107 protein-coding genes, 1 tRNA gene, 1 pseudogene and 1 other annotated feature (2 of these 110 cut by a window edge) are annotated in these 115,343 nt (G+C 35.8%); of the genes and pseudogenes, 97 read left to right on the forward strand and 12 right to left on the reverse strand.

The genetic code is table 11. The features are described 5' to 3' along the window. Positions 1-605: the 3' portion of a pyridoxal-phosphate-dependent aminotransferase family protein gene (locus tag KQI71_RS02210; RefSeq protein ID WP_216433665.1), read on the forward strand. 532 nt of this gene lie to the left of the window's left edge; the window shows 605 of its 1,137 coding nt (coding positions 533-1,137); the start codon falls outside the window, past its left edge; its stop codon occupies positions 603-605. Positions 606-691: 86 nt separating this feature from the next. Beyond that, positions 692-1,267, forward strand: coding sequence for a xanthine phosphoribosyltransferase (locus tag KQI71_RS02215; RefSeq protein ID WP_216433667.1), 576 nt, complete (start codon positions 692-694; stop codon positions 1,265-1,267). Between the two features lie 75 nt (positions 1,268-1,342). Here KQI71_RS02215 and KQI71_RS02220 read toward each other — a convergent pair whose 3' ends face one another. Continuing rightward, on the reverse strand, positions 1,343-2,227 hold the full coding sequence (locus KQI71_RS02220) for an RICIN domain-containing protein (protein WP_216433669.1): 885 nt from the start codon (positions 2,225-2,227) through the stop codon (positions 1,343-1,345). Between the two features lie 484 nt (positions 2,228-2,711). Here KQI71_RS02220 and KQI71_RS02225 point away from each other — a divergent pair, with 484 nt between their 5' ends. The 10 genes from KQI71_RS02225 (at position 2,712) to KQI71_RS02270 (ending at position 14,431) form a co-directional block, all read left to right on the forward strand. Beyond that, the gene (locus tag KQI71_RS02225; protein WP_216433671.1) at positions 2,712-3,326 is read left to right on the forward strand and encodes a YARHG domain-containing protein; all 615 of its coding nucleotides are present in this window, start codon (positions 2,712-2,714) and stop codon (positions 3,324-3,326) included. Positions 3,327-3,338: 12 nt separating this feature from the next. Next, the gene (locus KQI71_RS02230) at positions 3,339-4,526 is read left to right on the forward strand and encodes a zinc-ribbon domain-containing protein (RefSeq protein ID WP_216433673.1); all 1,188 of its coding nucleotides are present in this window, start codon (positions 3,339-3,341) and stop codon (positions 4,524-4,526) included. A gap of 21 nt (positions 4,527-4,547) precedes the next feature. Next, positions 4,548-5,597: a hypothetical protein gene (locus tag KQI71_RS02235; protein WP_216433675.1), complete on the forward strand. Its 1,050-nt coding sequence runs from the start codon at positions 4,548-4,550 to the stop codon at positions 5,595-5,597. A 33-nt stretch (positions 5,598-5,630) separates the two neighbouring features. Beyond that, positions 5,631-6,911 carry a DUF5050 domain-containing protein gene (locus tag KQI71_RS02240; protein ID WP_216433677.1) on the forward strand — a complete coding sequence of 427 codons (1,281 nt, stop codon included), beginning with the start codon at positions 5,631-5,633 and terminating at the stop codon, positions 6,909-6,911. A gap of 36 nt (positions 6,912-6,947) precedes the next feature. Further along, a complete protein-coding gene (locus tag KQI71_RS02245) occupies positions 6,948-8,696 on the forward strand; it encodes a fibronectin type III domain-containing protein (RefSeq protein WP_216433679.1) in 1,749 nt (582 codons plus the stop codon). 61 nt (positions 8,697-8,757) lie between these two features. Beyond that, positions 8,758-9,372: a hypothetical protein gene (locus tag KQI71_RS02250; protein WP_216433680.1), complete on the forward strand. Its 615-nt coding sequence runs from the start codon at positions 8,758-8,760 to the stop codon at positions 9,370-9,372. A gap of 165 nt (positions 9,373-9,537) precedes the next feature. After that, on the forward strand, positions 9,538-10,263 hold the full coding sequence (locus KQI71_RS02255; RefSeq protein WP_216433682.1) for a hypothetical protein: 726 nt from the start codon (positions 9,538-9,540) through the stop codon (positions 10,261-10,263). A gap of 33 nt (positions 10,264-10,296) precedes the next feature. Further along, positions 10,297-11,484, forward strand: coding sequence for a hypothetical protein (locus KQI71_RS02260; protein WP_216433684.1), 1,188 nt, complete (start codon positions 10,297-10,299; stop codon positions 11,482-11,484). A gap of 58 nt (positions 11,485-11,542) precedes the next feature. Further along, complete coding sequence (locus KQI71_RS02265; protein WP_216433686.1) at positions 11,543-12,694, forward strand: hypothetical protein; 1,152 nt, start codon at positions 11,543-11,545, stop codon at positions 12,692-12,694. A gap of 771 nt (positions 12,695-13,465) precedes the next feature. Next, a complete protein-coding gene (locus KQI71_RS02270; RefSeq protein ID WP_216433688.1) occupies positions 13,466-14,431 on the forward strand; it encodes a leucine-rich repeat domain-containing protein in 966 nt (321 codons plus the stop codon). Positions 14,432-14,569: 138 nt separating this feature from the next. Here KQI71_RS02270 and KQI71_RS02275 read toward each other — a convergent pair whose 3' ends face one another. The 4 genes from KQI71_RS02275 to KQI71_RS02290 form a co-directional block, all read right to left on the reverse strand. Then, positions 14,570-15,277, reverse strand: coding sequence for a LytR/AlgR family response regulator transcription factor (locus KQI71_RS02275; RefSeq protein WP_216433690.1), 708 nt, complete (start codon positions 15,275-15,277; stop codon positions 14,570-14,572). After that, positions 15,274-16,188: a sensor histidine kinase gene (locus KQI71_RS02280; RefSeq protein ID WP_216433692.1), complete on the reverse strand. Its 915-nt coding sequence runs from the start codon at positions 16,186-16,188 to the stop codon at positions 15,274-15,276. Before KQI71_RS02280 ends, KQI71_RS02275 begins: the two co-directional genes overlap by 4 nt. Continuing rightward, on the reverse strand, positions 16,188-16,781 hold the full coding sequence (locus KQI71_RS02285; RefSeq protein WP_216433693.1) for a YhcB family protein: 594 nt from the start codon (positions 16,779-16,781) through the stop codon (positions 16,188-16,190). Before KQI71_RS02285 ends, KQI71_RS02280 begins: the two co-directional genes overlap by 1 nt. Before the next feature lie 498 nt (positions 16,782-17,279). Beyond that, on the reverse strand, positions 17,280-17,849 hold the full coding sequence (locus KQI71_RS02290; protein ID WP_216433695.1) for a TetR/AcrR family transcriptional regulator: 570 nt from the start codon (positions 17,847-17,849) through the stop codon (positions 17,280-17,282). Positions 17,850-17,910: 61 nt separating this feature from the next. On the opposite strand from KQI71_RS02290, the gene KQI71_RS12345 reads away from it, so the two are divergent. From KQI71_RS12345 to KQI71_RS02380, 20 genes are all read left to right on the forward strand, one after another. Then, on the forward strand, positions 17,911-18,579 hold the full coding sequence (locus KQI71_RS12345) for a hypothetical protein (protein WP_253287896.1): 669 nt from the start codon (positions 17,911-17,913) through the stop codon (positions 18,577-18,579). An 18-nt stretch (positions 18,580-18,597) separates the two neighbouring features. Further along, complete coding sequence (locus KQI71_RS12350) at positions 18,598-19,404, forward strand: MMPL family transporter (RefSeq protein WP_253287897.1); 807 nt, start codon at positions 18,598-18,600, stop codon at positions 19,402-19,404. Continuing rightward, positions 19,347-20,078, forward strand: a complete 732-nt coding sequence (locus tag KQI71_RS12355; RefSeq protein ID WP_330655217.1) for an MMPL family transporter — start codon at positions 19,347-19,349, stop codon at positions 20,076-20,078. Before KQI71_RS12350 ends, KQI71_RS12355 begins: the two co-directional genes overlap by 58 nt. Then, positions 20,071-22,134, forward strand: a complete 2,064-nt coding sequence (locus tag KQI71_RS02300; RefSeq protein WP_216433697.1) for a hypothetical protein — start codon at positions 20,071-20,073, stop codon at positions 22,132-22,134. The genes KQI71_RS12355 and KQI71_RS02300 overlap by 8 nt, the downstream gene beginning before the upstream one ends. 444 nt (positions 22,135-22,578) lie before the next feature. Continuing rightward, positions 22,579-23,226 carry a Crp/Fnr family transcriptional regulator gene (locus tag KQI71_RS02305; protein ID WP_216433700.1) on the forward strand — a complete coding sequence of 216 codons (648 nt, stop codon included), beginning with the start codon at positions 22,579-22,581 and terminating at the stop codon, positions 23,224-23,226. Positions 23,227-23,328: 102 nt separating this feature from the next. After that, positions 23,329-24,432 (forward strand): iron-containing alcohol dehydrogenase family protein, encoded by a 1,104-nt coding sequence (locus KQI71_RS02310; protein ID WP_216433702.1) that lies wholly within the window; start codon positions 23,329-23,331, stop codon positions 24,430-24,432. Positions 24,433-24,440: 8 nt separating this feature from the next. Then, positions 24,441-27,077: a translation factor GTPase family protein gene (locus tag KQI71_RS02315; protein WP_216433704.1), complete on the forward strand. Its 2,637-nt coding sequence runs from the start codon at positions 24,441-24,443 to the stop codon at positions 27,075-27,077. Between the two features lie 72 nt (positions 27,078-27,149). After that, positions 27,150-27,809, forward strand: a complete 660-nt coding sequence (locus tag KQI71_RS02320; RefSeq protein ID WP_216433706.1) for an amino acid ABC transporter permease — start codon at positions 27,150-27,152, stop codon at positions 27,807-27,809. Next, complete coding sequence (locus KQI71_RS02325) at positions 27,790-28,467, forward strand: amino acid ABC transporter permease (RefSeq protein WP_216433708.1); 678 nt, start codon at positions 27,790-27,792, stop codon at positions 28,465-28,467. The genes KQI71_RS02320 and KQI71_RS02325 overlap by 20 nt, the downstream gene beginning before the upstream one ends. 16 nt (positions 28,468-28,483) lie before the next feature. Beyond that, a complete protein-coding gene (locus tag KQI71_RS02330) occupies positions 28,484-29,227 on the forward strand; it encodes an amino acid ABC transporter ATP-binding protein (protein WP_216433710.1) in 744 nt (247 codons plus the stop codon). Between the two features lie 22 nt (positions 29,228-29,249). Beyond that, on the forward strand, positions 29,250-30,122 hold the full coding sequence (locus KQI71_RS02335) for a cysteine ABC transporter substrate-binding protein (RefSeq protein WP_216433713.1): 873 nt from the start codon (positions 29,250-29,252) through the stop codon (positions 30,120-30,122). A 111-nt stretch (positions 30,123-30,233) separates the two neighbouring features. Beyond that, the gene (locus KQI71_RS02340; RefSeq protein WP_216433715.1) at positions 30,234-31,004 is read left to right on the forward strand and encodes a tyrosine-protein phosphatase; all 771 of its coding nucleotides are present in this window, start codon (positions 30,234-30,236) and stop codon (positions 31,002-31,004) included. Positions 31,005-31,017: 13 nt separating this feature from the next. After that, positions 31,018-31,578 carry an SGNH/GDSL hydrolase family protein gene (locus tag KQI71_RS02345; protein ID WP_216433717.1) on the forward strand — a complete coding sequence of 187 codons (561 nt, stop codon included), beginning with the start codon at positions 31,018-31,020 and terminating at the stop codon, positions 31,576-31,578. Positions 31,579-31,594: 16 nt separating this feature from the next. Beyond that, complete coding sequence (locus tag KQI71_RS02350) at positions 31,595-32,284, forward strand: HAD family hydrolase (RefSeq protein WP_216433719.1); 690 nt, start codon at positions 31,595-31,597, stop codon at positions 32,282-32,284. Beyond that, positions 32,268-32,459 (forward strand): DUF6472 family protein, encoded by a 192-nt coding sequence (locus KQI71_RS02355; RefSeq protein WP_216433720.1) that lies wholly within the window; start codon positions 32,268-32,270, stop codon positions 32,457-32,459. Before KQI71_RS02350 ends, KQI71_RS02355 begins: the two co-directional genes overlap by 17 nt. 14 nt (positions 32,460-32,473) lie before the next feature. Beyond that, positions 32,474-33,691, forward strand: a complete 1,218-nt coding sequence (locus KQI71_RS02360; protein WP_216433722.1) for an aminotransferase class I/II-fold pyridoxal phosphate-dependent enzyme — start codon at positions 32,474-32,476, stop codon at positions 33,689-33,691. A gap of 581 nt (positions 33,692-34,272) precedes the next feature. Further along, positions 34,273-35,280, forward strand: coding sequence for a 3-deoxy-7-phosphoheptulonate synthase (gene aroF / locus KQI71_RS02365; protein ID WP_216433724.1), 1,008 nt, complete (start codon positions 34,273-34,275; stop codon positions 35,278-35,280). Between the two features lie 164 nt (positions 35,281-35,444). Then, positions 35,445-36,014: an aminoacyl-tRNA hydrolase gene (pth, locus tag KQI71_RS02370; RefSeq protein WP_216433726.1), complete on the forward strand. Its 570-nt coding sequence runs from the start codon at positions 35,445-35,447 to the stop codon at positions 36,012-36,014. 9 nt (positions 36,015-36,023) lie between these two features. Then, positions 36,024-39,545 (forward strand): transcription-repair coupling factor, encoded by a 3,522-nt coding sequence (mfd, locus tag KQI71_RS02375; protein ID WP_216433728.1) that lies wholly within the window; start codon positions 36,024-36,026, stop codon positions 39,543-39,545. A 65-nt stretch (positions 39,546-39,610) separates the two neighbouring features. After that, the gene (locus tag KQI71_RS02380; protein ID WP_216433730.1) at positions 39,611-40,705 is read left to right on the forward strand and encodes a peptidylprolyl isomerase; all 1,095 of its coding nucleotides are present in this window, start codon (positions 39,611-39,613) and stop codon (positions 40,703-40,705) included. Positions 40,706-40,774: 69 nt separating this feature from the next. On the opposite strand, the gene KQI71_RS02385 is transcribed toward KQI71_RS02380, so the two are convergent. Next, a complete protein-coding gene (locus KQI71_RS02385) occupies positions 40,775-42,499 on the reverse strand; it encodes a phospho-sugar mutase (RefSeq protein ID WP_216433733.1) in 1,725 nt (574 codons plus the stop codon). A 58-nt stretch (positions 42,500-42,557) separates the two neighbouring features. Continuing rightward, entirely contained in the window at positions 42,558-43,535 is a 978-nt protein-coding gene (locus tag KQI71_RS02390) for a phosphotransferase (protein WP_216433735.1), read from the reverse strand. Between the two features lie 155 nt (positions 43,536-43,690). Between KQI71_RS02390 and KQI71_RS02395 the strand changes: the two genes are divergently transcribed. Together KQI71_RS02395 and KQI71_RS02400 are read left to right on the forward strand one after the other, a co-directional pair. After that, complete coding sequence (locus KQI71_RS02395; protein ID WP_253287898.1) at positions 43,691-44,134, forward strand: nucleolar protein 3; 444 nt, start codon at positions 43,691-43,693, stop codon at positions 44,132-44,134. A gap of 194 nt (positions 44,135-44,328) precedes the next feature. Beyond that, on the forward strand, positions 44,329-45,093 hold the full coding sequence (locus KQI71_RS02400; RefSeq protein WP_216433737.1) for a hypothetical protein: 765 nt from the start codon (positions 44,329-44,331) through the stop codon (positions 45,091-45,093). 39 nt (positions 45,094-45,132) lie between these two features. On the opposite strand, the gene rbr is transcribed toward KQI71_RS02400, so the two are convergent. Continuing rightward, positions 45,133-45,675 carry a rubrerythrin gene (gene rbr, locus KQI71_RS02405; protein WP_216433739.1) on the reverse strand — a complete coding sequence of 181 codons (543 nt, stop codon included), beginning with the start codon at positions 45,673-45,675 and terminating at the stop codon, positions 45,133-45,135. A gap of 286 nt (positions 45,676-45,961) precedes the next feature. On the opposite strand from rbr, the gene KQI71_RS02410 reads away from it, so the two are divergent. The 28 genes from KQI71_RS02410 to KQI71_RS02545 all read left to right on the forward strand — a co-directional run bounded on the left by KQI71_RS02410 (position 45,962) and on the right by KQI71_RS02545 (position 73,020). Continuing rightward, on the forward strand, positions 45,962-46,132 hold the full coding sequence (locus KQI71_RS02410; RefSeq protein WP_216433741.1) for a hypothetical protein: 171 nt from the start codon (positions 45,962-45,964) through the stop codon (positions 46,130-46,132). Position 46,133: 1 nt separating this feature from the next. After that, a complete protein-coding gene (gene tnpA, locus KQI71_RS02415) occupies positions 46,134-46,562 on the forward strand; it encodes an IS200/IS605 family transposase (RefSeq protein WP_216433743.1) in 429 nt (142 codons plus the stop codon). Beyond that, positions 46,559-47,023 (forward strand): hypothetical protein, encoded by a 465-nt coding sequence (locus KQI71_RS02420; RefSeq protein WP_216433745.1) that lies wholly within the window; start codon positions 46,559-46,561, stop codon positions 47,021-47,023. Before tnpA ends, KQI71_RS02420 begins: the two co-directional genes overlap by 4 nt. Positions 47,024-47,458: 435 nt before the next feature. Continuing rightward, positions 47,459-47,671: a hypothetical protein gene (locus tag KQI71_RS02425; RefSeq protein WP_216433747.1), complete on the forward strand. Its 213-nt coding sequence runs from the start codon at positions 47,459-47,461 to the stop codon at positions 47,669-47,671. Between the two features lie 252 nt (positions 47,672-47,923). Then, a complete protein-coding gene (locus KQI71_RS02430; protein WP_216433749.1) occupies positions 47,924-49,231 on the forward strand; it encodes a pyrimidine-nucleoside phosphorylase in 1,308 nt (435 codons plus the stop codon). 35 nt (positions 49,232-49,266) lie between these two features. Beyond that, entirely contained in the window at positions 49,267-49,668 is a 402-nt protein-coding gene (locus KQI71_RS02435) for a protease complex subunit PrcB family protein (RefSeq protein WP_216433750.1), read from the forward strand. A gap of 85 nt (positions 49,669-49,753) precedes the next feature. Next, entirely contained in the window at positions 49,754-51,742 is a 1,989-nt protein-coding gene (gene ftsH, locus KQI71_RS02440; protein ID WP_253287899.1) for an ATP-dependent zinc metalloprotease FtsH, read from the forward strand. A gap of 226 nt (positions 51,743-51,968) precedes the next feature. Further along, entirely contained in the window at positions 51,969-52,865 is an 897-nt protein-coding gene (gene metF / locus KQI71_RS02445) for a methylenetetrahydrofolate reductase [NAD(P)H] (protein ID WP_216433752.1), read from the forward strand. Then, entirely contained in the window at positions 52,858-53,493 is a 636-nt protein-coding gene (locus KQI71_RS02450) for a Vitamin B12 dependent methionine synthase, activation domain protein (protein WP_216433754.1), read from the forward strand. Before metF ends, KQI71_RS02450 begins: the two co-directional genes overlap by 8 nt. Next, positions 53,475-55,841 (forward strand): homocysteine S-methyltransferase family protein, encoded by a 2,367-nt coding sequence (locus tag KQI71_RS02455; protein ID WP_216433756.1) that lies wholly within the window; start codon positions 53,475-53,477, stop codon positions 55,839-55,841. Before KQI71_RS02450 ends, KQI71_RS02455 begins: the two co-directional genes overlap by 19 nt. A 97-nt stretch (positions 55,842-55,938) precedes the next feature. Beyond that, positions 55,939-56,187: a Veg family protein gene (locus tag KQI71_RS02460; protein ID WP_216433758.1), complete on the forward strand. Its 249-nt coding sequence runs from the start codon at positions 55,939-55,941 to the stop codon at positions 56,185-56,187. A gap of 72 nt (positions 56,188-56,259) precedes the next feature. Then, the gene (locus KQI71_RS02465) at positions 56,260-57,831 is read left to right on the forward strand and encodes a DUF3794 and LysM peptidoglycan-binding domain-containing protein (protein WP_216433760.1); all 1,572 of its coding nucleotides are present in this window, start codon (positions 56,260-56,262) and stop codon (positions 57,829-57,831) included. Between the two features lie 105 nt (positions 57,832-57,936). After that, positions 57,937-58,815, forward strand: coding sequence for a 4-(cytidine 5'-diphospho)-2-C-methyl-D-erythritol kinase (gene ispE / locus KQI71_RS02470; protein WP_216434181.1), 879 nt, complete (start codon positions 57,937-57,939; stop codon positions 58,813-58,815). A gap of 44 nt (positions 58,816-58,859) precedes the next feature. Continuing rightward, positions 58,860-59,534, forward strand: a complete 675-nt coding sequence (locus tag KQI71_RS02475) for a GntR family transcriptional regulator (RefSeq protein WP_216433762.1) — start codon at positions 58,860-58,862, stop codon at positions 59,532-59,534. Between the two features lie 125 nt (positions 59,535-59,659). Beyond that, entirely contained in the window at positions 59,660-61,171 is a 1,512-nt protein-coding gene (locus tag KQI71_RS02480; RefSeq protein WP_216433763.1) for a spore germination protein, read from the forward strand. Continuing rightward, a complete protein-coding gene (locus tag KQI71_RS02485; RefSeq protein ID WP_216433765.1) occupies positions 61,161-62,207 on the forward strand; it encodes a GerAB/ArcD/ProY family transporter in 1,047 nt (348 codons plus the stop codon). Before KQI71_RS02480 ends, KQI71_RS02485 begins: the two co-directional genes overlap by 11 nt. Further along, positions 62,207-62,734, forward strand: coding sequence for a Ger(x)C family spore germination protein (locus KQI71_RS02490; protein WP_216433767.1), 528 nt, complete (start codon positions 62,207-62,209; stop codon positions 62,732-62,734). Before KQI71_RS02485 ends, KQI71_RS02490 begins: the two co-directional genes overlap by 1 nt. A gap of 115 nt (positions 62,735-62,849) precedes the next feature. After that, complete coding sequence (nrdD, locus tag KQI71_RS02495; RefSeq protein ID WP_216433769.1) at positions 62,850-64,970, forward strand: anaerobic ribonucleoside-triphosphate reductase; 2,121 nt, start codon at positions 62,850-62,852, stop codon at positions 64,968-64,970. Continuing rightward, positions 64,970-65,464: an anaerobic ribonucleoside-triphosphate reductase activating protein gene (gene nrdG, locus KQI71_RS02500; RefSeq protein ID WP_216433771.1), complete on the forward strand. Its 495-nt coding sequence runs from the start codon at positions 64,970-64,972 to the stop codon at positions 65,462-65,464. The genes nrdD and nrdG overlap by 1 nt, the downstream gene beginning before the upstream one ends. Positions 65,465-65,586: 122 nt before the next feature. Further along, positions 65,587-66,126, forward strand: a complete 540-nt coding sequence (locus KQI71_RS02505) for a DapH/DapD/GlmU-related protein (RefSeq protein ID WP_216433773.1) — start codon at positions 65,587-65,589, stop codon at positions 66,124-66,126. Positions 66,127-66,146: 20 nt separating this feature from the next. Beyond that, on the forward strand, positions 66,147-68,012 hold the full coding sequence (gene uvrC / locus KQI71_RS02510) for an excinuclease ABC subunit UvrC (protein WP_216433775.1): 1,866 nt from the start codon (positions 66,147-66,149) through the stop codon (positions 68,010-68,012). 46 nt (positions 68,013-68,058) lie between these two features. After that, complete coding sequence (gene hprK / locus KQI71_RS02515) at positions 68,059-69,003, forward strand: HPr(Ser) kinase/phosphatase (protein WP_216433777.1); 945 nt, start codon at positions 68,059-68,061, stop codon at positions 69,001-69,003. A gap of 1 nt (position 69,004) precedes the next feature. Next, positions 69,005-69,946: an ROK family glucokinase gene (locus tag KQI71_RS02520; RefSeq protein ID WP_216433779.1), complete on the forward strand. Its 942-nt coding sequence runs from the start codon at positions 69,005-69,007 to the stop codon at positions 69,944-69,946. A 12-nt stretch (positions 69,947-69,958) separates the two neighbouring features. Further along, positions 69,959-70,867: a UDP-N-acetylmuramate dehydrogenase gene (murB, locus tag KQI71_RS02525; protein ID WP_216433781.1), complete on the forward strand. Its 909-nt coding sequence runs from the start codon at positions 69,959-69,961 to the stop codon at positions 70,865-70,867. A gap of 12 nt (positions 70,868-70,879) precedes the next feature. Beyond that, complete coding sequence (gene rapZ / locus KQI71_RS02530) at positions 70,880-71,734, forward strand: RNase adapter RapZ (RefSeq protein ID WP_216433782.1); 855 nt, start codon at positions 70,880-70,882, stop codon at positions 71,732-71,734. A gap of 3 nt (positions 71,735-71,737) precedes the next feature. Continuing rightward, positions 71,738-72,664, forward strand: coding sequence for a DNA-binding protein WhiA (whiA, locus tag KQI71_RS02535; RefSeq protein WP_216433785.1), 927 nt, complete (start codon positions 71,738-71,740; stop codon positions 72,662-72,664). A gap of 2 nt (positions 72,665-72,666) precedes the next feature. Further along, a complete protein-coding gene (locus KQI71_RS02540) occupies positions 72,667-72,924 on the forward strand; it encodes an HPr family phosphocarrier protein (protein ID WP_216433787.1) in 258 nt (85 codons plus the stop codon). Between the two features lie 23 nt (positions 72,925-72,947). Further along, positions 72,948-73,020, forward strand: a tRNA-Thr gene (locus tag KQI71_RS02545). A gap of 114 nt (positions 73,021-73,134) precedes the next feature. On the opposite strand, the gene KQI71_RS02550 is transcribed toward KQI71_RS02545, so the two are convergent. Beyond that, positions 73,135-74,718 (reverse strand): glucose-6-phosphate isomerase, encoded by a 1,584-nt coding sequence (locus tag KQI71_RS02550; protein WP_216433789.1) that lies wholly within the window; start codon positions 74,716-74,718, stop codon positions 73,135-73,137. 307 nt (positions 74,719-75,025) lie between these two features. Here KQI71_RS02550 and KQI71_RS02555 point away from each other — a divergent pair, with 307 nt between their 5' ends. Genes KQI71_RS02555 through KQI71_RS02575 form a run of 5 tightly spaced genes read left to right on the forward strand, consistent with a single transcriptional unit; the run spans position 75,026 to position 79,500 of the window. Then, positions 75,026-75,334, forward strand: coding sequence for a thioredoxin family protein (locus tag KQI71_RS02555; RefSeq protein ID WP_216433791.1), 309 nt, complete (start codon positions 75,026-75,028; stop codon positions 75,332-75,334). 12 nt (positions 75,335-75,346) lie between these two features. After that, positions 75,347-76,834, forward strand: a complete 1,488-nt coding sequence (locus KQI71_RS02560) for an aryl-sulfate sulfotransferase (RefSeq protein WP_216433793.1) — start codon at positions 75,347-75,349, stop codon at positions 76,832-76,834. A gap of 37 nt (positions 76,835-76,871) precedes the next feature. After that, complete coding sequence (locus KQI71_RS02565; protein ID WP_216433795.1) at positions 76,872-77,933, forward strand: ABC transporter substrate-binding protein; 1,062 nt, start codon at positions 76,872-76,874, stop codon at positions 77,931-77,933. A gap of 11 nt (positions 77,934-77,944) precedes the next feature. Next, entirely contained in the window at positions 77,945-78,724 is a 780-nt protein-coding gene (locus KQI71_RS02570) for an ABC transporter permease (RefSeq protein ID WP_216433797.1), read from the forward strand. 5 nt (positions 78,725-78,729) lie between these two features. Further along, positions 78,730-79,500 (forward strand): ABC transporter ATP-binding protein, encoded by a 771-nt coding sequence (locus tag KQI71_RS02575; protein ID WP_216433799.1) that lies wholly within the window; start codon positions 78,730-78,732, stop codon positions 79,498-79,500. A gap of 58 nt (positions 79,501-79,558) precedes the next feature. Here the strand turns inward: KQI71_RS02575 and KQI71_RS02580 are convergent, their stop codons facing one another. Next, a complete protein-coding gene (locus tag KQI71_RS02580; protein WP_253287900.1) occupies positions 79,559-80,017 on the reverse strand; it encodes an entericidin EcnA/B family protein in 459 nt (152 codons plus the stop codon). Between the two features lie 310 nt (positions 80,018-80,327). On the opposite strand from KQI71_RS02580, the gene KQI71_RS02585 reads away from it, so the two are divergent. Beyond that, positions 80,328-81,701, forward strand: coding sequence for a sodium-dependent transporter (locus KQI71_RS02585; protein WP_216433801.1), 1,374 nt, complete (start codon positions 80,328-80,330; stop codon positions 81,699-81,701). Positions 81,702-81,771: 70 nt separating this feature from the next. Here the strand turns inward: KQI71_RS02585 and KQI71_RS02590 are convergent, their stop codons facing one another. Next, positions 81,772-83,475, reverse strand: coding sequence for a carbon starvation CstA family protein (locus tag KQI71_RS02590; RefSeq protein ID WP_216433803.1), 1,704 nt, complete (start codon positions 83,473-83,475; stop codon positions 81,772-81,774). Between the two features lie 140 nt (positions 83,476-83,615). After that, positions 83,616-83,850, reverse strand: a binding site (T-box leader). An 85-nt stretch (positions 83,851-83,935) separates the two neighbouring features. Further along, complete coding sequence (locus tag KQI71_RS02595; RefSeq protein WP_216433805.1) at positions 83,936-85,294, reverse strand: UDP-N-acetylmuramoyl-tripeptide--D-alanyl-D-alanine ligase; 1,359 nt, start codon at positions 85,292-85,294, stop codon at positions 83,936-83,938. A gap of 158 nt (positions 85,295-85,452) precedes the next feature. Here KQI71_RS02595 and KQI71_RS02600 point away from each other — a divergent pair, with 158 nt between their 5' ends. The 29 genes and pseudogenes from KQI71_RS02600 to KQI71_RS02740 form a co-directional block, all read left to right on the forward strand. Further along, positions 85,453-88,908 (forward strand): DNA polymerase III subunit alpha, encoded by a 3,456-nt coding sequence (locus KQI71_RS02600; protein WP_216433806.1) that lies wholly within the window; start codon positions 85,453-85,455, stop codon positions 88,906-88,908. 83 nt (positions 88,909-88,991) lie between these two features. Continuing rightward, positions 88,992-89,981: a 6-phosphofructokinase gene (gene pfkA, locus KQI71_RS02605; protein WP_216433808.1), complete on the forward strand. Its 990-nt coding sequence runs from the start codon at positions 88,992-88,994 to the stop codon at positions 89,979-89,981. Positions 89,982-90,084: 103 nt separating this feature from the next. Continuing rightward, positions 90,085-91,446: a TrkH family potassium uptake protein gene (locus tag KQI71_RS02610; RefSeq protein WP_216433810.1), complete on the forward strand. Its 1,362-nt coding sequence runs from the start codon at positions 90,085-90,087 to the stop codon at positions 91,444-91,446. A 20-nt stretch (positions 91,447-91,466) separates the two neighbouring features. Continuing rightward, on the forward strand, positions 91,467-92,111 hold the full coding sequence (locus tag KQI71_RS02615) for a potassium channel family protein (RefSeq protein ID WP_216433812.1): 645 nt from the start codon (positions 91,467-91,469) through the stop codon (positions 92,109-92,111). Between the two features lie 8 nt (positions 92,112-92,119). Next, positions 92,120-92,893 (forward strand): TrmH family RNA methyltransferase, encoded by a 774-nt coding sequence (locus tag KQI71_RS02620; protein ID WP_216433814.1) that lies wholly within the window; start codon positions 92,120-92,122, stop codon positions 92,891-92,893. A 1-nt stretch (position 92,894) separates the two neighbouring features. Next, on the forward strand, positions 92,895-93,341 hold the full coding sequence (locus KQI71_RS02625) for an NfeD family protein (protein ID WP_216433816.1): 447 nt from the start codon (positions 92,895-92,897) through the stop codon (positions 93,339-93,341). A gap of 1 nt (position 93,342) precedes the next feature. Further along, complete coding sequence (locus tag KQI71_RS02630; protein ID WP_216433817.1) at positions 93,343-94,278, forward strand: SPFH domain-containing protein; 936 nt, start codon at positions 93,343-93,345, stop codon at positions 94,276-94,278. Between the two features lie 97 nt (positions 94,279-94,375). After that, positions 94,376-95,035: an SGNH/GDSL hydrolase family protein gene (locus KQI71_RS02635; protein ID WP_216433819.1), complete on the forward strand. Its 660-nt coding sequence runs from the start codon at positions 94,376-94,378 to the stop codon at positions 95,033-95,035. A 72-nt stretch (positions 95,036-95,107) separates the two neighbouring features. Further along, positions 95,108-96,046 carry an ornithine carbamoyltransferase gene (argF, locus tag KQI71_RS02640; protein WP_216433821.1) on the forward strand — a complete coding sequence of 313 codons (939 nt, stop codon included), beginning with the start codon at positions 95,108-95,110 and terminating at the stop codon, positions 96,044-96,046. Between the two features lie 9 nt (positions 96,047-96,055). Beyond that, positions 96,056-97,036, forward strand: a complete 981-nt coding sequence (locus tag KQI71_RS02645; protein ID WP_216434185.1) for a biotin--[acetyl-CoA-carboxylase] ligase — start codon at positions 96,056-96,058, stop codon at positions 97,034-97,036. 16 nt (positions 97,037-97,052) lie between these two features. Then, entirely contained in the window at positions 97,053-97,382 is a 330-nt protein-coding gene (locus tag KQI71_RS02650; RefSeq protein ID WP_216433823.1) for a DUF6145 family protein, read from the forward strand. 4 nt (positions 97,383-97,386) lie between these two features. Next, positions 97,387-98,151, forward strand: coding sequence for a type III pantothenate kinase (locus KQI71_RS02655; protein ID WP_216433825.1), 765 nt, complete (start codon positions 97,387-97,389; stop codon positions 98,149-98,151). After that, the gene (gene dusB, locus KQI71_RS02660) at positions 98,138-99,130 is read left to right on the forward strand and encodes a tRNA dihydrouridine synthase DusB (RefSeq protein ID WP_216433827.1); all 993 of its coding nucleotides are present in this window, start codon (positions 98,138-98,140) and stop codon (positions 99,128-99,130) included. The genes KQI71_RS02655 and dusB overlap by 14 nt, the downstream gene beginning before the upstream one ends. 86 nt (positions 99,131-99,216) lie before the next feature. Beyond that, positions 99,217-99,696, forward strand: a complete 480-nt coding sequence (gene greA / locus KQI71_RS02665; RefSeq protein WP_216433829.1) for a transcription elongation factor GreA — start codon at positions 99,217-99,219, stop codon at positions 99,694-99,696. A gap of 15 nt (positions 99,697-99,711) precedes the next feature. Beyond that, positions 99,712-101,616: a lysine--tRNA ligase gene (lysS, locus tag KQI71_RS02670; RefSeq protein ID WP_216433832.1), complete on the forward strand. Its 1,905-nt coding sequence runs from the start codon at positions 99,712-99,714 to the stop codon at positions 101,614-101,616. 184 nt (positions 101,617-101,800) lie between these two features. Next, positions 101,801-102,256: pseudogene (locus KQI71_RS02675) on the forward strand (GNAT family N-acetyltransferase). A gap of 554 nt (positions 102,257-102,810) precedes the next feature. Continuing rightward, positions 102,811-103,410 (forward strand): hydrolase, encoded by a 600-nt coding sequence (locus tag KQI71_RS02680; protein ID WP_216433834.1) that lies wholly within the window; start codon positions 102,811-102,813, stop codon positions 103,408-103,410. 152 nt (positions 103,411-103,562) lie between these two features. Continuing rightward, positions 103,563-103,994 (forward strand): Rrf2 family transcriptional regulator, encoded by a 432-nt coding sequence (locus KQI71_RS02685; RefSeq protein ID WP_216433835.1) that lies wholly within the window; start codon positions 103,563-103,565, stop codon positions 103,992-103,994. Between the two features lie 167 nt (positions 103,995-104,161). Next, positions 104,162-104,557: a pyridoxamine 5'-phosphate oxidase family protein gene (locus tag KQI71_RS02690; RefSeq protein ID WP_216433837.1), complete on the forward strand. Its 396-nt coding sequence runs from the start codon at positions 104,162-104,164 to the stop codon at positions 104,555-104,557. Between the two features lie 150 nt (positions 104,558-104,707). Beyond that, positions 104,708-105,481, forward strand: a complete 774-nt coding sequence (locus KQI71_RS02695; RefSeq protein ID WP_216433838.1) for a protein-ADP-ribose hydrolase — start codon at positions 104,708-104,710, stop codon at positions 105,479-105,481. Beyond that, positions 105,432-106,319 carry an SIR2 family NAD-dependent protein deacylase gene (locus KQI71_RS02700; protein WP_216433840.1) on the forward strand — a complete coding sequence of 296 codons (888 nt, stop codon included), beginning with the start codon at positions 105,432-105,434 and terminating at the stop codon, positions 106,317-106,319. The genes KQI71_RS02695 and KQI71_RS02700 overlap by 50 nt, the downstream gene beginning before the upstream one ends. Before the next feature lie 357 nt (positions 106,320-106,676). Continuing rightward, a complete protein-coding gene (locus KQI71_RS02705; protein ID WP_216433842.1) occupies positions 106,677-107,819 on the forward strand; it encodes a tyrosine-type recombinase/integrase in 1,143 nt (380 codons plus the stop codon). A gap of 137 nt (positions 107,820-107,956) precedes the next feature. Further along, positions 107,957-108,457 carry a hypothetical protein gene (locus KQI71_RS02710; protein ID WP_216433844.1) on the forward strand — a complete coding sequence of 167 codons (501 nt, stop codon included), beginning with the start codon at positions 107,957-107,959 and terminating at the stop codon, positions 108,455-108,457. After that, positions 108,429-109,019 carry a signal peptidase I gene (gene lepB / locus KQI71_RS02715; RefSeq protein ID WP_216433846.1) on the forward strand — a complete coding sequence of 197 codons (591 nt, stop codon included), beginning with the start codon at positions 108,429-108,431 and terminating at the stop codon, positions 109,017-109,019. Before KQI71_RS02710 ends, lepB begins: the two co-directional genes overlap by 29 nt. A 12-nt stretch (positions 109,020-109,031) precedes the next feature. Next, entirely contained in the window at positions 109,032-111,887 is a 2,856-nt protein-coding gene (locus tag KQI71_RS02720) for a Cna B-type domain-containing protein (protein ID WP_216433848.1), read from the forward strand. Between the two features lie 56 nt (positions 111,888-111,943). Then, a complete protein-coding gene (locus KQI71_RS02725) occupies positions 111,944-113,611 on the forward strand; it encodes an isopeptide-forming domain-containing fimbrial protein (protein WP_216433850.1) in 1,668 nt (555 codons plus the stop codon). A 96-nt stretch (positions 113,612-113,707) separates the two neighbouring features. Further along, on the forward strand, positions 113,708-114,544 hold the full coding sequence (locus tag KQI71_RS02730) for a class C sortase (RefSeq protein WP_216433853.1): 837 nt from the start codon (positions 113,708-113,710) through the stop codon (positions 114,542-114,544). Then, on the forward strand, positions 114,534-115,271 hold the full coding sequence (locus KQI71_RS02735) for an LPXTG cell wall anchor domain-containing protein (protein ID WP_216434186.1): 738 nt from the start codon (positions 114,534-114,536) through the stop codon (positions 115,269-115,271). Before KQI71_RS02730 ends, KQI71_RS02735 begins: the two co-directional genes overlap by 11 nt. Next, positions 115,268-115,343 carry the beginning of a sortase gene (locus KQI71_RS02740; protein WP_216433854.1) on the forward strand. 533 nt of this gene lie beyond the right edge of the window, so 76 of the gene's 609 nt are visible here — the first part of the coding sequence; its start codon is at positions 115,268-115,270; its stop codon lies off the right edge, out of view. The genes KQI71_RS02735 and KQI71_RS02740 overlap by 4 nt, the downstream gene beginning before the upstream one ends.

Consider the following 115,343-nt stretch of genomic DNA (forward strand, 5'->3'; position numbering starts at 1 on the left):
TGGATAAAGCTCAGATTGATTTATTATGCGGTGGATCTCAGAAAGCTGTCTCAGCGCCTCCTGGATTAACTTTTGTAACTTTAAGTCAGTGTGCAAAAGATGCCATGGAAAATAGAAAGACACCAATTGCTTCTTTCTATTGTAATTTAACCATTTTTAAAGACTATTATAAAAATCAGTGGTTCCCATATACAATGCCAAGTAGCGATATTTATGGTTTAAAACAAGCGATGGAAAATATTCGAGATGATGAAAATATAATTAAGCGTCATGCACAAATTGCAAATGCTACAAGAAAAGCAGTACAATCCGCTGGATTGAAGCTGCATCTAGAAAGTGGATTTTCTGATACAGTTACAGTTTTTGATGTTCCAGAAGGAATTACAGACCGCCAGATTCTTGATACAATGTTAAAAGAACATCAGGTTATGCTGGCAGGATCCTTTGATACGTTGGCAGGAAAAGTCATTCGAATTGGGCATATGGGAGCAAATGCAAATGTGAATGATATGTTGGTAACAATGAATGCACTGGAAGAGACATTGAAGGCTCTTGGATGGAATCAGGCAGAAGGAATGCTCGAAGAATTCAGAAAGAATCTTTAATTTTGTAATCTAGCCTGTTGCAATCTTGACAGAAAGAAAGTAAAATAGTCTTAATAAAATACAGAAGATCGCATGGAGGCTTTAAAATGCAGTTGTTAAAAGAGAGAATCCTAAAAGATGGAAAAGTAAAAGAAGGAAATGTTCTGAAAGTAGATAGTTTTTTAAACCATCAGATGGATGTAAAATTATTTCGTGAAATCGGAAAAGAATTTAAAAGAAGATTTGCAGGGGAAGAAATCACAAAGATTCTTACAATTGAAGCATCAGGAATTGGAATTGCCTGTGTAGCAGCAGAAGTATTTGATGTACCAGTTCTGTTTGCAAAAAAGACACAGACAAAGAACATTGCTGGAGATGTATATACAACAAAAGTAGAATCTTTTACACACGGACGTGTCTATGACATCATTGTGGCAAAAGAATTCTTAGGAAAAGGAGATAAAGTTCTTTTGATTGATGATTTCCTTGCTAACGGAAAAGCACTGGAAGGGCTCGTACAGCTTGTACAGGATTCTGGAGCAGAACTTGTAGGAGCTGGAGTTGTTATTGAAAAAGGTTTCCAGCCAGGTGGAGATGAGCTAAGAAAGAAAATTCATTTGGAATCTCTTGCAATTGTAGACAGTATGGATGAAACAACTGGAGAAATCGTATTTAGAGATTAGTAATTAATATAGAAGAAATATAAAAATTCTCACTGAAATTTATTTTTCAGTGAGAATTTTTTTACTTATTATAGATTATTTTATTTTTACTTGTTTTATATTGCTCCAAGGACCATATGTGTTAACACCACTAATTTTTTTGCAGCCACGAATTCTAATATAAAAAGTATTTTTGCTACTTAAACCTTTAACACTTGTGCTTGTTGTTGATTTACTGAATGCTCTTCGTATTGTATGAGAAGAAAAATCTTTTTCTTTTGAAATTTGTATTTCATAGTTATCAATGTGATTAAGTTTTTCCCATTGAATTGAAATTTTTTTCTTTGATGGAGAAGTTACTTTTTTTAAAGTTGCTTTTGCAATAGGTTTTCCATCTAGAACCATTACACAGGGGATATCACTCCAATTTCCATAATACTTTTTTGTTCCAATTTTTCGATAAGCCTGTACCCTTCCATAGTAGTTTTTACCACCAGATAAACCAGAAAAGATTACATGATCGGATGTCGTATAAGTACTTTGAGTTTTTATAGTAAAATTCATATCTTGTGCTATTTGTGCTTGATATCCATCGGAATTGTTTTTTAGATTCCATTTGATTGTTGCACATTCAGAATTATTGCTATAGAAATTTGTAATATTAACTTTTTCAGGAATTTCTAGAGGTATAATATTCCACTTTTGATAATTACTTTCATGAAAAGGTGTGATTTTAATAGATTCTAAATCTCCAACATTTCCAGAGCTAATTGTAATGCATGAAGATGGGTAAGATTTTGGTGAAATAACAAAATCATCATTGTATAGAGTCAATTTCCATTTCTGTCTGGAGCTTTCATCCCATCCACTTTGTTGTACATTACAATTCGATGAATTATCGACAGCTTGCATAACTTTATTACTTCCAAGATTTTCAATTTTATAATAGCCATCATTTAAATAAGTAAAACGAAATTTCATAAAATTATTATTAGAATTTCTTGTTCATAAAACAATATCGATATCATTCACACTAAGTTCTGCAAAACATCTAAACAGTAGCCGTTATCAATTTTTGATGCGATTTGATAAATACAATCTTTGATGGGCCTTTGTTTGGTTGCTTGAAAAGCACTGACAGATCTTGTTTGGATTTTTATAGTTGCAATTCCACTAATGATTATTATAAAAATAAGTATTTTTTTTAATATTTTTTCATTAAATATCCTCTCTTGTTTTAATCATCTAAATTTAAATTATATTATTTATTTTAACATTGATAAAACAAAATGATTTATTTTATCATGTATCTTTTAAGTCTTTTTTTGAAAAAATCTAAAGAAGATTTTTATATAAAATTTTTTATTACATATTCATGGGTGTTTATGTAGGCTTAATAAAAATAAAAAACAAAACTGTTATAATTAAGAAGAAAAAAAGACAAAAGAAAAGGGAGAATAGAAATATGAAGCTGATCGAAAAACAAGTTATAGCTGCACTGTCAATCGCTATTATTGTTGTAGCTGTTGTGTTTGTTTATTGCTTTGTTACGGAAATGGTACTTTCATCTGATAACAATCAAAAAGTGAATTCAGTACATGAAGAAGTTCAGGATAGTGATAATTCGTCAGAAGGTACTTCATCTAATAACACACAGGCAAGTTCACAAAGTACAACAACGGCAATAACAACGACAGAGGAAGCAACAACTACAACAGCTTCTTCTACAACAACGACAGAGGAAACGATAACAAAGTCATCAACTACAACAGAAAAAGAGAAGAGCAACCAATCGATTATGGATGCGACGGATGGATATTTATTCCCGTATGCAGATAGCTCTTATATTGATGAATCTGATCTTAATAAAATGTCAACGGAAGAAATTCAGTATGCAATTAATGAGGTGTACGCACGTCATGGATTAAAATTTACAAAGAAGAAAAATAAAGAACGTTTTGAAAAAAAGAAATGGTATAGCGCTAGGGTTAATGATCAAGATTCTATTTCATTAAATGCATATGAAAAGAAAAATGTAAATACAATGGCAAAAGTATTAGAACAACGTGGTGTGAGATAGGAGGAGATGGAGATGTTTTGTCCAAACTGTGGAAATGAAGTAAAAAATGGAGATCTCTTCTGTGATAAATGTGGTGCAAGAATAGAACCGGAACAAGAAAACAAAGAGAAATTTGAAAATGTAAATACACAATCAAATGTGCAATCGATAAGAAAGGATACGAGAGAGAGTAAATTTAGTTCTAAGGCTAGAAGGATAATTACGGTGCAGATTGTTATTTTAGTAGCATTTTTGGGAGCTTTCTATTATTTTGGAAAACGAAATGCAAGTCCTCAAGCGGTTGCAAATCAATTTGTGAAAGATTATAACGCTCATAGATGGTCTAAGATTTATAATACGTATAAATTTAATGAAGGTACGTTTATTAATAAGGAATGTTTTAAAAAAACAATGAATCAATCAAATGTACAGATGTTATCTACAGCGGTAGGATTGAATGTTATAGATGGACAATATGTTTGTCAGATAACAAAGGGATCAGATGTTATATATTTACATATTGCAAAGTCGACAAAAAAATCATTTTTATTTTTTGATCGATATGAGATTGTAGAAGTACTTGATTCAGACATGATGACAGATGAAATAAAAATTCCAAATTTTTCTGGAATTACAGCAAAAATTGACGGCGTTGAAGTAAAGAAAACTAATCAGGATACAGACGATACAATAAGTGCAGAAGTATTTAAAGGGGTACATAAAGTAACTTTTTCCGGTGCAGATGGATTGTTTGAAAAAAATGAATATACGATCAATACAAAAACTAGCAATTTATTAGATCAAATGAAATATTCTAATCAAGCAGCAATGGATGCAGCATCTGCATTGAGGGGATATATGCCAGCAATTAGTGAGGTGGCTATTAAAGATAGTGAAAAATCTTCTTTAGCGTCTTATTTTATTTCGGTTGATGCTGCACAAGCTTATGGAGGTGATCTTTGCGGATATGCTAGTGCATCAGGAAGTGATACAAAGAATTTAGGGGAAGTGCAGTTGACAAAATGTGAAAAAGAAGATTCTGATTCTTCTGATGATTTAGATATTACAGATGGAATAGCGATTCGTGTGGAAGGAAGTAGATCTTATCAAACAGAATCCTGGTCAGGAGATACTGAAAATCAGACGATGGAAATTAGAGGAACTGCATATATGATAAAAAAAGATGGCAAATGGGTGATTTATGGTGCCAAGTCATATTAAAAAAACGAGAGGAGAAAAAGCATGGCAAATTTTTGTACAAAATGTGGGAAACCATTAGTAAATGGACAACCGTGTGACTGTCAGAAAAAAGTTCAAAAGGAGATGGAGGCAGTTAAACAGCAGGCAGAATCTTATGAACAAAAAAATGATAGTTCTAGAGAGCAAAAGCAGGAAGCTTATGTGTCAAAGCAACAGAAGCATACGCAGGGGTATGGACCAGGGCAGCAACAACAGTATACGCAAGGGCAGGGGTATGGACCAGGGCAGCAACAACAGTATACGCAAGGGCAGGGATATGGACCAGGGCAGCAACAACAGTATACGCAAGGGCAGGGATATGGACCAGGGCAGCAACAGCAGTATACGCAGGGGCAAGGATATGAACAGCCGCAACAGCCTCAAAAAGACTATGTTCAATATGGAAAAAATATTTTAAAAGAGGCACTTGTGTTGATCAAACAGCCGGTGGAAGGATTTCTTCAATCAGTAGCAGATGAACAGAATAAAATTGGATTGATTTTGATGGGAATAGAGTCTGTGTTAAGTGGTTTGGCTCTTTACCTTTTGGTCAATAGAATTTATTCTGCTGCTTATTCTGCAAGTTCTTCTATTTTTGGACATTCTTTAACAAGTGCAGTTAGTGACCAGTTAAGGATACCATCTGCTGGAATGTTCTTTTTCCAGGGATTTTTTATTACAGCTTTGATTTCATTGATTTTTACAGTTATTATTTTTGCAATTATGCGTTGCATGGGAAAAGCGGATATGAATTGGTTGCAAAGCTGTCAGATTATAGGAATGAAAAGCCTTGGAGTTTCTATTGGACTTTTAGTTGCAGTTCTTTCACTGATTATGGGACTTTTTTTCTTTGCTGCAATTGGATATGTTCTTGGAGTTGCTCTTGGACAGATTTATTTTATGTCTTCAATTATGCATTATCCGGCAAAATCAAAAACAGGAGTTGTCTATGGAATGCTTGTGATGATAGGTATTATTGTCTTGATTGTTATGATGCTTTTCGGACAGGCTTTACTATCTGCAATTTCTTCTGCAGGAGGTTCTATTTTCTAGCAAAATAGCAGATAGTAGAAGGGGGAATTATGAATGAAAATTTTGTCAGTAGTAAAATATCTGTTGCTCTGTGTTATTGTTATTGGTGCTTCCTTTTTTGTCACCAATCAAATGGGTGTTTTTAAACAAACAAAAGAAACTAAAAAAAGTACATATCAGAGTAAAGAAACATCGAATCAATCATCTGGAACAGAAAAAGCATCGGATGTTTATCAAGACTCAGATGGGAATACTTATTACTGGAGATATCATAAGGGAAGTTATGAAGATTCTGCTGTGATTGCCGGTTATCAGCCGGTTGCGGGACAGATTAATGAATTGGTACAAGTTGCATCTTCAGGAAAAGAAAAAACAATTCTAAAAACAGATGGAGCAAAAAAGTTTATCATATCTGGGAATATGATTTTTTATGAAAAGCCAATAGGAAATGACCAGGCAGATCGTACCAAAATGATGGTATGCCGTTATAAATCTGGAGACAAACAGGCGTATGAATTGTTTGAGGGACGACTGAAGGCGAAAATTGGAGATTGGATCATTTGTAGTGGCAATGAAAATAGTAGTATGAAAAGTATTAATGTAAAAAATAAAGAAGTTAAACAACTAACAGGGAGTGATACGACATATTTGACTTCGCATGATGGTCTTATATATTATCAGACGGGCACGGATAGTAAACAAAATGTAAATCTTTGCAAAATGAAGCCGGATGGAAGTGATCAGAAAGATCTTTGTAATTTGGATGGAGAATTAGAAGTTGCTACTGGAGCTCCAAGGGTTTGTTTTATGGTTTTTCGAAATGATGATATTTACTTTTCTGTAGGAACCTATGGCGGAGGAGGTTTGTTGTATGATGGGGGAAAAATATTAAAAGTAAAACAGAGTGGAAGTGATAAAACAACGGTTGCAGGTGAGTCAGGAGACGCACAGGCAACATTTCAGGTCAAATCAGATGGAAGTGTAGAAAGCAAGACGACAGATGAGGTAGATTTTTCTATTGATCCTATGGATACCTATGCTTGTCTCGATGGAAATGTTTATTTATTTGGAGATGATGGAAAACAACAAAAGGTAATTACAAAAGATGATTATCAAAGTATAGGAAGCGGACTTTGCGGAAAATTGGATGGTGATGAAGAGATCAATGTAAAATATGTAGAAAAAATAGGAAATGATGTATATTTTCTTGTAGATCATGGTACAAAAAGTTCAGAAGGTGGCATGGGATGGCGTTATGAATATAACTGGGATCGTAGTGCAATGATGAAGAAAAATCTCTCTACAGGAGAAACAAAAACAATTTATAAATATTGATATTTTTAAGAATCTATAAGATTGGGAGGAAATGGTATGAAAAAAAAGATTGTAGCAATTGTGATGACTTTTTTATTAGCAGTCAGCATGAACATTCCAGTTTCGGCAGCACCTGCTATATCAAAGATTGATTGTAAGAGAGTATCACAGGATTTTATGTCAACAGCACAAGATCTTTCGTTTGACCAGACTTATACAGGAACGCTGTCAGATTCGGCAGCAGCGAGATCTTATAAGATCAAATTGCCATCATCAGGAAGGATTAATTTGGAATCCATTTCAAAAAATAAAGAAGTGTATTATAAGTTATACGATCATTCTGGAGAAGAGCTATGGAGTAAAAGTACCTTTATTTATGATATGCCAGGTTCCAGTACAGTAAAGGAAACTTTTGATCTGACAAAGGGAACATATTATTTAACGATAGAAAAGGAATCGTATTATGATGATGGAGCAAGAAATTTTTCTCTAAAAATTGGATTTGATAGTGCAAATGAAAGTTTTGAAGAAGCTGAAAATGGAATAGATAATGAAATAAATTGTGCGCATAATATTTCAATTGGGCAGGAATATCGTGGGCAAATTGCGAGAAACGATGATAAAGATTTTTATTGCTTTACATTGCCATCATCAGGTCGAATTAGCTTATCAGCTCTGTCTAAAATGAAGACAAGTAATTATACAATTTATGATAGCTCTGGTCAGGAAATATGGGGTGATTCTACATGGGGAGATGATGTACTTGGTGGAAGTTCCACAAAAAAAGAGCTGGATCTTGTAAAAGGAACATATTATTTTGCAGTAAGTAAAAGAAACGATGATGATACAGGAATTTATTCTTTTACCTTAAATTTTAAAAGTGCAGAAGAAAGTTTTGAAGAAACAAAAGATAGTCAGAATAATGATATGGAACATGCCAGCAAGATTGATTTTGGGCAGGAATATAAGGGGCAAATTGCTGAAAATGATGAAAAAGATTTTTATCAATTTACATTATCATCCTCACAAAAGATCAATGTTCAGACAATTGCACAAATGCAGAGCCTTTGTTACACAATTTATGATACATCGGGTCAGGAAATATGGAGTGATTATGGATGGGACGAAAAAGATGTTGGACAATGTGTACTGAAAAAAGATATTTATCTTGAATCAGGAACTTATTATTTTGTTGCATCAAAAAGAGATGGGACAGGAAATTATAAACTTCATTTGTCTTTAGCATCCAGTGATGCATCTAATGGTTCTTCTAATAATACATCAAATGATGTGGAAGAACAATCTTTTGATGTATACCTTTCAAGAGCATCCTATACTTATACAGGAAAAACAATCAAGCCATCGGTCACAGTAAAAGATGGATCAAAAAAATTAAGGAACCGAAAAGACTATACGGTTTCCTATTCCAATAATAAATATGTAGGGACAGCGGAAGTTACAGTGAAAGGAAAAGGAAATTATAGTGGTGAAATAACAAAGACGTTTACAATCAATCCAAAGGGTACTTCTATCAGCAGAGTAAGAGCGTATTCCGGAGCATTTACGGCATCATGGGGAAGGCAGACAAGGCAGATAAGTGGATATGAAATTCAATACGCAGCAAATAGAAATTTTTATGATAGTATAACAAAAACGGTTTTAGGGTACAGACAGACATCATTAAAAATTTCAGACTTGGAGCGTAAGAAAACATATTATGTAAGAGTAAGAACATATAAAACAAATGAAGATCAGACGTATTTTTCATCGTGGTCTAAGGTGAAAAAAGTGACAACAAAAAGATAAAAAGTGATATACTGAAAGAGAAGTAGTATAAAGTTGAGGCTAGTTATGAAAGGAGCTACAAATGAAAAGTAGGATGAAAAAATCATTAGCCATGATATTTAGTCTGATTTTGATGGTATGTGTTTGTGGAGTGAATCTTCAAACGGCGAGTGCAGCAAAAAAAACTTCTTATAAAAAATTGTATAAGAATTTCCTGGCAAAGAAGCCAAAGGCTAACCGATGGTTTTATGTATTAAATGTTGATAAAAGTGGGGTTCCTGAGCTAATTACAACAGAATCTGGTGGAGGTGTGACAAATTTTTGTGTTTACACAGCCAGCAACAACAAAGTAATAAAAGTTGGAGAGTATATTACAAGAGGTACTAGCCAAGAGCATCCGGAAATTGATTATGTATCAAAATATAAATGTTTATATGCAAGCGGATGGATCAACGGTGTTGGTGGTGCCTGGGCAAATTTGTATGGAATTTCAAAAAAACATCTGGTAAGTAAATATCATTTAAGAGAAACTCATGAACAAAAAGATTTATATTATATTGGGACAAGTGATAAAAAAAGTAAAAAAGTATCAAAAAAAGAATATTTGAAATATTATAATAAATATTTTAATCAATATAAAAGTTATAAAACAAAAGAAAATACAAAGAGTGTATTAGATCAAACATTTGGAAAATAAAAAGATAGAAAAGAATCTCGTGCTTATAACATGGAGATTCTTTTTTTTGTTAAATTTCTTATGACATATTAACAACTGTTTGTGCGCTATTTTATTATGATGGAATGAAAAATGATATACTGGAAAAAAGAAAATAGGAAATTTAGTAAAGAAAGGAAGTATATTATGAAGAAAAAAATATCTATGAAAAACATTTTAGTGATATTCTTTTTATTTGTAGTAGTATTTACAATAACAATTCCAACGGTACCGGTGAAAGCAGAAGAATATGGTCAAACATTTCAGTCGGGGAGACGAAAATATTATCTTACAGATAATGATACTGGGGAAGTGAAGTTATATGAAGAAAAGGGATCAGATAATATTCTTGTAGCACAGATGCAAATCAATGACTATGATAAGGAAAAAAGCGGTGGATATACAGAGTATGTTTTTACTTATAATCATAAATTGTATTTTACTTATTACCCACAAGGCGGAACAACAATGACTTTTAGTTATAAAATAGGTGGAGATCATTTTGAATTAGATCAATATGGGATGGGTGTAATAAATCATAAAAATCAGTATGCTATTGGATATACTAGTTATGCAACGGATGTTTCATCAATGGGGTTAGGACTTTACAACTTAAAAACAAAAAAAGTAAAGAAACTTGGTAATGGATATACCGTTAAGTTAATTAGTGGGAAAGTATATTATGATTCTATGAGCAGTAATTATAAAAAATTTAAAGTTATTCGTTGTAATCTTGATGGAAGCAGAAAAAAAGTTTTAAAAACAGTTACAAATAAAAAAGAAATGGTTGGTGTACAGGTATACAAACATTATGCAACCTATTGCGTTATGATAGAAAATGGTAGAAGTGTTTCCAAGAAGGTTCGATATTAACTCTTTATCTATTAAATAAGACGGAGGAGATTTATGAAAAGAGTAGTTATACATGTTGTTAGTATCATGTTTGCTTTAGGGGTAATTTTTTGTGGTACAAGAAAAGAAACTTATGCCGAGATGAAATATCTTAATTTTGTGGCAGATGCAAAATCTATGACAACTGTTTCTCTATCATGGAAAGCTGGGAATGTTACAAAATATAAAATATATCGAGCAGTATGCAATGGTAATCATCATTATCATGAGGAAGAAGATGAAGAAAACAATACAGATCAGGGTATAAAAGAGGAATATCAATTAATTGCAACGCTCAGTAAAAAGAAAACAGAATATTTGGACCAGAAGGCAGAAAAAGGAAAAACGTATCATTATGAAATTAAAGGATATAAAAATGGAAAACAAAAATATGATGATGAGGTCACAATTTATTTAGGATTGTTGTGTAGTTTTGGTGGTGATGGTGAAGAACTTCCAATATTTCCTGCTTTCGCTAATGCAGAATCAGCGACATTAATATTAAGATATGACAATGGTTATGATAGTGATGTTGGAATTATACCCGATGGATATAAGATTTATCGAAAAAAGGGAGGAAAAGAAAAATTTCATTTTTTAACGAATATAAAACTTGATAGAAATGCAGAAAAATTCAAAGATGCATGTTGTGTGCTATATACCGATCATCATGTGGAAGAAGGAACAACCTATTATTATAGGGCAAGGTCATATAAAACATTTGAAAATAAACAATATTATAGTCCATATACAGATGAGATTTCTGTTTATACTGTCAATGAAGAAGGTACCTATCAGGTAAAATTCGTTCAAGATGAAACTTGTGCAGAAGATGAAGCAGTCATTTTATTAATGGGCCAAAAAGGAAATGAAAAAATGATTTTAAATTCCTGGAATCAAATAAGCTTTAAAAAGAAGGATGGTACATCAGGTGAAATTGATACTGATATTATAAAATACAGCAAAGACGGAAAGAATTGGAAAAGTTATGATATAAACCAAAAAGAGGATTTGAGCTTAAAAGAAGAAGAGGCCATTTGGTTAAAAATAAAGAGTAGTGGGAAGGAAAAGATCAATTGTGTCGATGAATTTACAGAATTTTATGCGCATTCACAAGTAATCTACAACAATGAAGAAGACCATTATTTTTATATGGACTTAATAGATGGAAAGGCCTGGACGGAAAACGAATCAGAATTTTGATGAAGCAATAGAAAATAAGTAAATTTAAAGTGCATGTAAGGATAAATGGAGGAGGTTTATGAAAAAAAAGATAGTCTATATTGTCTGTGTTATGTTCATTTTAGGGGCGATTTTTTGTGGTAAAAGAAAAGAAACCTATGCAGAGATGAAAATGCTCAATTTTTCTGTAGAAACAAAATCTATGACAAAACTTTCTTTGTCATGGGAGGCAGGAAATGTTACAAAGTATAAATTATATCGATCAGTATGTAAAGGTAAGCATGATAATCCAAGTGAAGAATATGATGAAGGAGAAACATATAGATGCATTGCAGTGCTTAGTAGAAAAAAGACGAGCTATTTAGACCGAAAAGTAAAAAAAGGGAAAATATATCATTATATGATAAAAGGTTATAAAGGTTCGAAACAAAAATATTGTGATAAAGATACAGGTTATACAGGGATTACATGTAATTTAAGCAGCGATGATGATTCTTTTTCAGATAATCCAGTTTTTGCTGATGCGCAATCGGTTACATTGCCATTGACTTATGATTATGTAGGATTCATACCTGATGGATATGAGATTTATCGAAAAAAAGAGGGAGAAAAAACATTTCATTTTTTAACAAATGTAAAATCAAATAAACAAGAAGAGTTAGGGGTTACGATATACACCGATGATCATGTGGAAGAAGGAATAACCTATCATTATAAAGCAAGATCATACAAAACAGTTGAGAAAAAGAAGTATTATAGTTCTTATACGAAACCTGTTTCTGTTCGGACTGTCAATGAAAATGGTACTTATAAGGCAAAGTTTGTTATGAATGAGACTTGTGCAGAGGATGAAGCTATTATTTTATTAACGGGACAAAGAGGAAATGAAAAAATGATTTTAAATCCTAGAGGTTATGTGAATTTTGAAAAAAAAGATGATACCTTAAATTATATGGATATTTCTATTGTAGAATACAGTAAAGATGGAAAAAATTGGAGAACTTATGACGAAAATCAAGAAGAGGATCTGAGTTTAAAAGAAGATGAGGCTATTTGGTTAAAAATAAAGAGAGATGAGAACTATGAGGATGTCGAAAGTCATAAGAAGGAAAAAATTAATTGTGCGGAAGAATTTACAAAATTTCATGCTTGTTTACAAGCAACATATAAAGAGGAATACCGCTACTTTTATATGGATTTAATGGAGGGAAAAGCCTGGACGCAGAAATAATATATAAATATAGATTAGAAAATAAAAAAAGTAAATTTAAAAGCCGTAAAGGGGATGTTTTGTTATCTATTAATAACAAAATAGTGCTATCGGATTTAGGAGAGAGAGGTGCTGTTTTTATTGTAGATACAAATCGATCGGATAAACAAATGGAAATTCTGAGTACTGATAATTATTGGGAAAATACACACGAGGATCTTGCATTAAAATACTATCGTTATTCTGAAGGAGAGTAAAAAAAATACAAGATTTAGAGAATGTTGCAAAAGCAAAGTATAAAAAATGGAAGAAATACATGGTGCATCCAGTAAGAGAGTTCTTACTACAGATCAGAAAGGAAATTTGATATTTAGAATATGTCTTAGAGTGGAAAATCACTTGAATTATGATTAACTTCATTTTATCAAAATGATTGATATCAACGATTTCGGCCATAATTCCGGCTGTTAATATACGGAACCTATTCCCGGAATGAATGTCAATACGTTTGGTAAGAGTTCCATCTGAGTTTTGATAGTTTTATCAAACTCTTTGCCTTTCTTTTGAGAAGTTCTGAACAACAGCATAGTAACGTGCCAGTGTAAACTTCCATGTCAGGGAACAGAATTATTATAAAGCAACCATTACTGGTTCAACAGGCCAACAAAGAACTATTACTTGATTGACACTATGACAATTATATCATGGAATTAATTAAAGCTATTGAATAAAAATATTAAATTATTAAGATATAATTATGTATCTAAAGATATTACACGAGGAGAATATATGATGAGAAAAAAAACAGTACATATCCTTTCAAAGATATTTTGTATTGCAGGAATGATGCTATTTTGTATAATAGCCATTAAGTCCACTGTTTATGCAGCAAAAGGTGATGTAAAAATCAACAAAAAAAATTTCCCAAACGCGGTTTTTAGGGAAAATGTCAGTTATTATTATGATAAAAATAAAAATGGAATTTTATCAAAGAAAGAACTTCAGTCAGTAAAAAAAATGGATTTGTACTTGGGAGATCCAAATAATGTACAATCGATCAAAGGAATAGAATATTTTTCAAATTTGGCATCTCTTGATCTTTCTGATAACTGCCTTGAAAGTTTGGATGTAACAAAAAATAAAAAATTAGAAGAACTGTCGGTGAATGATAACTATAATTTGAAAGAACTTAATATATCAGGAAATAAAAAGTTGAAAAAATTAAATTGTTATAATACATCTGTACAATTAGATTTGAGCAAAAATACACAATTGGAGACGTTATATTGTTATGGGAGTCATTTGAAAGCTTTGGACGTAAGTAAAAATTCCAAATTAAAAATCCTAGATTGCTCGGATAATGATTTAACTGAATTAAATATAAATAAAAATTCAAAACTGCAAGAATTAGCTTGTAATTATAATCAATTAGCAAATCTGAATGTAAAAAAGAATTTAAAGTTAAGAAAATTAGATTGTGGGAATAATCAATTAGAAGATTTGAATATAAGCCATAATTTAGAATTAACAAGTTTGGAATGTTCGGATAATCATTTAACCCAAATTGATGTAAGTAAAAATTCAAAATTGAGAGATTTGTTTTGTATAAACAATCAATTAACAGAGTTGAATATTAGTAAAAATTTGGAATTAGAATTATTAAATTGTGAAGGAAATCAGTTGAATAAACTAGATGTAAGTAAAAATTTCAAATTAGAAGAAATTACCTGTGATGACAATGTAGTAATAACAAAATAAAACAGATACAAATGGGATTGCTTATCTTATGCCCGAAAGTATTATGGGCAATAAAGTGAAAGAAAAAAGTGGAGTTGAAGCTTTAAACAATAACTTAATTGAAAGATATTGTTATGTGACAACTCCACTTTCTTTTTATTAGTTGGCCATAAATAATTTCAAAAATCTTTGCTTTACTTCTGGAAGATATTTTTGGCTGACTGGTGCAAAATTATCTCCTGTCAATGTAATACAGTTATTTTTAAAATCAATGACTTTGTCAAGATTTACAAGATAACTTCTGTGGCAGCAGATGAAATTAGAATCCAGTCGTTTAATTAAATCGGGTAATCGTTCGGATGTATGGTATACTTCTGTACTTGATTGAACATGAATGTTGGTTGTTCGTAGTGTTCGTTCCATGTAGATAATATCATCAAGTAAGATGCTATGTTCTTTTCGATTCCACGAGATTGTTAAATATTTTGTCTTTTGGTTGTTAATATTCTCCATTGCCTTTTGGATAGCAAGAGGGAGATAGCGGTGAATCGTTGGCTTATGAATAAAATAAGTATGTTCTGTCTCATACACATCACTGCAGTATTGGGCATATTGAGTAATATAAATAATTTGGGTTTTCGGATGAATCTGAAGAATTTTTTTTGCTATGTAAATACCAGACATTTCAGGTAGTTCAATGTCCATTAGGATAATATCAGATGACAGAGAATCTGGTTGGTATAGTTGCTGGCGCTCCTTTGGTGTCACACATTCTATAATTTCTGCATCCGGACAGCATTCTGTCAGAAATTTTTTGAGTTCCTGAAGGTAGATTTGATCGTCTTCACAAATTGTTATTTTTATCATAGCGTTTTCTCCTCTCCGGTCTGACTGGCTGGCATTTGGAGCATTAAAGTGGAAGTAAAAAAGTCTCCATGATCTTCCCAGTTACAGGTGCCGTTGTATTTGTCTGCAATATTTTCAATAATTGATAGTCCATGTCCATGTAATATTTTCTGTTCTTTTTTTGTTGTTTTTTTAGTAAAAATATTCTGCGGATTTTTACTGTTTTTCATATGAATCATAAAAGTATTTCCACGAAAATCTGTTTTTAATTCTAGAATTCGGGAAGAATTAGCGGAATCTAAATTCCGGCAGGCTTCTAGAGCATTATCAAGAAGATTAGAAAAAAGGCTTGTGATGGTAATATCAGGAAAAGCCTGGTCAAAATTATTTGGAAGCAAAATATGAAAATGACATGCAACGTGTTCTTTCTCCGCCGCTGTTTTCTTTGCCTGCAAGATAGTATTTAGCAAAGGATTTTTACAAAAAGTTTCTGGCCGTTTTTCTTTTATGCGAGAAGAAAGAGAAGAAATTAGTTGTGCCATCTTTTCGTAGTCTCCATTTTGGCCATATTGATAAGCTTCTTCCAATTTTTGATCAATATAGTTTTGATGTTTTGAAATCCGTTCTTGCAATTGTTCTAGATCTGTTTGTTGTTGGATGATGGTATTTTGTGTTGTTTCTTCCATATATAGAGCATACGAATCATGTGCACATTTCCATGTAGTAATAATAATGTGTGCAAAACATCCCATGCTGATGGAAAAGAAAACAGCAACGAGACTTGAAGTGTAAATCTGCATGGAAGAATGAGAAAAATTTGCTGCAAATTTTGGAAAAAGTTTTGCGAAAGACAGTACCAATCCCATCAATGGGAAACTAAAAATACAGATAAATATCAAAAATTTTTGAGATTTTGAGATTGTCGAGTGCATTATAAAGTTCCTCCTTTTGTAGATTTGAGCTGTCTGATGTAATCCAAAGCTTTTTTATATTCTCCGCGCTGAGATAAGATGGATAGCGCCATCAGATGATTTGCAATGTCATGATTCCAACGATATAGTTGTTCATATTCAGAATTCATATCATGAATATGTGCAACTTCCTTTTGTAAGAGTACGATTTGATTATGTTGTTCCATATATTGTTGTTCTTGTAATTCCAACTTTTTTAGCCCATGAGAAAAGGTGCGCATAGCAAAAAAAGAAAGGATGGCGGCAATTATAAATTCAATGAATAAGTATTGGAAAGATTTCGCACCTATACTTAACAAAATATTTCCAGTAATATTTACAAAAACAATCGGAAGACAGAGAAAAAGTAAAACTTGATCTGTGATCAGATGAAGATACTTCTTTGAAAACTTCTTAATATAAATAAGTAATATAATTTTCCAAAAAATATTAAAGCAGGAAACAATAAAAAAAGAAAGTTCATTTCCAGCCAGTCCACTGAAAATACTACTGATATGCCATTTAGGAAAGGCAAGGCTAACAATTGCTGCACAGGTAGAGGAAACTGCTTCCATAAAAACTTCTAATACATAAAAGGTTACAAATATGGAAAATCGAAATAATTTACTACCCTCAACAAAAAAGTATGTATTTAAAATTAGTGGAATAAAGAGTAAAAAACTAAATAAGGAAACTAAAGTTTCTTTTGAAATAAATAATGTCCATGATAAAAGGACAGCATAACTGAAACATGTTAAAACGACATGTTTCAGCTGCAGTCCTTTTCTTGGAGATATATAGAAATAACTGATTAAAGGTATGACAATATATGATAATAAGTATAAATAATATACAAAACTTTTCAACATCTGCGGACCTCTTTTCTTCCCCTCTAAAAAATGACATATCCCAACAAATTACATTATACAACTTGTATACATTTTTTAAAAATTAAATATTACATATAAACAGTCATTTATGAACTTTAAAATATTTTATATGGAATATAATAGGATAACAAGTATAAGTCAAGATAAGGCGAATACATTGTGTGAAAAAACTTATAAGGTACTTTATGAAAAAATTTGGATGCCTTTTTGGACCATTTCAGCAGCTAGTTTTGCAACCTGTTGTGGTGGTTCGACAAATCCGTTTTGTACCCAAGTTTCTACCATTCCAAGACATCCGGAGATAATAAAATTTGAATAATATTGGAAATAGTCGGTTCGGTATGCGTTTTCTTTCCATATAAAATGCATGCGTTCTTGAACAATATTTTTCATATAATTTTTAAAGTTGAAATCTCCATGGCGTCCGAGAAGAGCTGAGATCATCATTTGATGTTCATTCATGTAAGTGAAGAATTCTAACATAAATGGGTAGGGATCTGGGTCAGGAGTTGTATTGATACAGGAGTTTAAAATGGCATTAAACTCTTCTACAATTTCAGCTTCGATTTTTTCAAGCATATCATAGACATCTTTATAGTGGAGGTAAAAGGTACAGCGATTGATATCGGCATAGTCTGCTAGTTCTTTTACAGAGATATCTTTGATATCCTTAGTTTGCAGCAATTTCATAAATCCTTCTAAAAGCATTTTTCTTGTGCGCAGAACTCTGCGATCGGTCTTTTTTTGTTCCATGATAACTCCTTTTTTAACAGATAGTGGTGAAAGTGTTGTTTAATTAACAGCAAGGTATTAATTGATTATTGTAATTGTTTTTCAAGGCTATTGTAATTCAAAACAGTTAATTAAGCAACAGCTGTTAATTAAAAATATAGGAGGAGTGAATGTGGATCATTATACAAAATTTGTTGTGAAACATAAGAAAACAATTGTATGTATTTTTATTGTTGCAGCCTTGATCTGTGCAGTATTATCGACGATGGTCGGCGTGGATTATAAATTTTCGGATTATCTTCCGGATGATGCGGCATCTACAAAAGCACTTGATGTTATGAATGAAGAATATGATCAAGCAGTTCCAAATGTGAGAGTGATGATCAAGGATGTGTCCATTCCAAAAGCACTCGAGTATAAAGAAAAGCTTGAAAAAGTAGATGGAGTGCAGGAAGTAAATTGGCTAGATGATGCAACGGATATTTATCAACCATTACAGATGATGGATCATGATACAGTGAATGATTGGTATAAAAATAAAAATGCATTGTATCAGATTACAATTGATGAAACAAATGGTTATCAAGTTATCTCTAATATTCGGAAGGTTATTGGAGATAGCAATTATATGAAAGGAGAGGCTGTTACAAATGCTTTGACTCCGGTGACAACAGCAAAAGAAATTCAGAAGATTATTATGATTGTTGTGCCAATTGTGTTTTTAATTCTTCTTTTAGCAACAAATTCGTGATTTGAACCGGTTCTTTTTATGGTAACAATCGGAATTGCAATTTTGATCAATCGTGGTACGAATTTAATGTTTGGTACAATTTCTTTTGTTACGAATGCAGCCGGAAGTATTCTTCAGCTGGCAGTATCGATGGATTATGGAATTTTTCTTTTGCATCGGTTTGCAGAAAATCGTGAACAGGGGCAAGAAGTGCAGGATGCAATGGTGCATGCGGTTAAGCAGTCTGTGGGAAGTGTTCTTTCTAGTGGACTTACAACAGTGACAGGATTTGCAGCACTCATTCTTATGAGATTTAAGATTGGACCGGATATGGGATGGGTCATGGTAAAGGCAATTATTCTTAGTTTGTTTGCAGTTTTATGTTTGTTGCCTGCATTGACTATGATCTTTTATCCGTTGATTGATAAGACAGAACATAAGTCTTTTTTGCCGAGTTTTCGTTTATTATCTAAAATTGTTTTGAACTGGAAACCAGTTATGATCGTGTTGTTTGTTATTCTTATAATTCCATCTTATTTTGGACAGCAGAAGAACAACTTTTTCTATGGTGGAAGTAAAGTTTATCAAACAAATGCAACCCAACTCGGAAGAGATATGAATGAAATTGAGAAAGAGTATGGGGTATCGAGTCAGATCGTTTTGATGGTTCCCAAAGGGAATATGGAAAAAGAGATTGCATTAAATCGACAGTTGAAAAAAATTGATGGTGTGACATCGATTGTTTCTTATATAAATTCGGTAGGAGAATCAATTCCAAAAAGGATTTTGTGCCGCAAGAACAGGTATCAAAGCTTTATTCTGAGCATTACAGCCGTTATGTTATAACAGTTGATAAAGAAGAAGGAAATGCTGGATGGGATCGTCTGGTTGAAACAATTGAGAAAACTGGAAAGAAATATTATGGAAAAGAATCTTTGATGGCAGGAAATCTTGCTAGTACACAGGATCTTAAAAATAAGATTACACAGGATATGACAAGAGTCAATATCTTATCGATTGCATTTGTCTTTGTCATTTTACTTGTAAACTTTCGGTCGATTTTGCTTCCGGTGATTTTAACGCTTGTGATTGAAGCTTCTATTTGGATAAATCTAACAGTGCCTTATTTTGCTGGAAGTAATCTTTATTATATTGGGTATTTGATTATCTCATCGGTTCAGCTCGGAGCGACGATCGATTATGGTATTTTATTTACCGATCGTTATCGTGACTATCGAAAGTCCATGGGTAAAAAAAGAGTAGCTTTTCGGACGATTCAAAGTTGTACAATGTCGATTCTTACTTCTGCGTCAATTCTTACCGTTTCTGGAATTGTACTTGGAAGTGTATCAACCAATGGTGTATTGAGTCAGCTTGGAATTTTGATTGGACGTGGAGCAATCATTTCATTTATTCTTGTGATTTTTGTATTGCCGGGACTTTTAATGATATTTGATAAAGCAATTGAAAAGTTAACGCTTCATGCTGACTTTTATAAAGGAGGAACTTTACATGAATAATAAAAAAATATATCGTCCAGTGATTGCAGCAGCATTATCTGTCATTATGGTCACAGGTTCTGTGATGCCTGTATTTGCAGCAGATGATACAAAGAAAGAAGAAAATGTATATGTGAATTTGCAAAATGATGGTTCTGTGGATGGCATTTATGTTGTAAATTCCTATGACTTAAAAAAAGATCAAAAGATCACAGATTACGGAGACTATTCTTCTGTAAAAAATTTGTCTTCAGATCGTTCTTTGAAAGAAAATGGAGATAAAATTACGGTCGATGCAAAGAAAGGAAAATTTTATTATCAAGGAAATCTGGATTCGGCAAGTATTCCATGGACCATTGATTTGACTTATGAACTTAATGGAGAGGAAATTTCTCCAGATGATTTGGCTGGAAAAAGTGGAAGATTAAAAATTCATTTGAATATTCGAAAAAATGAGCATGCAGATCAGGATTTTTTTAAAAATTTTCTACTGCAGATCTCTGTGACATTGAATACAAAGCATTGTAAAAATATTAAGACAAAAGGTGCAACAGAGGCTAATTCTGGTGATGACAAGAAGGTTATGTATAATATTATGGCAGGTCAGGAGAAAAATCTTGTGATTGAGACAGAGGTAAAAGATTTTGAAATGGATCCGATTTCCATTAGTGGTGTGCCAATGTCTTTTGATATTGATAGCAGTCAGCTTGATACTGGGAAATTGACAGATAAAACAAAGAAACTAAAAAGTGGAGTTTCTTCTTTAAAAGAAGGAGCGAATCAGGTGAATGAGGGCTCCAAAGCGATGAAATCTGGATTATTGGCTTATGGCCAAGGTGTTGATGCTGTTTATAAAGGAGCGGATACATTATTTGCAGGGCTTAGTCAGTTGAATCCAGGAGTTGCTTCTTATACAAATGGTGTGGATCAAGTAGCTTCTGGTGCAAAACAGTTGGAACAAAAAACACAAAATTTTCCAGTATTGATGGGACAGATAACAAGTGCAGTTAATCAGCTAAAAAGTGGAAGCAGCAATCTTTCGAATCCATCGGCATGGAAACAAGTAGAACAGGGATTTTTTCAAATGAAAAGTGGTCTTTCTAGGATGAAAGAAGGAATTCAGAAGATGGATTCTCAAGGGCTTGCTCCAATGAAAGCAGCACTTTCCGATGGGGGACAGTTAAAGAATGGTGTAGAAAATTTGGAAACTGGGATTTCTGCAGCAAAAATGTACAGTGAAAAATTAAATAGTGTGTCTTCAGCATATGATCAGCAGACACAGACACTTGGAAAAATTATAAGCAATCAAAAGTCCGCAGCTGGGGGAAGTCGGACGGTAAAAGATGGTCAGACAACAAAAGATACTCAAAAAGAAGAAGGAACTTATACAAAGGACCATACAGAAACAAAAAGAGAAACATCTACGGATGAAAATGGGAATACGGTTATTAATGTAACAAATGATATTTATATGACAAAAACGGATACTGTAACAAAGACAAAAGAGGTAACAGAATCTTCTAGAGCAGAAAAGACAGCAGAACTTCAAAGTCTATATGGGAGTATGAAAACGAATGCAGCAATTTTCCATGCAATTTTAGATGGAAATGGATCGAATCCAGGACTATCGACAATTCTTACGAAACTTGGAAGCGGAACTAGTCAGCTGAAGTTTGGTTTATATGAAGGAAATAGCAGTATGAGGGCGTATCTTGAGATCTTACAAAAACAGATGACAGGAAAAGGTGGATTGACGGATGGTGTTGATACAATGATGAGCGGTCTTTCTAAATTAGAAACATCGATTTGTGGAAACCAAGAGAAAAGTGTAAAAAATGGAATATCAGCACTTGATCAAGGAATTGGTACTTTAAAGACATCAACGAATTCGATTCCTGGACAGATGAATCAGCTTCAAAATGCGATTGCTCAGCTTTCTTCTGGAACAAGTCAGTTATCAAAAAAATCATCAAACCTTACAGATGGAACAAAACAGCTAGTTTATGGAGCTTCTTCTTTAAAAAATGGAAGTCAGACATTGGCTTCTAAAACATCCTCTTTAAATGAAGGGGCATAGAAACTTACAGATGGAACAGGAAAACTTTATGAAGGAACAAAAACATTCTCCAATCAAACGGGAAATATTGATGAGCAGATTCTGGATGGAATCGATCAGGAAATATCAAAATTATCTGGAAAAGATTATAAAGTAAAGTCATTTGTTTCATCTAAAAATAAGAAAATAAGTGCGGTTCAATTTGTGATGAAAACAAAAGGAATCGAAAAGAAAAAAGAAACGAAAAAGAAGGAAACGAAGAAAAAAGAAATAATACTTGATAAATTAAAAAATCTGTTTTAAAAAAGCAAAAGGCGTTCTGAAAAAAATCAGAACGCCTTTGTCATAATTTATGAATTATTATAAAAAGGAAGGAAAAAGAAAGATTGTAAAAATTGGAACTTATTTGTTTTCTCTTTTTTCTCTTAGAAATTTACGGTATGATAAAAAAATGGAGGTGTGAAAATGAAAATCCCGAAGTCATCATTATTTGATGGAGTAGAAGAGCAAGATTTAAATTCTATGATGCACTGTCTTTCTGCCAAAAGACGGCATTATAAAAAGAAAGAATTTATTTTTCACAGTGGAGATAGGGCACAGCAGATTGGAATGGTGCTTTGTGGAACTGTTCATATGATGAAAGAAGATTTCTGGGGAAATAGGATGATTCTTGGAGAAGCCGGCCCTGGAGATTTATTTGGTGAAGTTTATGCCTGTGCGGGAGTCCAATGGTTAGAGGTAAATGTAATTGCAAAAACAGATACAGATATTTTGTTTTTGGATATTCAGAAGATATTAACCGTCTGTTCAAACGGATGCGAATTTCATTCACGGATGATACGCAACTTGCTTTCTTCTATTTCTAGACGGACTCTTGCGATGACAAGAAAAGTAGAACATATGTCACAAAGAACTTTAAGAGATAAGGTTTTGTCATATTTGTCTTCTCAAGCGATGATTACAGGCTCTAGAGAATTTACGATTCCGTACAATCGGCAACAGCTGGCAGAATATTTGTCGGTAGACCGGAGTGCATTGTCATCAGAACTTGGGAAAATGAAAAAAGAAGGCATTCTTGAATTTCGTAAAAATTGGTTTCGATTGCTGGAATAAATCCTACATTGCGAGTGTTGTACCGTGAAAAAAGCTTGTTTTATACTTTGTGCCGCAATATAATATTCATAATATATTAAATATTAGAAAGGGATAGAAAAGATGAGCGATTATAGTATAAATTTACCAAGTTATACAATAGGTGCAGGGTGTTATAGACGGATTCCATATGTTACACGTTTTTTTGGGAAAACAGCGGTTGTTATTGGTGGAAAGACAGCAATGTCAAAGGCAAAAGAGAAGCTTCTTGATGGAATTAAAGATTCTCAGGTAGAAATTCTTGATTTTTTATGGTATGGTGGAGATTCCACTTATGAAAATGGAAATGCCTTAATGGAACAGGATGTCGTTAAAAAAGCAGATATGATTTTTGCTGTCGGTGGGGGAAGAGCTTGCGACACATGTAAATATCTTGCGAATGAGCTGGATAAGCCATTATTTTGTTTTCCAACAGTTGCTTCTAACTGTGCAGCAGTTACAGCAATCTCGGTTATTTACAATCCAGATGGATCTTTTAGAGAATATTACTATCCGAAAAATGCAAATCATACTTTTATTGAATCTTCTATCATTGCGGATTCACCGCAAGATCTTTTATGGGCTGGTATTGGTGATGCATTGAGCAAAGAATGTGAAGCAATTTTTGCATCGAAAGAAGATGAACTATCACATACTCCGATGATGGGAGTTCAAATCAGTCGAATTTGTACAACACCACTGGTAGAATATGGGCAGAAAGCATTAGAGGATTTAAAACAGAAAAAGGTTTCTTATGATTTGGAACAAGTAGCGTTGGATATCATTATCAGTACAGGACTTGTTTCAAATATGGTAAGTTCCGCACCGGATTATTATTATAACTCTAGTCTTGCACATTGTGTATATTATGGATCAACGGTAACAGAAGGTGGAGAAAAGCATCTGCATGGAGAGGTTGTATCACTTGGAGTATTATGTCTTCTGACATTTGAAAATGCATTGCCAGAAAGAGATCGTATTGCAGCTTTTAATCAGAGTATGGGACTTCCAGTTTGCTTTGATGATATTGAAATTAAAGAAGAGGAATTTGATGCAATGGCAGAAAAAGCAATGACAACGACCGAGTGGGAATTCCGTCCAAAAGGTGCGAATGTAACAAAGGAAAGTTTTATTCAGTGTATGAAAGATACTAATGCGTATGGACGTGCACTGAAACAAAAGAAATGAGATAATTTATGAAAAAATTGACAATTGGTGTGCTCGCTCATGTGGATGCTGGAAAAACAACATTGTCCGAAGGCATTTTATACAAAACCGGGATGATTCGGGAAATGGGACGTGTGGATAATGGAAATGCGCACCTTGATACAGATGCTCAGGAGAGAGCACGTGGAATTACGATTTTTTCCAGACAGGCGGTATTTTCGCTTGGGGATAAAGAAATAACACTTTTGGATACTCCAGGGCATGTAGACTTTTCTGCAGAGATGGAAAGAACTCTGCAGGTACTTGATTATGCCATTCTTGTAATCAGCGGAGCGGATGGCGTGCAAGGGCATACAAGAACATTATGGCGTTTGTTAAATCAGTATCATGTGCCGGTCTTTTTGTTTATTAATAAAATGGATCAGCAAGGGACAGATAAAGGCAAACTGATGGAAGAACTACAAAGTAATCTTTCTAGTGGTTGCATTGATTTTGCAACTTTTGATCAGAAAGATTTTTATGAAGCAGTGGCAATGGAAGATGAGGATCTTTTGGATTTTTTCATTGAACATGAGATGATAAAAACGCAGGATCTTTTGAATATGATTTCGGCTCGAAAAATTTTTCCTTGCTTCTTCGGCTCAGCATTAAAGATTCAGGGAATTGATGAATTTCTTAAGGGCTTGGAAGAATTTACACAAGTTCCAAAATACTTAGATGACTTTGGAGCAAGAGTTTTTAAGATTACAAGGGATGAGCAAGGGAATCGTTTGACACACTTAAAAGTAACCGGTGGAAATTTTTCTGTGAAAGATCGTTTATCAGATGATGAAAAAGTTAATCAGATTCGAATTTACTCTGGTGACAAATATGAAACAGTGAAAGAAGCACCAGCAGGTACAGTCTGTGCTGTAACGGGTTTGTCTAAAACGAGGCCAGGCCAGGGACTTGGAATGGAACAAGATGGAATAGAACCGTTTCTTGAGCCAGTGCTTACTTATCAGATGATATTGCCAGAGGAATGTAGTCCTACCGTTTTGCTTCCAAAACTTTATGAACTGGAAGAGGAAGAACCACAGCTGCATATTATATGGAAAGAAGAACTTCAGGAAATTCAAGTACAACTGATGGGAAAGGTTCAGATTGAAATCTTAAAAAATATTATACAGGAGCGTTTTGGCGTTTCAGTAGAATTTGGTACTGGAAATATTGTTTATCGTGAAACAATCCAAGATAAGGTTGAAGGGGTTGGTCATTTTGAGCCTCTTAGACATTATGCAGAAGTTCATTTGATTTTGGAACCTCTAGAATGTGGCAGTGGAATGAGGTTTGAGACGGCATGTAGTGAAGATGTTTTAGATAAAAACTGGCAGAGACTTGTTATGACACACCTTTTGGAACGGGAACATAAAGGTGTTTTGACAGGCTCTTCCATTACAGATATAAAGATTACATTGGTATCTGGGCGTGCACATCAAAAACATACGGAAGGTGGAGATTTCCGACAAGCTACCTATCGTGCAGTCCGACAAGGACTTCGGCAGGCACAGTCAATTCTTTTGGAACCGTATTATGAATTTCGGTTAGAAGTGCCCCAAAACTGTATCGGAAGAGCTATGACGGATCTTGAAAAGATGCATGGGACTTTTGAGCCACCACAGACGGAAGGAAATCTATGTCTTTTCACCGGGAAAGTACCGGCATCCTGCGTGCAGGATTATCAGATGGAAGTGATTGCTTATACGAAAGGAGCCGGAAGATTTTCTATTTCATTTGGAGGATATGAACCATGTCATAATGCGCAAGAAATTATTGAAGAAAAGGGATATGATCCAGATAGAGATACAGAAAATCCGTGTGATTCCGTCTTCTGTTCTCATGGCGCAGGATTTTTGGTTCCATGGGATCAGGTGAAGGATTATATGCATATAGAATCTGTTCTTGAAAAAGAAAGATTACAGGATGAAGAGGAAGTTATTCATTCGTCTGTTTATGAGGAAGAACAGTGGATTGATGCTGAAGAAGTTGATCAAATCTTAAATCAAACTTATTATGCAAACCAGAGCCGCAAAAATAAATGGAAGAAAAAGAAAAAAAGTCAAATCATAGAGGATTATAAATCGTCAGCGGTTCCTTCTATTAAAAGAGATCCTTCAAAAAAATATCTTCTGGTAGATGGATACAATATCATTTACGCCTGGGAGGATCTAAAGGAACTTTCAGATGCAAATATGGATGCAGCCAGAGGAAAACTTATGGATGTTTTATGCAACTATCAGGGAATTAAAAAGTGTGAATTGATTGTTGTATTTGATGCTTATCGCGTGAAGGGACATGAGACAGAAGTGATGGATTATCATAATATTCACGTTGTGTATACAAAAGAGGCAGAAACTGCTGATCAGTATATTGAAAAATTCGCACACGAGCATGGAAGAAAGTATGATGTGACAGTAGCAACATCGGACGGTTTGGAACAGATCATTATTCGTGGTCAGGGATGTAGGCTTTTGTCAGCAAGAGAGTTTCAGAAAGAAATAGAAGAAGAATCGAAAAAATTAAAAGAGGAGTATCTTTTGAAAAAAGAGCATCATAAAAATTATTTGATAGATGAACTTTCGGAAGAAGTAAAAAATAAAATTTTGAAATGTACCAAAGATACTTGACAAGAAAATATAATGAATATATACTATTTCCATATCGAATTAATATGAAATAAGAAAATGAGAGGTGAAATCATGGATTGGAATTTTATTGTCCAATACAGCGATTTGTATAAGGAGGCAGCTCTTCTAACTGTAAGAATTGCCTGGATTGGTATTCTTGGATCTTTGATTCTTGGATTAATATGTGGAATGATTCGCTATTATAAAGTACCAGTACTATCACAAATTGCAGGAATATATATTGAACTATCTAGAAATACGCCATTACTGATCCAATTATTCTTTTTATACTTTGGTCTGCCAAAGATAGGAATTGTTTTGCAGTCAGAAACATGTGCGATTGCTGGTCTGATCTTTCTTGGTGGAAGTTATATGGCTGAGGCATTCCGAAGTGGAATTGAAGCCGTGGACCGGATTCAAATGGAAAGTGGATTGAGCCTTGGACTTACGAGAAGGCAAGTCTTTTTCTATATTATATTTCCGCAGGCGGCTGCAGTGGCAGTACCAGGGATCGGAGCAAATGCTATTTTCCTGATTAAAGAGACATCTGTTTTTAGTGTGGTAGCGTTAATGGATTTGATGCATGTAGCAAAGGATTTGATTGGATTATATTATAAAACAGATGAAGCACTATTTATGTTGGTTGTATCTTATTTGATCATCCTGCTTCCAGTTTCTATTATATTAACATTTTTAGAGAGGAGACTTCGTTATGCAGGATTTGGGAATTAAAATTTTACTCCAGGGAGATAATTTGGTCAGATTACTTCAAGGACTTGGTGTTACGATTAGCATTTCAGTAATTTCTGTTTTATTATCCTTGGCGTTTGGGGTTCTTTTAGGAATTGTTATGATGGTAAAGAATCCTTTGATACGTTTTATTACAAGATTATACCTTGAATTTATTAGAATTATGCCGCAACTTGTATTATTGTTTCTTGTATATTTTGGAAGTGCTAAGCATCTTGGATGGGATCTTGGCGGAGAGACGGCATCTGTGATTGTATTTGTTCTCTGGGGAACAGCAGAAATGGGAGACCTTGTTCGTGGAGCTCTTCAGTCCATTTCTGTGCATCAGACGGAAAGCGGAAAGGCTCTTGGTCTTACCAAAGGCCAGATTTATTATTATATTCTGATTCCACAAGCAGTTAAGCGTCTCATTCCTCAGGCCATGAATTTGGTAACAAGAATGATTAAAACAACATCTTTAATCGTATTGATTGGTGTTGTAGAGGTTGTAAAAACAGGGCAGCAGATTATTGAATCTGCAAGACTGACATCTCCAAGCGCTGCATTATGGATTTACGGAGTGATCTTTTTTATGTATTTCATTATCTGTTATCCAATTTCATTGATTGCAGGACATTTGGAGAAAGTATGGAAAGAATAAAAGAAGGAGAGAGATCATGGAAAAACCAGTTCTTGAAATTAATCATATAGAAAAAGCATATGGAGATCATAAAGTATTAGATGATATTTCATTTTCTGTAAAAAAAGGAGAAGTTGTTGTGGTACTTGGACCATCGGGATGTGGAAAAAGTACACTGCTTCGATGTCTCAATGGTCTTGAAAATATTCAGGGAGGAGAGGTAAAACTGAATGGAGAACAAATTTCTCAGAATGCAAAGAATATCCATCAGATTCGCCAGAAAATTGGCATGGTATTTCAGAGCTATGATTTATTCCCTCATATGAATATTTTAAAGAATATTATTCTTGCTCCAATGAAAGCTCAGCATAGAGCAAAGGAGGAAGTAACAAAGGAAGCGGAAAAACTGCTAAAGAGAGTTGGCTTGCTTGAAAAGAAGGATGCCTTTCCAAGACAACTTTCTGGAGGACAGAAACAGCGTGTTGCGATTGTGCGTGCACTGTGTATGCATCCAGAGGTTATGCTTTTTGATGAGGTGACAGCATCACTAGATCCTGAAATGGTGCGAGAGGTTTTAGATGTTATGCTTGAAATGGCCCAAAATGGAAGTACAATGGTCATTGTCACTCATGAAATGCAATTTGCAAAAGCAGTCGCAGACAGAATTATTTTTATGGATCAGGGAAAAATTGTGGAGGAAGGAACTCCGGAAGAATTTTTTGAAAATCCAAAAACCGACCGTGCAAAACAGTTTTTGAACGTTTTCGAATTTGTAGCGTAAAAGTAATCAGGAGGAAAAAATTATGAAAAAATTACTTGTAGCATTTCTGACTGTCGTATTGGCACTTGGTGTTTTCACAGGATGCGGTGGAAGCAAAAATAGTTCTGATGATACGACAAAAACACAGACCACAAGCAAAACAAAAGCAAGAACATTAAAAGAAATCAAAAAGAGTGGAGAAATCGTGATCGGTGTCTTCAGTGATAAAAAACCATTTGGTTATGTAGATGAAAAAGGAATTTATCAGGGATATGATGTTTACTTTGGAAATCGTCTTGCAAAAGATCTCGGTGTCAAAGTAAAATATGTGCCAGTAGAAGCAGCAAGCCGTGTAGAATATCTTGTAACAGGAAAAGTAGATATTATTCTTGCAAACTTTACTGTAACAGATGAACGTGCAGAACAGGTAGACTTTGCACTCCCATATATGAAGGTATCTCTTGGAGTTGTATCTCCAAATGGAAAAATCACAAAAGAGAGCCAGTTGGATGGAAAAACTTTGATTGTCAGCAAAGGAACAACAGCAGAAACATATTTTACAAAGAATCATCCAAAAGTAAAACTTCTGAAGTTTGACCAGTACAGTGAAGCATTCAATGCACTCGCAGATGGAAGAGGAGATGCACTGTCTACAGATAATACAGAGGTACTTGCATGGGCACTGGAAAATAAAGGATTCAAAGTAGGAATTGATTCTCTTGGAAATGTAGATACAATCGCACCTGCAGTTCAAAAAGGAAATAAAGAACTGAAAGATTATATTAACAAAGAAATCAAATCTCTTGCAAAAGAAAAATTCTTCCATAAAGACTATGAAAAAACATTAAAACCGGTTTACGGAGCATCCGCAAATCCGGAAAATCTCGTAGTAGAAGGTGGAGTTGTAGAAAAATAAAAGAGAAAAATCTCTAAATAGCCGGACTGGAAAGTCCGGCTATTATATTATATAATCAAATATAAAAGAGTGAAAAAATTAAGGCACGGAAGGAGATGAGGTTAAAAATTTATGGGAAAAATAGAATTAACAGGTGCAGATAATGCAAGGGATCTTGGCGGCATCAGAACAATGGATGGGGCCGTTATCAAAGAGGGATATCTTATTCGAAGCAATCGTCTTTCAAGAATTACGCAAAGAGATACCAAGATTTTAAGTCAGCAGTATCATCTGCATAAAATCATTGATCTTCGGACGCCAATGGAAATTGATCAGGAAGCTGATTTGAAAGTTCCAGGTGCTGTTTATATGAATATTCCATTTTTCCTGGAAAGTATGGTTGGCATTAGTCATGAAAAGAAGACAAAAAGACATATGATGCATATGGATGATATCCCAAAGATGACCGAACTTTATAAAATGATGATCCAAAAATCCTTTTGCAGAAAACAGATAGCAAAAGCATTAAATGAAATTATTGCGATGGAGAACGGATCGGTTTTGTGGCATTGTACGGAAGGAAAAGATCGATGTGGATTATTATCTGCTATGGTGCTTTCGTTGCTGGATGTTTCGAAAGAAGATATCATGGAGGATTATCTGAAAACCAATCATTTTGCAGCAAGAAGAATTGAAAAAATTCAAAAAAAATTTCATAACATGGGTTTCCATAGAGAGAAAATTGAGCGGATGGAAGGTCTTTTCCTTGCAAAAGAAGAGTATTTACAGGCCGCTTTTGATGTTATGGAAGAACAAAATCATTCTGTTTCTGGATTTTTGAAAGAAAGTCTTGGAATTTCAGAGGAACAAAAAAATAGATTAAAAGAGAAAGTATTAGCATAAGAAGGAAAAAACTATGAAGCAAAAAAGAGTAGTAATGTTCGGAGATTCATTGACGGATTATTTTCCAATGAATAAGCTTCAAGATCTTCCGGTGGAATTTATAAATCGTGGAGTGGCAGGAGATACCATTCCAGAGATGAAGGCTAGGGTACAATATGATGTTATCTCTTACAATCCTGATGTGATACTTATGCAGGGTGGGGCTAATGATTTTCAAATGTCTTTGTATCGTGGATATAAAATTGTTGCTGGGCAGCTTGTAAATCTGGCAAAAAAAATTAGAGAATCACTTCCGCAGACAGAAATTTATATCGAATCATTATATCCAGCATATACAAGAAGGATCGGATTGATGCCATCGTGGGCAAAAGAAAAATCAAATGAAGAAATTCGTAAAATTAATGGAGAAATTGAACGCCTTTGTGTGTTAGAAAATTTCCCTTATGTCAATATGTATGAGCGGTTGGCAGACAAAAATGGAGAGCTTCCTCTTGACTATACAATGGATGGAATTCACCTTCAAGAGAAGGCATATGATATTGTGTCAGAGTGGATTCATGAAGTGATAAAATAAGAAGAAAGGCAATACAATGGAAAGACAAAAATTAAACGAAATTCAGGCAGTCGTTTTTGATCTGGATGGTTTGATGTTTGATAGTGAGCGCTATGTACAAAAATCTTGGGATCTTGCGGGAGAAGCGATGGGATATGGTCCCCTAGGTCATAATATCGAACATACTCTTGGTTTAAATGTACAAAACAGAGAGAAATATTTTAAAAAGAACTATGGAGAAGAATTTCCTTTTGAAAAATTTCTTGATACATATCGAGCGGCTTATCAAAAATTAATAAAAAAAGAACAGGTTCCGGTAAAAAAAGGCTTATATGAGTTGTTGGATCTTCTAAAAAAGTATAAGATAAGAAGAGCGGTTGCAACTTCATCCAGCGGACAATACGTGCATTCGAATCTTGAACGAGTTCATATTTCACAAAGTTTTGATGCGGTGATTACAGGAGATATGGTAGAGCATGGGAAACCTGCACCGGATATTTATGAGAAAGCGTGTGAACAACTGCAGATTCATCCATCGAAGGCGATTGCTCTTGAGGATGCTCCAAACGGTATTGAATCAGCTTATAAAGCTGGATTAATGCCGGTGATGATACCAGATCTTGTAAGAGATACAAAAAAGGTTGACTGGATGCTTGCAGGAACTTATGATTCTTTGCTCGACTTTGCCAGAGTATTACAGGAGGTTTTCGATGGAAAAGAAGCTTAAAAGTGCAGGATGTGAATATTGTAGTAATTATGTCTATGACGAAGATTATGAATATTATGTATGTGAAGTAAATCTAGATGAAGATGAAATGGCAAGATTTATGAGTTATAGCGACTGGGACTGCCCGTATTTTCAGATGGATGATGAGTATGCGATCGTTAGAAAGCAAATGTAGGAGGATTTTGTAATATGGATAAATTTGAAAAATCATCAAAACTGGATCATGTCTGTTATGATATCCGTGGACCAGTTATGGATGAAGCAAACAAGATGATCGCAGAAGGAATCGATATTTTAAAATTAAATATCGGAAATCCGGCACCATTTCAATTTATGGCACCGGATGAAATTGTACAAGACATGATGATGAATTTGCGTGATACGGAAGGTTATTCTGATTCAAAGGGTCTGTTTTCTGCAAGAAAAGCGATTATGCAGTATTGTCAGTACAAAAATATTCCAAATGTAGATATCAATGATATTTATACAGGAAATGGGGTTAGTGAACTGATTACGATGTCAATGCAGGGGCTTTTAAATCCTGGAGATGAGATTCTGGTTCCTTCTCCAGATTATCCATTATGGACAGCTTCTGTAACACTGGCAGGTGGAACTGCTGTACATTATATGTGTGATGAAAAGGCTGAGTGGTATCCAGATATTGAAGATATCCGCAAAAAAGTAACGCCAAGAACCAAAGGGATTGTTGTCATTAACCCAAATAATCCAACAGGTGCATTATATCCAAAAGAAGTTCTTAATGATATTGTACAGGTGGCAAGAGAACATGGACTTCTATTATTTGCAGATGAAATTTATGATCGTTTGGTAATGGACGGACAGGAACATACAGCTCTTGGATCTTTAGCCCCAGATCTTATGGTATTGAATTTTAATGGTTTATCAAAGTCTCATAGAATTGCAGGTTATCGAAGTGGATGGCTTTGTCTGAGCGGAGATAAATCGAAAGCCAAAGGTTATATCGAAGGATTGAACCTATTATCCTCGATGCGTCTTTGTGCAAATGTTCCGGCACAGTCGATTATTCAGACCGCACTTGGAGGACCGAAAAAGACTGACGAAGCATTGCTTCCGGGAGGAAGAATCTATGAACAGCGAGAATATATTTATAATGCCTTAAATGATATCCCTGGTATCTCTACGGTAAAACCAAAGGCTGCATTTTACATTTTCCCGAAAATTGATGTTGAGAAATTTAATATTCATGATGATGAGCAGTTTGTGTTGGATTTCCTGAAGGAAAAACATATTCTTTTAACACATGGTGGAGGATTCCATTGGGAAAAACCAGATCATTTCCGAATTGTTTATCTGCCAGATCTTGATCAATTAAAGAAAGCATGTAAAGGACTTGGAGATTTTCTTGCAGATTATCATCAGGCGTAAATTTCACAAGAAATAAGAAATGAAGAAACGGCCATCTTCTGTCTTAATAAGATAAGGCAGAAGGTGGCCGTTCTCACCTCTGGAAAAGAGGAACCGGAGATCTAAGGGGGAATCTCCGGTTATTATGAAAAAGTATGAAAAAAAGTTCTAACAAGATCCGCTGGCTATCGTCTCTTGTTATAGATATAGTATAACCTGAAAATGTGAAAAAGTTGTGAAGAAAATGATATTTTTTTATAAAAAAAATTCGAATTTATAGAAAAAAATTATTATAGTTATAAATTTCTTCTATGAAACTATTGACATTCTATGCTATATACGATATTGTAAGATTATCAAAAGTAGGAGTTATGGAAAATGCTGACAAAACAGATGACAAATTGCGCATACTATTTTTACTTTCAGGGTTATTATTTTTATCCTGAATCTTTTTGTTGCAATGAATCATCGCCAGGAAGCAGATAGCTTCGAACATATTTAGAGAAAATATAAGGCATGCATTCTTGCACAGAATGTATGCCTTTTCCTTTTTGGAGTTTGTCAGACATCTGTGGAGAGTGCATAAAGAAAAGGAGTACATTATGATTATTATTTTAAAAAAGCAGGCAGAAGAAAAACGGGTTGATGCACTAAAGCAGGAAATGGAACAGCAGGGACTTTCTATTCATGAATCGAATGGAGAAAATACAAGAATTCTTGGATTAGTAGGAGATACATCCATTGTGGATATGCGTCATATTATGGCGAATGATATTGTGGAAAATGTGCAACGAATTCAGGAACCTTACAAAAAAGCAAATCGTAAGTTCCATCCAGATGATTCGGTAATTGAAGTTGGAAATGTAAAGATTGGCGGAGGAAATTTTGAGGTCATTGGAGGACCTTGTTCGATTGAATCCAAAGATCAAATGATTGAAGTTGCACAGAAAGTCAAAGAAGCAGGCGCTGGGTTGCTTCGTGGAGGAGCTTTCAAACCACGTACTTCCCCATACTCTTTCCAGGGACTTCATGGAGACGGATTAAAACTTCTTTTGGAAGCAAAAAAAGCAACAGGACTTCCAGTCGTTACAGAAATTATGGATGCTAGTCACCTTCCTTTATTTGAAGATGTAGATTTAATCCAGGTTGGAACAAGAAATATGCAAAACTTTGAATTATTAAAAGAGCTTGGTAAAATTGATAAACCAATTCTTTTAAAACGAGGAATGGCAAGCACGATTGAAGAATGGTTAATGAGTGCAGAATATATTATGGCTGGTGGAAATGAAAAAGTAATTCTTTGTGAACGTGGAATCCGTACCTATGAGACAGCAATGAGAAACACGCTGGATCTTTCTGCAATTCCAATGATTAAAAAGAAATCTCATTTGCCAGTTATTGTAGATCCATCGCATGCAACAGGAATCCGTGAGATGGTAGAGCCGATGTCTCTTGCAGCAATTGCGGCTGGTGCAGACGGACTCATGATTGAGGTTCATAATGATCCCGCAAAAGCTCTTTGCGATGGTCCACAGTCTTTAACACCAGAAGCATTCAAAAAATTAATGGAAAAAGTAAAGAAAACAAGAACATTTTTCCAGTCTTTATAAAATTTCCTTTTATCCTACGGGAAAATTTCAGTAGACGAAAAGAAAGTTTCTTGTTAAAATAAACAACAGAACGAAGAATTATAGAAGCCCGGGAATCAAATGGTTCCCGGGTCTTAAGTATGTAAAAAATAGGAAATGGACTAGTATGGAAGGAGTTAAAAAATATGAAAATTATTGTGGGACTTGGAAATCCAGAAAAGAAATATGAAAATACGAGACATAACATTGGTTTTGCAGCCATTGATTATATTGCAGAGAAAGTAGGAATAAATATAAATACAGGCAAATATAAAGCTTTGATTGGAAGTGGTTATATAGAAGGTGAAAAAGTTCTTCTTGCAAAGCCACAGACTTATATGAATCTAAGTGGAGAAAGTCTTCGGCCGATTATGGATTTCTATAAGCTTGAGCCAGAAGATTTTTTAATTATATTTGATGATATTGATTTAGATGTAGGAAGACTTCGCATTCGACGAAAAGGAAGTGCAGGTGGACATAATGGAATCAAGAGTATTATCAGTCATCTTGGAAGTATGGAATTTCCTAGGATTAAGATCGGAGTAGGCGCAAAACCAAAAGGATATGATCTCGCAGATTATGTACTTGGGCATTTCAGTAAGGAAGATCAGGCTATCTTATCAGAACGAATGGATGATGTTTATGATGCAGCCAAATTGATCGTATCTGGAGATATTACAGAAGCCATGAATCGTCATAATAATAAAAAGAAGTAGGTTGAAAAAGTGTTGGAAGAAATCTTAAAAAATGATAATGAGTATGAACAAATCAGACAGGCTTTTAAGAAAGATAAGGCTCCGGTTTTTATATCTGGGTGTACGGATACAGGAAAATGGCATTTAACAAGTCTTCTTGGAGAAAATGGAAAAAAGAATTATAAAATAGTTGTCGTGCCTGATGAAGAAAGTGCTAGACAATGGATAGATGGATATCCGTTTTTTGGAGAAAAAGTATTTTTTCTTCCGGCAAAAGATCCTCTTTTTTATAGCGCAGATGTTCATGGAAATGCAATTGCCAGAGAGAGAATGCAGTGTATTAAGAAGATTATGGAAGGCGAGGGCGGCGTCTATGTTATGACGATTGATGCCGTTATGGATCGAGTTGTTCCACTTTGTGAGATTCAAAAACATAAAATGATATGGAAGCCGGGAGATACTGCAAAAGAAGAAAATCTTTCTAAAAAATTAGTGGAAATTGGCTATGAAAAAACAGGATTTGTAGAGGCACCGGGAGAATTTGCAATCCGAGGAGGAATTGTTGACGTTTATCCATATACTGGGGAATGTCCATATCGTATGGAATTTTGGGGAGATGAAATTGATTCTATTCGAAGTTTTGATGCGGAGAGTCAGAGATCGATAGAGGAAGTTCAAAGCCTTACCATCTATCCGGCAACGGAAATTGTTTTAGAACAGAAAAGAATTGATCAGGCTTTGTCTGGAATGGAAGAAGATTATAAAAATCTAAAAAAGCACTTCCATAAAAATCAGGAAGCAGAAAAAGAGGGGCGTCTGACAAAAGAAATAAATAGAGTTCGGGAAGAACTTTCGGAACTTCATATGCTGATTGGAGTAGAAGGATATCTTCCGTATTTTTATGAAAATCTTGTCAGCATTTTATCTTATTTCCCAGAAGACAGTATTCTTTATGTCGATGAATTGAAGCATATCAAAGAACGTGCGAATGGTTTTTATATGGAATTTACGGAAAGTATGAAAAGTCGCCTAGAAGGAGGATATCTTCTTCCTAAACAGACAGAAACAGTAACGGAATTTAATCAGGCAATTGTTCAGATGCAAAAGCATAAGATGGTATGTTTTAGTACATTATCAGCGCAGATTGAAGAAGTTCCGGTTTTTAAAACATATTTTATGGAAAATCGATCCATACAATCTTATAACAATAGCTTTGAAGAGCTAATAAAAGATTTGAAAAAATATCAAGAAGATGACTATCATATTATTGTTGTTTCACCTTCTGTAACAAGGGCTAAACGTTTGGCTGAAGATATGAGGGACCATGAACTTACTGTGACTTATGATAAAAATCTGTCAAAAGAACCACAAAAAGGACAGATCATTGTTACGGCCGGCAAATTGAAGGCTGGGATTGAATATCCAAAGACACGTTGGGTTCTAATTTCAGAAAGTGATATTTTTAAAGGAAGAAAAGCAAAACAGAGGAAAAAAGAAAAGTCAAGGATTAAAGGGAATAAGATTCATAGTTTTGCAGATATTAATATTGGAGATTATGTTGTCCATGAAAAGCATGGAGTTGGAATTTACCGTGGAATTGAGAAAATTACGGTAGCTGGTGTTGAAAAAGATTATATTAGTATTGAATATCAGGGTGGCGATAATCTGTTTATTTTGGCATCGGATTTGGATCAAATTGCAAAATATGCAAGTTCGAATGCAAGAAAGCCGAAACTTCATAAGCTAGGTGGAAGCGAATGGAAAAAAACAAAGAAAAAAGTTAGAGGACAGGTACAAGATATTGCAAAAGAGTTGGTAGAACTTTATGCAGTTCGTCAGGCAAAAGAAGGGTATGTTTATCAAAAAGACAGCATATGGCAGAAGGAATTTGAAGAATTATTTCCATATGATGAAACACAGGATCAGTTGAACGCGATTGAAGATACAAAACATGATATGGAAAGTAAAAAAATCATGGATCGTTTGATTTGTGGGGATGTTGGTTATGGAAAAACAGAGGTTGCCATACGTGCAGCATTTAAAGCCGTAGATAATGGGAAGCAGGTTGCTTATTTAGTGCCAACGACAATTCTTGCGCAGCAGCATTTTAATACATTTTCTGAACGATTCAAAAATTATCCAATCAGTGTTCGTATGATGTCTCGTTTTTGTACTCCTAAGGAACAAAAGGAAACATTGGAAGGATTAAAAAATGGAACAGTAGATGTTGTTGTTGGAACTCATCGATTGCTTTCAAAAGATATGCAGTATAAAAATCTTGGGCTTTTAATCATTGATGAAGAGCAACGTTTTGGTGTCAATCATAAAGAAAAAATTAAAAAAATGAAAAAAGATGTGGATGTACTTTCACTGTCAGCAACTCCAATTCCAAGGACATTGCATATGAGCCTTATTGGAATTCGTGATATGAGTCTTCTTGAAGAACCGCCACATGATCGAAGGGCAATTCAGACTTATGTTATGGAATATAATGAGGAGCTTGTGAAAGAGGCAGTTTACCGTGAAATGACACGTGGAGGACAAATATATTATGTATATAATCGTGTGAATAATATTGCAGAAATTACGGCACAATTGAAAAAAATACTGCCAAACGTTCGGATTGCTTATGCCCATGGACAAATGAAAGAACGTGAATTGGAAAAGATCATGATGGAATTTATGAATAAAGAAATAGATCTGCTTGTTTCTACAACGATTATTGAAACTGGACTTGATATTCCGAATGTTAATACGATGATTATTCATGATGCAAATCAGTTAGGTCTTTCTCAATTATATCAGCTTCGTGGACGTGTTGGACGTTCGAATCGTAATGCATTTGCATTCTTAATGTATAAGCAGAATACTTTATTAAAGGAAACTGCAGAAAAACGACTGCAGGCAATTCGTGAGTTTACAGATCTTGGATCTGGTTATAAGATTGCCATGAGGGACCTTGAAATCAGGGGGGCTGGCAACCTTCTCGGACAGGCGCAGTCTGGTCATATGGAAGCAGTTGGATATGACCTTTATTGCAAGATGTTAAATGATGCTGTCATGCGGTTAAAAGGAAATCTTACAGAAGAAGAGGAATTTGAGACAACCCTGGATCTTGATGTCAATGCATTTATTCCATCTTCTTATGTGAAAAATGAGTATCAAAAACTTGAACTTTATAAACGCATTTCTTCTATTGAAAATAAGGATGAGATGGAGGATATGACAGATGAATTAATCGATCGTTTTGGAGAACTTCCAAAAGCTGTTTATAATCTTTTGTATGCAGCATTTTTAAAAGCATTGGCACATCGGGCTTATATCTCAGAAGTAAAACAGAAAAAATCAGAAGTTTTCTTTGGAATGAGACCGAATGCAAAAGTCGATATTGATAGGATTCCGGAAATTTTAGAGGAGAGCAAAGGGGAACTTTCTTTCCGCCCAGGGAAAACACCTTTTTTTGTATTGAACCTTGAAAAAACAAGAAAATGCGAGGAATTGGAAAAAATTGAACATTGTGTGAACTCGCTGAATTCGTTGATAATGAGATAACATTGTAGTATAATAGTCCAAGTGAAATGCGAAGTTCAGAAAATTTATGAAGGAGACAAATTGAAATGAAGAGATTAGCAAAGAAGCTTTTATGCTTGGTTGCAGTACTCACTTTGTCAGCTTCTGTTCTTACAGGATGTAAAAGTAAGAATGAAAAGACATTATTTGAGTATGCAGGACAGAAAGTTACATTCCAGGAAGCTCATGTATATGCAAGAATTATGCAGTATCAGGCAGAAGCTCAGTATGGATCTTATTTTGGAGACAAAATGTGGTCTACACAGGTAGGAACAGACAGTAAAGGTAAGAAAATTACAATGCAGGATTCTGTAAAGAGCAGCGTTATCAATCAGTTAAAACAAATTAAAGTACTTGCAGCTCATGCAGATGATTATAAAGTAAAACTGACAAAAGCAGAAAAGAAACAGTTAAAAGAAAACGTGAATGCCTTTGTAAAAGATGAGACTGGTAAGAAAGTCATGAAAAAAACAGAAGCAGACAAAGATGCGATTACAGCACTTTACAAAGAAAGTATGATTGCAAGTAAGGTTATGAATGCAATTATTAAAAAAGCAAATGTATCTGTATCTGATGAAGAAGCAAAGACGGTAAAAGTTTATAAACTTGTATTCACAACACAGAAGACAGATAGTAAGACAGGAAAAGCAACTGCAATGTCAGCATCTGAAAAGAAAGATCAGTTAACAAAAGCAAAATCTGCATTAAAGGCAATTAAAAATGGAGAAAGCGTATCCGATGTAGCAAAGAAATTCTCTGTTAATACAGATAACGAAGAATCTTATACAAAAGGAAAAGCAGAACTTGGAACAAAATTCGAAGATGCAGCAGCAAAATTATCAAAGAACGAAGTTAGTGATATTGTAGAAACAGATAATGCTTATGTTATCATTAAAATGCTGAATCCAAATGATAAGAGTGCAGCAAAAACCAATAAGACAACACTGCTTCAGGAAAAACAGCAGGCTGCTTATGAAAAAGTCTATAAGAAATGGACAAAGAAAGCAGATAAAGAATGGGATGATAGTAAATCCGTTGATCAGGATCTGTGGAAAGAAGTAAAATTCAGCTATAAAGCAACAACAACTGCTACAACACAAACACAGACATCAACAACAACTGCAACACAGAAAAGTAAATAATTCATTGATAAAATGAAAAAAGAAAAGATCCGACAGATTCTGCCGGATCTTTTTTACATATGTAAATTTTTATCCTTGAGCTTTTGCCCATGCATCCAGTTTATCGCTCTCTGCCTGAGCAGCTTCCATAGTGTCAGCTTTTACACCATAGTAGAATTTAATCTTTGGTTCTGTTCCAGATGGGCGTACACATAACCATGCTCCGCCTTCCAGTTCATAATAAAGAACATTGGAGGAAGGTAATCCGATCGGTTCTGTTTTTCCAGTTGCTACATCAAGAATGGTATCGTTGCTGTAATCACGAACTTTAACAACTGGATATCCTGCAATTTCTTTTGGTGGATTTTCACGGAATGCAGAAAGTATGCTCTTCATCTTATCCATACCTTCTAATCCAGGGAAATCCATAGCTGTGATGCGATCAATATAGTATCCGTATTTTTCATACATTTCGATCATAACATCCCATAAAGTTTTGCCTTGAGTTGCATAGTAAGCTGCAGCTTCGCAAAGAGCAACTGTTGCAGATACGGCATCTTTATCTCTTGCATAAGTACCAATCAGGCATCCATAACTTTCTTCCAGTCCAAACAGATAAGTACCTTTTCCGCTTTGTTCAAATCCAAGAATTTCTTTTCCAATCCATTTAAATCCAGTTAATACTTCAATCAGTTTTACACCATATCCTTTTGCAACAGCATCTACAAGGTTTGTTGTTACAATAGATTTTACAACAGCTCCGTCTTCTGGAAGAGAGCCATTGATTGCTTTACGCTGGCTTAATACATATTCACATAACAAAGAACCAGACATATTTCCTGTTAATGGGATATATTCCCCGGATTTAGTGTCTTTTACATAAACTCCAAGACGGTCAGCATCAGGGTCAGTTGCAAGAACAAGATCAGCATCTTTTTCTTTTGCAAGTGCAAGACCAAGAGTGAAAGCTTCTTTTGCTTCAGGGTTTGGATAACTTACAGTTGGGAAATCACCATCAGGAAGTTCCTGTTCTGGTACAACATAAACATGTTCAAATCCAAGATCTTTCAGAACGCGTCTTACAGGTAAATTTCCGGTTCCATGAAGAGGAGTGTAGACAATCTTCAATTTGGAAGACATTTCATCAATCGCCTTTTTATTTAATACCTGTTTTTCAACCTCAGCGATGTAGGCATCATCGACTTTGGATCCGATGACTTCATATAATCCAGCTTTTTGAGCATCTTCTTTTGGCATTGTTTTGCAGATAGAAATATCTGTAATTGCATTAACCTTGGCAGTAACTCCTGAGGCATGCGGATCTGTAAACTGAGCACCATCTTCCCAGTATACTTTGTATCCATTATAAGCTGGTGGATTATGGCTGGCAGTTACATTAATACCAGCAATACAGTCAAGGTATCTTACAGCAAAAGATAATTCAGGTGTTGGGCGCAGAGATTCAAAAATAAATGCTTTGATACCATTGGCAGCCAGACAGCGTGCAGCTTCGTCTGCGAATTCTGGTGACATATGTCTAGAGTCAAAAGCAATAGCAACTCTCTTTTTGTCTGTATTTTGTTCAAGAATATAATTTGCCAATCCCTGTGTTGCTTTTCTTACCACATAAATGTTCATGCGGTTAATACCGGCACCAATAATTCCACGAAGTCCGGCAGTACCGAAAGCAAGGTCAGCGTAAAAACGTTCCTTGATTTCGTTATCGTCATTTTCAATAGCTTTCAGTTCCTTTTTTGTATCCTCATCAAAATAGGGATTGCTAAGCCATTCCTGATAAGTTTCTTTGTAGTTCATAATTACTCCTCCTTTAGTTCTTAAAAAATGCCTTTGTTTAATTATACCTCAAAATGGTTTAAAAAACATTATAAGTTTGTAAATATTTTTCGAGAAAAATCGTCCGAATCTCTCTTGAAACGATAAATTGATTCAATTTGTCAATATAACGCGGAGAAACGAAGTGTTTTTTGTGGGCCATATACTGATTTGAAATTTTCCAGAACTTTTCTGGAAATAAAAGAAGCCCGTAAAGGCAGGTCAGATCCTGTCTGGAAAGAGGATATTTTATTTGATATCCTTGAAGGATCGTTTCACAAAAACGAAATTGATAATCATTTTTTTCCAGGACTTTTTGTAAAAAGTAATATAAGTCAAGGAGCGGATAGCCATAAAAAAAATGTTCAAAATGAATGATAGCTGTATGGTTGCCAGACAAGATGACATTATGGTGTTGGAAAGCACCATGACACCAGCCGGTATGAGAAGGTGGGCTACTGCCAAGGAGTGTTATGGCGTATTCCATCTGTTTTAAAATATCATTTATTTCATTTAAAAACAGATATTCGAAAGTTCCTTTGTTCTTTTTCTTTTTTATATAGCGGAAAATGCTTTTTATTTCCGTATATTTTTGATGATAATGGCGGCAGATAGAAGTATATTTATGCAGATAATCGGAAGAAAAAGTAAGGTCCATTGAGATACAATGAAGGAAAGCCAGGGAAGAGGCTGCTGTCTTTATATCTTTTAAAGAATGAATATCACATTCCGGTCCGGAAAATGTTTTTCTTAAAGCATAAGGTTCATAATACTTATCATAAGAAAGAAAACAATTATTTTTATTTAAAATATATTGATCTACATAAGGGAAACCTGCATCTTTTAATTTTTGTGTCCATTGTGAAACAGCCGTTAGACGTTCTTCAGATAGAGATGTTCGTGCAAGAGAAAAAATCCCATGATCGCTATAACAAAGAATGCCGCCTCTGTTTCGACGAAAATGGTCTGCATGAATATCGTATTGGTCTAACAAAATTTGATATTTTTCGTTCAACATATATCCTCCTCAAAGTTCTACCTCTAATGATATGAAGAAAACAGAAGGAATATGATATAAATTTGCTTAGAGGTGATGGCGGATCGCTTGCCTTCTGTCGGCAAATGGGATATACTAAACTTAGGGTACCAATATGACACTAGGAGGAAAAAAAGATGAGAAAGAAATTTTTATTGATTTCTACTATATTGGTCATTAGTGCATCAGCAGCTCTGGTGGCATGTGGAAAGAAAAGTCCGAGCAGTCCGGAATCTTCTGTATCAAGTGATAAGACAACACAGGAAGAAACATCAAAGGGACAGACTGTTGCAACAACAGAAACGAAAACAGAAGGAACAACAGAGGCTGTAAAAAAAGATGATATTGCAACAAAACAAGATGAAAAGGCAAAACCCAAGGAAGCTTCGGGAACTTTTGAAGGATGGGCAGATTCATCTTCTGTTGAGGTTAAAATGTCAGACGGAGAATATCAGACATTTTTTGTAGAAAAAGAAGAAGTGAAAAAAGCATTAAATGAAAAAGGAGAAGGAGCTTCTATTTCCTTTACTTATGGAGCTTTGGAAGGACAGGTGAACAAACAGATTCTTTCTGTGAAATAAAACCTGAAATATATGAATGAAAAGAGATGTTCCGCAACGGTGCGAAGGCTCCGTAAGCGGAGCATTTTTTATACTATAAGAATTTTTGATGTTTTCATAAGAAAAATGTAAGAAAAATTCAGTATTTCTGTCATAAATCATAAATGCTATCTGTATATAATAGATAATGGAAGCATCAGTAGGAGGTGGAGCAAATGAAAAAGAAATGGATCATTTGTCTGATTGTCTGTTTGATTGGTTTTTACTCGGCATTGCCGGTATCAGCAGGAACGATACAGGATCGGATGATGTCCAATCAGGGACAGGATGTCGTATTCGCAGGCAAAGTGTCTCATGTATCAAAACATTATATTGTACTGAAAGTGACGGATTATATTAATGTTCAGTTAAGCGACACCTCGATCGAAAAAAGAGAAAAAAATCATCGTTATGTCATTCCAAGAAAAAAAGAGATTTCTTATCAATGGTCTTACCATGGGAAGAAGATGATGGAAGAAGGAGATTGTATTGTAGCTTCCTTGAAAAAAGAAAAAGGGAAATGGGTGATAGCCAATGGACTTTACGAGACGGATACCGATCATTACAATACATTGTCATTTGCTCCATTTCAGAAAAATCAAGATTTTCAGAAAACAAAACTTAAGTATTTTATTAACTCAGATGGACGGATGAAAAAATTTACAGTGAATAAAAATGCAACAAGGTTTTATTATAAAGGAAGAAAAATATATGATATAAGGTGGAATATAAAAAAATATTTAACAATTGAACAGATTTGCAATACAGAAAAATTAAAAACGATGGATCAGGACAATCATCTTCCTACAGAAACTGATTTAACTGGAAAAAGTATTTATAATACAAAAAGAATTTTATTGTTTATGCTTGATTTTCTTGCGATTGTTGCACTTGTGGCAATCTTGAGAAAGAGGAGCAAAAGAAAAAAGAGCCAGTGCTAAAAAATAAAGCAGATTTCGCTTGCGAAATCTGCTTATTCTTTAATAATCTTTTATACGAAGTTGAAAGTATTTTTGAGGATGAGCACATACCGGACATTCTTTTGGTGCTTCTTTTCCATAGTGAACATGACCACAGTTTGTACAGATCCATGCAACTTCAACATCCCGATGGTAGACAATGTCTTTTTCAAGGTTGGAAGTTAGCTGCTGATAGCGTTCATCATGATGCTTTTCGATGGCAGCAACCATTTCAAATAAATTGGCAATTTCATCAAATCCCTCTTCTCTGGCTTCTTTTGCAAAGGAAGGATACATTTGAGACCATTCAAAATTTTCACCATTTGCAGCATCTTTTAAATTTTCAATCGTGGAAGGAACGTTACCTCCGTGAAGAAGCTTAAACCAGATTTTTGCATGTTCTTTTTCATTTAGAGCAGTTTCTGAAAAAATATTCCCAAATTGAATATATCCGTCTTTTTTTGCCTGACTTGCATAAAAATCATATTTTGTACGAGCCTGTGATTCTCCTGCAAAAGCAGCCATTAAATTTGCTTCTGTTTTTGTACCTTTTAAATCAGCCATAGAAAAACCTCCTTCTTATAAATAGTAATGATTCCTATTCTTATTATAGTGGATACAAATATACTTTGTCAATATATCATATGATATTATGGATAAAAGTTTTAAATAATATAAAGAAATCGCGATTTTTTGTAACTAGTTAGATGTTATAAAATATACAGGTGAAAACCCAGTGGCTTGCCTCTGGGATGAAGCCATATTCCAAAATAAAAAATAGAAAGCATCTTGTATTATGCATAGAATCATTATATAATCTATGTATAATATTTTTGTTTTGGAGGATATCATGGGAAGACCAAGAACGAATAACACGCAAGTAAATATCTCAATTCCATCTGAATGGAAAACACAGCTTGAAAACCTCGCACGCATTTATTCTGTAGAGGAAGGAAAAACGATCACGTTTCAACAGCTTATGCGACGCGCAATCAAGGAAAAATTCCAATTGGAGGATTGAGATGGAAAATATGTATCATACGAAAAGCCATTGCAAATACCTGATACAGTATCATATCATATGGTGTCCGAAGTTTCGTTTCTCCGTATTAAAAGACGGTATTGATGAATCATTAAAAAAGATCCTTGCAGAAATTTGTGATAGATACCGATATATCATAAAGGCAATGGAGATCATGCCGGATCATATCCACATCTTTGTAGATTGTCCACAAACAGTCGCTCCATGCGATATTGTTCGGACGTTAAAGAGTATCAGCGCAATAGAACTTTTCCGTTTGTATCCAGAATTAAAAAATTTTTATGCAAGATGTGGAGTTTTATGGTCTCCAGGGTATTTCGTCTCAACGATTGGACATATCAGTGCAGAAACTGTAACAAAGTATATCGAGGAACAAAAAAATAAAATGATCAGAAATGAGAAGCCATGACAGAACGAAAGAAACATCAGGTAACAGAATATGAAAAATGTCTGCGAGAGTATCATAAAGCTTCTCCAAGATATGTCCTGATCCTGGAAACGAACCTTCCGGAAGATGAGAAACGACATCTGTTCCATCAGGCAGATCTGCTCCGTCAGTGTGGAAATGAACTACTGGGGATCATGAAACGGAACCTGGAACAGCTGCTACGAACAAAGAAATACCGTGGTATGCGAAAAAGTTACAGCAAGATCAACAAAAGCATCAAAGCACTGCAGCAGATCAAAGAACTGTCAAACGTACAGAAAAGGCATCTGAAAGATCTGCAGAAAGATCTTCGAACGGTCAGTGACCAGATGAATGAAATGCAGGAAGTATATCATGTTACGTGGGATCATTGCAGGAATGCGATGAAAGATCTCTGTTTAAAGAAATGTATCATAAATTCCGGCATCCGTGTCGCTGCTTAAAAGAAAAGATAGAACAGGGCATCCGACTGTGTGTCCTTTGAGACAAAGTGTCTTGAGAATACGAGACCGTTCAATGATTTGAACAATTGTGGCCGCTGGGCTGCATGTCCGTATCTACTGCTCCGGAGCAGATGTGCCAGCCAAAGTCTATGAACTTTGTTCGTAAGATGTACGTTGGTACTAGAATCTCGCCAGTAGAACCCCATGGGTTCAGTCAGGATAGCAGTACTAAAATAGATAACGGGCAATGGACCGTTCCAGACGTGCGATGAACCCGGAAAATTACAACCCAGATGGCACGATCCAAAAAGGCAAAAGTAGAACAACTATTTACATTGACTGGCGGGACCTATATCGAAGTTTCGGCAGACGATCGGGTCAAGTCAGTATGACCATACCGCAGATGTTTCTATCAAAAAGAAACTATCGCAGAGAATGTACTACTACCTACAGGATGGGACCAAAGTCCAGAGAGATTGGTGTTCCTCCTTCCTGTTGTACTGTATCGATCTGATAACAAAGACCATTGACCGGCAGAAATGCCTTGCAACTTTTGAAACTCAGTTAAACAAAGAACAGGACATGATCGAAGAGATCATCCGTTCCAGGAAACATGTGAAAAACTCCGGCATTCGTGCCGTTGCATAAAATAAAGAAAAAAGGGTGTCTGACTGTGCATCCTTCAAAGAAGCAATTTATGCTTTGAGAATACGAGACCGTTTAGATCACTGAACAATTGTGGCCGTTGGGCTGTCCGTATCTGTTGCTTCGGAGCAGATGTGCCTGTCAAAGTCTATGGACTAGATCCATAAGATGCACGCTGGCACTAGAATCCCGTCAGCAGAATCCTAGGGTTCAGTCAGACTGTGAATAAAAGAAAAACAGACAGGAGGTGTTCCTATGAGAATGTATGATTTGATTTTAAAAAAGAGAAATGGACAGGTTCTTGCCGAGGATGAGATTGGATGGATGATCAGCCAGTATACAAAAGGTGAGATTCCGGATTATCAGATGTCAGCTATGATGATGGCTATTTATTTTCAAGGTCTTACAAAGAAAGAAACCATACAGCTTACGATGGCAATGGCAAACAGCGGTGATTTCCTTGATTTATCTTCCATTCCAGGAATTAAGGTAGATAAGCATAGCACTGGAGGCGTTGGAGATAAGACTTCTCTTGCTTTAACACCCATCGTTGCGGCTCTTGGAGTGCCGGTTGCAAAAATGTCAGGGAGGGGACTTGGTCATACTGGAGGTACAATTGATAAACTTGAGAGTATTCCTGGATTTTCAACAAACCTTTCTGAGGAAGACTTTATGAAACAGGTAAAGGAGATTGGCGTTGCTATTATGGCGCAGACAAAAGATCTGGCTCCTGCAGATAAAAAATTGTATGCGTTAAGAGATGTAACAGCAACAGTTGATCAAATGTCTTTAATTGCCAGTAGTATTATGAGTAAAAAACTTGCAGCAGGTGCGGATGCGATTGTCTTGGACGTGAAAACAGGAAATGGTGCATTTATGAAGAAAGAAGAAGATGCAAAAGCTCTAGCAAAGGAAATGATCATGATTGGAAAAGGTGCTGGAAGAAATATGACAGCGGTGATTTCCAATATGGATGAACCTCTTGGCTATGCAGTTGGAAATGCACTAGAAGTAAAAGAAGCGATAGATACCTTAAAAGGTCATGGGCCACAGGATTTTAAGGAACTTGTCTACCATTTGGCGGCCTATATGTTACTCGCTGCAGGTAAAACAGATACACGGGAAGATGCACTTCAAAAAGTTCAAAAATGTGTGAAAAGTGGAAAAGCATTAGAAAAATTTCGTGAATTTATTAGTGCGCAAGGTGGTAATCCAGAAGTAACAGAAGATACCAATCTTTTCCCACAAGCATCGATAGTAGAAGAGGTTTTTTCAAAGGAAGAAGGGTATATTGCAAAAATTGATACAGAAGAAATTGGAATTTGTTCACTGATGCTTGGAGGAGGAAGAGAGACGAAGGATAGCATCATTGATCCTTCTGTTGGTTTGATCCTTCATAAAAAAGTGGCAGACTTTGCAAAAAAAGGAGAATCTCTTGCAACGATCTATGGAAATGATTTAAAAAAAGTAAAACAGGCAAAAGAACACTTTTATCTTTGTTATCACATAGAAAAGGAAAAAACAGAAAAAAAATCCATGATTCAGAATGTCTTATTTTCCTAAGAATTGCATAAAATAATCAAAAAGCAGGAAGATTTATGAGACAGAAGTTATGCTGTTTGCTTTTTGGATTGTTAACAATCTGTTGTGCTGGATGTAGTCGGCAGGAAATAAAGACAAAACGGGATCCAGTTGTTTATGTAGTTTGCAGAGAAAATGTGATCCCAAGAGAATTGAAAGAGCTGATCCTGAAAGAGAAAGGAGAGGCTTTTCATTTTACTTATACAACGATGGATTACACTTATTATGTAATCGGATATGGAAGACAACCAGGGAAAGGCTACAAGATCAGGGTGAAAGAATTTACAATGGATAAGACTCATATTTACATTGATACAACTCTGATCGGGGTGACAAAAGAACACCAGAAGGAAGGAATATCTTTTCCATATATCGTTTTAAAGAGTCAATTTTATGAAAAAGATGCCAGTTTCCGTTAAAATTATAAAAAGTTTAGAATGGTTTTATTGATTTATAAAGGAAGAAACCATATAATGGTGTTTATGAATCGAAGGAGGAACAATTTTGGATAATAATCAAGACAAAAGAAATAAGAAAGATGATGAGAATAAGAAGAAAACCGCAAAAATGCTGGTGATATTTCTTGTAATTTCGATTCTTGGAACAATCTTTTTTAATCAGGTAGTATCAAAATGGAAAAATGGTACAGAAACAACGATTTCTTATGATAAATTTATCAGTATGTTGGATAAAAATCAGGTGAAAAGTGTTGAAGTTACAGATGAACAGCTGAATGTAACACCGAAGAAGAGTGGAAACCCGATTTATAAGACGACATATGTGGTTCAAAGAATCAGTGGTGATTATAAGCTGGTGGATCGTTTGTCAAAGAATGGAAATGTAAAGTTTTATCAAAAGCCGCAGGATTCTATGAATACGATCCTGGCAATCGCATTAAATCTTGTGCCTACGATCTTAATTTTTGGGTTCCTTGTTCTCATGATGAAGAGAAGCAGTGGAATGATGGGAGTTGGAAAATCCAATGCAAAAGTTTATGTCGAAAAGAAGACAGGAGTTACTTTTGCAGATGTAGCCGGTCAGGGAGAGGCAAAGGAAAGTCTTACAGAAATGGTAGACTTTCTTCATAATCCTGGAAAGTATACAGCCATTGGTGCTAAACTTCCAAAAGGGGCATTGCTTGTGGGACCTCCAGGAACTGGTAAAACATTACTTGCAAAGGCTGTGGCAGGAGAAGCCGGTGTACCGTTTTTTTCTCTGTCAGGTTCTGACTTTGTAGAAATGTTTGTCGGTGTTGGTGCGTCCAGAGTTCGTGATCTGTTCAAACAGGCACAGCAGATGGCACCTTGCATCATTTTTATTGATGAGATTGATGCTATTGGAAAGAGCCGTGATAATGGAATTCAAGGTGGAGGAAACGATGAACGTGAGCAGACATTAAATGCCTTACTTGCTGAGATGGATGGATTTGATACATCCAAAGGAATTATTATTCTGGCAGCAACAAACCGCCCGGAAGTTCTTGATAAGGCTTTATTAAGACCAGGACGTTTTGATCGTCGTGTTATTGTAGAACGTCCAGATTTGAAGGGTAGAATTGAGACATTAAAAGTTCATGCGAAAGATGTCAAAATGGATGAAACGGTTGACTTTGAGGAAATTGCACTCGCGACTTCCGGAGCCGTGGGATCAGATCTTGCGAATATGATTAATGAAGCTGCCCTTGGTGCAGTGAAAGCCGGAAGGAAAGCAGTATCACAGAAGGATCTTTTTGAAGCTGTAGAGGTTGTTATTGCAGGTAAAGAAAAGAAAGATCGAATTCTTGGAGATAAGGAAAAACAGATTGTTGCATATCATGAGGTTGGACATGCGCTTGTTATGGCCTTACAAAAAGAATCAGAACCTGTTCAGAAGATTACAATCGTACCTCGTACAATGGGAGCACTTGGATATACAATGCAGCGCCCGGAAGAAGAAAAATATTTAAATTCTAAAGAAGAAATGCTTGCAGATCTTGTATCTTTCTTTGGAGGACGTGCAGCAGAAGAAATAAAATTCCATTCTGTAACAACTGGTGCATCCAATGATATTGAACGTGCAACAAAGATGGCAAGAGCTATGGTTACACAGTATGGAATGTCTGAGGAATTTGGTTTGATGGGATTAGAATCTATTACAAATCGATATTTGGATGGACGTGCCGTTATGAATTGTGCAGAGTCTACAGCAGCAAAAGTTGATGATGTTGTCATGAGAATTTTAAAAGAAGCTTATCAGCAGGCATTGACTTACATTCGTGACAATATGGATATTCTTGATGAAGCAGCGCAATTTCTGATTTCAAAAGAAACCATTACCGGCAAAGAATTTATGGAAATTTTTGATAAATATAAAAATCCAAAGCCGGAAGAAGCGAAGGAAGCAGTTGAAGAAAAAACAGAAGAAACATCATTAGAAAAACAAGAAGAAGAGCCATTTCAGAGTGGATATGCTCAATGGGTAGAAGATGATGACGATGATGGATCACAGGAATAGAGAGATTGTGTTTTAATAAAATTCGGCTGGGAAAGCAAAAAAATGTTTTCCCAACCGTTTTTTATTTTTTAATAGGTAATTTATTAAAAATGAAAGATTTTGGATATTAAAAAAAGTTATAGCAAATGGTGTAAATCAATAGATAGGGGATTCTTTACAGTAGAAAAATAACATGATAATATGAAAAGTAAGGAATAGAGAATGAAAGAAAAAAGGAGAAAACAGAATGAAAATATCGGAAATTTTAAAAAAGAAAGCAACCATTTCTTTTGAGGTATTCCCTCCAAAAAATAAAGAAGGAGATATTTCTTCTATTTATCATACGATTGAAGAACTTGCAAAATTATCACCGGATTTTATTAGCGTTACTTATGGTGCCGGCGGATCAACCAAAGGAAAGACGATTGAAATTGCATCTGCGATTAAACATCAGTATGGAATTGAGTCCGTTGCACATCTAAGTTGTATTTCTTCTACAAAAGATGACATTTTATTTGAATGCAATCGTTTAAAAGAAGAAGGAATTGATAATATCCTTGCACTTCGTGGGGACTATCCAGCGGATGCTGTGGATTTTAATCCAGAAAATCTTCAATTCCATTATGCAAGCGAATTAAATGAATTTATTGGAGAGCATTTTCCTGGTCAATTCTGCTTGTCTGGTGCGTGTTATCCAGAAACTCATCAGGAAGCCGATGGATTTAAGAAAGACTTGGAAGCATTAAAAAAGAAAGTTGATGAGGGGGCAGAATATCTTGTAACGCAGATTTTCTTTGACAATGATTATTATTACCGCTTGGTAAGGGAAGCAAGAAAGATTGGCATCAATGTTCCAATTCTTGCAGGAATTATGCCGATCACAAATGCAAAATCATTGATTCGTACAACAAAAATGTGTGGATGCACAGTTCCTTATCAGCTTTCGACAATGATTGAAGCTTATTATGACAATCCAGAAGCCATGAAGGAGGTTGGAATTAATTATGCAGCACAGCAGATTATCGATCTGATTACAAATGGAGTTGATGGAATTCACATTTATACAATGAACAGACCAGAAATTGCAAAGAGTGTTTTTGAAAGTATTCCAACTATCTTGAAAGAACTGAATAAAAATGCTTAAAGAAACAGCCCTTAAATATCTTGGATATGGAAATCAGGAGCCATCGATAGAAATTTCAAATTTGTTGGATGAATGTATAGAGGAAATTAAGAAGGTATCCGATCCAAAAGTAACGGTGCAAAAATTCCATTTGGAAAGAAATCCATTAAGAATTGCAGAAACCGGAGATGAAATCAAAGGGAAACAAATGGAAGAACTTTTGGAAGGATGTGAAGAATGTCTTCTTATTGGATGTACGCTTGGAATTGCAATGGAACGTAAGATTAAATTTTACAGCAAGCTAAATATGACGAAATCAATGATTATGGATGCTGCGGCCAGTGCTTATTTGGAACAGTTTTGTGATGATTACGAGATGGGTCTTGGATATTCAGATCGTACATACCGTGCCTGCCCTGGATATGGGGATTTTCCATTGGAATTTAATAAAAGAATTGCAGCTATTTTGGATATATCGAAGAAAATAGGGGTAACAATTACACCAAATCATCTTTTAATTCCACAAAAATCCATGCTTGGACTGATTGGAATTGGAAGTAAAAGACAAAAGAAATCATGCGGGGATTGTGTTATGAAAGAAGACTGCCCGTTTAGAAAGCGAGGACAAAGATGTTACGAGACCGAATAGGGAAAGACCTGCTTATATTTGATGGTGCTATGGGAACCCAGCTTCAAAATGCAGGGCTTGCTGCCGGTGATATTCCGGAAGAATTAAATATTGACCGACCAGAGTTGTTAAAAAACATTCATATGAATTATTTAAAAGCAGGAGCAGATTTTATTACAACAAATACGTTTGGATGTAACAGAATCAAAATGGAAGAAGCAAAGTATGAAGCAAAAGATATGCTTCTTGCTGCTGTAGAAAATGCAAAAGCTGCAAGAAAAGAAGTCGGAAGAGAGAAAGATGCTTACATTGTATTGGATATTGGACCGATTGGACAGCTTTTAGAACCGATGGGAACTTTAACATTTGATGAAGCATATGATATTATTTTGGAACAGATTGAAACCGTAAAAGATCAAGTAGATGCTGTTTTATTTGAAACGATGAGTGATCTTTACGAGGTAAAAGCAGGAATTCTTGCAGTGAAAGAACATACTGATCTCCCAGTATTTGTTACAATGACTTTTGAGCAGAATGGGCGTACATTGTCTGGAAATGATGCAGAAACATTTATTAATGTAGCGGAAGGTCTTGGTGTTGATGTACTTGGAGTCAATTGTTCTTTAGGACCAGATGAATTAAAACCAATTATTGACGAGATTCTTGAGAAAGCAACGGTTCCTGTCATGCTTCAGCCGAATGCGGGACTCCCTTGTTTGGAACATGGGGAAACTCATTATCATGTAACACCGGAAGAATATGTAGAATCCATGAAAGACTATATGAATCGTGGAGCAGCGATTGTTGGCGGATGTTGCGGAACAACACCAGAATTTATTGCACAGCTTTCCCAAGCGGCACCTGAAACAGTAGCAGAACGTGTTGTAGAAAAGAAAACAAGAGTATCTAGTCAGACACAAACAGTTACATTTGGAGATCATGTTATCGTATGTGGAGAACGTTTAAATCCAACTGGAAAGAAAAAAATGAAAAAGGCACTATTGGAAGAACGTTATGATGAATTGGTTGTAGAAGCTGTCAAACAGTCAGAAGCTGGGGCAGAAGTGCTGGATGTCAATGTCGGATTACCAGGAATTGATGAACCAGAGACAATGAAAAAAGTTGTACGCTTGTTACAGGAAGTTATTACATTGCCGCTACAGATTGACAGTTCTAATGCAGAGGCAATTGAGAAAGCTTGCCGTTATTATAATGGAAAACCTTTGATCAATTCTGTCAATGGAAAAGATGAAGTCATGGAAGCAGTCTTCCCAATTGCACAGAAATATGGTGGAGTCGTGATTGGATTGACACTGGAAGACGGAATTCCATTAAAAGCGGAAGAACGATTTGAAATCGCAAAGAAAATTATTCATAAGGCAGCACAGTATGGTATTGGAAAAGAAGATATCATTATTGACTGTTTGACGCTGACAGCATCTGCACAGCAAAAGGAAGTGCGGGAAACACTTCGTGCGATTAAAATGGTAAAAGAACTAGGAGTTCATACAGTGCTCGGGGTATCGAATGTATCCTTCGGACTTCCAAATCGTCCATTATTGAACCGTACTTTTCTTGCACTTGCTATGGAAGCAGGGCTGGATCTTCCGATTATCAATCCATTGGATGCAGAGTTGATGGGAACCATCGATGCATTCCATGTTCTGTTTTATAAAGATGTAGATAGTCAGATTTATATTAAGAATCAGTCAAAAGCAGCAGAGGCAAAACCGGCAGCTGCGGCAAATGCAGCATCTTTTACTTTGAAGGATGTCATTGTACATGGATTAAAAGATGAAGTGGAAAATGCAGTAAAGGCAGAGCTTAAGGAAAAAGAAGCATTAACAGTGATTAATGAAATTATTATTCCAGCTTTGAATATTGTAGGAAAAGATTATGAAACTGGAAAAATTTTCCTTCCACAGCTGATACAATCAGCGGAAACAACAAAAAAAGCATTTGAGGTTGTGAAAGAATCTTTTGCATCAAATGATGGAGAAGAAAAAGGACCGGTTATTATGGCAACCGTAGAAGGTGATATTCATGATATCGGAAAAAATATTGTGAAAGTTGTGCTGGAAAGTTATGGATATCGAATTATTGACCTTGGAAAAGATGTAAAAGTTGAAGCTGTTGTAGAAGCGTATGAAAAATATCAGCCAAAAGCCATTGGATTAAGTGCATTGATGACAACGACGGTTGCATCAATGGAGCGAACCATTCAGGCATTGCATGAAAAAGGTTGTACTGCACCAATTTGGGTTGGGGGAGCTGTACTTACAGAAGATATTGCAAAAAATATTGGAGCAGATTATTATGCCGAGGATGCTATGGCATCCGTCAATTTGCTAGAAAAAATTATTGCATAATTGTATAAATTTGACAGAATGCGGGAATAATGTTAACATAGTAAGGAAACGATGTAGAATGTTGTATACAATCTACATATAGAATGGAGTGAATTTTATGGGACAATTAAACCTGCAGAGTGTTCGTCATTCAATTAGACAGCAAGTTGGCAACAAGATTAAAATCAGTGCAAACAGAGGAAGACATAAATTTGAAACAGCTCATGGAATTATTAAGGAAACGTATCCAAATATTTTTGTTGTTGAGCTGGAAGATGAATCCGGCAAGGATCAAAACAAGACGGTAAGCTTTAGTTATCAAGATGTAATTACAAGAGATGTCCGGATGATGCTTGTTGAGAATTAATTTATAAGATGAAGGCATAGGTTCCTTCCTGTCAGAATATATTGGTATATACAGACAGGGAGGAGTTTTTTTATGGAATTTAGTAAAAAAGATTTTTATGGAATTGCAGTCAAAGAGCGCAAACAGGTGCAGATTACAATTGATCAGGATTGTAATGTCCCGGACACAAAACCTGATGTGGAAAAGATGATACAGACAAAAGGAATTGTGACGATTCAGGAAACAGAGATGATGGTGGACAGGATCCGACTAAAAGGAGAATTCCATTTTCAGGGGCTTTATGGAACAAATGATCCAAGAACATTTTTAGAATCTTTAGATTATGCATTGCCATTTGAAGAATATATACATATTGACGGAGTTGTTCCGGCAGATTATGTAAAGGTACAATATCATGTAGACGATATTAACACAGTTTTGATTAATTCCAGAAAGTTAAGTATCCGTGTTCTGTTAATGTTCACGCTTCAAATCAATGAAGAAATGAAAGAGGAAGTTATTGTTGATATTTATAATGAAGGAGTTTCAACATTAAAAAAAGAAATCCAGGTTACAGATCTGGTTGTCAGTAAAAAAGATATTGCAAGGATGAAAGAGGAACTTGTTCTTCCAGCCAATAAGTCGAATATTTATCAGATTTTATGGAGTCAAATTGACATGGAAAATCTGCAGGGAAGGCTTGCAGATCATACAATAGAAATTCATGGAACCATGCATGTATTTTTATTGTATCTTGGGGAAGATGAGCAAGTGCCAGTACAATATGCAAGATGGGAAGTTCCAATTCATACGGAAATAGAATGTCAAGAATGTATTCCTGGCATGGTTGGAAGAATTGGTATTATTCCAGGAAATCAGCAGCTGGAAGTGCGACCAGATACGGATGGAGAAGAACGGCTGATTTCTGTGGACATGGCTTTAGACTGTGATATTAAAATTTATGAAGATCAAGTGCTTTCTTATGTCGATGATGGGTATACAATGAAAGCAAAATTAGTTCCAGAATATAAGATGTTTGATTTTGAAACATTGATTGGAAAAAATCAGGCGGTTATGAGAGATTCGAAACGGTTTGCCATTCAGCAAGAGCCTGGAAAACTTTTGCAGATTTTAACGGTAAAAGGAAGTTGCAGTGTGGATGATATTGAGGTGACTGATCAAGGCTTGAAAGTAGAAGGAGTATGGATGGCAGATGTTTTGTATCTTTCAACAGAAGATCAAATGCCAGTTATGAGCGATTCTTATATGGAACCATTCACGTTTTTTGTTGAAGCAAAAGGTCTTACAAAAAAAGATGATTATCAGTTGGATGTTCAGCTTGATCAAGTTACAGGAAACCCGGTAGAAGGTGATGAAATAGAAATCAAGGTGTCTATTTTATTTGATTTTATTTCTTTTCACAAGAAGCAGCAAAGAGTAATGGTTGACATGAAGGAAGAAAAACTAGATTATCAGGCGATTCAGAATATTCCAGGAATTGTCGGGTATATTGTAAAAGAAGGGGATACGCTTTGGTCTATTGCTAAAAAGTATTTCACAACGGTAGAAAGTATTCAAGAGCAAAATGAGGGTGTGGAAGAAGTTAAACCAGGAGATAAATTGCTGATTGTAAAAGAGATTATGACTATTGCAAAAGATTTGTAAAATAGTATGGAAATAAGGATTGCATTTTTATAAGAACAATACTATAATGTACTGTATACAAGACATAACAGAAGATAAAGATTGGAAAGAGGTAAAGGAGCGTATATGGATAGTGTTGTTCTAAAATCATATGGGAAAATCAATCTTGGACTGGATGTTCTTAGAAAACGGCCGGATGGATATCATGAGGTGCGGATGATCATGCAGACGGTAGGTCTCTATGATATGCTCACAATGAAAAAGAAAAAAGAAGATAAAATTTCTATGAAATGTAATCTTTCTTTTCTTCCGGTAGATGAGAAAAATCTGGTATACCGGGCGGCCTCACTTATAAAAGAAACGTATGGAATTTCAGAAGGGGTTGATATTTCATTAAATAAAAAAATTCCGGTAGCAGCAGGAATGGCTGGGGGAAGTTCAAACTGTGCAGCGGCGTTAAAAGGAATGAATCAGTTGTTTGACCTAGGTTTGACAACGGATGAGTTGTGTGATCTTGGTGTGAAACTTGGTGCAGATGTTCCTTATTGTATCTGGGGTGGCACAGCGCTTGCAGAAGGAATAGGAGAGAAACTTACAAGAATTGCATCGATGCCTTCTTGTAGCATTCTGATTGCAAAACCAGGGATTAGTGTATCAACTGCCTTTGTATACAAAAATTTGAAACTTGATCAGCTGGATCACCATCCGGATATTGATGGAATGATTAAGGATCTGGAATCTAAAGATTTAAAAGGAATTTGTGAAAAACTTGAAAATGTTTTAGAAACAGTGACTATACCGGAATACCCGGTGATTGAGCAGATTAAGAAATTTCTGAAGAACCATGGAGCTATGGGATCTTTGATGAGTGGAAGTGGGCCTACAATTTTTGGAATTTATAAAGATAAAAAGACAGCCCGTGAAGCATTGGCAGCTTTAAAAGATATGAAAGAAGTCCGTCAGGCATATGTGGTAGATCCAGTAGATGATCCGGACCAGATGTAATACACAAGCGGATATACAAAAAAGAGAAGCAGGAGGAAGCAACAATGAGCGATAAGTTAAAAGTAAACATGAATGAGTATCTGCCTCTTAGGGATGTGGTATTTAATACTCTCAGACAGGCAATTATTACAGGAGAATTTGCACCTGGGGAACGTCTGATGGAAATTGCGCTGGCAAATCGTCTTGGAGTCAGTCGTACACCAGTCAGAGAAGCCATTCGCAAACTAGAATTGGAAGGTCTGGTTGTCATGATTCCAAGAAAAGGTGCGGAAGTAGCGCGGATTACAGAAAAAGATTTAAGAGATGTTCTGGAAGTTCGCAGTTCTTTGGAAGAACTGGCAGCAGAACTTGCCACAGAGCGTATGAATGATGAATATAGAGAAAAAATTGAAAAATCATTAAAGGAATTTGAACAGGCAATTCAGCGTGGAGATAATGGAGAAATTGCAGATAGTGATATGGAATTTCACGATGTTATTTTTGATGCGACAGGAAATGCAAGACTGATTCAGATTTTGAATAATTTAAGAGAACAGATGTACCGTTATCGTCTGGAATATGTAAAGGATACAGAATATCATGCAGTTCTTTTAAGAGAGCACCAGGAACTGGTCGCTGCAATGTTTGCCAGTAAGAAAGATGAAGCAAGAAAAATCATGAAACGTCATATTGATAATCAAGAAATGACTGTGATACGCAATATAAAAGAAGAAAATTAATAAAAAAGCAATTGGAGTGTCGCAAAATAACGAAGTGATTCGTTGTTTTGCGATGCTCTTTTTTTATATTTGAATAAAAAACTCCTGTTTTTTCCATAATAAGAGAAAAAAGAAAGGGTGAGATCATGGATCAGTTTCATGGAAGAGATCATCGATTAAAAGGAAAGATTTTGCCAGATCTTCAGTCTAATATGAATTATGTGGAAAATGTCATGAAGAACTGTGATGATCTGGTGAAAAAGCAATTTTTTATTGGTAGCAATCATGATCTGAAAATATATGCAGTTTATATGGATGGTCTTGTGAATGCTGAGATGTTACAGGAATCGGTCTTAAGACCAATGCTTCAGGAGCCATTTGAGAATGGAAGAAAGGCAGTTGAATATTGGATCATTGAGAGTGCAGATTGGAACTGGATTTCTGATATGGAAGAGGCAATGGTGGCTGTTCTGTCAGGAAATACGGTATTATTTCTAGATGGATTCCATGAAGCAGTGTTAATATCGACAAAATTTTTTCCGACTAGGGGAATTCAGAATGCAGATCAGGAAGTTTCCATGGTGGGGCCCAAAGACAGTTTTAATGAAAGTTTGCGGACAAATACAGCATTGATTAGAAGAAGAATCCGCGATACCAGACTGAAAGTTGTTCAAAAGCAGATTGGAACAAGAAGTAAAACGGATTGTGCGGTTATGTATATGGAAGATTTGGCTTCACAAGATACGGTAGAAAAAATTAAAGAGCAGTTAGATGAAATATGTGTGGATGGAATTTTTGATAGTGGGATGTTAGAACAATTTCTTCAAAAACATGAGAAAAGTCCGTTTCCAACATATCAACTGACACAAAGGCCAGATAAGACAGCGAGTGCACTGATGGAAGGAAGGATTGCGGTTGTAGTAGACAATTCTCCGATGGTTATGCTTCTTCCTGTGACTATGAATGTTTTTTTTCAGGCAAGTGATGATTATTATAATCGTTGGGAAATTGCAACTTTTGCAAGATTGCTTCGATATTTCTCGTCATTTCTTGCAGTAGGGTTGCCAGGATTTTATGTGGCCATTGCAAGTTTTCACCCAGAAGTGCTTCCGACTCCATTTTTGCTTGCGCTTGTATCTGCAAGAGAAGGAGTTCCATTTCCGGTTGTAGTAGAAGTTCTTTTGATGGAACTGTCATTTGAATTGCTGAGAGAAGCAGGAATTAGACTTCCAGGGCAGTTGGGGAGTACGATTGGAGTCGTTGGAGGGTTAATTGTTGGTCAGGCAGCGGTAGAAGCGCATCTAGTCAGTACAATTGTTGTAATTGTTGTGGCATTGACAGCAATTGCCTCCTTTTCTATTCCCAATGAGATCTTTACCGGAGCTTTTCGTCTGTTAAAATTTTTCTTGATTTTGATGTGTGCATTTTGGGGGGTGTATGGATTTTTCCTTGGATTTCTTGCTATTTTTATTCATTTATTTTATTTGGAAAACTACGGAGTTCCATACATGTATCCAACAACAGCAAAAGAAGGCAATCATATTTCTTCCTTTCAGGATTATGTTATGCGTGCGCCATTAAGAACAATGAAATTTCGTCCAGAGTTTACGAGAAGTGATGCCAGAAGAAGACAGAAGGAGGAAAAGGATGGAAAATAAACATCAAAGGATTACGCAGAGACAGGGGAATCGGATTTTTATTCTGGAGACTTTTTCGGCAGCAGCATTGTTTTTGCCGCAGATTGTTTTACGTGGGAATTATGGAAGTGGAATTCTTTCTGTCGGTGTCGTATGGATTCTTTTAGCTTGCTATGTTTTGATTGCTTCCAAGGTAGCGGATGGTATTCCAATGGAACAGGTATTAAAACATCATCGGTGGGCAGCAATAATTTATTATATTCGTTTTTGGATTAACGCAGCTTTTTTTTATACTTATATTGTTTTTATGGTAGGAAGATATATGCTGCCACAAAATCAGGGATTTGTCATTGGATTTCCATTACTTGTTCTTGCCTGGCGGATGAATCGGGGAGGATTAAAGGAACGAGGAAGAGTGATGGAAGGTATTTTTTGGTTTGTTCTGCTCCCAGTAATTTTCGTATTACTTTTAAGTATTACAGATCTTTCTTTTAAGGAAATAGCAGTGTCTGATTTTCAATGGAAGGAGTTTTTTAAAGGAAGTCTTCTTTTGCTGGCTCTTCTTCATCCAATGGAACTTGTTTGGTTTTATCGAGGAAATATGAGCAATGGAGGAATGAAATTTCGGACCTTTTTTGGCATTGGTATTTTACTTATTGGCATTTTTTGTGCAGTAGTCGGTTCACTTGGAAGGAAATTGACACTTTATGATGAAAATCCGGTGATGTCTATGGCACAGGGAGCAGCAATTCCTGGAGGAATTATGGCAAGACTTGATATTTTTTTAATCGCTTTTTGGATTGTTGGTGTATTTTGTGTATTCAGTGGGTATTTGTTTTATGGAAATGAAGGATTAAAACATGTTTTTTTTAGAGGAAGAATGATTGGAAATCTGCTTTCTTATGGAGGATTATTTTTGGCAACGAATGTATTGTTTCATTTCTGGTATCTGATTTGGAATTCTTTTTCATGTTTTTTATATGCAAATCTTACGATTGGTTTATTATTTCCGCTGTTTTTATTTTATATGGAAAAAATAAGAAGGAGAAAAATATAATGAAAAAAAGGTATATCGTATGCGGTCTTTTCTTTTTAATTGTTGTGTTGTCCGGATGTAATCATAAAAGAGATATTGAAGATAGCAGTTATGTTCTTGCAATGGGATTTGAAAAGATCAACGACAGACGATATCTGGTTCGCTATTCTTATGCAGACTTTGATTCAGAGAAAAGCAATGCAGGTATTAAGATTCCATCCAGATCGATTACATTCCTTGCAGATTCTTTTGCAAATGCAAATAAAATCTGGGATGATCATGAAAGCAAGCAATTAAATTTCGGACATTTAAAAGTTGTCGTTTTTGGAAATGGAAAAAAAGATAAAAAAATAATCAAAGAGCTTCTTTTACATCCACAAATCGCGAAATCTGTATATATTCTTAAGACAAAAAACAGCCTTGCAGAAGTCTTTGGAAAAGAACAGAAATTGGCGGTTTCTTTTGGTGAATATATGTCCGCTGCAATTGAAAATTCAGGGAAAATAAAGGATCCGAAAAAATATACACTTGGAAGGATTATGTATTGACTTTCTTATCTTGTGGTGATAGTATTGAAATACTTGACGCCATATGGTGTGTATAATGTTAGACAAAAACACTATATATAGTAGATAAGATAGAAAACAGGGAGGAAATAGTTCCATGATCAAAGTGGTGAAAAAAGACGGAACCAGAGAAAATTTTAATGTGCAGAAAGTTGTTGTGGCAGTAAATAAATCAGCGCGGCGCGCATTGATTGAATTTACAGAGGAAGAACTGGATTTTATCTGTAATTTTGTGACAGATAAGGTTCAGGGAATGCACAAAAATGAGGTCCATATTTCCGAAATGCATAATGTAGTGGAAGGAGCTTTAGAGAAAACAAATCCAACCGTTGCAAAAAGTTACCGTGATTACCGCAATTACAAACAAGATTTTGTACAGATGCTGGATGAGGTATATAAAAAAAGCCAGTCTATTATGTATATTGGAGACAAAGAAAACAGTAACACAGACAGTGCCCTTGTTTCTACAAAGCGAAGCCTGATTTTTAATGAATTAAATAAGGAACTTTATCAGAAATTCTTTATGACAACAGAAGAATTGCAAGCTTGTCGTGACGGATATATTTATATTCATGATATGTCTGCAAGACGAGATACAATGAATTGTTGTCTATTTAATGTGGAAGAAGTATTAAAAGGCGGTTTTGAGATGGGAAATCTCTGGTATAATGAGCCAAAAACACTGGATGTTGCTTTTGATGTGATTGGAGATATCGTTCTAAGTGCGGCAAGTCAGCAATATGGAGGGTTCACAGTACCAAATATTGAACTTATCCTGGAGCCATATGCGGAAAAATCTTATGCAAAGGCGGTTAGCCGTTATAAAGAGCTTGGACTTTCACAGGAACGTGCAGAGAAAGAAGCAATGAAGGATGTACAAAGAGAATTTGAACAGGGGTTCCAGGGACTGGAATATAAATTCAATAGTGTGTCTTCTAGCCGAGGAGATTATCCTTTTATCACGATTACAGCAGGAACTGGAACGGGCCGCTTTGCTAAAATGGCAACGATTTCTATGTTGGATGTCAGAAGAAATGGACAAGGAAAAGAAGGACATAAAAAACCGGTATTATTCCCGAAAATCGTATTTTTGTATGATGAAAATCTTCATGGACCGGGCGGAGAGTTGGAAGATGTATTTGAAGCAGGAATTCGCTGCTCTGGAAAGACAATGTATCCAGATTGGTTAAGTCTTACAGGAGAGGGTTACATTGCAGATATGTATAAAAAATATGGAACAATCATTAGTCCGATGGGATGTCGTGCATTCCTTTCCCCTTGGTATGAAAGAGGTGGTATGTATCCTGCGGATGAAAAAGATAAGCCAGTTTTTGTTGGAAGATTTAATATTGGAGCGGTAAGCCTTCATCTGCCAATGATCTATGCGAAGGCGCAACAGGAAAATAAAGACTTTTATGAAGTGTTGGATTATTATTTGAATTTGATTCGAAAACTTCACATTCGTACTTATGAATATCTCGGAGAAATGAAAGCTTCTACGAATCCGCTGGCTTATTGTGAAGGAGGATTTTTAGGCGGGCATCTTGGAATTCATGACAAAATTAAACCATTATTAAAATCCGCAACTGCATCATTTGGAATTACAGCGCTAAATGAATTGCAGCAGCTTTATAATCACAAATCTCTGGCAGAAGATGGGGAATTTGCAATTGAAGTTCTTCGTTATATTAATGACCGGGTGGAAGAATTTAAGAAAGAAGATGGAAATCTTTATGCAATTTATGGAACACCTGCAGAAAATCTGTGTGGATTACAAGTAAAACAATTTCGCAGAAAATATGGAGTTGTGGAAAATGTTTCAGACAGGGAATATGTTAGTAATTCATTTCATTGTCATGTTACAGAAAATATTACACCAATTGAAAAACAAAATCTGGAAGGAAGATTTTGGGAACTTTGTAATGGCGGAAAGATTCAGTATGTAAAATATCCGATTGATTATAATGAGCAGGCTATTAAGACACTTGTTCGACGTGCAATGGATCTTGGATATTACGAAGGAGTAAATCTTTCTCTGGCTTATTGTGATGATTGTGGACACGAAGAGCTTGAGATGGATGTGTGTCCAGAATGCGGAAGTAAAAATCTTACGAAAATTGATCGTATGAATGGATATCTTTCTTATTCCAGAGTCAAAGGCGATACACGTCTAAACGATGCAAAAATGGCAGAAATTGCAGAAAGGAAGTCAATGTAATGCGTTACCATAATATTACAAAAGATGATATGTTAAACGGAGATGGATTGCGTGTTGTTTTATGGGTGGCTGGATGTACACATAAGTGCAAAAATTGTCATAATCCGGTAACATGGGATATTTGTGGAGGCATTCCATTTGATGAAAAAGCAAAGAAAGAAATTTTTGAATGTTTACAAAAACCATATATTTCTGGAATAACCTTAAGTGGCGGAGATCCGCTTCATCCGGCAAATTGTAGTGATATTGCAAATTTAATTAAAGAAATTCGTAGAGACTATCCAGAGAAAACCATTTGGTTATATACGGGGTTTTGTTGGGAAGAAGTATGTACTCTGGATGCAGTACAAAATGCAGATATACTTGTAGATGGCCCATACATAGAAGAAGAAAAAGATACATCTCTTCACTGGAGAGGTAGTGCGAACCAGAGGGTTATCGATGTAAAAAAATCATTGGAAGCAGGAAAAGTAATTCTTTACTGTGAAGATTAAAAAACAACTAGGAAGCGGCACAGTTATTCGTAAATGAAGGCGGAGCTGTGCTGTGAACTGGTTGTTTTTTTGTATTAGGACGTGGTAGAATAAGAAATATGCAAAAAAGGAGGTAGCACATCATGGAAGAAGTAAGAATTGACTTAAGAATACCAAATGAAGAACGCAGAAAAGAAGGAAAAAGAAGCCAGCAGCTTTGTTTTAAGATTAATCATACAATGCCGGGAACAGAGGAGTGTAATAAGCTGATCCGCGAACTTTTTGAAGATCGTCTAGGAGAAGGATCTATCATTAATCCTCCAATGTTTATGAATCAGGCAAAGAACGTAAAAATCGGAAAAAATGTTGTAATTATGAACAATTTCCAGTCAATGTCTGCAGGGGGAGTCATAATTGACGATGACGTACGTATTTCTTTAAATTGTACAATTGCAACAAATAATCATGATGTTTATGATAGAGATGTACTGACTTGTAAACCGGTGCATATTAAGAAAAATGCATGGCTTGGTGTGAATGTCACAGTATTGCCAGGAGTTACTATTGGAGAAAATGCGGTTGTCGGAGGTGCATCTGTTGTTACAAAAGATGTTCCGGATAATGCAGTTGTTGTTGGAAATCCGGCTAGAGTTATCAAATATTTAGATGCAGATAAATTTTAAATAATAAGTAGAGGAAAAGAATGTTTGATATTCAGGAGGAATTAAAAAAGCTACCGGCCAAACCAGGTGTTTATTTAATGCATAATCAAAAAGATGAAATTATTTATGTTGGAAAGGCAATCAAACTCTGTAATCGGGTTCGTCAGTATTTTCAGGATAGCAGAAATCTTTCCGTGAAAATTCAGCATATGGTTCAGAATGTTGCCTGGTTTGAATATATTATTACAGATTCTGAATTGGAAGCTTTGGTTCTTGAAAGTAATTTGATCAAAGAGCATCGTCCGAAATATAACACAATGTTAAAGGATGACAAGAATTATCCTTATATTAAAGTAACAACGAATGAAGATTATCCCAGAATTCTGCTTGCAAGACAAATGAAACAGGATGGATGTAAATACTTTGGACCTTATACGAGTTCTGCAGCTGTGAATGATATCATTGAACTTTTACGAAAAATTTTTCGGATAAGAACGTGCAGCCGTCGTCTGCCAAAAGATATTGGAAAGGACAGGCCATGCCTTTATTATCAAATCAAGCAATGCAATGCGCCGTGTCAGGGATATATTTCGAAGGAAGATTATGAAAAACAGGTGCGAGAAGTTCTTGAATTTTTGAATGGAAATGATAAAAATGTAGCAGAACAAATTCGCCATAAAATGGAAGAAGCATCGAAAGATTTGGAATTTGAAAAAGCAATGGAATATCGTGATCTTTTAAAAAGTATTGAACGTGTTATGGATCGGCAGAAGATTAATACAAAAGGATTTGAAGATCGAGATATTATTGCAATGGATCAGGATGAAAAGGATGCAGTGGTTTCTATCTTTTTTATTCGACAGGGGAAATTGCTTGGAAGAGAACATTTTCATATGGAATCTAAGGAGCAAACAAAAGATTCAGAAATTCTGGGTGCGTTTGTTAAGCAGTTTTATGCTGGAACACCTTATCTGCCAGCTGAGATTTTTTTGGAACAACCAATTGAAGATATGGATATCATCGAAGAATGGCTTGAAAAAAAACGAGGATCTAAGGTACATGTAAGGGTACCTGTTCGAGGACAAAAATATCGGATGGTAAAAATGGCCAAAGAAAATGCTCAAAATGTTTTGAAAATGGATCGTGATAAATTAAGACGAGAAGAAAAAAGAACGATTGGAGCAGTCAGGGAAATAGAACAACTTATCGGAGTTTCAGGGCTTCATCGGATGGAGGCATTTGATATTTCTAATATTAGTGGTTTTCAGACAGTAGCATCTATGGTTGTCTTTGAAAAAGGAAAACCAAGACGTCAGGATTATCGAAAATTTCGCTTAAAAACAGTGAATGGACCAGATGATTATGCCAGCATGGAAGAAGTTCTTACAAGACGTTTTCTCCACGGACAAAAAGAACGAAAAGAAATGGAAAAAACAGGAAAAGATTTGAAACTTGGGAGTTTTACAAAATTTCCAGATTTGCTTTTAATGGATGGAGGAAAAGGGCAGGTCCGTATTGCACAAAAAGTATTAAAGCATTTAGATCTCCATATTCCAGTTTGCGGAATGGTAAAAGATGATCATCATAGGACAAGAGGTCTCTATTATAACAATAAAGAAATTATTTTTCCAAAACAAAGTGAGGCATTTCTTCTTATCACAAGAATTCAGGATGAAGCTCACCGCTTTGCCATAGAGTATCATCGTTCCTTGAGAACGAAAGGACAGGTACATTCTGTCCTTGATGATATCAAAGGGGTTGGACCAAAGAGAAGGAAAGCTTTGATGAAATATTTTAAAGATATTGGAGAGATAAAAACAGCCAAAATAGAAGAATTACTGCAAGTTCCAGGCATTGATCGAAAAACTGCACAGCAAATACACTATTTTTTCCATTCTGCTAAGTGAAAAAATATGATAAAATAAAAATAATATATAGAAGGGAGACAACAGTATGAACCAGGAACATAAAGTTTCCGTATATGATATGATCAAAAAAATGAATCTTGAGGAAGTAATTCCGGAGATTAATACAAGAGAAATCTTTATTAATCAAGCAGAAGTGAATCGTCCTGCTTTACAGCTTGCAGGATTTTTTGATCATTTTGACAGTAATCGCGTACAGATCATCGGAAACGTAGAAGCTCTGTATATGAAAGAAGTCCGAAAAGACGATGCAACCGAAGGTGTAATTCTGGAACGATTATTTAGCGCAGGAATTCCATGTCTTGTTTATTGCAGTAATCTTAGACCAAATAATCGTACAAAATACATTGCCAAAAAACATGGTGTTCCAATCTTAATTTCACAGGAAAAGACATCAGCATTTATGGCAGAAGTTATTCGTTGGCTCGGAGTCGTTCTTGCACCAAGAATTTCTATTCATGGTGTACTCGTGGATGTTTTTGGTGAAGGTATTCTGATCACTGGTGAAAGTGGAATCGGAAAGAGTGAAGCAGCTTTGGAACTAATTAAGAGAGGGCATCGTCTGGTATCTGATGATGTGGTAGAGATCAAACGTGTTAGTAAAGATACACTGGTTGGTTCTTCACCGGCAGTGACAAGATTCTTTATTGAACTTCGAGGAATTGGAATCATTGACGTAAGAAAGCTGTTTGGAGTGGAAAGTGTAAAAATGACGCAGAATATTGATCTTGTCATTCAGTTGGAAGATTGGAATAAAGATGCCGATTATGATCGCCTGGGATTGGAAGAAAAATATGTTGAATATCTTGGAAACAAGGTTGTTGCGCATTCCCTTCCAATTCGTCCAGGACGAAATCTTGCAATTATCGTCGAGGCTGCTGCCATTAACCACAGACAGAAAAAGATGGGATATAATGCAGCGGAAGAGCTGTATAAACGTGTCACAGGACAAATGAATGAGGAGGAAGAATAATATGAAACATTTATATGGGATTGACGTAGGTGGAACAACAGTAAAAATCGGATTATTTTCCGAAGATGGGAAATTAATTGAAAAATGGGAAATTCCTACGAGAAAAGAAGAAAACGGAAAGTATATCCTTGCAGATATTGCGGCTTCGATCAAAGAAAATAGTGAAAAACATAATCTTTCTAAAGATGATATTTTAGGTGTAGGTGTTGGTGTACCTGGTGCTGTTTTAGAATTTACAAAGGTAAATGAGTGTGTCAATCTTGGATGGGGAAGTGTAAATGTAGGAGAAGAATTATCTAAGCTTCTTGGATATCCGGTAAAAGTTACAAATGATGCCAATGTAGCAGCACTTGGAGAACTTTGGACTGGTGCAGCTGCAGATTATGAAAGTGCAGTTATGGTAACTCTTGGAACCGGTGTTGGAGGAGGAATCATTGTTGACGGTCATATTATCAATGGAAGCCGTGGTTATGGTGGAGAGATTGGGCATATGACGGTAGATCCATGTGATGACAGAGTCTGCAATTGTGGAAAAACAGGATGCCTGGAATTATATGCATCTGCAACAGGAATCGTTTTTGAGACAAAGAAAGCTCTAAAAAACAGTGAAGAAGCAACAGCACTTCGTGATCTTTCAGAAATCACAGCAAAAGATATTTTTGATCTTGCAAAAGAAGGAGATGCGTTTGCAAATGAACAAGTGGATGCACTTGGACAGAAACTTGCACTTGCATTTGGAAATATTGCTTTGACAGTCGATCCAGAAGTCTTTGTTATTGGCGGAGGAGTTTCCAGAGCAGGGCAGATTCTTTTGGATGCAATCGCAAAATATTATAAGAAATACACATTTGGAAAGGCACAGGATGGGAAATTTGTTTTAGCAACATTGGGAAATGATGCCGGAATTTATGGAGCAGCCAGCCTGATGCTCTCTGAATCATAGAATGGAGAAATCATGGACAAAGTAAATGAACAGCTCAAGCAAGCAATTGGATCTGAGAAAGTTTTCGATCAAGAGCCAATGAAAAAACATACAACGTTTCGAATTGGGGGACCAGCAGACCTTTTTGTTGTGCCGGAAACGATCGAAGATATTAAGACAACATGTCAGATTGCCAAAGAACATAACATTCCACTTTTTGTTCTTGGAAATGGAAGTAATCTTTTGGTTGGAGATCATGGAATTGAAGGAATTGTTCTGCAAATTTATAAAAATTTAAGCCAAATTAGCGTAGAAGGTGATCAGATTCACGTACAGGCGGGGGCCTTATTAAGCAGTGTTTCTAAAACTGCTTTAAAAGAAGAACTTACAGGATTTGAATTTGCTGGAGGAATTCCGGGAACCTTTGGAGGTGCAGTTGTTATGAATGCAGGCGCCTACGGTGGTGAAATGGTACAGGTGCTTAAAGAAGTTACAGTACTTACCCAAGAAGGAGAAGTGGAGACAATAAAAGCCAGTGAACTCGAACTTGGATATCGAACAAGCAATGTTTTACAAAATGGTTATGTTGTTTTAAGTGGTGTGATCGAACTGAAAAAAGGAAAAAAAGAAGAAATCAAAGCCCAGATGGATGAATATGCATTGGCGAGAAAAACAAAACAGCCTTTGGAATTTCCAAGTGCCGGAAGTACGTTTAAACGCCCAGAAGGATATTTCGCCGGAAAATTAATCCAAGATGCTGGACTTCGTGGATATCAAGTTGGTGGAGCTAGAGTTTCTGATAAACATTGTGGATTTGTTGTAAATCAGGAAAATGCGACTGCAGCCGATGTTATGCAATTAATTGAAGATGTGCAAAATAAAGTAAAAGAACAATTTGGAGTTCTTCTGGAGCCAGAAGTAAAGAGAATTGGACGATTTTAAAGAGGAAACAGCATGAGATTTGTAATTGTAACAGGAATGTCAGGAGCTGGAAAAAGCAGTGCTCTTAAGATGCTGGAAGATATCGGATACTTTTGTGTCGACAATCTTCCAGTGCCCCTGCTGGATAAATTTGCTCAGATGACATTGGACAAAACAGCTCATATTGAGGATGTTGCCCTTGGGATTGATATTCGAAATGGGGAAGGAATTAGTGAGCTGGAACAAAAGCTTAAAGAGATCAAGGATATGGGAATTGCATTTGAAATTTTATTTTTGAATGCAAGCAACCGCATTTTGTTAAAGCGTTATAAAGAGACAAGGAGAAATCATCCACTTTCAAGAGATGGACGTGTGGAAGATGGAATTGCGAAAGAAAGAGAAATCATGGATTTTCTTCTTAAAAGAGCAGATTATGTAATTGACACCAGTCAATTGCTCATTCGTGAGCTAAAAGGAGAGATTGATAAAATCTATGTGGAAGGTCAGGTAAATAAGAGATTTCAAATTGCAGTCGTTTCTTTCGGATTTAAATTTGGAATTCCAGCGGATGTCGATCTAGTATTTGATGTACGTTTTCTTCCAAATCCATATTATGATCTGAAATTGCGGCCATTAACTGGGAATGATAGACCAATTCAGGAATTTGTTATGAAATACGAGGAATCTGTTGAATTTTTGAAGAAACTTTATGATATGTTGGAATTTCTAATTCCAAATTATATCCGGGAAGGAAAATATAATCTTGTCATAGGAATAGGATGTACTGGAGGAAAACATCGTTCTGTGACAATCGCAAATGCGTTAACAGAAAAATTAAAACAGCTTCCATATTCAGTGAAAGTCGAGCATAGAGATATAACGAGGTAGCAAATGTCATTTTCAAGTAATGTAAAAGAAGAGCTATCCAGAAATGAAACCGGTGCCAGACACTGCAAGATAGCAGAGCTGGCCGGTTTCATTAAATTTTGCGGAGAAGTGACTCAGGATGGCGAAAATTACAGGGTAAAAATACATACAGAGACAGTGACTGTTGCCAGAAGATTTTATACACTTTTGAAAGATCTGTTTAAAATCCAGGCGAAAATTGATGTAAGTAGAAATGATTTTCTAAAAAGAAGTAGAAATTATACAGTTAGTGTTGACAACAGGGATGATTGTGTTTTATTATTGAAAACAGTGAAGTTAATGGAACAAGATGAATTTGGACTAGTTCTTCAGAATACATGTTGTAAGAGAGCATATATTCGTGGAGCATTTCAGGCAGCTGGTTCCATGAGCGATCCAGAAAAAAATTATCATTTTGAGATCGTATCTGCAGATGAAAAAACATCAGAACAGTTAAAAGAGGTCTTGAATTTTTTCGAATTGGATGCTAAAATTGTTTTGCGGAAGAAATATTATGTCGTATATATTAAAGAAGGATCCAAGATTGTTGATGTATTAAATATTATGGAGGCTCATGTAGCATTGATGAAATTTGAAAACATCAGGATTTTGAAAGATATGCGTAATACCGTGAATCGAAGAGTCAATTGTGAAACTGCCAATATTCATAAGACGGTATCTGCCGCTGTGAAGCAGGTAGAGGATATTGAATATATCATGGAGCATAAGGGACTTCATCATTTGAGTCAGGGATTACAAGACATTGCTTATCTGCGCATGGAACATCCGGAAGCTACCCTGAAAGAGCTTGGTGATATGCTGGATCCTCCTGTTGGAAAATCCGGAGTAAATCATCGTCTGAAGAAGTTAAACAAAATGGCAGAAGAGATGAGATTAGGAGGAAAAGGATAAGAATGATTTCTAGAAATGTGAAAGTGCAGGCAGCATTAAAGGAAGAAGACAGACCAATCGCACTTCTCGTACAGATGGCAAGTCAGTTTGAAAGCAAGATTTTATTTGAGGCGGGAAATAAACAGGTAAATGTAAAAAGTATCATGGGTATGATGAGCCTCGGATTAAACCAGATTGAAGATTTGACTGTTGTAGCAGATGGCTCTGATGAAGAAGAAGCTGTTACACAGATCGAACATTATCTTACAAAAGGAGCATAGATTTTATCTGTGCTTTCATATATGCCGAAATAGCTCAGTTGGTAGAGCACTTCACTCGTAATGAAGGGGTCGCCGGTTCAAGTCCGGTTTTCGGCTGATGATTATAAAGCGTAAACCTTTTTGGGTTTACGCTTTTTTTATATGAAAAAACAGGGTTTCCCAAGAATAGGAAGACCCTGTTTTAATTTGTTACTTCGATAGTTTTCTGGATTAGATTTCAAGTAAGTCACTGTAAGCTTTTAATGCTCCATCTGTGTCATGAGCAAGAACGCGTTTTGCAAGGACTTTACCAAGCTGAACACCTTCCTGGTCAAAGCTGTTGATATTCCAGATGAATCCCTGGAACATGATTTTGTTTTCAAAATGAGCTAATAAAGCACCGAGTGATTCAGGAACTAATTTTTCACCAGTGATGATGCTGGATGGACGACCACCTTCAAATTTCTTGTTTTTATTTTCATCATCTTTACCACATGCAAATGCAACGATCTGAGCTGCAACGTTTGCACATAATTTCTTCTGGCTTGTACTTCCTTCAATTTCAACATCCATACCGATCTGGCTGTCTTTGAATCCAACGAATTGTAATGGAACAATGTCAGTTCCCTGATGTAATAACTGATAGAAAGAATGCTGTCCATTTGTACCAGGTTCACCAAAGATTACAGGTCCTGTTACATAGTTTACTGGTTCACCAAAACGGTTAACAGATTTACCATTTGATTCCATATCACACTGTTGTAAATGAGCAGGGAAACGGCTTAATGCCTGAGAGTATGGTAAAACAGCTGTATCAAGATATCCCTGAACGTTACGTTCATAAACACCAATTAAAGCATCCAGAAGATCTGGGTTTTTGAAGATGTCTTTGTTTGTTGCAAGTTTGTCTTCTTCTGCCATACCATCCAGGATTCTTGCAAAGATTTCAGGACCAAATGCAAGAGAAAGAATAACTCCGCCAACAGCAGATACAGAAGAATAACGTCCTCCGATAAAGTCATCCATGAAAATTGCAGTAAGATAATCATCACTCTTTGCAAGAGGAGATGTTTCGCTTGTTACAGCAAGCATATGTTTGGATGGATCAAGACCTGCTTTTGTCAGGGCATCTTTTACGAATGCTTCATTTGTCAGAGTCTCTAAAGTTGTTCCGGATTTAGACACAACAATAAACAGAGAACGTGATACATCAATTGATTTTAAAACAGCAGCTGCATCATCAGGATCTACGTTACTGATAAATTTTGCTTCCATTTTTGCAAGATTATTTTCTTTGGCCCAGTTTTCCAGAGCAATATATAAAGCACGAGGACCTAAGTCACTACCACCGATACCGATCTGAACAACCGTTGTAAATTTTTCACCAGCTTCATTTGTAATTTCACCAGCATGAACTTTGTTTGCAAAGTCAGCGGCTTTCTTTTGCTGTGAAACGTAGAATTCACGTTTATCAACACCATCAACAACGACTTTGTTTCCTAACTGTCTGCGAGCTAAATGATGAAGAACGAGACGCTGTTCACCAGTATTGATGATTGCCCCATTATATAATTCTTCAAATTTGTCAACTAACTGAGCTTCGTCAGCTAATTCTGCAAGTGCATCTAAGATTGTGTCATCGACCTGTTTTGCAGCGTAATTAAAATTCATGCCGGCAGCCATAGGTGTTGTGTATTTTGCTACACGTTTCGCACCGTTTTCACCAGACATTGCTTCTGCAATGTTTACACGATTTTTCATACCTGCAAGTTTGTCATAAGATGCCAAGGTATCAAGGTTTTTCCATGTTACCATAATAAAATCCTCCTTAAGTCCACAAATAATTTGTACTGTACATCAATGGAAATATTAAGAAATACAAATGTCCGCTAGGGATGTTTTGCAATCAAAATATTCTACTGATAATTATACAGAAAAACATAGTTGATTGCAATGCATGCACATTTAAAATCCATGGAAGCTATAAATAAAACTTATAACTACTGATCTGTTTTCGGTATTAGACGATGTAAGTATCATGTGCTATCATCAATGACAAGTAAAAAATAAAAACATATATAAAAAGTAGGAAAAGTAGGAAATAAAAAAGGAGCGATGCTGGATGATAAAAGAATTAGATCAAAAAACTTTGAAAGAAGTCTTAGAAGAAAATAAAATTGTTATTGTAGAGTTTTATTCAAAAACGTGTAGTCATTGTAGAAAACAAGAGGCAGGAATTGAAGAACTTTCAGAAGAAGAAACGGGAGTTTTTTTTGGAAAAGTAGAAATTCCAAAGGAAATAGCATTGGCAGAAGAATATGATGTAACTTCTCTTCCAACACTTTTGTATTTTAAAGAAGGAAAGATAAGAGAAAAATCTATAGGATTTACACATAAATTAATCGTTGCAGAAAATATAAAGAAGCTATAAGGAGTGATAGAAATGGGATACCCAAGTATTTTCCCGACAGGGACAACAATTTATAATAAAGAAAAAGCATTTAACGGATATACTGTATTTCCTTCAGATAAAGGGGCACTTTTGATTGATATGAATGGAAGAGAAGTGCAGCTTTGGGCAGGACTCGGAGGATTTCCAAATAAAATTCTTCCAGGAGGCTATGTCATGGGGACAACAGGAACAAGACCAGGAAAGAAAGCTTATCAAGATCAGATTGATCTCGTACAGGTTGATTGGGAAGGAAATATTGTTTGGAAATTTGATCATACAGAATTAATTGCAGATGGAGAAAAAGATCCGGTCTATATGGCAAGACAGCATCATGATTATCAAAGAGAAGGATCAACCGTAGGATATTATTATCCGGGAGGCGAACCAAAGACAACGGAAGGAAATACACTGATTTTAACACATGAAAATTTGTATCAGCATGAAATTTCAGACAAGCGCTTGATTGATGACAAAATTATTGAGGTTGACTGGGAAGGAAATATTTTATGGAGTTGGAGAGCTAGTGATCATTTTGACCAGCTTGGTTTTGATGAAGCAGCAAAAAATGCATTGTTCCGTAACCCATGTATACAAGGAGAAGCTGGTGGAGATTGGATGCATATTAATAGCATGTCAACGCTTGGTGAAAACAAATGGTATGATCAGGGAGATGAAAGATTTCATCCGGATAATATTATCTTTGATGCGAGAAATGCTAATATTCTTGGAATTATTAGTAAAAAAACAGGAGATATTGTCTGGAGACTTGGACCGGATTTCAATGAAAATGAAGCAACAAAAAAACTTGGTTGGATTATTGGACAACATCACTTTCATATGATTCCAAAAGGACTGGAAGGAGAGGGAGATTTTCTTGTATTTGATAATGGAGGAGAAGGCGGATATGGAATCCCAAATCCTGGAGCTTTGACTGGAGTTAATTGTGCAAGGAGAGATTATTCAAGAGTGTTACAGTTTAATCCTATTACATTAGAAATTACATGGCAGTATACACCACTGGAAGCCGGGAATTTGTTATTTACAGATGCTTCGAAATTTTATAGTTCTTATATTAGTTCTGCACAGCGACTTCCAAATGGAAATACTTTAATTACAGAAGGATCGGATGGAAGACTTATCGAAGTAACAAAAGATCATGAGGTTGTGTGGGAATATATTAATCCATATTTTCATACCATTCTTGGACAATTTACGAACAACATGGTTTATCGTGCATACCGTGTACCATATGAGTGGATTCCACAGTTAGAAAAACCAGAAGAAATATCAATTGAAAAAATAGATCCTTCGACATTTAGAGTACCTGGCTCGATTGTTGGTGCAGGACTTGGAAAAGTAACAACAATAGATGGAGTTGATCCAAATGTATCCCTGATGACAGGAGGAGGTTCTGAAGAAGACGAAGATACAGAAGTAAATTTCTGTGTGGCTACAGTAAAAAAGAGTGACTTGATTTAAGAGCAAGAGATAAAAGGATAAGGAGGATATTTGTACAATGAGAGCAAAAAGATGGACCGTTAGTATTTTAAGCATTATTTTAATTTTATCATTTGTTCTTGCTGGATGTGCAAAGTCTGGCGATGAAAGTACGAATGGTGGGAAAGCAGCGAAAAAATCTGGAAAATATACAGTTATAAACATTGGCTTCCCAAGCTCTGGGGCAGATTGGGCGGATGGACCGTTGGCGGTTGCAAAAGTATCGGGATATTTAGATGAATATTTACATCCACTTGGATATGAGGCAAAATTGACTGGATTTACAGGAGCAGCGCCGGCAATTCATGAGACTTTGACTTCTGGGGATCTTGATTATGCTTATTACGCAGGATTTGCTGGGGTTCTAGCAAAATCGAAAGGAATCGATACAAAATTACTAGCAGTGACAAGTTTTGGTTCCGTATGGCAGCTGGCAGTTAGTAAAGATTCTAAAATTAATTCTTTAAAAGATTTAAAAGGAAAGAAGATCGCATATCAGAGAGGTGCAACGCCTCAGATGTATGTTTTAAAAGTTTTACAGGAGGCAGGTCTTTCTGAAAAAGATGCACAGCTTGTAAATAGTACGATTCCAGAAGGACTTTCTGGGCTTTCAACAGGAGCTGTAGATGCAGCCGTTGTATCTTATGGGCAGGCAGATGAGCTAATAAAGCAAGGAAAGGCAAAGGTAATTCATAAAGGAATCGATGCAGATAAGGATAAATTTTATGAACCAAATGTTTTGATAGGAAGAACAGATTTTGTAAAGAAACATGCGGATGTGAATGTTGCGATCATTAAGGCAATGTTAAAAGCAAAAGATCAAATAAAAAAAGATCCGGAAAAATATTATGAATTATCTGCAAAGAAAAGCGGAAGAGATTTAAAACAGATCAAGGAAGTAGCTGTAAAAGATTTGAATATTGGATTTCCGGTAAATCTTGATAAGAGATATCTTTCTTCTTTAAAGACGATTGAAACTTTTGAAAAAGACAATAAGATTATACAAAATGATGTTGATTTTAAATCATGGGTAGATTCTTCCTATTTAAAAAAGGCACAAAAAGAGTATGAGCAGAAATAAGGGAGCGGAACATGAAGAGACAGACAAAAAACATACAAAATGTACTCGTATTTTTAAATATGATTTTATTACCAATTCTTATCATCATCGCTTGGCATTATGCGACAGTTAGTGGTGCGATGTCAACCTTGATTTTGCCAAAGATCAGCACGGTTCTTGAAACATTAAAGACAGAAATTACTCATGGGACTCTTGTTTCAGATATTGCAATTAGTTTAAGCCGTATTGCAAAAGGGTATGCGTTAGCTGTTGTAATTGGAATTCTACTCGGTGTTTTGATGGGAATGAATCAGACAGCAAATCGATTTTTTATGTTGACATTTACAGCAATCCGGCAGGTTCCGATGATTGCATGGGTTCCTATTTTGATCATATGGTTTGGAATTGGGGAAGAATCAAAAGTAGCAGTAATCTTTTTAGCTGCATATTTCCCAATCCTTGTAAATACGGTTGATGGAATTGAAAGAACGGATCCCAAATTGGTTGAAGTGGGGAAAATGTATCATTTAAATGGATGGCAGCAGTTTACGAAAATTTACCTGCCATCAGCTCTTCCTTCTATTTTTGTGGGATTAAAACTTGGACTTAGTGTTTCTTGGATGGCTGTTGTAGGAGCAGAAATGATTGCAGCAACTTCTGGAATTGGATTTCGGATCAATGATGCAAGAAGTTTGATGCAGTATCCAGTTGTATTTGCAGGAATGATCGCCATTGCAGTCATTGGTGTCATCATGGATTTTATCATATCATTTATATCGAAAGCATGCACACCATGGGAAAGAGGCAGGTGAGAAACATGGGAAAAGAATTAAAAATTCGGGATGTTAATAAAAGTTTTGACGTGAACGGAGAGAAAGTAAAAGTATTGAGTGATATTGGTCTCGACATTGAAGAAGGAGAATTTGTTGTTATTGTAGGACATAGTGGCTGTGGCAAAAGTACTCTTTTGAAAATTATTGCTGGTTTAGAGACGAATGATACAGGAACAGTTCAGATTGATGGAAAAGAAGTGAAGGGACCAGGGATTGATCGTGGAATGATCTTTCAAGAACATCGTCTTTTCCCTTGGATGAGTATAGAAAAAAATGTTCAGCTTGGGTTAAATGGAAAGTCAAAAAAAGAAAAAGAGAATATTTCAGATCAGTATTTGAGTCTGGTGAAACTTTCGGAATTTAAAAAAGCATATCCGGGACAGCTTTCTGGTGGAATGTCTCAAAGAGCTGCAATTGCCAGAGCGCTGGCAACTCAGCCAGAAGTCCTTTTATTAGATGAACCATTTGGAGCATTGGATGCATTAACAAAGATAGAACTTCAGGAAGAATTGTTAAAAATAAAAAAACGTTGTAAAAATACAATGATTATGGTGACACACGACATTGAGGAAGCTGTATTTTTAGCCGATCGGATTGTTGTTATGTCCTCAAGACCAGGAACGATTAAGGATATTATAAAAGTAGAACTTGGTCATACGAGAGATCGTGGAGGAAGTGATTTTGCCAAATATAAAAAGAAAATTTATAACTATTTCTTTGAAGATAAGATTGTAGCTCCAGAATATAATATTTAATTGAAATAAAAAATTGCCGTACAAAAAAGTATTGATATTTTGTACGGCAAAAATTTATTTAATCATCTATATTAAATTTATGTTCTAGGGCATCTTCTGCCAAATCCAATTGATCTTCTAATTTTTCAATGGAGTCTTCTCTTTTCTGATATTGTTCAAAGTTGAGCTGTTTGGATTTATAGTCATGTTCTAACTGGTCATCTAGGAAGTCAAGATCATCATCAATGGAATCGATTTGTTTTTTTATAGATTGAAATCGATGATGGTTTGTTGAAGGATTAGACGATATTTTGACATGATTGATCTGTTCTGTAAGTTTATTGATTCGTTTTTTATAAGAAGAAAAATCATTCATTACATTTTGAGCATCTGTAGTTTTAGAATTTGTCTGTGAATTGGATGTAGAAATTGTCGAAGTTTTTGTATTTTGTTTTGTTTCTTTCTTCCGTGCTGAGCATCCGAAAAAAGAGGAAATTGCCATTGCAGACATTATGAAAAGTAAAACTTTTTTCTTCATTTTAAATCTCCTTTCAATGATAAGTCTTAAAGATATTTTAAATTATAAAGCATATGCATATGAATTACAACGACAGAAAGAAGTCAGAGCTTCCTGTTTCAATCACTTTTTCGATATTTGATGCATATGGTTAGATGATAATGAAGCAAAGTACTGAATAATAATTTGAACAAACTTTATTTTTCAGTTTTAAAAGAAACAATCCTGTGTTACAATGGACTCCTGTGAGTCTGTATCCACAAGACGGACATCTTATGAGAAAAATACAGTGGTACACTGACAAATAAAAAAGAAAAGAGAGGAATTTATTTTGGAAAACAGAGAGAAGTTTTCATCAAGAATCGGTTTTATTCTGATATCGGCAGGGTGTGCGATTGGGCTTGGAAATGTATGGAGATTCCCGTTTATTACAGGACAGTATGGCGGTGCTGCGTTTGTACTAGTATACTTGTTTTTCCTAATGATTCTTGGACTTCCAATCATGGTCATGGAATATGCGGTTGGAAGAGCCAGTCAGAGAAGTATTGCAACATCGTTTCAGAAATTAGAACCGGCTGGCAGCAAATGGCACTGGTATAGTTATATTGGAATGGCAGGTAACTATCTTTTAATGATGTTTTATACGACGGTTGCTGGGTGGATGCTTTGTTATTTCGTAAAAATGTTAAAAGGTGATTTTGTACAGAGAAACCCACGTCAGGTAGAACATATTTTTGGAACGATGTTATCAGATCCAAAGACACAAATTTTTTGGATGGCAGTTGTGATTGTGCTTGGATTTTTGGTTTGTTCTCTTGGACTTCAAAATGGGGTAGAGAAGATTACAACCGTTATGATGTCTTGCCTATTTGTGGTTATTGTTATTTTGATTATTAGAAGTGTTACTTTAAATGGAGCTTCTGCAGGACTGAAGTTTTATTTGATTCCAGATTTTGCAGCGATGAAGAAGCAGGGAATTACAAAAGTTGTATTTGCAGCGATGGGACAGGCATTTTTTACTTTAAGTCTTGGAATTGGTGCGATTGCGATTTTTGGAAGTTATATAGATAAAAGTCGGAGACTGGCTGGCGAGGCAATCAGTGTAGCAGTTCTTGATACACTTGTTGCATTAATGGCCGGGCTTATTATTTTTCCAGCATGTTTTGCCTTTGGAGTAAATCCGGGAAGTGGTCCAAACCTTGTATTTATTACATTGCCCAATGTATTTAATGAGATGCCTGGAAGCAGGATTTGGGGAGCAATGTTTTTCTTATTTATGAGTTTTGCAGCGCTATCAACAATTATTGCAGTATTCCAGAATATCATCTCTTTTGCACAGGATTTATGGGGATGTAGCCTAAAAAAAGCCATTTTATTTAATATCATTGTTATTACATTATTATCTTTACCATGTGCACTTGGATTTAATGTATGGAGTTTTATTACACCATTTGGAGAAGGGTCCACGATTCAAGATTTGGAAGATTTTATTATCAGTAACAACATTCTTCCATTAGGATCTCTCGTATATTTATTGTTCTGTGTGACAAAATATGGATGGGGATGGGATAATTTTATGAAAGAAGCGAATGAAGGAAAAGGAATTAAATTTCCTAAATGGCCTAAATTTTATATTACGTATATCCTTCCGCTGATCGTATTATTTATTTTTATTCAAGGATATATCGATAAATTTTTTCTGTAATGATTAATGACAAAAAAATCAAAAAGAACCAAGAAGCAGAAAGTGATGCTTCTTGGTTCTTTTGTTTTCTTTATTTTGCGGCAGCTGCATGGTAGTTGCTATGATTGTTTCCTTCCGCCTTAAAAAGTTTCTTAAAGCAAGAGATGGCGACCATCAGTCCTAAGGCCATTAAAAGCAATGCCACGATCAGCTGGAGTCCGTCAATCATGAATACAAATCCTCCAGTTACGAAGATCTTTGTGAAAATTCCAATGACAGACTGTACCAATGCTGTAAATGTTACAACAAGCATGATGCACATTGGTGCATAAAGCATCCATCCTTTTCTTCCAGTTGTTAATAGGAAGACAGATAATGCGATCAGTACCAGAGATGCTAATAACTGGTTTGCAGCTCCGAATAAAGGCCAGATATTTTCATATCCGCCAAGGCATAATAAGAATCCAAGGAATAATGTAATTACAGTTGCAAAATATTTATTTGTAAACAGTTTTCTTACACCTGTAAGATCTGATGCATCTGCTGCATCTCCAAGGAATAGTTCCTGGAAAGACATACGTCCAATTCTGGCAACAGAGTCAAGAGATGTCAGGGCCAGTGCGGATACGCACATTGTCATAAAGCAGGTAGCAACATGTTTTGGGATACCAAGTAAAGTAAGGAATCCGGCAACATTACCAGAAAAGATCTGGAATGGAGTACCCTGTGGCATTTTACCACCAACGGCAGCAGCACCGACAACAACCAGTGCGATAACACCTAATAAGGATTCTATCATCATGGAACCATAACCAACACAGAGCATATCTTTTTCATTGCTAACTGTTTTTGAAGAGGTTCCAGAAGATACTAAGCTATGGAATCCTGATACAGCACCGCAGGCGATTGTGATAAATAATGTAGGGAATAAACTCTTTCCACCTACGTTAAAGCCGCTAAATACTGGAAGATTCATTGCTGGATGAGCAACAAAGACTCCAAGAACAGCACCGATGATCATACCAACTAATAAGAAAGTACTTAAATAATCACGAGGCTGCATCAATAACCACATTGGCATAACAGAAGCCAGGAATAAGTAAATCATGATGACACCTGTCCATGCACTCTTTCCGAAATATAATGGGAAGGCGATACCAACAGCAAGCATAACAATTAATAAAACAACACCGATTACAAATTCAACTATCTGATTTGGTTTTACATATTTGGTGAATAAACCAAACAGGATTGCACCTACGATAAACAGCATGGAAATAGAGGCGGCAGCTGCATTTGGAGTGCTCTTTGCCCCAGTTTCTGTAAAGCCATTAAAGGTTGTTGCAACCATGTCAGTAAAGGCTGCGATAACAAGTAACGTAAATAACCATGAAAACAGAAGGAATAATTTTCTTCCAGTTTTACCGATGTATTTTTCAATCAAGACACCCATGGATTTTCCTTCATTTTTTACAGAGGCATAAAGGGAGGTAAAATCCTGTACAGCACCAAAGAAAATTCCTCCGATCAGCAGCCATAAAAGAACTGGCAACCATCCAAACATTGCTGCGATAATTGGTCCGGTTACAGGACCTGCACCAGCGATGGATGAAAACTGATGAGAAAAGACAACCAGTTTTGGTGTCGGGATATAATCTTCTCCATCTTCATGTGTATAAGCAGGGGTTTTTGCCTTTGGATCAATGCCCCATGATTTTGCAAGCCACCGTCCGTAAAAGATATAACCGGCAGCTAATACAACGATTGCGATTGCTACGATTGTCAAGCTATTCATTTTTAATCACTCCTCTAAGTTTTAACATACTTTTTAATAAAACTTACAAAATACAAAATTTTTTGTGGACGGAAATTTTCCCGGGTTATGTTTTTTTATTTTATAAAATAAAAAATCGCCTTCCAAAATGCTTGTGCATTTTAGAAGACGAAACAATTTCCGCGGTACCACTTCTTTTATTACGATTGTAATCTCTTAGCCACATCCGTCAATGTGTTCCCTGATAACGGAAGGAATCCGGTCTCACTTACTTATTTTTCATGTTCAGTTGACTGCTCGCAGGGGATGCAGATAAAAGTCCTTTGCTGTTTTACACCACACAACAGCTCTCTGAAAAAGGGTCAGTCACTTGCCTGTCCTGCTCATTGCATTCTGTATTCGTTTCATTGGCACTTATTGTAGACTCGTAAAATGGCCTTGTCAAGAGAAAAATATGTATAATTTTAAATACAATTTTGCACTATTTCATAAGAGCTTTAGAAACTTCACTTAATTTCATTCCATTAGAACCTTTGATTAGCACAACATCTCCCTTTTTAAGATAATCCTTTAAAAATGCTGTTAATTCGCTGTTAGAATCAAAAGCACGTGTGTGAAGAGAAGGATTTTCTTTCCACGCTTCTTGAATATATTCTTTTGAAAGCTCGCCAGTAATAAAAAGGTCTGTCACTTTAGTAGAACCGATAAATTTTCCCACTTCTTTGTGATAAGAGGGAGAGTCAGGACCAAGTTCCAGCATGTCTGATAAAACAGCAATTTTTCTTCCACGTGTTTTGAAATCAGATAAAATGCTTAAACTTGCTTTCATGGAATCTGGGCTTGCATTGTAAGCATCATCGATTATTGTAAAGTCTCCAACGTTGACAATATTTTGTCTTTGACCAGAAAATGTGGATAATTGTTTTTTAATCGCTTCCATTGGAACGTGATATCGTAGGCCGATGGCGATGGCAGCGAGAGCGTTTGAAACATTATGTTTTCCGAGAACATTTAAGGTAATATCTTCTTTTTGTTTTCCGTAGCAGAATTGGAAGAGAGTCTGTCCATCTTTCTCATGGATTTTTTCTGCGCGATAAGTACAATCTTTTGCAAAACCGTAAAATTCATAAGGTTTTTTAACATAATCGATATGTTTGCGAATCATATCATTATCGCCGTTTAAGAAAAGAACACCGTCTTCTGGAAGTCCATTTTGAATATCTAGTTTTTCCAGGCAAATATTATCTCTAGATCCCATCATTTCGATATGAGATACACCGACATTAGTTACAACGCCAACATTTGGATGAATGATATTACCGAGAATTGTGATCTGTCCTTTCTCACTCATTCCCATTTCCAGAACACCGATTTCATCTTTGGATGTCAAATGATCTAAAGTTAGAGGGACACCAACTTGGCTATTTTGATTACCAATTGTTTCAAAAACCTGATATTTTCCTTTTAGGACATGAGCGATCATTTCTCTTGTGGTTGTTTTTCCGACACTTCCAGTAACACCGATGATTGGAAGGGACATTTTATTGCGGTAATAAGAAGCAATCTGCTGCATAGCTTTTAATGTATCTGGAACCTTAACATAAGGGGCATTGCCTTCCGCATGATTGTGTTCCTGTGTTAGGCAGGCTCCACCGTTTTTTAAGGCACTTGGGATAAAAACATGGGCATCCACTCGTTCTCCAATGATTGGAACAAATAGAGTGTTTGGTCCCATTTCCATAGAATTTGTACTAATGTGATCAATTTTAAAGGAAGGATCACCGCATAGCAAAGTTCCACCGGTTGCAGTTAAAATATCGTTAATTGTCATATTTTCCATATTTGAAACCTCAGTTCTGTTTGATTTATGATTTATATAGTGTATTACTATCCGATTATAGCATAAAACAGAATGGTATGATAAAATAAAAAAACATAAATAAAATAATATTTATGTAATTTATCATAAAATTAAAAAAATTTTTAGAAAGAGGTTTTATGAGTTTTACACATTTACATGTTCATACAGAGTATAGCCTTTTGGACGGATCGAGTAAGATCAAGGAACTAATTCATCAGACAAAAGAACTTGGAATGGACAGCATTGCGATTACAGACCATGGAGCGATGTATGGAGTGATCGATTTTTATAAGGCTGCAAGAACAGAAGGAATCAAGCCAATTATCGGATGTGAGATTTATGTAACAACGGGTTCGAGATTTGACAAAGACAGCAGGAAAGGTGAGCATCGTTATTACCATTTAGTATTACTTGCTGAAAATAATACAGGATATCATAATTTGATGAAAATCGTTTCCAGAGGGTTTACGGAAGGATTTTATTATAAACCGCGAGTTGATTATGAGGTATTAGAACGTTACAGAGAAGGACTCATTGCGTTAAGTGCTTGTTTGGCTGGAGAAGTGGCAACTTATATTAGGGAAGATCACTACGAAAAGGCAAAGGAGACGGCACTTAGGCTGCAAGATATCTTTGGAAAGGAACATTTCTTCCTGGAACTGCAGGATCATGGTATTAGTGAGCAGACAAAAGTGAATACGGCGCTGCTTCGGATGTCAAAAGAAACAGGCATTGAATTGGTGGCAACCAATGACATTCATTATACTTATAAAGAAGATGCGGAAGCACATGATATTCTTCTTTGTATCCAGACTGGAAAAAAAGTGCAGGATGAAGATCGTATGCGTTACGAAGGTGGACAGTATTATTTAAAGTCACCAGAAGAAATGCAGCGCTTATTTCCATACGCAGCGCAAGCTCTGGAAAATACAGGAAAAATTGCGCAGCGATGTAATGTAGAAATCGTATTTGGAGAGCAAAAAGTACCGAAATATGAAGTTCCGCAAGGGTATACAGCCGTCAGTTATCTCACACATCTTTGTGAGGAAGGAATAAAAAGAAGATATCCAGATGTAACAAAAGAGCTTAGAGAACGACTGGAATATGAGTTAAAAACCATCGAAAATATGGGATATGTTGATTATTTTCTGATCGTTTGGGATTTTATTCATTATGCCAAAGAAAACGGAATTGCCGTAGGACCTGGACGTGGATCTGCTGCTGGAAGTATTGTGGCTTATTGTTTGGAAATTACAGATATTGATCCTATCCGATATCAGCTGTTATTTGAGCGTTTCTTAAATCCAGAACGTGTATCCATGCCGGATATTGATGTAGATTTCTGTTATGAACGCAGGCAAGAAGTGATTGATTATGTAGTTAGAAAATATGGAAAAGAACAGGTTGTTCAGATTATTACTTTTGGAACAATGGCGGCAAGAGCGGTAATTCGTGATGTTGGAAGGGTACTTGATATTCCTTATGCAAAAGTTGATAGTATTTCGAAAATGGTACCAAATGAATTAAATATTACAATTGATAAGGCATTAAAAATGAGTCCGGATCTGAAAAAAATTTATACGCAAGATCGGGAAACACAATATTTAATTGATATGTCCAAACGTCTGGAAGGGCTTCCAAGGCATGCATCTATGCATGCAGCCGGAGTTGTCATCGGTAAGACAGCAATCGATGAATATGTTCCGCTTGCAACTGGTGCAGATAATGCGGTAGTTACTCAATTTACGATGACAACCATTGAAGAGCTTGGGTTGTTAAAAATGGACTTTCTTGGTCTTCGAACATTAACCGTCATTCAGGATGCAGAAAAAATGGTGCAAAAAAGGGTGCCTGATTTTGATATTACAAAAATAAATCCAGATGATCCGACTGTTTATGAGATGATTGGAAACGGTCATACCGAAGGAGTTTTTCAGTTGGAAAGTTCCGGAATGAAATCTTTTATGAAAGAATTAAAACCAGAAAATATGGAAGATATCATCGCGGGAATTTCTTTATACCGCCCAGGTCCGATGGATTTTATTCCGCGATATGTAGAAGGAAAAAATCACAGGGAAAGCATCCATTATGAATGTCAACAAATGGAAGAAATATTAGAGCCAACTTACGGATGTATTGTCTATCAGGAACAAGTTATGCAAATTGTTATGAAACTTGCTGGATATACGCTTGGACGTAGTGATCTTGTGCGGCGTGCCATGTCAAAAAAGAAGGGAGATGTCATGGCGCGTGAGAGACAGAATTTTGTCTATGGAAATGCTGACGAGAAGATTCCGGGTTGTATCAATAATGGAATTGATGAGAAAACAGCAAACCAGATTTGGGATGAAATGCTTGATTTTGCAAAATACGCATTTAATAAATCGCATGCTGCAGCGTACGCAGTTGTCGCTTATCGTACAGCCTATCTGCGGTGCCATTATCCGGTAGAATTTATGGCCGCATTATTGACATCAGTTCTTGGTAACACAGCAAAGATTGCAGAATATAGTTATGCTTGCAGGAAGCTTGGCATTGAAATTCTGCCTCCGGATATTAATTATGGAGAAGGAGCTTTTTCTGTTGACCATGGAAATATTCGCTATGGAATGACGGCAATTAAGAGTCTTGGAAAACCAGTCATTGATGCAATTATAAGAGAACGTAAAGACAATGGAAAATACAAAGATTTTAAGGATCTTGTAGAACGCCTCTCAAGCAAGGAAATCAATAAACGGACAGTGGAAAATTTAATTAAATCGGGTGCATTGGATAGTTTTGGTGTGACGAGAAAACAACAGATGCTTGTTTATGCAGGAGTCATTGATAGCATCCAAAAAGAGCGTAAAAATGAAATTGCAGGGCAAATGAGTCTTATGGATCTTCTCGGAGAGGAAGAGAAAGAATCTTTTCAGATTTCCTATCCTGATGTAGGAGAATATGAAAAAGAACAGCTTCTTGCTATGGAAAAGGAAGTGCTCGGAATTTATGTTAGTGGACATCCGTTAGATGATGATGTGACGCTTCTTGAACAGAGTGTGACAGCACATACATCTGATTTTGTTATGGATGAAGAAACCGGAAAGACAAAGATTCATGATCAACAAAGTTGCATTCTTGGCGGAATTATTAGTGAATTAACGGTTAAATTGACAAGAAGAAATCAGAATATGGCATTTCTTACTTTGGAAGATTTAAGAGGAACGGTTGATGTTGTTGTATTTCCAAGACAGTTTGCCGCGTACCAGTCTTTGTTAAAAGAAGATGCAAAAATTTTTATTAAAGGAACGGCGCAAGTTTCGGAGGAAGAAAGTAAATTGATTTGTAATCAGATTGCTTCTTTTGATGGAATTTCTCAGGAACTATGGATTCAATTCCAGAATAAAAATAAGTTTTTTGAGGCAGAATTATTGTTAAAAGAAACGTTAAGTGCATATAAAGGAAATTGTCCGGTGGTTGTTTATTGTAAGGAAGAACGGGCAGTGAACCGACTTGGACATGATTTCATGATAAATGGCGATGAAGAGCTTATGATTTTGTTAAAAAAGCGTTATGGAAAAGAAAATATTCGCATTAGATCGTTAGGATTATAACAAAGACTATTGAAAAATCGAGTCAAATGAATTAGAATAATTCTAGCTAAGAATTGTATGAGTTAAATTGGAGGATGTAGCAAATGGGAAAACCAAAAATTAAAACCATTGGTGTACTGACCAGTGGAGGAGACGCACCAGCAATGAACGCAGCAGTTAGATCTGTTGTAAGAATTGGTAAAGAACGCGGACTGAATGTAAAAGGTATTAAAAAAGGATACAATGGTCTGTTAAACGAAGAAATCGTAGATTTAACACCTAGAGATACTGCAGACAGTATTTCACATGGTGGAACAATTCTGTTCACTGCTCGTTGTGAAGAATTTAAGACACCAGAAGGACAGAAGAAGGGTGCAGATATTTGTAAAGCACACGGAATTGAAGGTCTGGTAGTCATCGGTGGTGATGGATCTTTCCAGGGAGCAAAAAAACTTGCAGAACTTGGAATTAACACAATCGCAGTTCCAGGAACCATCGATTTGGATATTGCATGCACAGAATATACCATTGGTTTCGATACAGCTGTTAACACAGCAATGGAAGCAATTGATAAAATCCGTGATACATCAACATCTCATGAAAGATGTAGTATCGTAGAAGTTATGGGACGTGGTGCTGGATACATCGCTTTATGGTGTGGTATTGCGACAGGAGCAGAAGATATTCTGATTCCAGAAAGCTTCGATGGAAACCTTCCAAAAGTAGAACAGCAAATCATCGAGCATCTGCTTCGTAACAGAGCAAGAGGTAAAACACATCATATGGTTATCAATGCAGAAGGTGTTGGACATTCTTACAGCATGGCTAAAAGAATCGAATCTGCAACAGGAATTGAAACAAGAGCAACAATTCTTGGACATATGCAGCGTGGTGGAAACCCTACAGCAAAAGATCGTGTTTACGCATCTATGATGGGTGCATATGCCGTTGATCTTCTTTGTGCAGGTAAGACAAACCGTGTTGTTGGATATCAGAATGGTAAATTCATGGATATGGACATTGAAGAAGGACTTGCAATGGAAAAACATATTGATGAATATCAGTTACAGATTGCTCATTTATTAGGTAAATAAGATTCAGAAAATAAAGAAAGAGAAAAGCATGGCCTCTTTTGTATGAGATGGAAGCTTGCTTTTCTCTTCTTTCAATTTAGAGAGAAGAGGTTAGAAGCGTGCCATGAAAAATTTAAAACCGGTACAGATTATACTGATAGGCTTTTTGCTTACCATTTTGGTAGGGTCTGTTCTTCTGACACTTCCAGTTGCATCAAAAAGTGGGCATATGACACCATATATTGATGCACTGTTTACAGCAACAACTTCTGTATGTGTGACAGGATTGGTTGTGGAAGTGACGATGACACACTGGAGTATTTTTGGACAATTTGTGATCATGCTCCTGATACAAATCGGAGGCCTTGGAGTTATTACAATAACAACAGGTATGTTGTTTTTACTTGGAAAAAGGTTATCTCTTGGAGATCGTCTGCTTGTTCAGGAATCCCTTGGATTAAATACGATGTCAGGACTTGTTAGAATGGTTTGCCGTATTTTTAAAGGTACTTTTTTGGTGGAAGGGTTAGGAGCTCTGCTTTTTGCAACGCAGTTTGTTCCACAATTTGGTGTTGGTTATGGATTATGGGCTTCCGTATTCAACTCCGTTTCTGCATTTTGTAATGCAGGGATGGACATTGTAAAGGAGGATAGCCTAAGATCTTATGTAAGCAATCCAGTTATCAATTTTACAACGATGGCCCTGATTATTTTAGGAGGACTTGGTTTTATTGTATGGAGAGATCTCTATCAGATGTTAAAAGAGGTAAGAAAAAGAAATTGTAGTTTGATTCGTGGAATACAAAAATTGAAATTTCATACAAAGATTGTATTGTCAGCGACGGCCTTTTTGATTATAGCAGGAACGGTGTTGATCTTTATCTTTGAATATCATAATCCACATACAATGGGAAATCTTCCGATAGGAGATAAGATCATGGCTTCAATGTTTCAGGCAGTAACGACCCGTACAGCTGGTTTTGAGACGGTAGCGCAAGGAGCTCTTTCCGAGGGATCTTCTTTGATTTCGATGATTCTAATGTTTATTGGAGGATCACCGATGGGAACTGCGGGTGGTGTAAAAACAATCACATTTGTTATTTTAATTTACTGTGTAATCGCGGTTGTAAAACAAGAAGATGATATTAGTTTATTTCGAAGAAGAGTATCCCCTTCTCTTGTATCAAAAGCACTTGCAATTATTGTGATTCATCTGATCGTTTTGCTAACATCTATTTTGCTGTTATTGCTTACTGATCATGGGACATTTATGAATACATGTTATGAGTGTGTTTCTGCTTTGGCCACAGTTGGATTAACAAAAGGAATGACTCCAGGATTGTCAATTGCAGGTAAGATGATTATTATCATTACAATGTATATCGGAAGAGTTGGACCAATTTCCATGGCGATGGGATTTTCAGAGAGTGGCAAAAAGAAAAAGAAACGGGTATTTAAATATCCACAAGAGGATCTGATTTTATAAAAAGAAATGTGAGGTTTGAGATGAAAAAATCAGTTGCAGTTTTAGGACTTGGTAAATTTGGAGATAGTGTGGCAAGAAATTTGATGAAAGATGGAGCAGAAGTACTTGCCATAGATATCAAGGAAGATCTTGTAAGAGAAATTGCGGATGATGTTACCTGTGCAGTGTGTGCGGATGTATCTGATCGAGAGATGATGAGTAGTATTGGTCTTGAGGAAATGGATGCGATGGTTCTTGCAACGGCAGAACATCTTGATGCCAGTGTTATGGCAGTAATGATTGCAAAAGAAATTGGAGTGCCATATATTCTTGCAAAGGCAGATGGAAAATTAAAAGGAGAAATTTTACGAAGAGTTGGAGCCGATGAAATTGTTTATCCAGAAGAAGAAATGGGGGCAAGAATTGCAAACAATCTTCTGGGAGGAAGAATGACAGATCTTTTTGATTTGTCAGCGGATACAAGTATTGTAAAAATTTCTGTTAGACAGGAATGGGTTGGAAAATCTCTTGCAGAGATTAATTTTAGAGAACGGTATCATTTAAATGTGATTGCAATTGAAAGTCATCAAGGTGTAGATGGAGCACCGAATCCAAATGAACCACTGCAGGAAAATCAAAGTCTTGTATTAATCGGGAAAAAAGATTGTCTTTCAAAACTTCGTTGAGGGAAATTATGATTACAACAAATCAGAACAAACAGATAAAAAATATTTTAAAATTAAAAAAAAGTGCTAGAGAGCGTAGGAAACAAGGATTATTTCTTGTAGAAGGTATTCGCATGTTTGAAGAAATTCCAGAAAAACTATTGTACAAAGCATTTGTAACAGAAGAATTTTTTCAAATGCATAAAGAATTATTCCAACAGATAGAACCAGAATTTGTATCAGAAAAAATTATGAAAGAAATTTCGGATACAATGACACCACAAGGGGTTCTTGCACTTGTAAAAATGCAAAAATATGAGTTGGAAGACCTTGTAAAAGGGAATCCATTACTTCTGGTTCTTGAAAATATTCAGGATCCAGGCAATCTTGGAACAATTCTGCGGACAGGAGAAGGGGCTGGTGTGACAGGAGTTCTTATGAGTCGTGATACGGTGGATATTTATAATCCAAAAGTCATAAGATCTACCATGGGTTCTATTTTCCGTATGCCGTTTTTATATATAGACAATATGGATGAGGCACTTGAATTTCTGAAAAAAAGCCATATTACAACGTATGCAGCGCATCTGGATGGAACAAACTATACAAAAGAAAACTTCCATCAAGGGACGGCATTTTTCATTGGAAATGAAGGAAATGGCCTTAGTCAACACATGTCAGATGCTGCACAGAAGTTAATCAAAATTCCAATGCATGGAAAGGTTGAATCGTTAAATGCAGCAATGGCATCCGGACTTCTTGTCTATGAGGCAAGACGTCAGCGAGAGGAAGGAGGAAAGTAGCGTGTATGCACTTTACTGGATCGGGGCTACAATTGTGTTTTTGTTGGTCGAAATTATGACTCTTGGTCTGACCAGTATCTGGTTTGCTGCAGGTGCTTTTGTGGCAGGAATCGCAGCTTTTGTCGGAGCATCTTTGATGGTTCAGATGATTTTGTTCCTTGTTATTACAGCGATTCTTTTTGCCTTGACAAGACCTTGGGCAAAAAAATATTTAAATAGCAGGGTGCAAAAAACAAATGTAGATGCTTTGATTGGTGAGAAAGGTCTGGTTCGAGAGACGATCGATAATCGCCTAGAAACCGGAAAAGTTTATGTTAACGGGTTAGATTGGACTGCAAGATCAGAGGATGGAATACCGATTCCAAAAGACATGGAAGTAAAAATTTGTGATATCAGAGGAGTAAAACTGATCGTAAGAGCAATCAGTGAGGATGAAGAGGAGGCGTAATATGGCAATTATTTTTTTAGCGGTCATTATTATACTTGTTGTGTTAGTAATTATTTCAACAATCCGCGTTGTACCGCAGGCACATGCTTATGTGGTAGAAAGACTTGGTGCTTATCAGGGCACATGGTCTGTAGGGCTTCATGTAAAAGTTCCGTTTATTGATCGTGTGGCAAGAAAGGTAAATTTAAAGGAACAGGTTGTAGATTTTCCACCACAGCCGGTCATTACAAAAGATAATGTCACCATGCAGATTGACACTGTTGTTTATTTTCAGATTACAGATCCTAAATTGTATAGTTATGGAGTAGAAAATCCAATCATGGCAATTGAAAATCTGACAGCGACAACGCTTCGTAATGTCATTGGAGATTTGGAATTGGATGAAACATTGACTTCAAGAGAAACAATCAATACACAGATGCGTTCGACTCTAGATGTTGCAACAGATCCATGGGGAATCAAGGTCAATCGTGTAGAATTAAAAAATATCATTCCACCAGCAGCAATTCAAGATGCTATGGAAAAACAGATGAAGGCGGAACGAGAAAGACGAGAAGCTATTCTGATTGCGGAAGGTGAAAAGAAATCTGCAATTTTACGTGCAGAGGGACAAAAGGAATCCGTGGTTCTTCAGGCACAGGGTGATAAAGAATCTGCAATCTTACGTGCAGAAGCTCAAAAAGAGGCAACGATTAAAGAAGCCGAAGGTCAGGCAGAGGCGATTCGTAAAATTCAGCAAGCCAATGCACAGGGAATTGAATTTATTAAAAATGCAGGTGCAGATGATGCAGTTATTCAGTTAAAGAGTCTGGAAGCGTTTGCAAAAGCGGCTGATGGAAAAGCAACAAAAATTATCATTCCATCAGAAATTCAAAGCCTTGCAGGACTTGTAAAATCTGTAACGGAGATTGGACAAAAAGAAGAAGCAGATGTATAATCCAGGAAGGATAGACTGATCAATATGGAATAACAAAGAATATCCCTTTAAGACATCGTTTATGTCTTGAAGGGGTTTTTTGATAGGAGGTTTGACAATGAAGACAATCGTTTGTTTTGGGGATTCAAATACGTATGGTTATAATCCAGAAAATGGGTTCCGTTATCCATATGAAAAACGATGGACGAGTATTTTACAAAAAAATCTTGGAGATAAGGCAATTGTAATACCAGAAGGATTAAACGGAAGAACCACTTGTTTTGAAGATGAGATTCGGCCAGGAAGAAATGGAGTCACCTACCTTGATCCCTGTCTGCACAGTCATGGACCTGTGGATCTTGTGATTTTAATGCTTGGAACAAATGATTTGAAAATTCGTTTTCAGGCAACACCGACGGATATTGGAAAAGGGATTGATCGTTTGATTAAAATGATTCTTTCGATTACACCACAAAAGAGAGAGGATGGAAAACCAGCCAAAATTCTTTTAATGGCCCCGCCGCATATTGGAGATAATCTTTGTGAGATACCAAGTGGGGAAGAAATGGGATTTGAGCGTGGAATTGAATATTCGAAACGCTTGGCACCGATTTATGAAGAATGGGCAAAATTCCATCATATTGATTTTTTGGATGCAGCTCTGTACGCACAGCCATCAAAAATAGATGCCTGTCATTTAAGTGAAGAAAGCCACAGGACACTTGGAGAAGCTGTCACAAAAAAATGCAGAGAAATCCTTGATCTGACGGATTGTTAAGGGGTTGTCAACCGTGGAAGCTTCCTATATAATAGCTAGTAAATAAGCGAAAAAAACCGGAGGAATAAACAAATGAATTTAAAAGGAAGAAGTTTTCTGACGTTAAAAGATTTTACGCCGGACGAAATTGGATATTTATTGGATCTTGCAGCAAAATTAAAGGCTGATAAGAAAAAAGGAATTACAGGAAATAGTTTAAAAGGGAAAAATATTGCCCTGATTTTTGAAAAACCAAGTACAAGAACCAGATGTTCTTTTACGATTGGATGTATTGATGAAGGTGGACATCCAGAGTATTTAGGAAAAGATGATATTCAGCTTGGACATAAAGAATCTGTAGAAGATACAGCAAGAGTTCTTGGAAGAATGTTTGACGGAATTGAGTTCCGCGGATTTCTCCATGAAAATGTAGAAAAACTTGCAAAATACAGTGGAGTTCCTGTATGGAATGGTTTAACAGATGACTATCATCCAACACAGATTCTTGCAGATTTTCTTACATTAAGAGAACAGTTTGGAGAATTAAAAGGACTGAATTTTGTTTTCGCAGGAGATGGGCGCAATAATATGGGAAATTCCCTGATGATTGGATGTGCTAAGATGGGTGTAAACTTTACATGCCTGGCACCAAAGAGCTTATGGCCGAAAGAAGAATTAATTCATCAGTGTGAAGAGTATGCAAAAGAATCTGGAGCAAAACTTACATTTACAGAAAATGTAGATGAAGCAGTGAAAGGTGCTGACTGTATTTATACAGATGTATGGGTATCTATGGGAGAAGAAGAAAAATCAGCAGAGCGTGTTGCACTGCTACGTCCATATCAGGTAAACAAGGAAATGCTTGCCAAAACAGGAAAAGATCGTACCATTGTCATGCACTGTCTGCCAGCAGTAAAAGGAAATGAGATTACAGAAGATGTCTTTGAAAAATTTGCAGATGTCATCTTTGATGAAGCAGAGAACCGTATGCATACGATCAAAGCCGTTATGGTAGCAACATTAGGAGAATAAACTGGAATGATGAAAACCAGAATTCTAAAAGAATTAAAAGAGGCCGGAGATTATATCTCCGGTCAGGAACTTTGTGAAAAACTGAATGTATCAAGAACTGCTGTATGGAAACATATCAAGGCACTCAAAGAAGAAGGATATGAGATTGATTCTGTGACAAAGCGTGGGTATCGACTTGTAACATGTCCAGATCTCATTACGCAGGAAGCAGTGTCAAGCAATCTAAACAGCCAGTGGCTTGGAAAAGATCTTCGTTTTTATGATATGATTGATTCAACAAACCTGGAAGTAAGACGATTAGCAGAGGCTGGTGCAGAACATGGTTTAACAGTAATTGCAGAAGAACAGGTGAGTGGAAAAGGAAGACGTGGAAGAAGTTGGCTTGGAAAAGCCGGGACTGGAATTTGGATGAGTTTTCTTCTGAAACCGGAGATCGCTTTGGAAAATAGTTCAATGTTGACATTGATTACAGCATTAGCAGTTGCAAAAGCAATTAACGAAGTTACGAATGTCAGCTGTGGTATTAAATGGCCAAATGATTTAATTGTAAATGGAAAAAAAGTTTGTGGAATTCTGACAGAACTTAGTGCACAGATGGACGAATTGAATTATATTGTTGTAGGTCTTGGAATTAATGTAAATATGGAAAAATTTCCAGATGATTTGAAAGATAAAGCAACGTCTCTTCAGATAGAAACAGGAAAAAGAGTTTACCGTGCACTTTTGGCGGCAAAAGTTTTGGAATATTTTGAAAAATATTATGAACAGTTTATTCAGACAGAGGATTTATCAACTTTCAAGGATGAATATAATCATTTGCTTGTTCATATGAATCAAAAAATTCGAGTGATTCGTGGGTCAAAAGAAACAATTTACACATCCCATGGAATTAATGAACGCGGAGAGCTTCTGGCAGAAACTGCAAGTGGAACGATAGAACCTATCTTATCTGGAGAAGTATCTGTCCGTGGAATTTTAGGTTATGTATAAGGAGTTATAGATCGCTATGTATCAGGATAAAGTGACCTTGTGTGGGTCCAATGCATATCAAAAAAAATATTATTTAAATGAAGATTTTCAAGGACTGCCGGATCAGGTAAAAGATGAATTGAAAATCGCCTGTGTTCTTTATACGGCAGAAGTTGGAGGAATTCTTACACTAGAATTTGATGAAGACGGACATCTATCTTTTGTGACAAGAGCAGAGGAAAACGATTTCTTTTATGACGAAATTGGAAGTGCATTAAAAATTAAACAAATGCAAAAAGAGAAGAGAGACCTGTGGGAATCTCTGGAGATGTATTACAGAGTATTCTTTTTAGGAGAAGAGGTATAGAAATATGTTATTAGCACTGGATGTCGGAAATACGAATATTACAATTGGAGTATTTCGGCGCAAAGAGATTATCGAGTTGTTTCGAATCACAACAAAAATTCCAAGAACATCAGATGAATTCGGATTAGTACTTGCAAATCTATTACGTGAGAAAGGATTGCAGTGTGAAGAAGTGAAGGCAGCAGTGATTGGATCTGTTGTTCCTAATATTATGCATTCACTAGCAAGTGGTTTGATTAAGTATTTTGGCGTAAAACCGATTATTGTCGGACCTGGAATTAAGACAGGAATTAACCTTGGCCGTTTGAATCCAAGAGAAGTAGGAGCCGATCGTATCGTCGATCTTGTAGCAGGATATGAGATTTATGGAGGACCAGCATTAGTCATTGATTATGGGACAGCGACAACGTATGATATGGTAACAGAACATGGTGTGTTTCTTGCTGGAGTTACGGTTCCTGGAATCCGCACTTCAGCCAATGCCCTTTGGCAGGGAGCTGCAAGACTTCCGGAAATTGAAATTGTAAAACCTAAAACTATTCTTGCACATAATACGATCAGTAGTATGCAGGCAGGGCTGTTTTACGGAGTTGTCGGTGAGACAAAGCATATCATTCAGCAGATGAAGCTAGAATCGGGATATCATGAGATGAAGGTCATCGCAACAGGAGGTCTTGGAAAAATGGTAGCAGATGCGGTCGATGAGATTGACTACTATGATGAGACACTTACATTAAAAGGGTTGGAGATTATTTATGAAAAACAGTAAAATACAACCTTTAGTGATTGGAAATGTGAAGATCGAGCATCCATTTGCACTGGCTCCAATGGCTGGAGTTACAGATCTTCCGTATCGTTTGTTGTGTAAGGAACAAGGTGCGGGATTGATGTGCACGGAAATGGTTAGTGCAAAAGGATTATATTATGGAAACCGTAAATCTGAGCCATTAATGGCAACTGATGAAAAAGAACAACCGGTAGCTATTCAGATTTTTGGCTCAGATCCAGAAATTATGGGACAAATGGCGGCGCAAGTAGATCATGGGAAATTTCAGCTGATTGATATCAATATGGGATGCCCAGTACCCAAAATTGTAAATAATGGAGATGGATCAGCATTAATGAAAAACCCGAAACTGGCAGGAGAAGTTATTCGAGCGGTATCATCAGCGGTTAAAGTACCAGTGACAGTAAAGATCCGAAAAGGATTTGATGATGATCATATCAATGCAGTGGAGATGGCGCAGATTGCAGAAGAAAATGGGGCCAAAGCAATTGCTGTTCATGGAAGAACAAGAGAGCAATATTATTCTGGAAAAGCAGACTGGGAAATTATACGAAAAGTAAAAGAAGCTGTTCATATTCCGGTGATTGGAAATGGGGATATTACCTGTCCAGAAGATGCACTGCATATGAAGGAGCAAACAGATTGTGATGGTTTTATGATTGGAAGGAGAGCCAAGGGAAATCCATGGATTTTCAAAGAAATGATTTATTATTTTGAAACGGGAGAAAAACTTTCAAGACCATCTTTACAAGAAGTAGTTGCAATGATGCTGCGGCATGGAAAGATGATGATCGATTTCAAAGGAGAATATACTGGAGTACGAGAAATGCGTAAACATGTTGCCTGGTACACCTTTGGTTTTCAGGGTGCTGCAAAACTTCGTGATAAGGTGAATCATACAGAAACATATGAGCAGCTGGAAGAGTTACTTCTTAGTTATTTAAAGGCCAATGAAGCTTAAAAAGGAAAAACGCATCAGCATTGACAAAAGAAAACGATGTAGGATATAATTAATCAGTTAACATCTAGAACGAAAGGAAGAGTGTTATGGCAGAGGCAAAAAAGAATATATTAACCCCCGCTGGTTTAAAAGCATTAGAAGATGAATTACAGGAATTAAAAGTCGTAAGACGTAAAGAGATTGCACAAAAGATTAAAGAAGCAAGAGAACAGGGTGACTTATCAGAAAACGCGGAATACGATGCAGCAAAAGACGAACAGCGTGATATGGAAGCACGTATTGAAGAAATCGAAAAGATTTTAAAAAATGCGGTTGTCATTGATGAAAAATTTGAAAAAGGTGTTATCAGCCTTGGATGTCTTGTCGTATTAGAAGATATCACTCTCGGAAAAGAAGTAACTTACCATATCGTAGGTTCTACAGAAGCAGATATTCTGCAGAATAAGATTTCCAATGAAGCACCGATTGGAAGAGCTCTTCTTGGAAAGAAGATCGGAGATGTTGTTTCTGTAGAAGGAATTAATCAGGTAAATGATTTCAGAGTCATTGACGTACAGAGAAAGTAAGAGGAAGTAAGAAAAGTGGCAGAACAGAAAAAAGATACAAACGAACTCATTAAAGTAAGGAGACAAAAACTTGCTGATTTACAGGAAGCAGGAAAAAATCCTTTTGAGATCATGAAATATGATGTGACACATCATTCAAAAGAAATTAAAGATCATTTTGAAGAACTGGAAGGAACGGATGTAGCAGTTGCAGGACGTTTAATGTTCAAACGTGTTATGGGAAAAGCTTCTTTTTGTAATGTTCAGGATCTTCAAGGTGGAATTCAAGCATATGTTGCAAGAGATGAAATCGGTGTAGAAGAATATAAAGATTTCAAAAAAATGGATATTGGTGATATCGTAGGAATCAAAGGAAGAGTTTTTGCGACAAAGACAGGAGAGAAATCCATTCATGCAACAGAAGTTGTATTATTATCAAAGAGTCTTCGCCCACTCCCTGAAAAATTCCATGGATTAACAGATACAGATACAAGATATCGTCAAAGATATGTAGATCTGATTATGAACGAAGAATCCAAAGAGGTATTTATCAAACGTTCTAAAATCATCAGTAAAATTCGTAATTATCTTGATGGACAGGGATTTATGGAGGTAGAAACTCCTATGTTAGTAGCCAATGCTGGAGGAGCTGCTGCAAGACCATTTGAAACTCACTACAACGCATTAAGTGAAGATGTCAAATTACGTATTTCTCTGGAATTATATTTAAAGAGACTGATTGTTGGTGGTTTAGAAAAAGTATATGAAATCGGACGTGTATTCCGTAATGAAGGTGTTGATACCCGTCATAATCCGGAATTTACACTGATGGAATTATATCAGGCATATACAGACTATCATGGCATGATGGATCTAACAGAAAATTTATATCGTTATCTTGCACAGGAAGTATGTGGCGGAACAAAGATTCAGTACAAAGATTTTGAAATTGATCTTGGAAAACCATTTGAAAGAATTACAATGGTAGATGCTGTCAAAAAATATTCAGGTGTAGACTTTAATCAGATCAATACACTGGAAGAAGCAAGAGCAGCTGCACAGGAACACCATGTAGAATATGAAGAACGTCATAAGCGAGGAGATATCTTAAATCTTTTCTTCGAAGAGTTTGTAGAAGATAAACTGATCCAGCCTACTTTTGTTATGGATCATCCAGTGGAAATCTCTCCATTAACAAAGAGAAAACCAGAAAATCCAGATTATGTAGAACGTTTTGAGTTCTTTATGAATGGATGGGAAATGGCAAATGCTTACTCTGAGTTAAATGATCCAATTGATCAGAGAGAACGTTTCAAAGCCCAGGAAGAACTTCTTGCCCAGGGAGATGAGGAAGCTAACACAACAGATGAAGATTTCTTAAATGCATTAGAAATTGGTATGCCACCAACAGGTGGAATCGGATTCGGAATCGACCGAATGGTAATGCTGTTAACAAATTCAACAGCAATTAGAGATGTATTATTATTCCCAACCATGAAGTCTCTGAATGCAAAAGAAACAAAGAAAGCTGCAAAACCAGTAGCTGCACCTGAAAAAGAAGTGATTGACTTCTCAAAAGTAAAAGTAGAGCCATTATTTGAAGAAATGGTAGATTTTGATACTTTTAGTAAATCTGATTTTAGAGCAGTGAAAGTAAAAGCATGCGAGGCAGTAAAAAAATCTAAGAAACTTCTTCAGTTTACTTTAGATGATGGAACAGGAACAGACCGTACAATCTTAAGCGGAATTCATGCTTACTATGAGCCGGAAGAATTGGTTGGAAAAACACTGATTGCAATTGTGAATCTTCCACCACGTGCAATGATGGGAATTGATTCTTGTGGAATGCTCTTATCTGCAATTCATGAAGAAGAAGGGGAAGAAAAACTCCATCTTTTAATGGTAGATGATCATATTCCAGCAGGAGCAAAACTGTACTAAAATAAGATATAACTTCATTTATTGAAAAAAGAAAAAACATCAATTTACATCAAACTTATGTCATTTGATGCTTAAATTGATGCAAGCAAAATTGTACAATTAACAAAATGAGTGGGCAGTCCTAATCAGGATTGCCCATTTTCAAAAGTAAAAAGAAATACAAGTGATATTTGTAAGGATAAAAATGCAACTTCGAAGATATAAACCTGCTGACTGTGAACCGTTGGCAAAATTGTTTTATCAAACTGTTCACAGCGTGAATGCAAGGGATTACACAAAAGAACAATTAAATGTTTGGGCAACAGGAAAAGTAGATTTGCAAGAATGGAACAGTTCTTTTCTAAAGCATGAAACGATTGTCGCTGTGGAAAATAACAAGATTGTTGGCTTTGGAGATATGGATAAATCTGGATACTTGGACAGATTGTTTGTTCACAAAGACCATCAAGGTAAAAGTATTGCATCTGCGATTTGCAATGAGTTGGAATGTTCAATAAAAGGAAAATGAATTACTACACACGCTTCTATTACAGCAAAGCCATTTTTTCTGCATCGAGGATATTGTGTTATTCGAGAACAGGAAGTTGTCCGGCACGGAATCTCTCTTACGAATTATATAATGGAGAAATTGACTAGATAATTTTCAATTTATCAAAAAGCCCTTTGAGAGAGGAGAAATCCTTTTCTCAAAGGGCTTTTTTGATGAGAAATTACTCGGATGCTATGCTGATTGGGGCGAGTTTTGGACTTCCTGCTGGATTCAGTTATTCCGGAGAACGATTAGAAAAATATTTTTCTAATTTCAGATAAAAGTATGGGATTCAGGATATGAACAGCGCAGGATGCTATCCATTTGAAAGCCGGGGAGAGGACTTGGTATATTGGTCTAGACATATCTACTGGAACAGATATGTGTATGTGTTGGATGCTATTCTCCCAGGTAGATGATATGACCAGGTGTATGGCTCATTTGTCATACATTCGAAATTAATTTATATCATGTATATTATTGCCTGGGAGTAAATCTCAGGCTTTTTTTATTACCAAAAAAGATGAGAAATAACTAAAAATCTGACGGTGGGCCGCTGGAATGACATAGGTTGTATAGACGGAATATGATGGTTCGAATCCATCCGCTGTCATTTGCTTTACGATTGTAGGGTTTTAAAATTGATATTAAGGAGATTGATAATTATGAATGATATTTCAAGAGAAAAGGCATTTACATTGCTAAAGAAGTATAACAAAGATCCATTTCATATTCAGCATGCTCTTACTGTAGAGGCTGTGATGAAATGGTATGCAAGAGAATTAGGTTATGGTGCAGAAGAGGAACATTGGGGAATCGTTGGGCTATTGCACGACATAGATTTTGAAAATTATCCAGCAGAGCATTGCTTGAAAGCACCAGAACTTTTAAGAGAGGGAGGAGTATCAGAAGATATTATTCATGGAGTTGTTTCACATGGTTATGGAATTACGATTGAGTGCGGTGTGACACTGGATGTGGAGCCTATCCATGAGATGGAGAAAGTGTTGTTTGCAGTTGATGAACTGACAGGCCTGATTTGGGCAGCAGCGCTCATGCGTCCATCGAAAAGCACTAAGGATATGAAACTGAAATCTTTAAAGAAAAAATATAAGAGTAAGGGATTTGCCGCAGGTTGCTCAAGAGAGGTAATTGAGAGAGGCGCAGACCAGCTTGGATGGGAATTAGAAAAGCTTCTTGCCATGACCTTGCAAGCAATGGCTGACAGTGAAGACATTATCAATAAAGAATTAGAAGCCGAGTAGATATAGATTATATTGAAGTTGTTTTCGAGAACAGAAAATTTCTATAAGAAGTTATCACTGAGAACAATTTTTATAAATATGGGAAAGATGTAAACGTTGAAATTACATCATAAAAATGCTATACTGCAAAGAAAAAAGAGAGGTGTTTTACCGTGCAGATTTCGAGCAGATTTACGTTGGCCGTGCATATTTTGACGTGTATTGATACATTCAAAGATGAATATAAAATTACGAGTGAATTTCTTGCAGGAAGTACAAATGTTAATCCGGTGATTGTCAGAAAAATTCTTGGACAATTAAAAGCAGCAGGAATTGTAAATGTAGCAAGAGGTACAGGGGGAGCCTCTATTGCTAGACCACTTCAGGAAATTACATTTTTAGATATTTATCGTGCAGTGGAATGTATAGATCATGGAGAATTGTTTCATTTCCATGAGAATCCAAATCCAGATTGTCCGGTAGGGAGAAATATTCATCATATTTTAGATGAAAAATTGGAGCATATTCAAAAAGCAATGGAAGCAGAATTGCAGAAAATTACACTTTTGGATATTAGAAGAGATGCAGAAAAATATATTAAATAATAAAATGGAGCATAATTGTTTTGATTATGCTCTATTTTTTAAAAATGATGTAACCATTGACATTACAACAAAAAATAAATATAATAATAAATGTAACAATAATGATTACAACAAAAGAAATAGCAGGGCGGCCGTCTGCATATAAAACAAAATGGAGGATCATAATCATGAAGAAAGTAGTAGAATTTTTACAGGCAAACCCAGTACAGTATCTTGCAACCGTAGGACGCGATGGAAAAGCAAAGTGTCGTCCTTTTATGTTTTGCTTTGAACAGGATGGAAAGCTTTGGTTCTGTACAAACAATACAAAAGATGTTTATAAGGATATGCTTGAGAATCCAGAAATCGAGATTTCTGTCTCATCACCAGAATATGCATGGATCCGTCTTGCTGGTAAGGCAGTTTTTGAGAATGATATGAGTGTAAAAGAAGGATGTATGAAGAATCCTATTGTAAAAGGACAGTATCAAACAGCAGATAATCCCATTTTTGAAGTGTTCTATTTGGAAAATCCACATGGTGTGATTGCGGATTTCTCTGGAAATCCACCATATGAATTTTAGTAGTATAATGTACATAAAAAAGAGAAAATATGATGAAGCTTTCCCTGCAGGAAATTTTATCCTGTAGTCATTGATTACAAGCACTGTCTGTACGGTGTAAGGTATGTGAAAATTTGTCCAAGATAGGTAATCCGAAACAAGAGGTAAACTATGAATCAGAACGAACGTAGACAGTTTTTAATTAGAGAATTGTTAAAAGAAAGTGATGAATACAAAAATATGCAAATACCGTCTGGATCAGTAGAACAGAAACAATTGTTGCGTGGAATGATGAATATTCGAAGGCCCAAAAAGATTACGCCGGCTTTTCTTGCAGTGCAAGATGAATATTTACAAAAAGAAAATACAGATAGAGGTATTGTTGATGTAGAGAAACTTCCAGAGATTAAAAAAGGTATTAGCGTATGGCAGGGAGACATTACTTCTCTTAAATGTGATGCCATTGTAAATGCAGCAAACAGTGGTATGACAGGCTGCTATGTGCCAAATCATAGATGTATTGATAATTGCATTCATTCTTATGCAGGGATTCAGCTTCGTCTTGAATGTGCAGAATTTATGAAAAAGCAGGGATATGAAGAGCCAACAGGAAGGGCAAAGATTACAAAGGGATATAATCTTCCCAGCAGATATGTCATTCATACAGTAGGGCCGATCATATATGATCATGTCAGAATAAGAGATGAAAAATTATTGGCGGACTGTTATCGTTCCTGTTTGGAATTGGCAGCACAGAAAGGCCTTGGAAGTATTGCATTTTGCTGCGTTTCAACAGGAGAGTTTCATTTTCCAAACCAAAAAGCTGCAGAGATTGCAGTGCAGACAGTCAATGAATTTATGCAGAAAGAAAGTAGTATAACGAAGGTGATATTTAATGTTTTCAAGGACATTGACAAAAAAATCTATGAAGAATTACTTAGATGAAATAGGCAGATTACAAGATGCGTTCGAAAGGGCAGATGTTGTGTTGATTGGAGCGGGTTCTGGTCTTTCTGCTTCTGCTGGATTCAGTTATTCTGGAGAACGATTTGAAAAATATTTTTCTGATTTCAGACAAAAATATGGAATTCAGGATATGTACAGCGGGGGATTTTATCCATTTGACAGTCTGGAAGAGTACTGGGCATGGTGGTCTAGACACATCTACTGGAACAGATATGTGGATGCACCGAATGACACATATGAAAAGCTTATGGAAGTTGTAAAAGATAAGGATTATTTTGTCTTAACTACGAATGTGGATCACTGTTTTCAAAAGTCAGGGTTTGATAAAAAACGTCTTTTTTATACACAGGGAGATTATGGACTGTTTCAGTGCAGTAAGTTTTGCCACCAAGAGACTTATGATAATGAAACTGCAATTTGTGCTATGGTAGAACAACAGCGTGATATGCAGATTCCAACAGAACTGATTCCAAGATGTCCGCAGTGTGGTGCACCAATGACCATGAATCTTCGATGTGATGAGACCTTTGTACAGGATGAGGGATGGTACAGAGCAAAGAATCGATATGATGAATTTGTGCGCAGACATGAAGGAATGAAAATAGTTTATCTAGAACTAGGTGTAGGCGGAAATACCCCTGTTATCATAAAATATCCTTTCTGGAGAATGACTGCAAAAAATCCAAAATCGACATATATATGTATCAATTACGGAGAAGCTTATGTGCCGGATGAGATTAGAAAACAGGCAATCTGTATAGATGAAGATATCCGAAAGATAATAGTAGAAGTTTTACGATTTAAAAATAACAAATAAAAACAGAAAAGAACATTATCAGATTATTTTCGAGGTAATGTCCTTTTTTGCATTCACAGAGTATTTTACTCTACGAAGAATTTTCGACAAATCATAGCATAAATTTTTTATGAATAAACGCAAAAATTCTATATTCTATTTAAAAGTATCATCTTAAAATTGTAATGTCAATAAAAATTTCCATTTTTAGTTACAACAATCGAAAAAATACATTTATAATAGGTAATTGGACCTCACATACACTTGTTTATTATAGTCAGAATTATAGTCATATATGATTTTCATAAAATATAAAATTTAGGGCAGACCTTAGAGATAAAACAAGCTTCAAAAAAATATTAATATGGAGGTCATATTATGTCAAGAAAAGGTGAAAGTATTTTTAAAAGAAAGGATGGTAGGTGGGAAGCACGCTATATCAAAGAAAGGACACCAGAAGGGAGGGCTATTTATGGATATGTTTATGCAAAATCTTATCTTGAAGCAAAAAAGAAACGTTATGAAGTTTTAAAACAATTAGGAAAAGATTCTGTTGAAAACAAAAAACTAATCAAAAATAAAGCTATATTTACAGATCTTGCAGATTTATGGCTTAGATCTTTGCAACCTCAAATAAAAAAATCCACATATATTAAATATCAAAATATTATTCATTCTTATATTTATAAAGGATTTTACAATGTAAATGTGAACGAAATTTCAGCTAATCAGTTAAATATGTTTTGTAACAATCTTCTCTTAGCAGGAGGCAAACAACATCAGGGATTATCACCAAAAACAGTTGTAGATATACTTTCTGTTATTCGAAGTATTCTATCTTATGCAAATCTTCAAAAAATTGAAACGCAATGTACTGGAAAAGAAGTTGTTATAAAACAGTCTGCTGCAAAAATGTATATTTTCAGTCATTCAGAACAATCTATTTTATGCAACTATTTAGTTGATCATTTATCCAATCGAAACTTTGGAATTCTATTGAGTTTATTTACTGGAATAAGAATTGGAGAACTTTGCGCGCTTCGGTGGGAAGATGTTTCAATTGATGAAAAGACAATTTATATTCATAAAACGATGCAAAGATTGCAGACACAAGGAAATTCCGCAAAAAAAACGGAAGTTATTATAACTTCACCAAAGAGTTCTTGTTCTATACGAACGATACCAATTCCAGATAATCTCATTTTTCTTATAAAACATTTATCTCAAATAAATCATGGTTATGTCTTAACCGGAAAAGATACCAAATATGTAGAACCTCGTACAATGCAAAATCATTTTAAAAAAATATTGTTAAAAGCAGGTCTTCAGCCGGTGAAATTTCACTCTTTGCGACATACATTTGCTACTCGATGTATTGAAGTTGGATTTGACATTAAAAGTTTAAGTGAAATTCTTGGACATGCCAATGTCAATATTACAATGAATCGTTATGTACATCCAACAATGAAAATGAAAAGAGAAAATATGCAGCGTTTATCTGATTTATTTATTGTCAGCTAATCTGGTCATAGGTATTAATACTTATGGTAATAAAAGGAAATCATAGTTTTTTTCGTAGAGTAAAATACTCCACGAAAAAAATGCAATGTCAAAAGAAAGTGAGCGAATAGGATATGGCCGAAAAGGGATTGCGCAGAATGAAGCGCACAGAACTGATTGAAATTATATACGCGCTTAAAAGTGATGAGGAAAGAATCAGAAAAGAAAAAGATGAGCTATGGGATCAGCTTCATCAGCGCAATATCAAAATTGAAGAGGCCGGCTCTATTGCAGAAGCATCGCTTAATATTAATGAGGTTTTTGTATCAGCACAAGCAGCAGCAGATGATTATTTAAATTCAGTGAAAGCAGTCAATGCTGAACAGGAAGCTTATATACAATCGGTAAAAGAAAATGCCGAACAGGAAGCTATGCAGATTATACTGCAAGCCAGACAAAAAGCAGAGGTAATTGAAGCGCAGGCAAAACAGAAAAAAGAAGAAATAGAAGAAGAGTGCAAGTTAATGAAAGAGCAGGCCACAAAGGAAATAGAAGGTCAGTGGGATGATTATCGAAGAAAAATCATCGAAGTTCTAGATTGGCATAAAGAGTTGAGCAAGGAGGCATTAAATGAAGCAGGAGAATCTGAAGCCGGTTGAGATTCCTTCTATGGAAGAAGTGACGCAGGAAAGGAATCGTCTTGCCTATCAAAGCCGATATCGGCGAATATTGCGAAGTACGATTTCATCGCTAATTGTTGTAGCGGCTATTGCTGTTTTAATGGCAACTTTGTTATTTCCAGTTCTTCAGGTATCTGGCGATAGTATGGAACCAACTTTACATGATCGCAATATTCTTCTTCTTATAAAAACACATGATTTAAATACAGGAGATCTTTGCAGCTTTAGCTGGCAAAATAAACTTTTAATCAAGCGAATAATCGGGGGACCGGGAGACGTAATCAACATTGATGAAAAAGGGGAGGTTAGTGTAAATGGAAAGGTTCTTGATGAGCCTTATGTTGATGAACTTGCATTGGGAGAGTGTGATCTGAAATTTCCTTATCAAGTTCCGGAAAATCGTTATTTTGTTCTTGGGGATCATAGAAGTGTTTCGATTGATAGTCGTAGCAGTGCAATTGGGTGTATAGATAAAAAACAAATTGTTGGAAAAGTTTTTTTAAGAATATGGCCATTAAAAGACTTTTCAATTATGAAATAGGGGAGTGCCTGGATGAAAGAGAATTTAAACAAATATATAGAAAAAATTAAAACAAATCGTAAAAACTATCGAAAATATGCATCTATTTTTATTGTACTTGCATTGATTACAGTTGTTGGAGTAAATGGATGGCTTCATCAAAAAGGAGTTTCCATGACAGCGGATTATCAATGTGGAAAAGAAGAACATCAACATACGGAGGATTGTTATAAAGAGGTATTGATTTGCGGAAAGGAAGAATCCACGGAAGAAGGAGGACATCAACATACGCAGGATTGTTATAAGAAAGAACTTGTTTGTAAGATTCCGGAACATGAACATACCATGGAATGTATTTCTGACGATAAGGCAGATGCAGAGACGGAAACAGACTGGGAAAAAACAATTCCGCAAAAATTAAGTGGTGTATGGGCAAAGGATCTTGTAGATGTTGCAAAATCACAAGTTGGTTATAAAGAGAGTACAAAAAATTTCCGATTGGATGAGGATGGAAAAACGAAAGATGGTTATACGCGATATGGAGAATGGTATGGTAACAAATATGGCAATTGGTCGGTAATGTTTGCAGCATTTTGTCTGCATTATGCAGGGATTCCGCAAAAAGAGGTACCTGTAAATTCTGGATGTGAAGCTTGGATGGTAAATCTAAAGGATGCGCAACTTTATCATAATGCAGATAACTATCAACCAACGGTTGGGGATATTGTTTTTCTTGATTCGGAGGAAGAAGATGGAGTGGCAGACCATGTTGGAATTCTAGAAACTGTTAAAAAAGATTCAAAAGGAAAGATAACTAGTTTTGTAGTTGTGGAAGGTGATTCTTCCAAAGAGGTAAAAGAAAATATATATTCTATCAATGATCGATCCATTATTGGTTATTGTGCATTGCCAGAGAATAAAGAACAAGAAACAGAAAAAACAGGGGAAACGACAGAAAAGACAACCGAGAAAACAACAACCGAAAAGAAATCCGAGAAGAAGACAAAAGAGGTGTCAACTAAAAAGAAAATTCAAAAGCAAACAAAGAAGAGTGTAAAAGCAGCAGGGGATGCAAAAAGCACGGTTGATACTTGTAATGTGACAGTGACAGTAAACCTAAATTGGTCGGGTACAAGGGATAAAGCAGTGAATGTTTATTTGATCAATCAGCAAACAGGTGAACGAGTAGGAACAGTCACACTGAATAAAGGAACCGATAGCAATACAGTGACATTTAAAAATGTTTCGAGAGTTGATGGAGATGGAAAAGATGTTTCCTATGGAGTAGAGCTAGAAAAGGTTGATGGATATATCAATGGATATAATTTAGATATTTCTTTGGATCAGACTAATGAGTGGAAAGAGAGTGATACGCTTTGGGTAAAGGCAACATCGATTAAGGAGGGCAATCACTATCTTCTTTTGACAAGTGATGCTACAGGACCTGGAAATAGTAAATTTATCAGAGCAGATAGTACCATTACTCCAACAAACATGATATCGGCAGATCTAGCATTATCAAAAGGACCGATCACAGCAGCAAATGGAACCTCTTATTCTCCATATTTGAAATCAGATGGTGGAGAAGATGGTGCCTTATGGACAGCAGAAAAAAGTGGTGCAGAGTTTTTATTTTCCAGTGATTATTTAGCAGGAAAAAATATGCCAGGATATTATCTTGAGAGCACAAAATCGTTAAGTAAAAAGAATAATAATAAGTGGAAGGTTGATAAGGACACCAAGGAAATTACAAAAAATGGAGAAACGTTATATCCATTTGAAAAGGTTGATCCAGTATATGGAAAAGTCCGAACGGTAAATATGACAGTCGATGCAACTTATCAATCGAAAGGAGAAGCAGAGGAGACACAGGAATATACAACGATTCGAGTATCAAAAAACTGGCAGGATGAAAAAGGAAATAAACTTACAGAAGGTCTTCCATCAAGTATTGAAGTAACATTAAATGCAGATGGAAAAGAAGCATCGATAAAAGATGCCAAAGTTTCTCTTTCGGCAGATAATAATTGGACATATGAATGGACCGTGCCAAGGTATTCTTTTGAAAATGGATCGAAGAAAGAAATCTCATATGATGTTTCAGAAAGTGAAGTGAACGGATTTAAGTTCGTCAATAAAGAAAAGAAACAAGAATTTGGTGAGAAAACCACTGCCTGGGTATTAACAGATGATTTTGAGGATAATGGAGAATTTATTTTAACGACTTCTCCAAAAACAGGATCAGTTGGAGCACTGACAGCTACAAAGAATGGAGCACACTGGGCAGATGGAAGTCAACAAAAAACCAATGTTGAAAAAGGGGATTTAAAAGTAGGAGATAAAGTTTATAAAGATTGTCAGTATATTTTAAATCCTTCTGGAAATATTATATGGAAAACTGGAACGGGAAAAGAAATGACAGCACATCAGCATGGTACCCATAAGATGTGGACGCTTTATAACGAAGTTGTCAATGGATATTTAAAAAATAATGGGCAGGGAGATATTAGTTCCGATGTCAAACAGGAATGTTGGTTTTATTATAACTGGTATACTGGAACTCCTGGAAAGAGACCGCCAAGTAATCCAAAGTCTGAATGGAGCAATGTATTAGGAAGTTATAATGATTACTTCTTATTATCGAACAATCATACAGGGGATGGTGGTTCAACAACAGCACAAACATTTTATCTATATAAGAAAGTCGAGGCACAGCCCGTGATTTACAAAATTGAACTTACTAATAAAAAAGAGGGAGAGATTTATGAGCTTCCAGAAACTGGTGGGCCAGGAACAAAAATGTTTACAATCATTGCAGTTGCTCTTATGGGCTCAGCATTGTTGTATGGATATTATTTGAGATGTAGACGAAGAGGGAGGGAGATGTAAGGTTCTGCACTCTTAGCCTGAAAACTATTCCAGGTTATGAAAGTATCCAATAAAAAATGATTTACAAAAGAAAGTGGGGAATGATGATGAAGATCATGAAAAAGACATGGACTCTGTTATTGAGTCTTGTAATGGTACTGGCAATGAGTGTTACAACATTTGCAGCAGACAGTACGTTAAAAATTAAAACAACAGCAGGACATACTTACAAAGTATATCAGATTTTAACTGGAGATGTAACAACAGGAGATAATGGAACAAAAAAATTATCGAATCTTGGAAAAGGTTCTTCTGTGACATCAAATGCAACAGCACAAGAGATTCTTAATGCCCTGAAAGATAAAAAAGATAATGAACTTGGAGATGCAGCCTATGAATATGTTAAAGGTGGCAAAGAAGTCGCAACGATTTCAGGTGATGGAAGTGAAAAGACAGTTACAATTCCTACAGGTTACTATATTGTAACAGACGAAGTAACAGGTGAGACGAAGGATACTGTTTCCCGTTATATGGTAGACGTTGTAGGTCCTACAGAGATGACACCAAAAACATCAACAACTCCTGACATTGATAAGAAAATTATTGATACAGATGCAAACCAAGCATTAGATGACAGTAAAAAAACAGATACAGCTGCAATTGGTGACACAATTAATTATGAAGTAACTGGTAAAGTTCCAGATTATAAAGGGTATAAATACTATTATTATGTCCTTAATGATACATTATCAAAAGGATTGACATTAGATAAAGATTCTTTTGTAGTAACGGTTGGAGGAAAACCATTAACAAAGGATACAGATTATTATGTGTATACAACAACAAATCAAGATGGAACAACAAGTTTTAAACTTGCTTTTGAAAATATCAAGAACTTTGAAGTAGGTGCAGACATTTCTGTAAAATATAATGCTACAGTTAATGAAAATGCAGTGATTGGAAAAGATCCTAACACGAATACAGTAAAGCTGGAATATTCTAACAATCCAAATTCTTCTGAAAGAGGAGATAAAGAACCTGGTATTCCAGGAGATAAAGTACCAACAGGGGAAACTCCAGATAGAGTGACAAAAACTTATGTTACAGAATTAAAACTTTTAAAAGTAGATGAACAAGGAAATAAGCTGACAGGGGCTGAATTTACTCTGACAGGAGAAAACCTTCAGACAATTAAGTTTACAACAGGACAGGCGTTTGTAGAAAATGAGAATGGTACATACTGGAAATTAAAAGATGGTACTTACACAACAGATGATCCAAACACAGAAGGAATGGATCAGAGTAAATATGAAAATACAACAAAAAAATACAAAAAAGAAACTGTTATAACATCCCAGACTGCAGATGCAGGAAGCAAAAAGGTAACAGCATTTGTTGATGAAAATGGTCAGATTCAGTTTACAGGTTTAAATGCTGGAAAATATACTTTGACAGAAACGGTTGTACCTAAAGGATACAACAAAATCGACCCAATTGAATTTACTATTTCCGCAACACAGGATGGTTCTACAACATTAGTTGGTGGAAATATCACATGGAGTTCTGACAATCATGATATTACATATAGCGATGGAGTTTTTGGAATTAAAGTTACAAACAAATCAGGTTCTACTCTTCCATCTACAGGTGGTATTGGTACAACAATCTTCTATATTATCGGTGGTGTCTTAATGCTTGGCGCAGCTGTTTTACTCATTACAAAAAAACGTATGAGCGCAAGATAATGAAATCTTGATAAGAAAGCTATTTAAAATTAAAACAAAAGAGAACTGGGCAGGAGAATTTCCTGCCTGGTTCCTGATAACATTAGGGAGTGACTCATGAAGAAACATTTTAGCACAATCATTTTAATATTGGTATTTTTCGTGGGTCTTTCCGTACTGTTATATCCGACGATCAGTAATTATATCAATCAGAAAAATCAATCAAGAGCGGTGATTGATTATGATACGGCGGTTTCAAAAATGAAAAAAGATGACTACAATGCTTATTTTAAAAAGGCAGAGTTGTACAATCAAATGCTAGCAAAACATCCCTCGTATTTTTATGAACCGGATCAATTACCTGGTTATAACAATATTTTAAATATTGAGAAAACAGGAATGATGGGTTATATTTCGATTGAAAAAATAGGAGTTGAGTTGCCCATTTATCATGGGACGAGTGACAGTATATTGCAATCAGCAGCAGGTCATTTAAAAGGGACTAGTTTTCCAATTGGTGGAACAAGTACGCATAGCGTTATTTCTGCACATAGAGGACTTCCAAGTGCAAAATTATTTACAAATCTAGATGAACTTGAAAAAGGTGATACATTTACAATTACAATATTAGATCGATTATTAACTTATGAAGTCGATTCAATTTCAATTGTTTTGCCAGATAAGGTTGATCAATTGCAAATACAAGAAGGAAAAGATTATTGTACTCTTATGACGTGTACTCCATATGGAATTAATACGCATCGGTTGCTTGTCCGTGGACATCGGATACCAAATAAAAAAGATAGCAATATTAGAGTCATTTCAGATGCTTATCAGATTGAACCAATTGTTATTGCACCAATCATTGCAGGGATTCTTTTGTTCCTATTATTGGTTTGGATGTTGATTCGTAATAGAAGAAAGAAAACACGAGGTGAAAAGAATGAAAAATAATTGTATGTTAAAATGGCTGGCAGTTTTTCTATTGTCTATCACAGTGACTGCAGGATATATGGTTCCTGTCCGTGCAGATGACAGTATACCTGAGGAAAAAACAGGTTCTATCAGGGTTACATTGCGTAACAGTAAAAAAGAGGTTGTTTCTGGTGGAGAGATTTGTCTTTATCAGGTAGCTTCTATAGAACAGGATATGGATGGCAATTTAAAATACATATATATCAATGGTTTTGAAAACTGTGGTATCAAGCTTGAAAATCTTGATGATAGTAATCTTGCGAAGCAGCTTGAGGCAAAGATTTCACCAAGTTCAAAGAAAGTAACAAAGACAATTGGAACGACTGGAACAGTGGTGTTTGAGAATCTTCCGACAGGTCTTTATCTTTTAAAACAGAACCAGGCAGCAAAAGGTTATGAAAAAATTAGTTCTTTCCTTGTATCGGTACCAATGAAAGATGGAGAGAATTGGACGTATGATGTAGATGCGACACCAAAGGTAGAAACAGTGACACCAATAACGCCAGATACACCGAATCATCCAAATACACCAAATCATCCGAATACGCCGAATAATCCAGGGGGCTCTGGAGGCTCTGGTGGAGGTTCCCGTAGTTCTAGACTGCCACAGACAGGACAGTTAGATTGGCCGATTCCTGTACTAGCTATTTCTGGAATGCTCATGATTGTAATTGGATGGGTTTTACGGAAAGGAAAGAACGAATGAAACATAAAGTAGGTATTTTTTGTATGTTTCTTGGGACGGTGCTAGTGTTTTTAGCACTGTCTCTTTTCCTGT

The sequence above is a fragment of the Anaerostipes sp. MSJ-23 genome (assembly GCF_018918155.1).
Taxonomy (GTDB): Bacteria; Bacillota; Clostridia; order Lachnospirales; family Lachnospiraceae; genus Anaerostipes.

Bases quoted from the DNA above. Each gene is read 5' to 3' on its own strand.
- KQI71_RS02215 (WP_216433667.1), top strand. From the start codon at position 692: ATGCAGTTGTTAAAAGAGAGAATCCTAAAAGATGGAAAAGTAAAAGAA.
- KQI71_RS02220 (WP_216433669.1), bottom strand. From the start codon at position 2,227: ATGAAATTTCGTTTTACTTATTTAAATGATGGCTATTATAAAATTGAA.
- KQI71_RS02225 (WP_216433671.1), top strand. From the start codon at position 2,712: ATGAAGCTGATCGAAAAACAAGTTATAGCTGCACTGTCAATCGCTATT.
- KQI71_RS02230 (WP_216433673.1), top strand. From the start codon at position 3,339: ATGTTTTGTCCAAACTGTGGAAATGAAGTAAAAAATGGAGATCTCTTC.
- KQI71_RS02235 (WP_216433675.1), top strand. From the start codon at position 4,548: ATGGCAAATTTTTGTACAAAATGTGGGAAACCATTAGTAAATGGACAA.
- KQI71_RS02240 (WP_216433677.1), top strand. From the start codon at position 5,631: ATGAAAATTTTGTCAGTAGTAAAATATCTGTTGCTCTGTGTTATTGTT.
- KQI71_RS02245 (WP_216433679.1), top strand. From the start codon at position 6,948: ATGAAAAAAAAGATTGTAGCAATTGTGATGACTTTTTTATTAGCAGTC.
- KQI71_RS02250 (WP_216433680.1), top strand. From the start codon at position 8,758: ATGAAAAGTAGGATGAAAAAATCATTAGCCATGATATTTAGTCTGATT.
- KQI71_RS02255 (WP_216433682.1), top strand. From the start codon at position 9,538: ATGAAGAAAAAAATATCTATGAAAAACATTTTAGTGATATTCTTTTTA.
- KQI71_RS02260 (WP_216433684.1), top strand. From the start codon at position 10,297: ATGAAAAGAGTAGTTATACATGTTGTTAGTATCATGTTTGCTTTAGGG.
- KQI71_RS02265 (WP_216433686.1), top strand. From the start codon at position 11,543: ATGAAAAAAAAGATAGTCTATATTGTCTGTGTTATGTTCATTTTAGGG.
- KQI71_RS02270 (WP_216433688.1), top strand. From the start codon at position 13,466: ATGAGAAAAAAAACAGTACATATCCTTTCAAAGATATTTTGTATTGCA.
- KQI71_RS02275 (WP_216433690.1), bottom strand. From the start codon at position 15,277: ATGATAAAAATAACAATTTGTGAAGACGATCAAATCTACCTTCAGGAA.
- KQI71_RS02280 (WP_216433692.1), bottom strand. From the start codon at position 16,188: ATGCACTCGACAATCTCAAAATCTCAAAAATTTTTGATATTTATCTGT.
- KQI71_RS02285 (WP_216433693.1), bottom strand. From the start codon at position 16,781: ATGGAAGCAGTTTCCTCTACCTGTGCAGCAATTGTTAGCCTTGCCTTT.
- KQI71_RS02290 (WP_216433695.1), bottom strand. From the start codon at position 17,849: ATGGAACAAAAAAAGACCGATCGCAGAGTTCTGCGCACAAGAAAAATG.
- KQI71_RS12350 (WP_253287897.1), top strand. From the start codon at position 18,598: ATGGTAACAATCGGAATTGCAATTTTGATCAATCGTGGTACGAATTTA.
- KQI71_RS02300 (WP_216433697.1), top strand. From the start codon at position 20,071: ATGAATAATAAAAAAATATATCGTCCAGTGATTGCAGCAGCATTATCT.
- KQI71_RS02305 (WP_216433700.1), top strand. From the start codon at position 22,579: ATGAAAATCCCGAAGTCATCATTATTTGATGGAGTAGAAGAGCAAGAT.
- KQI71_RS02310 (WP_216433702.1), top strand. From the start codon at position 23,329: ATGAGCGATTATAGTATAAATTTACCAAGTTATACAATAGGTGCAGGG.
- KQI71_RS02315 (WP_216433704.1), top strand. From the start codon at position 24,441: ATGAAAAAATTGACAATTGGTGTGCTCGCTCATGTGGATGCTGGAAAA.
- KQI71_RS02320 (WP_216433706.1), top strand. From the start codon at position 27,150: ATGGATTGGAATTTTATTGTCCAATACAGCGATTTGTATAAGGAGGCA.
- KQI71_RS02325 (WP_216433708.1), top strand. From the start codon at position 27,790: ATGCAGGATTTGGGAATTAAAATTTTACTCCAGGGAGATAATTTGGTC.
- KQI71_RS02330 (WP_216433710.1), top strand. From the start codon at position 28,484: ATGGAAAAACCAGTTCTTGAAATTAATCATATAGAAAAAGCATATGGA.
- KQI71_RS02335 (WP_216433713.1), top strand. From the start codon at position 29,250: ATGAAAAAATTACTTGTAGCATTTCTGACTGTCGTATTGGCACTTGGT.
- KQI71_RS02340 (WP_216433715.1), top strand. From the start codon at position 30,234: ATGGGAAAAATAGAATTAACAGGTGCAGATAATGCAAGGGATCTTGGC.
- KQI71_RS02345 (WP_216433717.1), top strand. From the start codon at position 31,018: ATGAAGCAAAAAAGAGTAGTAATGTTCGGAGATTCATTGACGGATTAT.
- KQI71_RS02350 (WP_216433719.1), top strand. From the start codon at position 31,595: ATGGAAAGACAAAAATTAAACGAAATTCAGGCAGTCGTTTTTGATCTG.
- KQI71_RS02355 (WP_216433720.1), top strand. From the start codon at position 32,268: ATGGAAAAGAAGCTTAAAAGTGCAGGATGTGAATATTGTAGTAATTAT.
- KQI71_RS02360 (WP_216433722.1), top strand. From the start codon at position 32,474: ATGGATAAATTTGAAAAATCATCAAAACTGGATCATGTCTGTTATGAT.
- aroF (WP_216433724.1), top strand. From the start codon at position 34,273: ATGATTATTATTTTAAAAAAGCAGGCAGAAGAAAAACGGGTTGATGCA.
- pth (WP_216433726.1), top strand. From the start codon at position 35,445: ATGAAAATTATTGTGGGACTTGGAAATCCAGAAAAGAAATATGAAAAT.
- KQI71_RS02380 (WP_216433730.1), top strand. From the start codon at position 39,611: ATGAAGAGATTAGCAAAGAAGCTTTTATGCTTGGTTGCAGTACTCACT.
- KQI71_RS02385 (WP_216433733.1), bottom strand. From the start codon at position 42,499: ATGAACTACAAAGAAACTTATCAGGAATGGCTTAGCAATCCCTATTTT.
- KQI71_RS02390 (WP_216433735.1), bottom strand. From the start codon at position 43,535: ATGTTGAACGAAAAATATCAAATTTTGTTAGACCAATACGATATTCAT.
- KQI71_RS02395 (WP_253287898.1), top strand. From the start codon at position 43,691: ATGAGAAAGAAATTTTTATTGATTTCTACTATATTGGTCATTAGTGCA.
- KQI71_RS02400 (WP_216433737.1), top strand. From the start codon at position 44,329: ATGAAAAAGAAATGGATCATTTGTCTGATTGTCTGTTTGATTGGTTTT.
- rbr (WP_216433739.1), bottom strand. From the start codon at position 45,675: ATGGCTGATTTAAAAGGTACAAAAACAGAAGCAAATTTAATGGCTGCT.
- KQI71_RS02410 (WP_216433741.1), top strand. From the start codon at position 45,962: ATGGGAAGACCAAGAACGAATAACACGCAAGTAAATATCTCAATTCCA.
- tnpA (WP_216433743.1), top strand. From the start codon at position 46,134: ATGGAAAATATGTATCATACGAAAAGCCATTGCAAATACCTGATACAG.
- KQI71_RS02420 (WP_216433745.1), top strand. From the start codon at position 46,559: ATGACAGAACGAAAGAAACATCAGGTAACAGAATATGAAAAATGTCTG.
- KQI71_RS02425 (WP_216433747.1), top strand. From the start codon at position 47,459: ATGTACTACTACCTACAGGATGGGACCAAAGTCCAGAGAGATTGGTGT.
- KQI71_RS02430 (WP_216433749.1), top strand. From the start codon at position 47,924: ATGAGAATGTATGATTTGATTTTAAAAAAGAGAAATGGACAGGTTCTT.
- KQI71_RS02435 (WP_216433750.1), top strand. From the start codon at position 49,267: ATGAGACAGAAGTTATGCTGTTTGCTTTTTGGATTGTTAACAATCTGT.
- metF (WP_216433752.1), top strand. From the start codon at position 51,969: ATGAAAATATCGGAAATTTTAAAAAAGAAAGCAACCATTTCTTTTGAG.
- KQI71_RS02450 (WP_216433754.1), top strand. From the start codon at position 52,858: ATGCTTAAAGAAACAGCCCTTAAATATCTTGGATATGGAAATCAGGAG.
- KQI71_RS02455 (WP_216433756.1), top strand. From the start codon at position 53,475: ATGTTACGAGACCGAATAGGGAAAGACCTGCTTATATTTGATGGTGCT.
- KQI71_RS02460 (WP_216433758.1), top strand. From the start codon at position 55,939: ATGGGACAATTAAACCTGCAGAGTGTTCGTCATTCAATTAGACAGCAA.
- KQI71_RS02465 (WP_216433760.1), top strand. From the start codon at position 56,260: ATGGAATTTAGTAAAAAAGATTTTTATGGAATTGCAGTCAAAGAGCGC.
- ispE (WP_216434181.1), top strand. From the start codon at position 57,937: ATGGATAGTGTTGTTCTAAAATCATATGGGAAAATCAATCTTGGACTG.
- KQI71_RS02475 (WP_216433762.1), top strand. From the start codon at position 58,860: ATGAGCGATAAGTTAAAAGTAAACATGAATGAGTATCTGCCTCTTAGG.
- KQI71_RS02480 (WP_216433763.1), top strand. From the start codon at position 59,660: ATGGATCAGTTTCATGGAAGAGATCATCGATTAAAAGGAAAGATTTTG.
- KQI71_RS02485 (WP_216433765.1), top strand. From the start codon at position 61,161: ATGGAAAATAAACATCAAAGGATTACGCAGAGACAGGGGAATCGGATT.
- KQI71_RS02490 (WP_216433767.1), top strand. From the start codon at position 62,207: ATGAAAAAAAGGTATATCGTATGCGGTCTTTTCTTTTTAATTGTTGTG.
- nrdD (WP_216433769.1), top strand. From the start codon at position 62,850: ATGATCAAAGTGGTGAAAAAAGACGGAACCAGAGAAAATTTTAATGTG.
- nrdG (WP_216433771.1), top strand. From the start codon at position 64,970: ATGCGTTACCATAATATTACAAAAGATGATATGTTAAACGGAGATGGA.
- KQI71_RS02505 (WP_216433773.1), top strand. From the start codon at position 65,587: ATGGAAGAAGTAAGAATTGACTTAAGAATACCAAATGAAGAACGCAGA.
- uvrC (WP_216433775.1), top strand. From the start codon at position 66,147: ATGTTTGATATTCAGGAGGAATTAAAAAAGCTACCGGCCAAACCAGGT.
- hprK (WP_216433777.1), top strand. From the start codon at position 68,059: ATGAACCAGGAACATAAAGTTTCCGTATATGATATGATCAAAAAAATG.
- KQI71_RS02520 (WP_216433779.1), top strand. From the start codon at position 69,005: ATGAAACATTTATATGGGATTGACGTAGGTGGAACAACAGTAAAAATC.
- murB (WP_216433781.1), top strand. From the start codon at position 69,959: ATGGACAAAGTAAATGAACAGCTCAAGCAAGCAATTGGATCTGAGAAA.
- rapZ (WP_216433782.1), top strand. From the start codon at position 70,880: ATGAGATTTGTAATTGTAACAGGAATGTCAGGAGCTGGAAAAAGCAGT.
- whiA (WP_216433785.1), top strand. From the start codon at position 71,738: ATGTCATTTTCAAGTAATGTAAAAGAAGAGCTATCCAGAAATGAAACC.
- KQI71_RS02540 (WP_216433787.1), top strand. From the start codon at position 72,667: ATGATTTCTAGAAATGTGAAAGTGCAGGCAGCATTAAAGGAAGAAGAC.
- KQI71_RS02550 (WP_216433789.1), bottom strand. From the start codon at position 74,718: ATGGTAACATGGAAAAACCTTGATACCTTGGCATCTTATGACAAACTT.
- KQI71_RS02555 (WP_216433791.1), top strand. From the start codon at position 75,026: ATGATAAAAGAATTAGATCAAAAAACTTTGAAAGAAGTCTTAGAAGAA.
- KQI71_RS02560 (WP_216433793.1), top strand. From the start codon at position 75,347: ATGGGATACCCAAGTATTTTCCCGACAGGGACAACAATTTATAATAAA.
- KQI71_RS02565 (WP_216433795.1), top strand. From the start codon at position 76,872: ATGAGAGCAAAAAGATGGACCGTTAGTATTTTAAGCATTATTTTAATT.
- KQI71_RS02570 (WP_216433797.1), top strand. From the start codon at position 77,945: ATGAAGAGACAGACAAAAAACATACAAAATGTACTCGTATTTTTAAAT.
- KQI71_RS02575 (WP_216433799.1), top strand. From the start codon at position 78,730: ATGGGAAAAGAATTAAAAATTCGGGATGTTAATAAAAGTTTTGACGTG.
- KQI71_RS02580 (WP_253287900.1), bottom strand. From the start codon at position 80,017: ATGAAGAAAAAAGTTTTACTTTTCATAATGTCTGCAATGGCAATTTCC.
- KQI71_RS02590 (WP_216433803.1), bottom strand. From the start codon at position 83,475: ATGAATAGCTTGACAATCGTAGCAATCGCAATCGTTGTATTAGCTGCC.
- KQI71_RS02595 (WP_216433805.1), bottom strand. From the start codon at position 85,294: ATGGAAAATATGACAATTAACGATATTTTAACTGCAACCGGTGGAACT.
- KQI71_RS02600 (WP_216433806.1), top strand. From the start codon at position 85,453: ATGAGTTTTACACATTTACATGTTCATACAGAGTATAGCCTTTTGGAC.
- pfkA (WP_216433808.1), top strand. From the start codon at position 88,992: ATGGGAAAACCAAAAATTAAAACCATTGGTGTACTGACCAGTGGAGGA.
- KQI71_RS02610 (WP_216433810.1), top strand. From the start codon at position 90,085: ATGAAAAATTTAAAACCGGTACAGATTATACTGATAGGCTTTTTGCTT.
- KQI71_RS02615 (WP_216433812.1), top strand. From the start codon at position 91,467: ATGAAAAAATCAGTTGCAGTTTTAGGACTTGGTAAATTTGGAGATAGT.
- KQI71_RS02620 (WP_216433814.1), top strand. From the start codon at position 92,120: ATGATTACAACAAATCAGAACAAACAGATAAAAAATATTTTAAAATTA.
- KQI71_RS02630 (WP_216433817.1), top strand. From the start codon at position 93,343: ATGGCAATTATTTTTTTAGCGGTCATTATTATACTTGTTGTGTTAGTA.
- KQI71_RS02635 (WP_216433819.1), top strand. From the start codon at position 94,376: ATGAAGACAATCGTTTGTTTTGGGGATTCAAATACGTATGGTTATAAT.
- argF (WP_216433821.1), top strand. From the start codon at position 95,108: ATGAATTTAAAAGGAAGAAGTTTTCTGACGTTAAAAGATTTTACGCCG.
- KQI71_RS02645 (WP_216434185.1), top strand. From the start codon at position 96,056: ATGAAAACCAGAATTCTAAAAGAATTAAAAGAGGCCGGAGATTATATC.
- KQI71_RS02650 (WP_216433823.1), top strand. From the start codon at position 97,053: ATGTATCAGGATAAAGTGACCTTGTGTGGGTCCAATGCATATCAAAAA.
- KQI71_RS02655 (WP_216433825.1), top strand. From the start codon at position 97,387: ATGTTATTAGCACTGGATGTCGGAAATACGAATATTACAATTGGAGTA.
- dusB (WP_216433827.1), top strand. From the start codon at position 98,138: ATGAAAAACAGTAAAATACAACCTTTAGTGATTGGAAATGTGAAGATC.
- greA (WP_216433829.1), top strand. From the start codon at position 99,217: ATGGCAGAGGCAAAAAAGAATATATTAACCCCCGCTGGTTTAAAAGCA.
- KQI71_RS02680 (WP_216433834.1), top strand. From the start codon at position 102,811: ATGAATGATATTTCAAGAGAAAAGGCATTTACATTGCTAAAGAAGTAT.
- KQI71_RS02690 (WP_216433837.1), top strand. From the start codon at position 104,162: ATGAAGAAAGTAGTAGAATTTTTACAGGCAAACCCAGTACAGTATCTT.
- KQI71_RS02695 (WP_216433838.1), top strand. From the start codon at position 104,708: ATGAATCAGAACGAACGTAGACAGTTTTTAATTAGAGAATTGTTAAAA.
- KQI71_RS02700 (WP_216433840.1), top strand. From the start codon at position 105,432: ATGTTTTCAAGGACATTGACAAAAAAATCTATGAAGAATTACTTAGAT.
- KQI71_RS02705 (WP_216433842.1), top strand. From the start codon at position 106,677: ATGTCAAGAAAAGGTGAAAGTATTTTTAAAAGAAAGGATGGTAGGTGG.
- KQI71_RS02710 (WP_216433844.1), top strand. From the start codon at position 107,957: ATGAAGCGCACAGAACTGATTGAAATTATATACGCGCTTAAAAGTGAT.
- lepB (WP_216433846.1), top strand. From the start codon at position 108,429: ATGAAGCAGGAGAATCTGAAGCCGGTTGAGATTCCTTCTATGGAAGAA.
- KQI71_RS02720 (WP_216433848.1), top strand. From the start codon at position 109,032: ATGAAAGAGAATTTAAACAAATATATAGAAAAAATTAAAACAAATCGT.
- KQI71_RS02725 (WP_216433850.1), top strand. From the start codon at position 111,944: ATGATTTACAAAAGAAAGTGGGGAATGATGATGAAGATCATGAAAAAG.
- KQI71_RS02730 (WP_216433853.1), top strand. From the start codon at position 113,708: ATGAAGAAACATTTTAGCACAATCATTTTAATATTGGTATTTTTCGTG.
- KQI71_RS02735 (WP_216434186.1), top strand. From the start codon at position 114,534: ATGAAAAATAATTGTATGTTAAAATGGCTGGCAGTTTTTCTATTGTCT.